91 protein-coding genes, 1 tRNA gene and 1 pseudogene (1 of these 93 running past the window's edge) are annotated in these 112713 nt (G+C 57.2%); 56 read left to right on the top strand and 37 right to left on the bottom strand.

Annotation, left to right across the window (positions count from 1 at the left end; genetic code table 11):
- Positions 1-186: 186 nt before the first annotated feature.
- Complete coding sequence (gene adhE / locus OKC31_RS01320) at positions 187-2853, bottom strand: bifunctional acetaldehyde-CoA/alcohol dehydrogenase (protein WP_019446648.1); 2667 nt, start codon at positions 2851-2853, stop codon at positions 187-189.
- 840 nt (positions 2854-3693) lie between these two features.
- Here adhE and OKC31_RS01315 point away from each other — a divergent pair.
- The 7 genes from OKC31_RS01315 (at position 3694) to OKC31_RS01285 (ending at position 11451) form a co-directional block, all read left to right on the top strand.
- Complete coding sequence (locus OKC31_RS01315) at positions 3694-4329, top strand: YchE family NAAT transporter (protein ID WP_005337678.1); 636 nt, start codon at positions 3694-3696, stop codon at positions 4327-4329.
- 279 nt (positions 4330-4608) lie between these two features.
- The gene (locus tag OKC31_RS01310) at positions 4609-6228 is read left to right on the top strand and encodes an ABC transporter substrate-binding protein (RefSeq protein ID WP_120413955.1); all 1620 of its coding nucleotides are present in this window, start codon (positions 4609-4611) and stop codon (positions 6226-6228) included.
- Positions 6229-6326: 98 nt separating this feature from the next.
- Positions 6327-7247 carry an oligopeptide ABC transporter permease OppB gene (gene oppB, locus OKC31_RS01305; protein ID WP_005337672.1) on the top strand — a complete coding sequence of 307 codons (921 nt, stop codon included), beginning with the start codon at positions 6327-6329 and terminating at the stop codon, positions 7245-7247.
- A 14-nt stretch (positions 7248-7261) separates the two neighbouring features.
- Positions 7262-8173 carry an oligopeptide ABC transporter permease OppC gene (gene oppC, locus OKC31_RS01300; protein WP_019446650.1) on the top strand — a complete coding sequence of 304 codons (912 nt, stop codon included), beginning with the start codon at positions 7262-7264 and terminating at the stop codon, positions 8171-8173.
- A gap of 54 nt (positions 8174-8227) precedes the next feature.
- On the top strand, positions 8228-9208 hold the full coding sequence (locus OKC31_RS01295; RefSeq protein ID WP_005337668.1) for an ABC transporter ATP-binding protein: 981 nt from the start codon (positions 8228-8230) through the stop codon (positions 9206-9208).
- A complete protein-coding gene (gene oppF / locus OKC31_RS01290; protein WP_005337666.1) occupies positions 9209-10204 on the top strand; it encodes a murein tripeptide/oligopeptide ABC transporter ATP binding protein OppF in 996 nt (331 codons plus the stop codon).
- Between the two features lie 302 nt (positions 10205-10506).
- On the top strand, positions 10507-11451 hold the full coding sequence (locus OKC31_RS01285; RefSeq protein WP_005337664.1) for a TerC family protein: 945 nt from the start codon (positions 10507-10509) through the stop codon (positions 11449-11451).
- A 65-nt stretch (positions 11452-11516) separates the two neighbouring features.
- On the opposite strand, the gene alr is transcribed toward OKC31_RS01285, so the two are convergent.
- The gene (alr, locus tag OKC31_RS01280) at positions 11517-12743 is read right to left on the bottom strand and encodes an alanine racemase (RefSeq protein WP_042056513.1); all 1227 of its coding nucleotides are present in this window, start codon (positions 12741-12743) and stop codon (positions 11517-11519) included.
- A 173-nt stretch (positions 12744-12916) separates the two neighbouring features.
- Here alr and OKC31_RS01275 point away from each other — a divergent pair, with 173 nt between their 5' ends.
- Positions 12917-13366, top strand: a complete 450-nt coding sequence (locus tag OKC31_RS01275; RefSeq protein ID WP_201973993.1) for a methyltransferase family protein — start codon at positions 12917-12919, stop codon at positions 13364-13366.
- Between the two features lie 93 nt (positions 13367-13459).
- Here the strand turns inward: OKC31_RS01275 and tapW are convergent, their stop codons facing one another.
- Together tapW and OKC31_RS01265 are read right to left on the bottom strand one after the other, a co-directional pair.
- Positions 13460-14599, bottom strand: a complete 1140-nt coding sequence (gene tapW / locus OKC31_RS01270; protein WP_019446654.1) for a type IVa pilus ATPase TapW — start codon at positions 14597-14599, stop codon at positions 13460-13462.
- Positions 14600-14656: 57 nt separating this feature from the next.
- Positions 14657-15013, bottom strand: a complete 357-nt coding sequence (locus OKC31_RS01265; protein ID WP_005353120.1) for a DMT family protein — start codon at positions 15011-15013, stop codon at positions 14657-14659.
- Positions 15014-15125: 112 nt separating this feature from the next.
- Between OKC31_RS01265 and OKC31_RS01260 the strand changes: the two genes are divergently transcribed.
- The 3 genes from OKC31_RS01260 (at position 15126) to OKC31_RS01250 (ending at position 17825) form a co-directional block, all read left to right on the top strand.
- Complete coding sequence (locus OKC31_RS01260) at positions 15126-15857, top strand: substrate-binding periplasmic protein (RefSeq protein ID WP_270656003.1); 732 nt, start codon at positions 15126-15128, stop codon at positions 15855-15857.
- Between the two features lie 97 nt (positions 15858-15954).
- Positions 15955-16962, top strand: a complete 1008-nt coding sequence (gene btuC / locus OKC31_RS01255) for a vitamin B12 ABC transporter permease BtuC (RefSeq protein ID WP_158109343.1) — start codon at positions 15955-15957, stop codon at positions 16960-16962.
- A gap of 65 nt (positions 16963-17027) precedes the next feature.
- Positions 17028-17825, top strand: a complete 798-nt coding sequence (locus tag OKC31_RS01250) for an ATP-binding cassette domain-containing protein (RefSeq protein ID WP_270656112.1) — start codon at positions 17028-17030, stop codon at positions 17823-17825.
- A gap of 116 nt (positions 17826-17941) precedes the next feature.
- Here OKC31_RS01250 and OKC31_RS01245 read toward each other — a convergent pair whose 3' ends face one another.
- On the bottom strand, positions 17942-19003 hold the full coding sequence (locus OKC31_RS01245; protein WP_150997425.1) for a 3-deoxy-7-phosphoheptulonate synthase: 1062 nt from the start codon (positions 19001-19003) through the stop codon (positions 17942-17944).
- Positions 19004-19147: 144 nt separating this feature from the next.
- Between OKC31_RS01245 and OKC31_RS01240 the strand changes: the two genes are divergently transcribed.
- Together OKC31_RS01240 and OKC31_RS01235 are read left to right on the top strand one after the other, a co-directional pair.
- Positions 19148-19528 carry a diacylglycerol kinase gene (locus tag OKC31_RS01240; RefSeq protein ID WP_270656002.1) on the top strand — a complete coding sequence of 127 codons (381 nt, stop codon included), beginning with the start codon at positions 19148-19150 and terminating at the stop codon, positions 19526-19528.
- A 228-nt stretch (positions 19529-19756) separates the two neighbouring features.
- Positions 19757-20963, top strand: a pseudogene (locus OKC31_RS01235) (IS3 family transposase).
- Between the two features lie 63 nt (positions 20964-21026).
- Here OKC31_RS01235 and serA read toward each other — a convergent pair.
- The 5 genes from serA to OKC31_RS01210 form a co-directional block, all read right to left on the bottom strand.
- A complete protein-coding gene (gene serA / locus OKC31_RS01230) occupies positions 21027-22259 on the bottom strand; it encodes a phosphoglycerate dehydrogenase (RefSeq protein ID WP_005337639.1) in 1233 nt (410 codons plus the stop codon).
- Positions 22260-22583: 324 nt separating this feature from the next.
- Positions 22584-23237: a ribose-5-phosphate isomerase RpiA gene (rpiA, locus tag OKC31_RS01225; protein ID WP_005353106.1), complete on the bottom strand. Its 654-nt coding sequence runs from the start codon at positions 23235-23237 to the stop codon at positions 22584-22586.
- A 161-nt stretch (positions 23238-23398) separates the two neighbouring features.
- A complete protein-coding gene (locus OKC31_RS01220) occupies positions 23399-23995 on the bottom strand; it encodes a 5-formyltetrahydrofolate cyclo-ligase (protein ID WP_058059524.1) in 597 nt (198 codons plus the stop codon).
- A gap of 212 nt (positions 23996-24207) precedes the next feature.
- Positions 24208-25542 (bottom strand): Na+/H+ antiporter NhaC family protein, encoded by a 1335-nt coding sequence (locus tag OKC31_RS01215; RefSeq protein WP_270656001.1) that lies wholly within the window; start codon positions 25540-25542, stop codon positions 24208-24210.
- A gap of 428 nt (positions 25543-25970) precedes the next feature.
- Positions 25971-26951, bottom strand: a complete 981-nt coding sequence (locus OKC31_RS01210; RefSeq protein WP_270656000.1) for an alpha/beta hydrolase — start codon at positions 26949-26951, stop codon at positions 25971-25973.
- Between the two features lie 273 nt (positions 26952-27224).
- Here OKC31_RS01210 and dapB point away from each other — a divergent pair, with 273 nt between their 5' ends.
- The 4 genes from dapB (at position 27225) to OKC31_RS01190 (ending at position 34541) form a co-directional block, all read left to right on the top strand.
- On the top strand, positions 27225-28037 hold the full coding sequence (gene dapB, locus OKC31_RS01205; RefSeq protein ID WP_005347132.1) for a 4-hydroxy-tetrahydrodipicolinate reductase: 813 nt from the start codon (positions 27225-27227) through the stop codon (positions 28035-28037).
- A 669-nt stretch (positions 28038-28706) separates the two neighbouring features.
- Positions 28707-29843 (top strand): glutamine-hydrolyzing carbamoyl-phosphate synthase small subunit, encoded by a 1137-nt coding sequence (carA, locus tag OKC31_RS01200; protein ID WP_005337628.1) that lies wholly within the window; start codon positions 28707-28709, stop codon positions 29841-29843.
- A gap of 20 nt (positions 29844-29863) precedes the next feature.
- Positions 29864-33088: a carbamoyl-phosphate synthase large subunit gene (gene carB, locus OKC31_RS01195; RefSeq protein ID WP_193860815.1), complete on the top strand. Its 3225-nt coding sequence runs from the start codon at positions 29864-29866 to the stop codon at positions 33086-33088.
- A gap of 301 nt (positions 33089-33389) precedes the next feature.
- On the top strand, positions 33390-34541 hold the full coding sequence (locus OKC31_RS01190) for a DUF1615 domain-containing protein (protein WP_047437512.1): 1152 nt from the start codon (positions 33390-33392) through the stop codon (positions 34539-34541).
- Between the two features lie 160 nt (positions 34542-34701).
- On the opposite strand, the gene tyrA is transcribed toward OKC31_RS01190, so the two are convergent.
- From tyrA to hinT, 12 genes are all read right to left on the bottom strand, one after another.
- A complete protein-coding gene (gene tyrA / locus OKC31_RS01185; RefSeq protein WP_128836031.1) occupies positions 34702-35829 on the bottom strand; it encodes a bifunctional chorismate mutase/prephenate dehydrogenase in 1128 nt (375 codons plus the stop codon).
- Between the two features lie 134 nt (positions 35830-35963).
- Positions 35964-37037, bottom strand: coding sequence for a 3-deoxy-7-phosphoheptulonate synthase (locus tag OKC31_RS01180; RefSeq protein ID WP_005344622.1), 1074 nt, complete (start codon positions 37035-37037; stop codon positions 35964-35966).
- 409 nt (positions 37038-37446) lie between these two features.
- Positions 37447-38748 (bottom strand): glucose-1-phosphate adenylyltransferase, encoded by a 1302-nt coding sequence (gene glgC / locus OKC31_RS01175; protein ID WP_201906311.1) that lies wholly within the window; start codon positions 38746-38748, stop codon positions 37447-37449.
- Positions 38749-39030: 282 nt separating this feature from the next.
- A complete protein-coding gene (secF, locus tag OKC31_RS01170) occupies positions 39031-39948 on the bottom strand; it encodes a protein translocase subunit SecF (protein WP_199765711.1) in 918 nt (305 codons plus the stop codon).
- A gap of 150 nt (positions 39949-40098) precedes the next feature.
- On the bottom strand, positions 40099-41901 hold the full coding sequence (gene secD, locus OKC31_RS01165; protein WP_270655999.1) for a protein translocase subunit SecD: 1803 nt from the start codon (positions 41899-41901) through the stop codon (positions 40099-40101).
- Positions 41902-42059: 158 nt separating this feature from the next.
- Positions 42060-42494: a hypothetical protein gene (locus tag OKC31_RS01160; RefSeq protein WP_270655997.1), complete on the bottom strand. Its 435-nt coding sequence runs from the start codon at positions 42492-42494 to the stop codon at positions 42060-42062.
- 96 nt (positions 42495-42590) lie between these two features.
- Positions 42591-43448, bottom strand: a complete 858-nt coding sequence (locus OKC31_RS01155) for a DUF6279 family lipoprotein (protein ID WP_100653422.1) — start codon at positions 43446-43448, stop codon at positions 42591-42593.
- A gap of 3 nt (positions 43449-43451) precedes the next feature.
- Positions 43452-44297 carry a phosphotransferase gene (locus tag OKC31_RS01150; RefSeq protein WP_100653423.1) on the bottom strand — a complete coding sequence of 282 codons (846 nt, stop codon included), beginning with the start codon at positions 44295-44297 and terminating at the stop codon, positions 43452-43454.
- The gene (gene lpoB / locus OKC31_RS01145) at positions 44287-44883 is read right to left on the bottom strand and encodes a penicillin-binding protein activator LpoB (RefSeq protein WP_005302153.1); all 597 of its coding nucleotides are present in this window, start codon (positions 44881-44883) and stop codon (positions 44287-44289) included. The genes OKC31_RS01150 and lpoB overlap by 11 nt, the downstream gene beginning before the upstream one ends.
- Positions 44883-45281, bottom strand: coding sequence for a YcfL family protein (locus OKC31_RS01140; protein WP_236315996.1), 399 nt, complete (start codon positions 45279-45281; stop codon positions 44883-44885). The genes lpoB and OKC31_RS01140 overlap by 1 nt, the downstream gene beginning before the upstream one ends.
- A gap of 62 nt (positions 45282-45343) precedes the next feature.
- Positions 45344-46780 carry a COG3014 family protein gene (locus OKC31_RS01135; protein ID WP_270655995.1) on the bottom strand — a complete coding sequence of 479 codons (1437 nt, stop codon included), beginning with the start codon at positions 46778-46780 and terminating at the stop codon, positions 45344-45346.
- Complete coding sequence (gene hinT / locus OKC31_RS01130; protein ID WP_005334033.1) at positions 46780-47130, bottom strand: purine nucleoside phosphoramidase; 351 nt, start codon at positions 47128-47130, stop codon at positions 46780-46782. The genes OKC31_RS01135 and hinT overlap by 1 nt, the downstream gene beginning before the upstream one ends.
- A 252-nt stretch (positions 47131-47382) precedes the next feature.
- Between hinT and OKC31_RS01125 the strand changes: the two genes are divergently transcribed.
- Entirely contained in the window at positions 47383-49395 is a 2013-nt protein-coding gene (locus tag OKC31_RS01125) for a methyl-accepting chemotaxis protein (RefSeq protein ID WP_236315986.1), read from the top strand.
- Positions 49396-49464: 69 nt separating this feature from the next.
- Here the strand turns inward: OKC31_RS01125 and OKC31_RS01120 are convergent, their stop codons facing one another.
- Positions 49465-50340, bottom strand: a complete 876-nt coding sequence (locus OKC31_RS01120; RefSeq protein ID WP_270655992.1) for a 6-pyruvoyl trahydropterin synthase family protein — start codon at positions 50338-50340, stop codon at positions 49465-49467.
- A gap of 80 nt (positions 50341-50420) precedes the next feature.
- Between OKC31_RS01120 and OKC31_RS01115 the strand changes: the two genes are divergently transcribed.
- From OKC31_RS01115 to OKC31_RS01095, 5 genes are all read left to right on the top strand, one after another.
- Complete coding sequence (locus OKC31_RS01115) at positions 50421-51764, top strand: dihydroorotase (protein ID WP_219263690.1); 1344 nt, start codon at positions 50421-50423, stop codon at positions 51762-51764.
- Positions 51765-51876: 112 nt separating this feature from the next.
- Positions 51877-51953: transfer RNA gene (locus OKC31_RS01110), tRNA-Pro, on the top strand.
- Between the two features lie 216 nt (positions 51954-52169).
- Entirely contained in the window at positions 52170-52601 is a 432-nt protein-coding gene (locus OKC31_RS01105) for a CC0125/CC1285 family lipoprotein (protein ID WP_219264040.1), read from the top strand.
- Positions 52602-52805: 204 nt separating this feature from the next.
- Positions 52806-54065, top strand: a complete 1260-nt coding sequence (locus OKC31_RS01100) for a dicarboxylate/amino acid:cation symporter (RefSeq protein ID WP_005334018.1) — start codon at positions 52806-52808, stop codon at positions 54063-54065.
- A 104-nt stretch (positions 54066-54169) separates the two neighbouring features.
- Positions 54170-55789 (top strand): methyl-accepting chemotaxis protein, encoded by a 1620-nt coding sequence (locus OKC31_RS01095; RefSeq protein ID WP_118853636.1) that lies wholly within the window; start codon positions 54170-54172, stop codon positions 55787-55789.
- Positions 55790-55856: 67 nt separating this feature from the next.
- Here OKC31_RS01095 and OKC31_RS01090 read toward each other — a convergent pair whose 3' ends face one another.
- Positions 55857-56459, bottom strand: a complete 603-nt coding sequence (locus OKC31_RS01090) for a DUF924 family protein (protein ID WP_270655990.1) — start codon at positions 56457-56459, stop codon at positions 55857-55859.
- A 250-nt stretch (positions 56460-56709) separates the two neighbouring features.
- On the opposite strand from OKC31_RS01090, the gene OKC31_RS01085 reads away from it, so the two are divergent.
- The 3 genes from OKC31_RS01085 to OKC31_RS01075 all read left to right on the top strand — a co-directional run bounded on the left by OKC31_RS01085 (position 56710) and on the right by OKC31_RS01075 (position 59692).
- Entirely contained in the window at positions 56710-56850 is a 141-nt protein-coding gene (locus OKC31_RS01085) for a hypothetical protein (RefSeq protein WP_167572119.1), read from the top strand.
- 1 nt (position 56851) lies between these two features.
- On the top strand, positions 56852-57772 hold the full coding sequence (locus tag OKC31_RS01080; protein WP_139740797.1) for a DUF808 domain-containing protein: 921 nt from the start codon (positions 56852-56854) through the stop codon (positions 57770-57772).
- A 123-nt stretch (positions 57773-57895) separates the two neighbouring features.
- Positions 57896-59692, top strand: coding sequence for a M3 family oligoendopeptidase (locus tag OKC31_RS01075; protein ID WP_270655989.1), 1797 nt, complete (start codon positions 57896-57898; stop codon positions 59690-59692).
- 64 nt (positions 59693-59756) lie between these two features.
- On the opposite strand, the gene OKC31_RS01070 is transcribed toward OKC31_RS01075, so the two are convergent.
- Positions 59757-61163 carry a nucleobase:cation symporter-2 family protein gene (locus OKC31_RS01070; RefSeq protein WP_069527695.1) on the bottom strand — a complete coding sequence of 469 codons (1407 nt, stop codon included), beginning with the start codon at positions 61161-61163 and terminating at the stop codon, positions 59757-59759.
- A 505-nt stretch (positions 61164-61668) separates the two neighbouring features.
- Between OKC31_RS01070 and ycfP the strand changes: the two genes are divergently transcribed.
- Together ycfP and OKC31_RS01060 are read left to right on the top strand one after the other, a co-directional pair.
- Positions 61669-62208: an alpha/beta hydrolase YcfP gene (gene ycfP, locus OKC31_RS01065; protein ID WP_005334000.1), complete on the top strand. Its 540-nt coding sequence runs from the start codon at positions 61669-61671 to the stop codon at positions 62206-62208.
- 74 nt (positions 62209-62282) lie between these two features.
- On the top strand, positions 62283-63575 hold the full coding sequence (locus OKC31_RS01060) for an NAD(P)/FAD-dependent oxidoreductase (protein WP_005333998.1): 1293 nt from the start codon (positions 62283-62285) through the stop codon (positions 63573-63575).
- 84 nt (positions 63576-63659) lie between these two features.
- On the opposite strand, the gene OKC31_RS01055 is transcribed toward OKC31_RS01060, so the two are convergent.
- The 3 genes from OKC31_RS01055 to OKC31_RS01045 form a co-directional block, all read right to left on the bottom strand.
- Positions 63660-64301, bottom strand: coding sequence for an energy-coupling factor ABC transporter permease (locus OKC31_RS01055; protein WP_005361550.1), 642 nt, complete (start codon positions 64299-64301; stop codon positions 63660-63662).
- Between the two features lie 88 nt (positions 64302-64389).
- Positions 64390-65187: a pyruvate formate lyase 1-activating protein gene (pflA, locus tag OKC31_RS01050; RefSeq protein ID WP_005333994.1), complete on the bottom strand. Its 798-nt coding sequence runs from the start codon at positions 65185-65187 to the stop codon at positions 64390-64392.
- Between the two features lie 65 nt (positions 65188-65252).
- On the bottom strand, positions 65253-68189 hold the full coding sequence (locus OKC31_RS01045; protein WP_100653432.1) for a sensor domain-containing phosphodiesterase: 2937 nt from the start codon (positions 68187-68189) through the stop codon (positions 65253-65255).
- Positions 68190-68324: 135 nt separating this feature from the next.
- Between OKC31_RS01045 and OKC31_RS01040 the strand changes: the two genes are divergently transcribed.
- The 4 genes from OKC31_RS01040 to pbpC all read left to right on the top strand — a co-directional run bounded on the left by OKC31_RS01040 (position 68325) and on the right by pbpC (position 78370).
- Positions 68325-70013: an FAD-dependent oxidoreductase gene (locus tag OKC31_RS01040; protein ID WP_100653433.1), complete on the top strand. Its 1689-nt coding sequence runs from the start codon at positions 68325-68327 to the stop codon at positions 70011-70013.
- Between the two features lie 214 nt (positions 70014-70227).
- Positions 70228-70887: a DedA family protein gene (locus tag OKC31_RS01035; RefSeq protein WP_270655987.1), complete on the top strand. Its 660-nt coding sequence runs from the start codon at positions 70228-70230 to the stop codon at positions 70885-70887.
- Between the two features lie 165 nt (positions 70888-71052).
- Positions 71053-75936 (top strand): alpha-2-macroglobulin family protein, encoded by a 4884-nt coding sequence (locus OKC31_RS01030; RefSeq protein ID WP_270655986.1) that lies wholly within the window; start codon positions 71053-71055, stop codon positions 75934-75936.
- 10 nt (positions 75937-75946) lie between these two features.
- Positions 75947-78370, top strand: a complete 2424-nt coding sequence (pbpC, locus tag OKC31_RS01025) for a penicillin-binding protein 1C (RefSeq protein WP_120413972.1) — start codon at positions 75947-75949, stop codon at positions 78368-78370.
- 426 nt (positions 78371-78796) lie between these two features.
- Here the strand turns inward: pbpC and OKC31_RS01020 are convergent, their stop codons facing one another.
- A complete protein-coding gene (locus OKC31_RS01020; protein ID WP_120413973.1) occupies positions 78797-79762 on the bottom strand; it encodes a hypothetical protein in 966 nt (321 codons plus the stop codon).
- 177 nt (positions 79763-79939) lie between these two features.
- On the opposite strand from OKC31_RS01020, the gene thiI reads away from it, so the two are divergent.
- Positions 79940-81388, top strand: coding sequence for a tRNA uracil 4-sulfurtransferase ThiI (thiI, locus tag OKC31_RS01015; protein WP_120413974.1), 1449 nt, complete (start codon positions 79940-79942; stop codon positions 81386-81388).
- A gap of 75 nt (positions 81389-81463) precedes the next feature.
- Here thiI and OKC31_RS01010 read toward each other — a convergent pair whose 3' ends face one another.
- Positions 81464-81856 (bottom strand): hypothetical protein, encoded by a 393-nt coding sequence (locus OKC31_RS01010; RefSeq protein WP_270655984.1) that lies wholly within the window; start codon positions 81854-81856, stop codon positions 81464-81466.
- A gap of 100 nt (positions 81857-81956) precedes the next feature.
- Positions 81957-82589 (bottom strand): trimeric intracellular cation channel family protein, encoded by a 633-nt coding sequence (locus OKC31_RS01005; protein WP_005333975.1) that lies wholly within the window; start codon positions 82587-82589, stop codon positions 81957-81959.
- 373 nt (positions 82590-82962) lie between these two features.
- Here OKC31_RS01005 and flaA point away from each other — a divergent pair, with 373 nt between their 5' ends.
- The 7 genes from flaA (at position 82963) to OKC31_RS00970 (ending at position 90115) form a co-directional block, all read left to right on the top strand.
- Positions 82963-83877, top strand: a complete 915-nt coding sequence (flaA, locus tag OKC31_RS01000; RefSeq protein ID WP_019446043.1) for a flagellin A — start codon at positions 82963-82965, stop codon at positions 83875-83877.
- A 583-nt stretch (positions 83878-84460) separates the two neighbouring features.
- A complete protein-coding gene (gene flaB, locus OKC31_RS00995; protein WP_019446042.1) occupies positions 84461-85372 on the top strand; it encodes a flagellin B in 912 nt (303 codons plus the stop codon).
- 33 nt (positions 85373-85405) lie between these two features.
- Positions 85406-85846, top strand: coding sequence for a flagellar protein FlaG (locus tag OKC31_RS00990; RefSeq protein ID WP_120413975.1), 441 nt, complete (start codon positions 85406-85408; stop codon positions 85844-85846).
- A gap of 27 nt (positions 85847-85873) precedes the next feature.
- Positions 85874-87283 (top strand): flagellar filament capping protein FliD, encoded by a 1410-nt coding sequence (fliD, locus tag OKC31_RS00985; RefSeq protein WP_120413976.1) that lies wholly within the window; start codon positions 85874-85876, stop codon positions 87281-87283.
- Positions 87284-87308: 25 nt separating this feature from the next.
- The gene (gene fliS, locus OKC31_RS00980; protein ID WP_019446039.1) at positions 87309-87731 is read left to right on the top strand and encodes a flagellar export chaperone FliS; all 423 of its coding nucleotides are present in this window, start codon (positions 87309-87311) and stop codon (positions 87729-87731) included.
- On the top strand, positions 87728-88027 hold the full coding sequence (locus OKC31_RS00975) for a hypothetical protein (RefSeq protein ID WP_270655981.1): 300 nt from the start codon (positions 87728-87730) through the stop codon (positions 88025-88027). Before fliS ends, OKC31_RS00975 begins: the two co-directional genes overlap by 4 nt.
- 6 nt (positions 88028-88033) lie before the next feature.
- Positions 88034-90115 carry a motility associated factor glycosyltransferase family protein gene (locus OKC31_RS00970; protein WP_270655979.1) on the top strand — a complete coding sequence of 694 codons (2082 nt, stop codon included), beginning with the start codon at positions 88034-88036 and terminating at the stop codon, positions 90113-90115.
- A 177-nt stretch (positions 90116-90292) separates the two neighbouring features.
- On the opposite strand, the gene OKC31_RS00965 is transcribed toward OKC31_RS00970, so the two are convergent.
- Genes OKC31_RS00965 through pseF form a run of 5 tightly spaced genes read right to left on the bottom strand, consistent with a single transcriptional unit; the run spans position 90293 to position 94814 of the window.
- Positions 90293-90538, bottom strand: coding sequence for a hypothetical protein (locus tag OKC31_RS00965; protein WP_120413978.1), 246 nt, complete (start codon positions 90536-90538; stop codon positions 90293-90295).
- Positions 90535-91827, bottom strand: a complete 1293-nt coding sequence (locus OKC31_RS00960) for a motility associated factor glycosyltransferase family protein (protein ID WP_120413979.1) — start codon at positions 91825-91827, stop codon at positions 90535-90537. Before OKC31_RS00960 ends, OKC31_RS00965 begins: the two co-directional genes overlap by 4 nt.
- Complete coding sequence (gene pseI, locus OKC31_RS00955) at positions 91820-92866, bottom strand: pseudaminic acid synthase (RefSeq protein WP_120413980.1); 1047 nt, start codon at positions 92864-92866, stop codon at positions 91820-91822. The genes OKC31_RS00960 and pseI overlap by 8 nt, the downstream gene beginning before the upstream one ends.
- Before the next feature lie 6 nt (positions 92867-92872).
- On the bottom strand, positions 92873-94129 hold the full coding sequence (gene pseG / locus OKC31_RS00950) for a UDP-2,4-diacetamido-2,4,6-trideoxy-beta-L-altropyranose hydrolase (protein WP_120413981.1): 1257 nt from the start codon (positions 94127-94129) through the stop codon (positions 92873-92875).
- Positions 94119-94814, bottom strand: a complete 696-nt coding sequence (gene pseF / locus OKC31_RS00945) for a pseudaminic acid cytidylyltransferase (RefSeq protein WP_120414613.1) — start codon at positions 94812-94814, stop codon at positions 94119-94121. Before pseF ends, pseG begins: the two co-directional genes overlap by 11 nt.
- A 164-nt stretch (positions 94815-94978) precedes the next feature.
- On the opposite strand from pseF, the gene OKC31_RS00940 reads away from it, so the two are divergent.
- The 16 genes from OKC31_RS00940 to rffA all read left to right on the top strand — a co-directional run bounded on the left by OKC31_RS00940 (position 94979) and on the right by rffA (position 111342).
- Positions 94979-95515: a GNAT family N-acetyltransferase gene (locus OKC31_RS00940; protein ID WP_120413982.1), complete on the top strand. Its 537-nt coding sequence runs from the start codon at positions 94979-94981 to the stop codon at positions 95513-95515.
- Complete coding sequence (locus tag OKC31_RS00935) at positions 95512-95745, top strand: acyl carrier protein (RefSeq protein ID WP_120413983.1); 234 nt, start codon at positions 95512-95514, stop codon at positions 95743-95745. The genes OKC31_RS00940 and OKC31_RS00935 overlap by 4 nt, the downstream gene beginning before the upstream one ends.
- A complete protein-coding gene (locus OKC31_RS00930; protein WP_120413984.1) occupies positions 95745-96494 on the top strand; it encodes an SDR family NAD(P)-dependent oxidoreductase in 750 nt (249 codons plus the stop codon). The genes OKC31_RS00935 and OKC31_RS00930 overlap by 1 nt, the downstream gene beginning before the upstream one ends.
- Positions 96491-97849, top strand: coding sequence for an AMP-binding protein (locus OKC31_RS00925; protein ID WP_080764925.1), 1359 nt, complete (start codon positions 96491-96493; stop codon positions 97847-97849). The genes OKC31_RS00930 and OKC31_RS00925 overlap by 4 nt, the downstream gene beginning before the upstream one ends.
- A complete protein-coding gene (locus OKC31_RS00920) occupies positions 97846-98901 on the top strand; it encodes a LuxE/PaaK family acyltransferase (protein ID WP_120413985.1) in 1056 nt (351 codons plus the stop codon). The genes OKC31_RS00925 and OKC31_RS00920 overlap by 4 nt, the downstream gene beginning before the upstream one ends.
- Complete coding sequence (locus OKC31_RS00915; protein WP_120413986.1) at positions 98880-100085, top strand: acyl-CoA reductase; 1206 nt, start codon at positions 98880-98882, stop codon at positions 100083-100085. The genes OKC31_RS00920 and OKC31_RS00915 overlap by 22 nt, the downstream gene beginning before the upstream one ends.
- A gap of 168 nt (positions 100086-100253) precedes the next feature.
- On the top strand, positions 100254-101225 hold the full coding sequence (locus tag OKC31_RS00910) for a glycosyltransferase family 2 protein (protein ID WP_270655977.1): 972 nt from the start codon (positions 100254-100256) through the stop codon (positions 101223-101225).
- Entirely contained in the window at positions 101222-102382 is a 1161-nt protein-coding gene (gene glf / locus OKC31_RS00905) for a UDP-galactopyranose mutase (RefSeq protein ID WP_270655975.1), read from the top strand. The genes OKC31_RS00910 and glf overlap by 4 nt, the downstream gene beginning before the upstream one ends.
- A 44-nt stretch (positions 102383-102426) precedes the next feature.
- Positions 102427-103791, top strand: a complete 1365-nt coding sequence (locus OKC31_RS00900) for a glycosyltransferase family 2 protein (RefSeq protein ID WP_120413989.1) — start codon at positions 102427-102429, stop codon at positions 103789-103791.
- The gene (locus tag OKC31_RS00895; protein WP_120413990.1) at positions 103791-104954 is read left to right on the top strand and encodes a glycosyltransferase; all 1164 of its coding nucleotides are present in this window, start codon (positions 103791-103793) and stop codon (positions 104952-104954) included. Before OKC31_RS00900 ends, OKC31_RS00895 begins: the two co-directional genes overlap by 1 nt.
- 27 nt (positions 104955-104981) lie before the next feature.
- The gene (locus OKC31_RS00890) at positions 104982-106697 is read left to right on the top strand and encodes an asparagine synthase-related protein (protein ID WP_270655974.1); all 1716 of its coding nucleotides are present in this window, start codon (positions 104982-104984) and stop codon (positions 106695-106697) included.
- Positions 106687-107514 (top strand): class I SAM-dependent methyltransferase, encoded by an 828-nt coding sequence (locus OKC31_RS00885; protein WP_120413992.1) that lies wholly within the window; start codon positions 106687-106689, stop codon positions 107512-107514. Before OKC31_RS00890 ends, OKC31_RS00885 begins: the two co-directional genes overlap by 11 nt.
- Before the next feature lie 11 nt (positions 107515-107525).
- Complete coding sequence (locus tag OKC31_RS00880; protein ID WP_120413993.1) at positions 107526-108536, top strand: TDP-N-acetylfucosamine:lipid II N-acetylfucosaminyltransferase; 1011 nt, start codon at positions 107526-107528, stop codon at positions 108534-108536.
- An 11-nt stretch (positions 108537-108547) separates the two neighbouring features.
- Complete coding sequence (locus tag OKC31_RS00875; RefSeq protein ID WP_080630533.1) at positions 108548-109327, top strand: TylF/MycF/NovP-related O-methyltransferase; 780 nt, start codon at positions 108548-108550, stop codon at positions 109325-109327.
- A gap of 88 nt (positions 109328-109415) precedes the next feature.
- On the top strand, positions 109416-110117 hold the full coding sequence (locus OKC31_RS00870; RefSeq protein ID WP_147402449.1) for a hypothetical protein: 702 nt from the start codon (positions 109416-109418) through the stop codon (positions 110115-110117).
- Positions 110118-110208: 91 nt separating this feature from the next.
- Positions 110209-111342 carry a dTDP-4-amino-4,6-dideoxygalactose transaminase gene (gene rffA, locus OKC31_RS00865; RefSeq protein WP_120413995.1) on the top strand — a complete coding sequence of 378 codons (1134 nt, stop codon included), beginning with the start codon at positions 110209-110211 and terminating at the stop codon, positions 111340-111342.
- Positions 111343-111414: 72 nt separating this feature from the next.
- Here the strand turns inward: rffA and asnB are convergent, their stop codons facing one another.
- Positions 111415-112713, bottom strand: partial view of an asparagine synthase (glutamine-hydrolyzing) gene (gene asnB, locus OKC31_RS00860; RefSeq protein ID WP_270655972.1) — the 3' portion only. Its footprint extends 567 nt past the window's final position; 1299 of the gene's 1866 nt are visible here — the last part of the coding sequence; the start codon falls outside the window, past its right edge; it ends in the stop codon at positions 111415-111417.

Genomic DNA, 112713 nt, shown 5'->3' with positions numbered 1-112713 from the left:
GTTGGTTGGTTGGTTGGTTGGTTGGTTGGTTGGTTGGTTGGTTGGTTGGTTGGTTGGTTGGTTGGTTGGTTGGTTGGGAAGTTAGGGGCTGCACTACCGCAATCGGCTGGAGAGAGGAGCTCTGTGATAAGTGGCAGATAAAAAAAGCCCGCGCAGTGCGCGGGCTTGTTATCTCAGGACTGGTTATCAGGCCTTGGATTTCTTCTTGCCTTCAACCTTGGCTTCAACCGGGGCAGCAGTTACCGGAGCGGCTTCGGTGAACGGACGACCGTAGTAGGAGTCCAGCAGAACCTGCTTCAGCTCGCTGATCAGCGGGTAGCGCGGGTTGGCGCCGGTGCACTGGTCATCGAAAGCTTCGATAGCCAGCTGGTCAACCTTGGCCAGGAAGTCAGCTTCAGTCACGCCAGCTTCGCGGATAGAGGCCGGGATACCCAGGGTCGCCTTCAGCTCGTCCAGCCAGGTCAGCAGCTTCTCGATCTTGGCGGCGGTGCGGTCACCGGCAGCAGTCAGACCCAGGTGGTCAGCGACTTCGGCGTAACGACGACGAGCCTGCGGACGGTCGTACTGGGAGAACGCAGTCTGCTTGGTCGGGTTGTCGTTTGCGTTGTAGCGGATGACGTTGCTGATCAGCAGGGCGTTAGCCAGACCGTGCGGAATGTGGAACTCGGCACCCAGTTTGTGAGCCATGGAGTGGCACACACCCAGGAAGGCGTTGGCAAACGCGATACCGGCGATGGTGGCAGCATTGTGCACCTTCTCACGAGCGATCGGGTCGTTGGCACCGTTCTGGTAGCTGGACGGCAGGTACTCTTTCAGCATTTTCAGGGCTTGCAGCGCCTGGCCGTCGGAGTACTCGTTAGCCAGTACGGAAACATAGGCTTCCATGGCGTGAGTCACGGCATCGATACCACCGAAGGCACACAGGGACTTCGGCATGCCCATGACCAGGTTGGCATCAACGATGGCCATGTTCGGGGTCAGCTCGTAGTCAGCCAGCGGATACTTCTGACCAGACACTTCATCGGTTACTACCGCAAACGGAGTGACTTCAGAGCCGGTACCGGAAGTGGTGGTGATACAGACCAGTTCGGCCTTCACGCCCATTTTCGGGAACTTGTAGATACGCTTGCGGATATCCATAAAGCGCATGGCCAGATCTTCGAACGCGGTGTTCGGGTGCTCGTACATTACCCACATGATCTTGGCCGCATCCATCGGTGAACCACCGCCCAGCGCCAGGATAACGTCCGGTTTGAAGGAGTTGGCCATCTCGGCACCCTTGCGAACCACAGCCAGGGTCGGGTCAGCTTCTACTTCGTAGAACACTTCCACTTCCATATTCTGTGCTTTGAGCAGGCTGACCAGTTCATCGGCGTAGCCGTTGTTGAACAGGAAGCGGTCGGTCACGACCATGGCACGCTTTTTACCTTCCAGGTCGCTCAGAGCGATCGGCAGGGAACCACGACGGAAGTAGATGGATTTCGGAAGTTTGTGCCACAGCATGTTTTCTGCCCGTTTTGCGACTGTCTTCTTGTTGATCAGGTGCTTCGGACCCACGTTTTCGGAGATGGAGTTACCGCTCCAGGAGCCGCAACCCAGGGTCAGGGACGGTGCCATTGCGAAGTTGTACAGGTCACCGATACCGCCTTGGGTAGACGGAGTGTTGATCAGGATACGCGCGGTCTTCATCTTGTCGCCGAAGTACTTGATGCGGTCAGCGTTGCGGTCCTGGTCGGTGTACAGACCGGAGGTGTGGCCGATACCACCGATGTTGACCATGTCACAGGCCATATCAACGGCGTTTTCGAAGCTGCTAGCACGGAACATACCGAGCAGCGGGGACAATTTCTCGTGAGCAAACTCATCTTCTGCACACAGCTTGACGCCTTCACCGATCAGGATCTTGGTATCAGCCGGTACAGTCACGCCTGCCATCTCGGCAATCTTGGTGGCTGGCTGACCAACGATGTTGGCGTTCAGGGCACCGTTGATCAGGATGACTTTACGTACCTTGTCAGCATCTTCTTTGGAGAGCACGTGGCCCTTGTGGGATGCAAAGCGCTCTTTAACTTGGTCGTAGATGGCATCAACAACGATGACTGCCTGCTCGGAAGCACAGACCACGCCGTTATCGAAAGTCTTGGACATCAGGATGGAGGCAACGGCACGCTTAACATCGGCGGTTTCGTCGATAACGATAGGCACGTTACCGGCACCGACACCGATAGCAGGCTTACCGGAAGAGTAGGCTGCTTTCACCATGCCCGGGCCACCGGTGGCCAGGATCAGGTTGATGTCTTCGTGCTTCATCAGGGCGTTGGAGAGCTCAACAGACGGTTGGTCGATCCAGCCGATGATGTCTTTCGGCGCACCAGCGGCAACAGCTGCATCCAGTACCAGCTTGGCAGCGGTATTGGTGGAGTTCTTGGCGCGGGGGTGCGGGGAGAAGATGATGGCGTTGCGGGTCTTGAGCGCGATCATGGATTTGAAGATCGCAGTGGAGGTCGGGTTGGTGGTCGGAACGATACCACAGATGATACCTACCGGCTCGGCGATGGTGATGGTACCCATCTGATCATCTTCGCTCAGAATGCCGCAGGTCTTCTCGTCTTTGTACTTGTTGTAGATGTATTCGGAGGCAAAGTGGTTCTTGATAACCTTGTCTTCGATGATACCCATACCGGATTCTTCCACGGCCATCTGGGCCAGGGGGATACGGGCGTTGTTGGCGGCCAGGGCGGCGGCACGGAAGATCTTGTCTACCTGCTCTTGAGAGAAGCTGGCGAATTCACGCTGGGCTTCCTTAACGCGGGCGACCAGTGCATCCAGTTCAGCCAAATTGGTTACTGCCATGTTTATCTCCTGATTATTTGAAAACTGTTTAGTAAGACGTTGGCAATGCCCGGCAATTATAGTCGCCCTGTCAAGACGGTATCGTTGCAACAGCTTTTTCACATGCCTTACTAAATCGCTTTCTGAGTCGATTATAGAGCGGGGCTGACTCAGAAAAACTTGATCTGGATCATGTGTAACAAAAGAACAAAAGAAATTTTATTTCACAATCCTTGTTTGACTGATGTTATCGGAATGTGCATCAAAGGGAAAGGTGAGAGACTTGTTAACGCAGGGTAATAAACCACATTTATCAAGTGGTTAATTGCACTTGGTCATAGGATTGCAGAGCTATTTTGGCGGTATAGGTTAGCAAATATGAGTGAATTGGTTTCAAAATCACCGACAAACGCACTTTATTCCAGCGTTTGTTGCAAAAATGATTGTTGTTTTAATCCATGACTAATCCGCTTTATTCCCCAAGGGGGCCATTTCTGCCCCCTTTCCCGGTTTTTGCATTGTGGCTCTCTTGCCGAGTCAATGAAGTGATGTCTGGCCTGAAATAGTGGAAAGGCAAAGCCTGGATTCTCTCGAGTCGCTTGGTCATTCGGTCTGTCATCGTCGGACTCTCTGGTCATGATTAAGCAGGGTTGCGCTCACTTTTCTGGCGCGTGTCGGGCGGTAGAAAGGGCTTTTGGCATCGGTTTATGCCAGTTAGCGCGGATGCATTAGATGAACTAACTAAAAAACCCTCAAAATGGTGAGATTATTTGATTGGTACCCACTCTGGCTATGATGTAAATTTACGCACGAAATTAATGGACTGGCCCGCTGGGCCCGAAACTCTATTGGAAGGCGCCTATGGCAGCAATTGACGTCTCGTTGTATCTGAAGTTTTTTGTCGGTTTGTTCGCAATTATCAACCCGCTTGGTTTGTTGCCGGTGTTTGTCAGCCTGACCAGCCACCATACCCAGGCCGAGCGGATGAAAACCAATACCACCGCCAATATCGCGGTGATGGTGATCCTGTTGGTCTCCATGTATATGGGGCAGTTGATCCTCGATGGGTTTGGCATCTCGCTGGCATCGTTCAGGATCGCCGGTGGGTCGCTGATTACCCTGATTGCCTGGTCGATGCTGCAGGGCAAGCTGGGCGAGGTGAAGCACAACAAACAGGAGAAGGGTGAACTGGCGGTGCGCGAGTCTATCGCCGTGGTACCGCTGGCGCTGCCGCTGATGGCGGGCCCAGGAGCCATCTCCTCGGTGATTGTCTATGCCAGCCAGAGCCACTGGCAGCAACTGCTCGGCATGTCAGTGGTTGTCGTGGTCTTCTCCTTCTGCTCCTGGCTCATCTTCCGCGCCGCGCCGCTGCTGTTCAAGATCATGGGCAACACCGGCATCAACGTGGTGACCCGTATCATGGGTCTTATCATGATGTCGCTGGGTATCGAGATCATGGTGGCCGGTATCAAGGGGGTTTTCCCCAGCCTGATGTGAGCCAGCTCCGCTTTATGAAAGCCGGTCCTCGTGACCGGCTTTTTATTGGTTGCTTTTTGCCCGGTCTTTTCTAGAATCGGTCGTTTGTGTGAAAAACGAGCGCTTTGCTGGTGTTTTAATACTGAAAAAGCGCACGTTAGCTGATTTTTTAACCAGAAAATGACGATTACCCTGACAATATCTGTTGCATTATCGGAATTGGCAGGGAATTATGCTGGGAGCGGGTTTTAACCCCGTCACTTTAAAAAACGCATGGAATGTTCTTGTTGGAGTAGGGAAATGACTCATAAAAAAACAATGATTAACACATTGCTGGTGGCTGCACTGTTTGGTGGCGTCAATGTGGCTCAGGCTGCCGATGTCCCGGCGGGAACCAAGCTGGCTGAAGTCCAGCAACTGGTAAAAGGCAACGGCTCCGAGCCTGCGACCCTTGACCCGCACAAGACCGAAGGAACGGTCGAATCCAATATTCTTCGTGACCTGTTCGAGGGTCTGGTACTTTCTGGTCCCAAGGGTGAAGTACTGCCTGGCGTAGCAGAATCCTGGGAAACCAAGGATAACAAGCACTACGTCTTCCATCTGCGCAAAGATGCCAAGTGGTCCAACGGTGACCCGGTCACTGCCCACGATTTCGTTTTTGCTTTCCAGCGTGCCGTTGATCCGAAGACAGCCTCTCCTTACTCCTGGTATCTGGAGATGCCGACTATCGCCAACGCCACCGATATTATCGCTGGCAAGAAACCCGCTGATACGCTGGGTGTGAAGGCGACCGACGACTACACCTTCGAAGTGCAGCTTGAGAAAGCCATCCCTTACTTCGTCAGCATGCTCTCCCACACCACCACCTATCCGGTACCGAAAAAGGTAGTCGAGCAGTTTGGTGACAAGTGGACCCAGCCGGAGAATATGGTATCCAATGGTGCCTATGTGCTGAAGAAATGGGTGGTCAACGAGCGGATAGAGCTTGAGCGCAACAAGAATTACTGGGACGACGGCAAGACAGTGATCAATACAGTGGTCTATTTGCCGATCCAGTCTACCAACGCCGATCTGAGCCGCTATCTGGCGGGTGAGGTGGATCTGACTTACACCACTCCTATCGAACGTTTCAAGCAGCTCAAGAAGGATTACCCGAATGAGCTGAAGGTGACCGGCTTGGTGTCCACTTACTATTACCAATTCAACTTCAAGCACAAACCGTTTGACGATGTGCGTGTCCGTACTGCGCTCTCCTACGCCATCGATCGTGATGTGATCGCCGACAAGGTAATGGGTCAGGGCCAGACTCCGGCTTACGGTCTGACCCCAGACTATGTGGATGGTTTTAAGCCAGTGGTCGCCGATTGGTCGAAGATGACCCAGGCCGAGCGTGATACCAAAGCGAAAGCTATGTTGAAAGAAGCCGGTTTCGATGCCAGCAAGCCGCTCAAGCTCGAACTGCTCTACAACACCGACGACAACCACAAGAAAGTGGCCGTGGCCGTGGCCTCCATGTGGAAGAAGCTGGGTGTGCAGGTGAGCCTGGTCAACCAGGAGTGGAAAACTTACCTGGAAACCAAGAAACAGGGGCAGTTTGAAGTAGCTCGTGCCGGCTGGAACGCTGACTACAACGAAGCCTCCTCCATGCTGGATCTGATGCAGACCACCCACGGCACCAACGACGGCAAGTACTCTAATCCGGAGTATGACAAGCTGATGGATGAGTCTCGCGATCAGGTTGACGATGTGGCCCGCAACAAGATCTATGCCCAGGCTGAGGCCATCCTTGCCAAGGACATGCCGATCGCCCCTATCTATCAATACGTTACTCCGCGCATGGTGAAATCCTATGTGGGTGGCTACCCGGCCAACCCGCTGGATAACCTCTACAGCAAAGATATGTACATCATTGCTCACTGATTTAAAGCAACAAGTCGCATAACAAGCAGGGCCCGCCGGACGGTGGGCCTTTATTACAACCGCGACCATTTGGAAGCAGTACAGGACAGGAAATGTCTATGTTGAAATTCATTTTTAAACGGCTATTGGAAGCGATCCCGACTCTGCTGGTCTTGATCACCGTCTCTTTCTTCATGATGCGTTTCGCCCCGGGTAACCCCTTTACCAGCGAGCGTTCACTGCCCCCCGAAGTCATCGCCAACATCGAGGCCAAATACGGGCTCGACAAACCCATTGGCATGCAATATCTCACCTACCTGGGCAACCTGGTGCAGGGTGATTTGGGCCCCTCTTTCAAATACAAAGATTTCACCGTCAATGATCTGGTGAGTCAGGCGCTGCCTGTTTCCGCCAAGATCGGGACCACGGCCTTCTTCTTCGCCGTGCTGCTGGGGGTCACCTTCGGCACCATAGCGGCACTGAAACAGAACACCATCATCGACTATCTACTGATGTCGTCGGCCATGGCCGGGGTGGTGATCCCGGGCTTTGTGCTGGCGCCCTTGTTGGTGCTGTTCTTCAGTATTCATCTTGGCTGGTTCCCTGCCGGTGGATGGCAGGGGGGTGGCATCCAGTTTATGGTGCTGCCGGTGTTCGGCATGATGATGTACTACATCTCTGCCATCTCGCGGATCATGCGGGGCAGCATGATCGAGACCATGAACTCCAACTTCATCCGTACCGCCCGTGCCAAGGGTTTGCCGCTGCGCCACATCATCCTGAAACACGCACTGCGTCCGGCCATGCTGCCGGTGGTCTCCTATCTGGGCCCGGCCTTTGTCGGCATCATCACAGGTTCCGTGGTGATCGAGACCATCTTCGGCCTGCCGGGGATCGGTCAGCTGTTCGTCAACGGTGCCCTTAACCGTGATTACTCCATGGTGCTCGGTCTGACCATTCTGGTCGGCGCCCTCACCATCACCTTTAACGCTGTGGTCGATATTCTCTACGCCTTTATCGATCCCAAGATCCGTTACTAATTCGGGAGTTCATCATGGTTGTTTCAACTGAAAAACGCGATGCCATCGAGGCGTTCGCGCAAAAAGTGGAAGTGGTGGAGGGACGCTCCCTGTGGAAGGATGCCCGTCGCCGTTTCCTGCGCAACAAGGCGGCCCTGACCAGCCTGATCATTCTGACCATCATCGGTCTGGCGGTCATCTTTGGCCCCCATCTGTCCCAATACACCTTTGACGATCCGGACTGGGGCGCCATGCAGTCGCCGCCTGATATGGAGGCGGGTCACTACTTCGGAACCGACAGTCTGGGGCGCGATCTGTTCGTGCGCACCCTGCTGGGCGGTCGCATCTCCCTGATGGTCGGCATCATGGGCGCCATGGTGGCGGTCATCATCGGTACTTTGTATGGCGCAGCCTCCGGTTTTATCGGCGGGCGGGTCGACAGCCTGATGATGCGGGTACTGGAGATCCTCAACGCCTTCCCCTTCATGTTCTTTGTCATCATGCTGGTCACCTTCTTTGGCCGCAATCTGGCACTCATCTTTATCGCCATCGGGGCGGTGAGCTGGCTCGACATGGCGCGTATCGTGCGCGGCCAGACCCTGAGCCTCAAGAGCAAGGAGTTTATCGAGGCAGCCCACGTCTGTGGCGTCTCCAAGTGGAAGATCATCACCCGTCACATCGTACCGAACGTACTCGGTATCGTGGCCGTCTACGCCACCTTGCTGGTGCCGGGGATGATCATGTTTGAATCCTTCCTGAGTTTCCTGGGCCTTGGGGTTCAGGAACCGATGACCAGCTGGGGTGCCCTGCTGGATGAAGGCTCCAAGTCGATGGAAGTGGCCATCTGGCAACTGTTGTTCCCCGCCTGCTTTATGGTGGTAACCCTGTTTTGCTTCAACTTCCTCGGGGATGGTCTGCGTGACGCCCTCGATCCGAAAGATCGTTAATCGAGCATCGGATCGACAGGAAAGCATCACGAAAGATCGATAAGGAGTTTTTATATGAAGTTACTGGATGTGAAAGATCTGCGGGTCGAGTTCAAGACCCCGGACGGCAATGTGGTGGCGGTCAACGACCTCAACTTCTCCCTTTCTGCCGGTGAAACCCTGGGGATCGTCGGCGAGTCCGGCTCCGGCAAATCCCAGACGGCCTTTGCCATCATGGGGTTGCTGGCCAAAAACGGCATTATTACCGGTTCCGCCAAGTTTCAGGGTGAGGAGATCCTCAACCTGCCGGAGTCCAAGCTCAACAAGATCCGCTCCGAGAAGATCGCCATGATCTTCCAGGACCCGATGACCTCGCTCAACCCCTACATGAAGGTGCAGGATCAGCTGATGGAAGTGCTGATGCTGCACAAAGGGGTGAGCAAGGCGGAAGCGTTCGAAGAGTCGGTACGGATGCTCGATGCGGTCAAAATTCCTGAAGCACGCAAGCGGATGGGCATGTATCCCCACGAGTTCTCCGGCGGCATGCGTCAGCGGGTGATGATCGCCATGGCACTGCTCTGCCGGCCGCAACTGCTGATCGCCGACGAACCGACTACCGCACTCGACGTGACCGTACAGGCCCAGATCATGACTCTGATGAACGAGCTCAAGCGCGAGTTCAACACCGCCATCATCATGATCACCCATGACCTTGGCGTGGTCGCCGGTATCTGCAACAAGGTGCTGGTGATGTATGCCGGTCGTACCATGGAGTACGGCAAAGTAGACGATATCTTCTATCGCCCAAGCCACCCCTACACCGAAGGCCTGCTGCGCGCCATTCCTCGTCTCGATACCGAAGGGGAAGTGCTGCCCACCATCCCGGGCAATCCGCCCAACCTGCTGCGTCTGCCGACCGGCTGCCCCTTCCAGGAGCGTTGCCACCGGGTCAGCGAAATTTGCGGCCAGCAGTCACCGATCCTGACCCCGTTCAACGACGGCCGGGAGCGTGCTTGCCACTGGGTTTCGGATGCCATGAACAAGGGGGCCAACTAAATGGGTGCCGACAAAAAATTGCTGTTGGAAGTGTCTGACCTCAAGGTCCACTTCAGTATAAAGAGTGGCAAGGCGTGGCCCTGGGCCAAGCCGTCTGATCTGAAAGCAGTCGATGGCGTGACCTTGCGTCTCTATGAGGGGGAGACCCTCGGCGTGGTGGGTGAATCCGGCTGCGGCAAGTCCACCTTTGCCCGCGCCATCATCGGTCTGGTACCGGCCACCGATGGCAAGGTGGTGTGGCTGGGTGACGATCTCACCAAGCTCGATCAGAATGCCCTGCGCGAGAAGCGCAAAGAGATCCAGATGATTTTCCAGGATCCGCTGGCCTCCCTGAACCCGCGCATGACCATCGGCGACATCATTGCCGAGCCGCTCATCACCTTCTACCCCAACCTGCCACGGGAAGAGGTGAAGGAGAAGGTGCGTGCCATGATGAGCAAGGTGGGGCTGTTGCCCAACCTGGTCAACCGCTATCCGCACGAGTTCTCCGGCGGTCAGTGCCAGCGGATCGGGATTGCCCGGGCACTGATCCTCGAGCCCAAGATGATCATCTGTGACGAGCCGGTCTCGGCGCTTGACGTATCCATTCAGGCGCAGGTGGTCAACCTGCTCAAATCCCTGCAAAAGGAGATGGGGCTGTCGCTTATCTTCATCGCCCACGACCTGTCGGTGGTCAAGCATATCTCCGATCGGGTGCTGGTGATGTATCTGGGTAACGCCGTCGAGCTGGGGACCCGCAAGGAGATCTTCGCCAACCCGCTGCATCCTTACACCAAGGCGCTGATGTCAGCGGTGCCGATCCCGGACCCTGAGCTGGAGCGCAACAAGGTGATCCAGATCCTGGAGGGGGATTTGCCCTCACCGATGAATCCTCCGTCAGGCTGCGTGTTCCGCACCCGCTGCCCGGTGGCTGGCCCCGAGTGTGCCAAGACCCGCCCAGTGCTGGAGGGGAACTTCGATCACGCGGTCTCCTGCCTCAAGGTCGACCCGCTCTGATGGGGATGTGTTGAACCTGCTTGTGGGGCTCCTTGATGGGGCCCCGATTTATTTCTGGCGGCAGTGAAGATGCCTCTTGGCGTTATCATTTACCGCTGCTACTATCCGCGCAACAAGGGGAGTAACTTCTCGCCGGTTTGTCGTCATTACGGTGCACCCATTTCCTGCAGTGCACCCGGCAGCCGGGCAGTTGATGCAAATCAGCTGTAAGTGAGACCTTGCCGAGAGGCAAGGTGTATCTGCTCCAAACGCAAACCCACGCCTCTCGGTCGTGGGTTTTGTCGTTTTTGGGAGAAGTGAACATGGGTGAATGGTGGATGTGGACCGGTTTCTTCAGCATAGTGCTGGTCCTGTTATGGATAGACATACGCTTTGTCGGTGGCGGCAAGTCACACAAGGTGTCCCTCAAAGAGGCGGGTGTCTGGTCTCTCATCTGGGTCAGCGTGGCCCTGCTCTTCAACTTGGCTATCTGGCTCTGGCTGGATCACAGCGCGGGCCGTGAAATCGCCAACCAGAAGGGACTGGAGTTCCTCACCGGCTACCTCATCGAGAAAGCGCTGGCAGTGGACAACGTCTTCGTCTGGCTGATGCTGTTCGGCTACTTTGCCATTCCGGCCGAGCTGCAGCGCCGGGTGCTGCTCTACGGGGTGCTGGGGGCCATCGTGATGCGTGCCGGTATGGTGTTCGCGGGCAGCTGGCTCATCGAGCAGTTCCACTGGATCCTCTATCTGTTCGGCGCTTTCCTGCTGCTGACCGGTGCCAAGATGCTGTGGGCGGCCGACAAGGAGCCTGATCTCGCCAACAACCCGTTGCTGGGCTGGATGCGCCGTCGCTTCAAGGTGACCGAGACCCTGGAAGGGGAGAAGTTCTTCGTCTGGCGTGACGGTGTGCGCTATGCCACCCCGCTGCTGCTGATCCTGGTGCTGGTGGAGGTGAGCGATCTTATCTTTGCGGTGGACAGTATCCCGGCCATCTTCGCGGTGACCACGGATCCCTTCATCGTGCTGACCTCCAACATCTTCGCCATCATGGGTCTGCGTGCCATGTACTTCCTGCTGGCCGGTGTGGCTGATCGCTTCGCCCTGCTCAAATACGGTCTGGCGCTGATCCTGATGTTTATCGGGGTCAAGATGCTGCTGCTGGATATCTTCAAGATCCCGACCGGCATAGCACTGGGCGTAGTCGCGTTGATCTTGCTGGCATCCATGGGGCTGAGTCTGTTTGTGACCCGTAAAAAGGCCGCTTGAGCGCGGCAGACAATGAAGCAATAACAACAAGGGCTCCCGCGGGAGCCCTTTTTCATATCGCGTGATCAGCGTTTGATCTTTTTGGGGTTGGTGTAGCCCCAGATGGTGTACATGTCCGCCAGCAGGGCGCCGTTGTACTCCTCCAGATCCGCCTGTTTCACTTCGGCTTCACCCTGACGGCCAAACAGCACCACCTCGTCGCCGGGTTTCACCCCTTTCAGATCAGTCACATCCACCATGATGGTGTTCATGGAGGTCTTGCCGACCACCGGCACCTTCTGACCCTGGATCAGCACATAGGCTTTGTTGCTGAGGGCGCGGCGATAACCGTCGGAGTAGCCCAGCGGCAGGTTGGCGAGCCAGGAGTCACGCTTGAGAGTAAAGGTGCGGTCATAACCGACGGTGTTGCCTGCTGCATAGTGGTTGACCGAGGCGACCTGGGTTTTGAATGCCATCACCCGCTTGTATTCGGTGTGGGAGGGGATGGAGTCACCGTAGAGCAGGCCGCCCGGGCGCACCATGTCGAAGTAGGCGTCCGGCACGGCCAGAGTGGCGAAGGAGTTGGCGGCGTGGATGGTGATCTTGCTGCGATCCAGCTTGCCCGCTTCCAGCAGCCACTGGGAGTCCAGTTTGAACTGGGCCAGCCCCATCTTGACGTCCTCTTTCTCCTCCACCGGGAAGTGGGTCATGATGCCGACCGGGGTGATCCCCTTGAGCTTGAGCATGGCCAGCGCATCCTGCTTGGCATCGGCCAGACGCAGGTCGATGCCGTTGCGGCTCATGCCGGCGGAGTTGAGCGCGATATGCACCGGAATGGTGGTGTGGTGGCGCTGGGCGATATCGGCGATACCCTGGGCACTCACCAGACTGCCGATCAGCTCCTCCATCTTGTAGGGCAGGGCCTGCTCTACTTCATCCGGGGTGGCAGCACGCACCCGCATCAGACGGCCGGTAAAGCCCTTCTCGCGGGCGACGCGCGCCTCTTCGTTGCTGGCGATGCCGATGCAGGGGATATTGGCCTTGACCACGGAGGGAACCAGCAGGTCGATGCCATGACCATAAGCGTCGGCCTTCATGATGGCGCAGATCTGCGGGCCCTTGTCGCCGAGGCGATCCTTGAGGGTCTGGATATTGTGTTCAAAGGCGCCCAGATCCACTTCCAACCAGGCGTTGCTGGCGGTTTGCTCCTGGCCGTTGCGATGATCCGTCGCAAGGGGCAGATAGGGAGCCGCAACGGCTTGGCCCGCGAGCAGGCCGAAGATCAGGGTAGCCAGCAGAGTTTTCTTGTGCATGGTGATTCCTTTTTGTTGTTCGCGTTGGATAGTTTGGACGGGGTCGGCCACATTGGTGGTGGTTTAACCACAACTTGTTGTTATTATTATGATCTTTGTCACTCTCAACAGGCGCTGACTGGTTGGGAGTCTACCGCAACACGGGTTCGGCCGACACTCGTCAGGGGAAGAAAATGGTCAATCTTGAGTTACGTTTGCCACCACCGCTGATCTTCCTGCTCTGTGCCGGGGCCATGTGGTGGCTAAGAGGGGAGAGTCAGCCCGGCATCTGGGCAATGGCGCTGATGGCTGTGCTGGTCGTGGCGGGGGCCATCATGGGATTTGGTGCCCTGCAACGGTTTCGTCACCACCAGACCACGGTCAGCCCCACCAAACCTCAGCACACCAGTCGTCTGGTGACCTGTGGCGTCTATCGTGTCAGCCGCAATCCCATGTATCTGGGGCTGCTCTGCTGGCTGGCCGCTTGGGGCTGTTATCTCGGTGGAAGTTGGGTCTGGGTTGGGCCAATCGTGCTGGTGGCCTGGCTGACCCTCTTCCAGATCATGCCGGAGGAGCGGCTGCTGCGCGCCCGTTTTGGCGACGAGTATGTGGCGTATTGCCAGCGCGTTCGCCGTTGGTGCTGACTGGCTGTGATCTGCGTGAGCTGAGGGATAAGTCGGGTCAGCCGTGCTGGATAAAGAGAACCCCGGACGGGCCCGAGGTTCTCGAGGGGCTAGTTAGAAAAAATCGCCCTTCTCGTCCTTGGTGGGTTCGAGGCTCCAGCCGGTGGCATCGCTGCTGCTGGCAATCTGCCCCTTCTCCTTCCACAACTTGATCTTGAGGCGCAGGTTGTTGGCCGAGTCGGCGTTTTTCACCGCCTCTTCTTCCTCAATTACCCCTTCCACTACCAGATCAAACAGGGCACTGTCGAAGGTGACCATGCCGAGGGCTTTGGACTTTTCCATCACCTCTTTGAGGCCGCCAAATTCGCCGCGCTTGATCATGTCGCGGATGGTGTGGGTGCCGAGCATGATCTCCACTGCGGCCCGGCGGCCGCCATCGGTGGTTTTCACCAGCCGTTGGGAGACAAAGGCCTTGAGGTTGTTGCCCAGATCGTTGAGCAGTTGTGGACGGCGCTCCTCGGGGAAGAAGTTGATGATGCGATCCAGCGCCTGGTTGGCGTTGTTGGCGTGCAGGGTGGAGATGGCAAGGTGGCCGGTTTCGGAGAAGGCCAGCGCATGCTCCATGGTCTCGCGATCGCGAATTTCGCCGATAAGAATGACGTCCGGCGCCTGACGCAGGGTGTTTTTCAGGGCGGCGTGGAAGCTGCGGGTATCCACGCCAACCTCCCGCTGGTTGATGATGCTCTTGCGGTGGCGATGAACGAACTCCACCGGATCCTCGATGGTGATGATGTGGCCACCGCTGTTGCGGTTGCGATGGTCGATAAGCGCCGCCAGCGAAGTGGATTTACCCGAGCCGGTACCGCCGACAAACAGCACCAGGCCTCGTTTCTCCATGATGGTGTCGAGCAGCACAGGTGGGAGTTTGAGATCTTCAAAGCGGGGGATTTCGGTCTTGATGTTGCGGGCCACCAGAGAGACTTCGTTGCGCTGCTTGAAGATGTTGACCCGAAAGCGGCCGATCTGGGGCAGGGAGATGGCGAGGTTCATCTCCAGCTCCTTGTCAAATTGCAGTTTCTGCTCGCCATCCATGATCTCGGCGGCGATCCGCGCCACTTCACCCGGCTCCAGCGGCGTTTCGTTGAGGGGGCGCAGGCCGCCGTTAAACTTGGCGCAGGGGGGCGCGCCGGTCGACAGATAGAGGTCTGAGCCATCCTGCTTGGCCAGGATCTGTAACATGTCTCGCAATTCCATTTTTTGCCTCGTCGATCAATGAGATGTCATGAGCGGGATGATATTGAGTGTACAGCCTCAGGCGCCGGTCAGTTTCTCGCGAAAGACAAAAAAGACCGCTCCGAGAATGCAGAGCCCTGCCCAGAGATAGTCCCATTTCAGATCTTCCTTGAGATAGAAGATAGAGAAGGGGACGAATACGGTGAGTGTGATCACTTCTTGCAGGATTTTAAGTTGGCCCACGCTCATCACCGTATGGCCAATGCGGTTGGCGGGCACTTGCAGCAGGTATTCGAACAGGGCGATACCCCAGCTCACCAGGGCGGCAATGATCCATGGTTTGTGGTTCATGCTCTTGAGGTGAGCGTACCAGGCGAAGGTCATAAAGACGTTGCTGCAGAGCAGCAGACCGATACTGGCGAAAATCGGGTTCATAGGGTTCTCCTTGAAAATCCGGCGCATTTTATCCCTGAACCACGGGTTTTCATACGTGGTGCGGGAGGGTATTTTTAACCAACAGGATAAGCCGTGCGAGGTATGCGACGGGATGGGCAAGTTATGCGGGATAGTGTTGTTACTGTTATTTGCCATGCCGGTGCGTGCGGCCCCGACGCTGACGGTGGCCACCGATCTGTGGCCGCCATTTCGCATCCTGCAAGCGGATGGCCGGTTGCAGGGGCTCGACATGGGCATCCTGCGCCGGTTGCAACAGGCGAGTGGCATTGAGTTGCAGGTACGGCGGATGCCGTGGGGCAGGGCGCTCAAGCAGATGCAGACCGGCCAGGTCGATCTGATGATTGGTCTCGCCTATACCGCCGAGCGGGCGCAGTTCATCGACTATCTGCAGCCTGCCTACTATCAGTGCTGGCCCGCGTTTTATGGTCAGCCGGTCAATGTGGCCCGGATCCACCAATACCGCGATCTGCAGGGGGTGAAGGTGGGCTATGTGCTCAACTCCGCCTACTTTGAGCCCTTCAACAGTGACAGCCGCCTCGACAAGCACGGAGTACCCACCGAAGATCAGCTGCTGCGCATGGTGCAGCGCGGCCACCTGCCGCTGATGATTGGCACCGACTGTCAGGTGGACTATGCCCTGAGTCAGGGAAATGCCAGCCGGATAGGCAAGGCGGACTATCGCCCCGCCACGCCGGTGACCCTCTATCTGGGGATGAGCAAGCACTCACCTCACCAGTCGCTGCGCCAGCCCTTGCTGGTGGCGCTGCAAAATCTGGTGGCCAGCGGCGAGATAAGGGTGATGGCCAAGCGTTACCAGCCTTGACCTTGGGTGGCAAGCCACTGTTATCATGCCCTTTTCCTGCTTCTCCCCCGGCGCTGCGACAGGGCCGGGGGGAAGCCTTGTTATTCGGGGATCCTCCTTGTACCTCTCCCTTATCGCCCGCCAACAGCGCTGGCAGCGGCGCTGGCTCTGTGGCTTGACGCTGCTGACCCTGTTGCTGTTTCTCTTCTCCCTCGTCTGGGGCGAGTTTGTGCTGCTGCCCTGGCAGTCCCTTGGCGATCTCGAACAGCGCATCCTGCTGGAGCTGCGTCTGCCGCGTGCCTTGCTGGCCCTCTTGGCTGGCGCAGCCCTTGCCTGTGGCGGCGCCGTATTGCAGGTGATGCTGCACAACCCGGTGGCGGAGCCCGGGTTGCTTGGCGTTTCAAGCGGGGCAGGCCTTGCCGCCATGGTGGCGATGGCGGTGGCCAAGTCCCTCGGCCTCTATCTGCCCGGCTGGGGGCTGTCGCTGGCGGCCTTCGGTGGCGCCCTGCTGGTGACCATGCTGCTCATTCGGCTGGCTCGCCGGGCTCGTCTCGGTCATGCTCGCTTGCTGTTGTTTGGCGTCGCCATCGGTATTCTTACCAATGCCGCCATGACCTGGTTGATGTACTTTGCCGACGATGGCTCCTTGCGTGAATTCATGTTCTGGATGATGGGCAGCCTCTCTTACGGCAGCCAGCAGTTCGGCTGGTGGTGGCTGGTGCTGCCGCTCACCCTGGGCTGGCTCTGCTGGCAGGGCAAGGCGCTGCAACAGTTGTTGTTGGGGGAGACCCAGGCCCGCCTGATGGGGATGGATGTCGACAAGATGCGGGTGCGGCTGGTGCTGGCGGTCTGTCTGCTGACCGGTGTGGCGGTGTCGTTGTGTGGTGTTATCGGTTTTGTCGGGTTGGTGGTGCCCCATCTGCTGCGGCTCTGCGGTGGCAGCGATCAGCGCTTTCTGCTGCCTGCCTCGGCGCTTGGCGGCGGGGCCCTGCTGCTGGCGGCCGATCTGGTTGCTCGATCCACCCTGAGCGCGGGGGAGTTGCCTATCGGCGTCATCACCGCCTCGGTGGGGGCGCCGCTCTTTATCTACCTGCTATTGAGGCAAACTGCCGATGGTGCTGCATGAATATCTGCATGATTTGGTCGGGGCGCGCAGTCTCCTTATTTACCCGTTGTTGAGGCAAGATGCCGATGTCACCCGCTGATCCCATGCCGGTTTCTTCTCGTGCTGTTGCGCCGTTGCTGGAGGCGCGCGAGCTCGCCATTGCCGGACGGCTCTCTCCCCTCGATATCCGCTGGCATGGCGGCCAGCTGGTGGCGCTGCTCGGCCCCAATGGCAGTGGCAAGTCGACTCTGCTCGGGGCGCTGGCGGGGATTTTACCCGCCGATGGCACAGTGCTGCTTGGGGGGAAAATGCTCGCTGACCTGAGCTGGCCAGCGCTGGCAAAACGGCGCGCCATGCTGCCCCAGCGCCAGCCCCAGCTGTTTCATATTCCGGTGTTTCAGGTACTGAGCCTGGGTCTTGATCAAGGGGTTGCGCCTGCCACACAAAACGAGGCTATCAGGGCGCTGTGCGAGGCACTGGAGCTGGAGGCTTTGTTGGCCCGGGATTTCAGCCGATTGTCGGGGGGCGAGCAGCAGCGGGTGCTGATTGCCCGTACCCTGCTGCAGGTGTGGCCGAGCCTCAATCCGACCGGCAAGGTGCTGCTGCTGGACGAGCCGCTGGCGGGGCTCGACCTGCATCACCAGCTGGCGCTATTGCGGTTGCTGAAAACCTTGGCCGGGCAGGGCTTGCTGGTGGTGCTCGCCATCCACGATATCAATCTGGCCATCGACTGGGCCGACCGCATTCTCTGCCTGCAACAGGGCTCGGTGGTGCGCGAAGGGGGTGTCGAGCTGGTGGATGAGGCGCTGCTGGCACAGGTATTCCAGATCCGCACCGACCGCATCGAAGCTGCGGGGCGCGTGTGGTTTATGCCCAGTTTGTAAGTAGGGTGTACAGGAAAGAGGGCGCATGTAGGGTCGAATAGCGAAGCGTCATCGGCCGACAGCAAGAAGAAGGGGCCGGTATCAAAAATACTGGCCCCTTTGGTTTTATTCGCAGTTCAAGCCTGTTTGCTCAGGCGCACCTGCGCCGCCTCTGCCAGCATCGCCAGCAGGGTTTCGGTGTCGCTCCATGACAGGCAGGCATCGGTGATGCTCTGGCCAAAGGTGGCGGCGCAGCCGTTCTCCACATCCTGGCGCCCTTCCACCAGGAAGCTTTCTGCCATGATGCCGGCGATGCCGGTACGGCCGCGGCGCAACTGATCGCAGATATCTTGCGCCACCAGCAGCTGACGGCGGTGATCCTTCATGCTGTTGCCGTGGCTGAAATCGACCACCAGACGCTCCGGCAGGCCCACATCGGCCAGCGCTTCACATGCTTCATCGACACTGGCGGTGTCGTAGTTGGGGCGGTGGCCGCCACGCAGGATAACATGACCAAAGGGGTTACCGGCGGTGCGGTAGATGGTCATCTTGCCGTCTTTGTCCGGCGAATAGAAGATGTGGCTGTGACGGGCGGCACGCACCGCATCGATGGCGATGCGGGTATTGCCGTCGGTGCCGTTCTTGAAGCCAACCGGGCAGGAGAGGGCGGAGGCCATCTCGCGGTGTACCTGGGACTCGGTGGTACGTGCGCCGATGGCGCCCCAAGTGATGAGGTCGGCAATATACTGGCCGGTCACCATATCGAGGAATTCGGTGGCGGTTGGCATGCCGAGCTCATTGATATCGACCAGCAGCTTGCGCGCCAGTTTCAGCCCTTCGTTGACGTCGAAGCTGCCATCGAGGCGCGGATCGTTGATCAGCCCTTTCCAGCCGACGATGGTGCGCGGTTTCTCGAAGTAGGTGCGCATCACGATGCAGAGGCTCTCTTTATACTGCTCGCGCAGGGCGTTGAGGCGCTGGGCATACTCGCGAGCAGCAGCGGGATCATGGATAGAGCAGGGGCCGACAATGACCAGCAGGCGCTGATCGTCTCCGGCCAGAATGGCTTCCACTTCGCGACGGGCATCCAGCAGATTCTGGGCAATGGTATCGGTGATCGGAAACGCGTGTGCAAGCTCGCTCGGAGTGATCAGTGACTCCAGGCGACGGGTGCGCAATTCATCTGTGTGAATGGACATACAACTCAAGTCTCGAGTGGGTGGTGTCAGCCGCAAGGGGCGAAAAAGCAAAGAGATAAAATAAAGCAAAAGTCCCCTGATTGAAACCTTGGGGGGCTCTGATAGGATGTGAGGCCAAAATCGATTCCAAATGAGGTAGTTAGCGTGGCAAAGCCAGGGGCAACCGGGGTCACCCGCATCATCAACGCAACCGGTTACAGCATGAAGGGGCTCAAGTCAGCCTGGATTAACGAGGCGGCGTTTCGGCAGGAGCTGATGCTGATCCTGTTGCTGATGCCAATTGCCTTCTGGCTGGGGGATTCTCTCAACCAGATCCTGCTGCTTATCGTCATCAGCTGGCTGGTGGTGATCGTCGAGATCCTCAACTCCGCCATTGAAGCTGTGGTAGACAGGGTTGGCTCCGAGCATCACGAACTCTCCGGCCGTGCCAAGGATCTCGGCTCTGCTGCGGTGTTTATCGCGCTGGCCCTTAATGCCCTGGTGTGGGGGGCGCTGGTAGGCCGCAACCTGTTGGGGTGGTGGTAGAGCACATATCTTGCCGGTGAGTTTGCGCACTCTCCCTCCGGGAGAGCAGGGTGAGGAAGATATCTTCTCCCCCTCATCCCCAGCCCTTCTCCCGCGAGGGGAGAAGGGAGCGAACACGATTTAGGCTCTGCAACATACAAAAGCCCGTCATCACGACGGGCTTTTTGCTGCGCAGTGTCCCGTCCTGAATATGGTTTACACCTTTCCCCCCAATAAATGGAGAACCCGATGGGACAAGGTGTGAAACGGACACAGCGCGATTACTCGCTGACTTTTAAACTGGCACTGGTCGAGCAGATTGAAAAAGGCGAGCTCACCTACAAACAGGCTCAGGTGCGTTATGGCATTCAGGGCCGCTCCACCGTTCTGGTATGGTTGCGTAAACATGGTCGGCAAGATTGGAGCCAGGGGGCTTCTGTGCGCGCCGGCAGGAGCATCACCATGCCTGACCCCGACAACCAGACGCCCGAACAGCGCATCAAGGAACTTGAGCAACAGCTGGCGCTGATGAGTCAGAAGGCCCAGTTTTTTGAGGCCGTCGTCGATGTACTGAAGAATGACTACGGCGTCTCCATCATAAAAAAGCGACCCGGCAAGTCCTCTCGCAGCGGCAAGTCGAGAGGCTGACCATTGTCAGGGCTTGCCTGTTTCTGGGGATAAGCCGGCAGGCTTACTACAAGCGCAATCGGGTCGCCGACGAGCGCCATGCACAAGGGCTACAGGTGGTGTGCTTCGTGCGTCAGGTTCGACTGCGACAACCTCGGGTCGGCACCCGCAAGCTGCATTATCTGCTGCAGGGTCAGGATGAGGGCGGGCTCAAGGTCGGGCGGGACAGGCTGTTTCAGATATTGGCCGAGCACCGCCTGCTGGTGCTGCCTAAGCGGGCGTATCACAAGACCACCCACAGTTTTCACCGTTTCTACCGTCATCCCAACTTGCTCAAGGCGGGGCCAGAGCAGGTCACACCGGTGGCACCGGAGCAGGTCTGGGTCGCAGATATCACCTATCTGCCAGCCAAAAGCGGGCCGCTGTAACGGATGCGTACTCACGCAAGATAGTGGGCCATCACGTGCACGAAGGGATGCACGCCGAATCGGTGGCGATGGCGTTCAAGAAAGCACTGAAGCAACGGTGTGGCAGCGGTGAACTCATCCATCACTCGGACCGCGGCGTGCAGTATTGCTCGGGGGTGTATCAGTCATTACATGAACGGTACGGGGTGAAATGCTCGATGACGGATGGGTATGACTGTTACCAGAATGCGTTGGCGGAGCGGGTGAACGGGATTTTGAAAGGAGAGTTATTGTTGCAAAGCCCGCAGGATTTGACGCAAGCGCGGGAAATGGTGCGTGAAGCAGTGGATATTTACAACGCGGAGCGGCCGCATCATGCGTTGAAATACAGAACCCCCGATGCGGTACATAGGGGATTCTGAGTAGAAAAATGCTAGTTGAAAATGTGTAAACCTATTTCAGGACTAGACACAGATAAGGGGCTATCAGTGGAGGATGCGGGCACGGATGGTGCCGTTGATCTCCTTGAGCTTGGCGAGCGCCTTCTCGCTGTGCTCGGTCTCCACGTCGATCACCACGTAACCGATATGGCTGCTGGTCTGCAGGTATTGACCGGCGATGTTGATCCCCTCTTCGGCGAAGATCTGGTTGATCTGGTTCATCACCCCCGGCTGGTTGCGGTGAATGTGCAGCAGGCGGCTGGAGCCCTTGTGGCCCGGCAGCGACACTTCCGGGAAGTTGACGGCGGAGAGGGTGGAGCCGTTGTCGGAGTATTTGACCAGCTTGTTGGCCACTTCCAGCCCGATGTTCTCCTGCGCCTCATGGGTGGTGCCACCGATGTGCGGGGTCAGGATGACGTTCTCCAGCCCACGCAGCGGGCTTTGGAACTCTTCGTCATTGGACTTGGGCTCGACCGGGAAGACGTCGATGGCGGCACCGGCGATATGGCCGCTCTTGATGACGTCAGCCAGCGCATCGATATCCACCACGGTACCGCGGGCGGCGTTGATGAAGATGGCGCCCGGTTTCATCATCCGCAGCTGCTCGGCTCCGATCATGTTCTTGGTGGAGGCGGTCTCCGGCACGTGCAGGCTGATGACGTCAGACATATTGAGCAGCTCGACCATGCTCGGCACCTGAATGGCGTTACCCAGCGAGAGCTTGTTCTCGATATCGTAGTAATAAACCTTCATGCCGATGCTTTCGGCGATGATGCCAAGCTGGGTACCGATGTGGCCGTAGCCGATGATGCCGAGCTTCTTGCCGCGCGCTTCCACCGAGCGGTTGGCCAGTTTTTCCCACACGCCGCGATGGCACTTGGCGTTTTTCTCGGGGATGCCGCGCAGCAGCAGCAGGATCTCGCCCAGAACCAGCTCGGCGACCGAACGGGTGTTGGAGAAGGGGGCGTTGAAGACCGGAATACCGCGGATCTGGGCCGCTTCCAGCTCGACCTGGTTGGTACCGATGCAGAAGCAGCCGATAGCGACCAGCTTGTTGGCGGCGTCGAGGACTTTCTCGGTGATCTGGGTGCGGGAGCGCAGTCCGATGAAATGGACGTCGCGGATCTGCTCGATCAGCTCCTCTTCGGAGAGCGAGGTCTTGAGATACTCCACACTGGTGTAACCTGCGGCACGAAAGGTCTCTACGGTGTTGGGGTGAACCCCCTCCAGCAGCAGAACCTTGATTTTATCCTTGTCCAACGAAAACTTGGCAGTCATGACGATCCCTCTGTATGTGCAAACGTAAGTGCAGATTTGGTGTGCGAAGAAAACCGTAAAGTAGCAAAAACGTTTGGGAGAGGGAATATTTGTGACGAAAGTCAAATTCTTTGAAGTTATCAACGAATGTTGTAAACATCCGTATGCAACTTGTTGAGGGATAAATAAAAACGGCGCCATCAGGCGCCGTCATTTATTCACAGTGCAATGTTTGGGTCATATCCCATCCCGGGGCTCAATCAACGCCGCTGCTGCGTCAGAGGTTGCAGAGTGGCGCTGGCGAGGGAGGGAGGATGCCGCTGCACTGTGCTACCGGTGTCGGGATTACTGGGTAATCACGCCGTCCGGCGTACCGATCAGGACAACATCGGCGCCGCGGGCGGCGAACAGGCCGTTGGTGACCACGCCAACAATGGCGTTCAGTCGCACTTCCAGCGCCTTGGCGTCGGTAATGGCCATGCCTTTTACATCCAGAATGTGGTTGCCGTTGTCGGTGACCACGCCTTCACGCCACACCGGGTTGCCACCCAGTTTGCGGATTTCACGGGCCACGTATTCGCGGGCCATCGGGATCACTTCCACCGGCAGCGGGAACTGGCCCAGCACGTCGACGGTTTTGGTGTTGTCGATGATGCAGATGAACTTGTCAGCGACGGCGGCAACGATCTTCTCGCGGGTCAGGGCTGCGCCACCGCCCTTGATCATGTCGCGGGTTGCGTTGATCTCGTCGGCGCCATCCACATAGACGGAGAGGGCGTCGATCTCGTTGAGATCATATACGGTGATGCCGAAGCCCTTGAGGCGCTCGGTAGAGGCCACGGAGCTGGATACCGCCCCCTTGATCTCGTCCTTCATGGTCGCCAGCGCGTCGATAAAGTGGTTGACGGTAGAGCCGGTGCCCACCCCGACGATGGTGCCGGGAACCACATACTTGAGCGCAGCCCAACCGGCCGCCTTCTTCATTTCATCTTGAGTCATGATCGTTCCTTAAGAAAAAAGCGGGCGCATTATATCCAACCCGGTACCCCGTCGCGACCTTGTTGCTCACGTTCCGGGGCAAAAAGAGGGACTTTGTAAATCGTTTGCCTGTTTATTCTGCGTTTGCGCGCACAAAGCAGGGGCTGCCTGCCAAAAACAGCCTATTCAAAGCGCCAGCAGTGGCTTGGGGTGATGATCTGGGGCAGCGGCACATCCCACTCCTCTTGCGGGACCGCATCCACCTGCTGGCAGTCGTGGGCAATGCCGAGCGGCTTGGGGCCCAGCTTGTGCTCATGCCAGATGGCGAGAGTGCGATCGTAGTAGCCGCCCCCCATGCCAAGGCGATTGCCCTGGGCATCGAAGGCGACCAGCGGGGTGCAGATAAGATCGAGCGTGCTGTGGGGCACCACCTGCAGGATATCCAGCTCCGGCTCTTCGATGCCGTAGCGGTTGCGTACCATGGGGCTGGTGGCGGTATAGCGCAAAAAGAGCAGGTGACCCGGAGTAAAGGGGTGGAGCACCGGCAGGTAGACCTCTTTGTGCTGGGCCCACAGCCAATGGATGGTGGGCAAGGGGTTGATCTCCCCGTCATTGGCCAGATAGAGGGCAATGCGTTTGGCGGCGAGGATCTCGGGGTGTTGCTTGAACTGGGCCAGCAGCTGTTGGGCCGCCAATTGCTGCTCGGCCGGACTCAGATTTTTGCGGCGTTGACGAACCAGTTGGCGCAGGGATTGACGTTCGGGTTGGGACTCATGCATGGGGAACCTCTGGTATAGCTGCGCATCGATGGCTTGAACGCGCTCTACCTTAGCACATTCACTCTTGACGTTAAGGGGGGCAGGGGAACTCCCGCCCCGGACGGCTGATGCCCGGGACGGTGGGATAAATGCTGGCGGGTCCGATAGTGAGTCAACAAGGGCCAGGGTGTGGCCCCTGTTGACAGCATGTCGGCGCGCCAGCCTCTGGTCTGTTACTTGTCAGCTTTGCCGCGCATCTGGTGCTTCACAAACACTGCAATGAGTGCCGCTACCGCGAGTGCCATCGGGTAGAAACTCATGCTTACTACCGCCAACGGCGACAGGGCGAAGATGGATCCCAGCAGCAGCGCCTGTGCGCCCCAAGGGATCAGACCCTGTACCACGCAGGAGAAAATATCGAGCATGGAGGCGGCGCGGCGCGGGGTGACACCGTGGTGTTCGGCCAGATCCCGGGCTACCTTGCTGGCGACGATAATAGCCACCGTGTTGTTGGCGGTGCAGAGGTTGGTGAGGCTCACTACCCCGGCGATGCCGAGCTCGGCCGCTTTCTCGTTCTGTTCGCCATTGTGCTCGCGAGTGAAACGGGCAATCAGGGCGCCGATGCGATCGCTTATCCAGGCCAGACCACCCTGACGCTCCATCAGGGCGCCGAGGCCGCCGATCAGCATGGAGAGCAGGAAGATCTCCTGCATGCCGGTAAAGCCCTGATAGATATCCTTGCTGAACTGACCGATGGCGTAACCGTTGATCATGCCCACCACTCCGGCGGCCAGAATACCGATCCCCAATACCACAAACACATTCACTCCGGCGAGCGCCAGCCCAAGAATGAGCAGGTAGGGCATCACCTTGAACAGCTCGATGGCGCTGCCGTTGGCAGGGGATTCACCCACTGAGCCCAGGGTCAGATAGAGCAGGATCACCGCGATGGCAGCTGGGGCTGCAATCTTGAAGTTCTCGCGGAACTTGTCCTTCATCTCGCACCCCTGGCTGCGGGTGGCTGCTATGGTGGTGTCGGAGATGATGGAGAGGTTATCGCCAAACATGGCGCCGGAGAGAATGGTGCCTGCCATCAGCACCGGATCGATACCGGCCGCCTGCGCCACGCCCAGCGCGACCGGCGCCACGGCACCTATGGTGCCCATGGAGGTACCCATGGCGGTAGCAATAAAGGCAGAGATGAGGAACAGTCCGGGCAACAGCGCCCAGCCAGGGATGAGCGACAGGCCCAGCGCCACAGTAGCATCAACCCCGCCGGTGGCCTTGGCCACGCTGGCAAAGGCGCCCGCCAGCAGATAGATAAGGCACATCGCCATGATATTGCTGTGGCCGACCCCCTTGAAGAAGGTCTCCAGATTGCTGTTGAAGCTCTCTTTGCCAAGCAGCAGGGCGAGCATCACCGCAGGCAGGGCAGCAACCGGAGCGGGCAGCTGATAGAAGGCGAATTCGACCCCCTGCAGGGTCAGCCAGGTACCGGTACCGATAAAGAGTGCGAGAAAAACCAGAAGTGGCAACAAGGCCCTGGCACTGGGTTGAGTCTGGATCATGTGTTCCTCTGAAATTGAGCAATGACCTCCTGTCATAAACTGCTTTGTACCTGTATCTGATAGGGATAGGGGGAAAACAGGGCGGGCATCCTGCCGCATTGGGGGGCCCACAGTAGTGAGTCAACCTCGCTTGGTCAAGATAGACGTCCAGATGGATAGGTGTTTTTGTTTGATGATTCTGGTGTTGTTGAGATATCCAAAGAATATTCGGAAAAAGAAGTTTGCGCTGTTTATTGTTCATTGCTGTTCTGGCGCAGTCCGCGGGTATCGCGTGCCTTTAATAAGGAAAGAGGTAAACGATAAGATCTCTGCATGCCATCTTGGGGATTTCTCCCGCTGCCAAACGTCAGCCGCACCTCTCTCTATCTCTACGTGAGCATGGTGCGGATATTTCCAGAACGCGTGGACACAAGACCTGGGCTGTGTGGTTACTGTGTCAGTTTCTCCACCGCCTGAACGGCTGTCGCGAGAGCATCCTGTTCCAGCGTCAGCGGAATGTGGCCAATTCCGGGCAGCAGGGTGACAGGCCAGGAGATGCCGAGACGTCTTAACTCAGGTTCAAGTTGATCTGTTTGGAAGACTTCGTCATTTGCACCCGCGATCACGGCGCAGGGGCGTTGCACATTGCGCAAATTCTGCTGATAGTCGCGCTCTGGCTGAAAGTTCGAGGCAAGGTTGAAGGAGTAGGAGGGGGTCAGCAGGGATTTCGCCTCATCATTGAGGGCAAAGTTCAGCACGGTCAGATAGTTGAGTGCGGAAATATGGAAACCGTTGAGGATGCTCAGGGCGATGAGACGAGGCAAGCCGATACGCACCCAGCCACCGCTGTTGGGCCGGTAGTTGGCGGCGGTGGGGCCGAGATAGGGGGAGAGCAGCAGATAGCTCTCGAACAGGGATTGTCGCGTGCTGCCAGCAACGCGCAGCACAAAGCCACCCCCTGACGAGAAGCCGACGAGTGTTGCAGGCTTGCCGGGGGCCACCGACTTGATGAAATCTTCCAGATCGTCTTCAAGCTGGCCAATGTAGGCAATGGTGCCTTTGTCGCCCGATGCGCCATGGCCGCGAATATCGAGGGCGTAGGCGTCATATCCCGCTTGCGAAAAGGCGCTCGCCATCTTGTGCATGCTCTGGCTGCTGGCAGAAGAGCCATGAACCAATACCACGCTGCCCTTGACCTTGTTGTTCTCTGCGTGCTCTTTTGCGCCATAGTGCCGATAGGCCAAGTTCGTGCCGTCACGCGCCGGGTATCTTGAGAGGGGTGGCATATTGCTCCAGCCACTCCCCTTGAAAGGGTCGTTGATGCTGGCCATCGCCGGTGCCGGACTCGGCCCGCCAAACAGCAGAGCCGCGGCCAGCATGACCAGGGGCAGTGATACCAACACCACTGCAAACAGCAATCCTGCGCTCATCCTTGCACCTCATTTGATATCGACACGGGCGTGGCCCTGATTTTGCTTATGCTGGCATTTCACTCGTTCGAACCTATCAGATGGCACCCGGTCTGCCAAATGATCGAGTGAGACGATGAAAAACGGCCTGTGACCAAAAGGAAGTTCTTGGCCAGCTAGTGGGCGCTGCCGTTGACGAGCGCAGCAAGGAGTGGTGGCATCATGGCTTTTCAAACCCGGCGCGGGCTGGTAAAACGGTCTCTTTCCATAATTAAAAGAGATGAGAGGGTGGAGATGGACAATCCGATCCGTGTGGCCGTGATGGGCTGTAATGGTCGTATGGGCAAGGTGCTGCTGGAGGCCATCACCAACACCGATGGCGTAGTGGTCGGGGCTGCACTGGAGCGGCCGGGTTCGGCGGTGATCGGTCTCGATGCCGGTGAGCTCAATGGGCTGGGCCATCTTGGTGTGGCCATCAGCGACAGTCTGGACAAGGTGCGTGACGAGTTTGATCTCATCATCGACTTCACCCGCCCCGAGGTGACCCTTGCCAATCTGGCCTTTGCACTGGCCCACCACAAGCAGATGGTGATCGGCACCACCGGTTTTGACGATGCAGGCAAGGCTGCTCTGAAAGAGGCGGGCAAGCAGATCGGTATCGTGTTCGCCTCCAACTACTCGGTCGGGGTCAACCTGGTGTTCAAGCTGCTGGAGCAGGCCGCCAAGGTGATGGGGGATTACACCGACATCGAGATCATCGAGGGCCACCATCGCCACAAGGTGGATGCGCCATCCGGTACTGCGCTCTCCATGGGGGAAGTGGTCGCCAAAACGCTGGGCCGGGATCTCAAGGAGTGCGCCGTCTATGGTCGCGAGGGGATCACTGGCGAGCGGGATCGCAACACTATCGGCTTTGCCACCATTCGCGCCGGCGATCTGGTGGGGGAGCATACCGTCATGTTTGCCGATATCGGCGAGCGGGTGGAGATCAGCCACAAGGCCTCCAGTCGCCTGACCTTCGCCAACGGTGCTGTGCGAGCGGGCAAGTGGCTTGGTCAGCAGGGTGCCGGTCTTTATGACATGCAGGACGTGCTTAATCTCAAGTGATGCCTCTGTGCGGCACTGTCGTACTACAGCTACCCAGTGAAAAACCCCGGCTTGCCGGGGTTTTTGCTGTCAGTCAGTCAGAGTTTGTGTAAAAAGACACGCTGCCTGCAATTTTTAACTGAACGCCTTATAAATCACACTATTGCGTTATCCGCCAGATTTTCCCTTCCTGAATGTCATCACCAGGTAACAGATTTGAGCATCTTTATGGCGGATAAAGCCATTTTTTTACACCGATCGGAAAAGACTAAAAATTCAAACGAAGAAAAACGTTTTCCATTTTTCATGTTCACTCTTGTCATCTTAAAAGCGTTAAATTTGTCATTGATGTTTTTTATGTAAAAATAAATGCCATTGTTTTAATTGGTTTTTTTGTTTGTTTTTGTCGTTATTGCTGGCTTGGCGGCATCTTTTGATGGTGGTTTTTCCTTTTCTTTCGCGGGAGGGGGTTGCAAAGCGATTGAGTGCATAGATAATGGGTAATGTTGCTTTTTTATTGAATTTAGATGCATTTCATCTGAGAAAAGACGTTGAAATGCCACTTTTTTTAAGTAGAATGCGCCCAATTTGCCAGAAATCTGCCGGGTTCGAGTCCTGTCCAAGACCGGAACCGAGCCCGCAACACCCAGGTAAATTGCTGAATTTAAAGCTAAATAACTGGAGGTTGTCTTGAATCACACTGCATTGCTAGTGCTGGAAGATGGAACTGTGTTCAAAGGCGTGTCGATAGGCGCCGAGGGATGTTCCGTTGGTGAAGTGGTTTTCAATACGTCGATGACGGGCTATCAGGAAATCCTCACCGATCCCTCTTATTCCCGTCAGATCGTCACCCTCACTTACCCCCATATAGGCAACACCGGCACCAACAGCGAAGATGAAGAGTCCAGTCAGATCCATGCTCAGGGATTGATCATCCGGGACCTTCCGATACTTGCCTCCAATTTCCGCAATCAGCAATCCCTCTCCGAATACCTCAAGTCTCACAACATCGTTGGCATCGCCGACATCGACACCCGTAAACTGACCCGCATCCTGCGCGAGAAAGGCGCTCAGGCTGGCTGCATTCTGGCCGGGAAACAGGTCGATGAAGCCTATGCCCTCGAACAGGCCCGCGCCTTCCCCGGTCTGAAGGGAATGGATCTGGCCAAAGAGGTGACGGTTGGTGAAGCGTACAACTGGACCGAAGGGAGCTGGCAGCTTGGCAAGGGGCATGTCACCCCGGATGCCGACCAGCTGAAATACCACGTAGTGGCCTATGACTTTGGCGTCAAGCGCAACATCCTGCGGATGCTGGTTGACCGCGGCTGCCGCCTGACCGTGGTACCGGCCAAGACCCCAGCCGCCGAGGTACTGGCGATGAACCCGGATGGCATCTTCCTCTCCAACGGCCCCGGCGACCCCGAGCCGTGCGACTACGCCATCGAGGCCATCAAGGCTTTCCTTAATACCAACACGCCGGTATTCGGCATCTGTCTGGGTCACCAGCTGCTGGGTCTGGCCTCCGGTGCCAAGACCGTCAAGATGAAGTTTGGCCACCACGGTGCCAACCATCCGGTGAAGAGCCTCGATGATAACACCGTCATGATCACCGCCCAGAACCACGGTTTTGCGGTAGACGAGAACAGCCTGCCGGATTGCCTGCGCGCCACCCACGTCTCCCTGTTCGATGGTTCCCTGCAGGGCATCCATCGCACCGACCGGCCGGCCTTCAGCTTCCAGGGACACCCCGAAGCGAGCCCGGGCCCGCACGATTGTGCCGGTCTCTTTGACCACTTTATTGAATTGATTAAGCAGTATCGCGCCTAAGGAATAGAGGAAAGAGTTTCATGCCAAAACGTAACGACCTTCAGAGCATCCTGATCCTCGGCGCCGGCCCCATCGTCATCGGCCAGGCCTGCGAATTTGACTACTCCGGCGCCCAGGCGTGCAAAGCCCTGCGCGAGGAGGGCTACCGCGTCATTCTGGTCAACTCCAACCCGGCCACCATCATGACCGACCCGGAGATGGCAGACGCCACCTACATCGAGCCCATCACCTGGGAAGTGGTGCGCGAAATCATCAAGAAAGAGCGCCCGGACGCCATCCTGCCCACCATGGGTGGCCAGACTGCGCTCAACTGCGCACTGGCACTGGAGAAGCATGGCGTGCTGGCCGAGTTCGGTGTCGAGATGATCGGTGCCACCGCCGACGCCATCGACAAGGCCGAAGACCGCTCCCGTTTTGACAAGGCGATGCGCAGCATTGGCCTGGAGTGCCCGCGTGCCGGTATCGCCCACAACATGGAAGAGGCGTGGGGCGTGCAGCAGATGGTCGGCTTCCCCTGCATCATCCGTCCCTCCTTTACCATGGGTGGCTCGGGTGGCGGCATCGCCTACAACACCGAAGAGTTCGTCGAGATCTGCGAGCGCGGTCTGGACTTGTCGCCGACCAAAGAGCTGCTCATCGACGAGTCGCTGATCGGCTGGAAAGAGTACGAGATGGAGGTGGTGCGGGATCGCAACGACAACTGCATCATCGTCTGTGCCATCGAAAACTTCGACCCCATGGGTATCCACACCGGTGACTCCATCACTGTCGCGCCAGCCCAGACGCTGACCGACAAGGAGTACCAGCTGATGCGCAACGCTTCCATGGCTGTGCTGCGCGAGATCGGCGTCGAGACCGGCGGCTCCAACGTCCAGTTCGGTATCAACCCGAAAGATGGCCGCATGGTCATTATCGAGATGAACCCGCGGGTGTCGCGCTCCTCCGCGCTGGCCTCCAAGGCGACCGGTTTCCCCATTGCCAAGATCGCTGCCAAGCTCGCCATCGGTTACACCCTCGACGAGCTGATGAACGACATCACCGGCGGTCGCACTCCGGCCTCCTTCGAGCCGGCCATCGACTACGTGGTCACCAAGGTGCCGCGCTTCAACTTCGAAAAATTCGCCGGTGCCAACGACCGTCTGACGACCCAGATGAAGTCGGTCGGTGAAGTTATGGCCATCGGCCGCAACTTCCAGGAGTCCCTGCACAAGGCGCTGCGCAGCCTCGAAACCGGCAAAACAGGCTTCGACCCCATGGTTGACCTCAATGCCCCGGACTCCCTGACCCGCATCCGTCACGAGCTGCAGGACGCCGGTAGCGACCGTATCTTCTATATCGCCGATGCGTTCCGCGCCGGTCTCTCCATGGACGGCATCTTCAAGCTGACCAAGATTGACCCCTGGTTCCTGGTACAGATTGAAGATCTGGTGAAGCTGGAAGACGAGGTGAAAGAGCGCGGCATGGCCGGTCTCGATGCCGACTTCCTGCGTGCCCTCAAGCGAAAAGGCTTTGCCGATGCCCGTCTGGCCAAGATCCTCGGTGTGGCCGAAGGGGAAGTGCGCAAACTGCGCGCCCGCCACAACATCTTCCCGGTCTACAAGCGGGTAGATACCTGCGCCGCCGAGTTCGCCACCAACACCGCCTACATGTACTCCAGCTATGACGAGGAGTGCGAAGCGGCCCCGAGCAACCGCGACAAGATCATGATCATCGGTGGCGGCCCGAACCGTATCGGTCAGGGTATCGAGTTCGACTACTGCTGTGTGCACGCGGCGCTGGCCCTGCGCGAAGACGGTTACGAGACCATCATGGTCAACTGCAACCCGGAGACCGTCTCCACCGATTACGACACCTCGGATCGCCTCTACTTCGAGCCGGTGACCCTGGAAGATGTGCTGGAAATCGTGCGCATCGAAAAACCCAAGGGCGTCATCGTTCAGTACGGTGGCCAGACCCCGCTGAAACTGGCCCGAGCACTGGAAGCCAACGGTGTGCCGATCATCGGTACCAGCCCAGATGCCATCGACCGCGCCGAAGACCGCGAGCGCTTCCAGTCTGCTGTCGAGCGCCTCGGCCTCAAGCAGCCGGAAAACGGCACCGTCACCGCGCTGGAGCAGGCCGTGCTGCTGGCCGAGCGTATCACCTACCCGCTGGTGGTTCGCCCCTCCTACGTGCTGGGTGGCCGCGCCATGGAAATCGTCTATGACGAGCAGGATCTGCGTCGCTACTTCGCCGAGGCGGTGAGTGTCTCCAACGAATCGCCGGTGCTGCTGGACCGCTTCCTGGACGATGCGACCGAGCTGGACGTGGATGCCATCTGCGATGGCACCGATGTAGTCATCGGCGGCATCATGGAGCACATCGAGCAGGCCGGTATCCACTCCGGTGACTCCGGTTGCTCCCTGCCTCCCTATACCTTGTCCAAGAAAATTCAGGACGAGATCCGCGAGCAGGTGCGCAAGCTGGCGCTGGAGCTCGGCGTTATCGGCCTGATGAACGTGCAATTCGCGGTCAAGGGCGATGACATCTACCTCATCGAGGTGAACCCGCGTGCCGCCCGTACCGTGCCGTTTGTCTCCAAGGCGACCGGTGCCCCGCTGGCCAAGATTGCCGCCCGCGTGATGGCCGGTCAGTCGCTGCAAGAACAGGGCTTTACCAAAGAGATCATCCCGCCCTACTACTCGGTGAAAGAGGTGGTACTGCCGTTCGCCAAGTTCCCGGGAGTTGACCCGCTGCTGGGGCCGGAGATGCGCTCTACCGGTGAGGTAATGGGTGTGGGCAGCAGCTTTGCCGAGGCCTATGCCAAGGCGCAGCTGGGTGCCAACCACGCCGTACCGAAAGAGGGTCGTGCCCTCTTGTCAGTGCGTCACAGCGACAAGGCGCAGGTGGTCGACTTGGCTGCCAAGCTGCTGGAGCTGGGCTACGAGCTGGATGCCACTCACGGCACCGCCGTCGCGCTGGGTGAGGCGAGCATCAACCCGCGTCTGGTCAACAAGGTGCACGAAGGTCGCCCGCACATTCTGGATCGCATCAAGAATGGCGAGTACACCTACATCGTCAACACCGCCGAAGGGCGGGTGGCGATCCAGGACTCCAAGCAGCTGCGTCGCGCCGCCTTGCAGAACAAGGTGGCGTATACCACCACCATGAACGAGGCGTTTGCCACCTGCATGGCCATCAGCGTGGATGCCACCGCCAACGTCAACTCGGTGCAGGAGCTGCACCAGAAGGTGAAAAACCGCTAAGAGTTTGCAGCGGGCATCAGCCCGACTTGCCAGACGACCAACCCCCGCCAGCGATGGCGGGGGTTTCTTTTTATCAGGAGCTCACCGTTCGGTTCGGGCCGGGTGAGCCATTGAGGAAGGTCATGAGTTCCGCATCGCAGACAACGGATGGCGCGTGGGGTGGCAAAAGCTGGCAAGGGGAGGGGATGCTGCGAGCGCGGGTTTCAACTGCAGCAGGCAATCCTCTACAATGGCCCCACTTTGCTTGTCAGTGCAGTGCCTGCGGCGCTGCCTGTAGGGCCTACAAAAAATGGACATGCTTATGACCGCTTTGCCTTCCTGTCGTCTTCTTGCCTTCTGCTCTGCCTTGTTGCTGGCCGGTTGTGCCAGTGATCCCGCCTCCGCGCCCGCCAAAGAGGCGAGCGTGAGCAACCCCAAAACGCCGCCTGCCATGCAGCCGCGCAAACCGGCGGATATGAAGAGCCGCATCGTGCGCTTCTTGCCCCGTCAGGTGCCGGACAAACAGGGGTGGGCCAACGACGTGGTGACGGCGCTCACCACCCAGGGGGTGACGGTCAATGATCACAATGTCTGTAGCGTGCTGGCGGTGGCGGAGCAGGAAGCCACTTATCAGGCCGACCCCGTGGTGCCGGGCCTTGGCAAGATCGCCTGGAAAGAGATCAACTCACGGGCAGCCAAGCTGCTGATCCCCGAATTTATGGTGCGGGCCGCGCTCTCCATCAACTCGCCCACCGGCAAGAGCTATGCCGAGCGGATCGACAAGTTGCGAACCGAGCGGGAGATGAGCGAAATTTTCGAAGACATGATCAGCATGCTGCCGATGGGCAAGACGCTGTTTGGCAACCTCAACCCGGTGCATACCGGTGGCCCGATGCAGGTGAGTATCGCCTTTGCCGAGGCCAACGCCCGTGGCTACCCCTATCCCATCAAGGATTCCATCCGCCACGAAGTCTTTACCCGTCGCGGCGGCATCTGGTTTGGCACCAAACATATCTTCGGTTATCCCGCCGACTACCCGGATACCCTCTACCGCTTTGCCGATTTCAACGCTGGCTGGTACGCCAGTCGCAATGCCGCTTTTCAAGCTGCCGTCAGCCGTTTGAGTGGCAAAACTCTGGCCCTGGACGGGGATCTGATCCGCTATGACTCGGATCTGCCGGGCAATACCGAGCTTGCCGTCTACACCCTCGCCAACCGGGTCAATATGAGCAAACAGGCGATCCACCAGAGCCTGCGCAAAGGGGATACCGCCGAATTTGCCGAGACCGATCTCTACCATCGCATCTTTACTCTGGCCGACAAGCAAGCGGGCAAGCGATTGCCCCGCGCCATCCTGCCCGGCATTCAGCTAAAGAGCCCGAAAATTACCCGCAACCTCACCACCGCCTGGTTTGCCAAGCGGGTGGATGACAGAGAGCAGCGATGTGTGCGGCAGATGGCGACGATTAGGTAGGGCTGGATTTGCTTCGAGACTAGTTGCAAAGCGGGTTGCCATTGTTAATGACAGCCCGCATGCTTAATTGCCCCTTCCTATGGAGATCTTTGGCTCGCATCCAGTTATGAACGGTGGCGGCTCTTTCCGAGTGGCATGAGTTGTTACTACTTTTGCAGGATCAGCCGTGTTGGCGGCGGTCGTTGGCCTGGGCCAGTAGCATGCGGCTTTCACGCAGGAACTGGTCGGCATGCTCGCCGAAGAAACCAGAGACTTGCGAGAAGGCCTCGATGAAACCATCCCTGTCCCCCCGCTCCAGCAGCCCCAGCGCTTCGCCGAAGTTTTGGTAGTAGCGACGGATCATCGCCAGATTCTGCGGTGACGACAAAATGATGTCGGCATAGAGGTGGGGAGCCTGAGCGAACAGCCGCCCCACCATGGCCAGCTCCAGCCGGTAGATGGGGGAGCTCAAACTCAGCAGACGATCCAGATTGGCCTGCTCCCGGGAGAGGTGCCAGCCATAGGCAAAGGTGGCGAAGTGACGCAGCGCCTGAATGAGGGTCATCGCCTCATCGTGGGCCTTGGCTTCCACCTGTTGCAAGCGGGCGCCCCAGATGGTCATCTGATCCAGCAGCCATTGGCTGGCGGCGGGGTCACGACCCTGGCAGCAGACGATCACCTGCTTGGCGAGACTCGCCACATCCGGCCCGAACATGGGGTGCAGTCCCAGTACCGGCCCTTGGTGCACCGTCAGCATATGTTCGAGCGGCGCCGCCTTCACGCTGGTGACATCGACCAGCAGGCAGTGGGCGGGCAGGTTACCGAGGCGATCGATGATCTGGCAGGTGATATCGATTGGCACCGCCACCATCACCAGACCGGCTCCGGCAAGGATCTCGTCAGCGCGTGGCCAGTCGGCTTGTTCCAGCGTCTCGACCCGGTAGCCTGAGAGGCTGAACATATGACCGAACAGCCGACCAAGCTGGCCCTGACCGCCGATGATGACCACCTTGCCAAGATCCGGCTTTATGCATTTGAAGCCGGTATCTTTCTCGCTGGCATAAGATTCACGCATCACCCGGCGCAGCACATCTTCGATGAGATCGCCGGGCACTCCCAACTGCTCGGCCTCGGCGCGGCGGCGGGCCAGCATGCTCGCCTCCCGGTCCGGTGCATAGATGGGCAGGCCGTGGCGGCTCTTTACCTCACCCACTTCTCCCACTAGGGCCAGACGGGCGGCCAGCAGATCGATCAGCTGCTTGTCCACCGCATCTATCTTGTCCCTGAGTACATTCAACTCTTCAGCCATATCCAGTCCCTGCTGGCGCCGCAGCGGCGGCGCCCTGAAAATCAAGATGCAACAAGGTATCACGGCATGAGCGGTTTGATGCCACCAGCGGTGATACCCAGATTGTTCAATAGGTTACGACAAGATACCACGGCTTATCGTGCAGTTCTGCCTTTGAGGGGGTCAGCCAGCTGGTTGTGACAGCGGGCCAGCAGGGTGGCGGTGGTGTCCCAGTCGATGCAGGCATCGGTGATGGAGACCCCGTAGCGCATCTGCTGCTTGGGCTGCTCGCTGGACTGGTTACCCTCAAACAGGTTGGATTCGAGCATCACCCCGATGATGGAGCGGTTGCCCTCCTGGATCTGGTGGATGACGTTGTCGGCCACCTTGGGCTGCAAACGGTGATCCTTGCTGGAGTTGCCGTGGCTGCAATCCACCACAAGGCTCGGCAGCAGGCCCGCTTTCTCCAGCGCCTCTTCCGCCAGCGACACGTTGACCGAGTCGTAGTTGGGATGTTTGCCGCCGCGCAGGATCACGTGGCCATCCGGGTTGCCCTGGGTCTGCAGCAGCGCAACCTGGCCCTGCTGGTTGATCCCCATAAAGGCGTGAGGGGAGGAGGCCGCCTGCAGCGCATTGATGGCGGTCCCCAGGTTGCCGTCGGTGCCGTTCTTGAAGCCGACCGGCATGGAGAGGCCGGACGCCATCTCCCTGTGGGTCTGGGATTCGGTGGTGCGGGCGCCGATGGCCGACCAGGAGAAGAGCTCCGCCAGGTATTGCGGGCTGATGGGGTCGAGCGCTTCGGTGGCCAGCGGCAGCTCCAGCTCCGCCAGCCAGCAGAGTAGCTCGCGGGCACGGTGCAGCCCCAGCTCCACATCGAAGGTGCCATCCAGATTGGGGTCGTTGATAAAGCCTTTCCAGCCGACCGTGGTGCGCGGCTTCTCAAAGTAGACCCGCATGACAATGTAGAGAGAGTCCTGATAGGCATCATGCAGCGCTTTGAGTCTGGTTGCGTACTCTTTGGCGGCGTCCATGTCGTGGATGGAGCAGGGACCACAGATCACCAACAGGCGGTGATCGCGGCGGTGAATGATGTCGGCGATGGTATTGCGGGCCCCTTGCACGAATGCCAGCGCCTTGTCGGAGATGGGTAACTTCTCCTTGAGCTGGGCAGGCGTGATCATCACTTGTTCGGACTGGATATGGATGTTGTTCAGGGGGTCTCTTTGCATGATTTCATTCTCTCTACTGTATTAAGCCAAAAGCGGCTGTACCTATATATTTACACTGGTACCTGCTTTGTTACGCAACCGCCATCACCTTACCAAGGAAAAACAAACAATCAAGTGAAACCAGTGGGTTTACCGCTAAAAAGTCAGATAAAGGAGCTGCTATATAGCGCGAACAGGAATAATACAGAGGATTTTTCGGAGGATTAATGGTTTTTGTGTAATCTAATGTTTACGACTTGAGGGCGTGAAGGCTGCGTTGTCCAGCTGTTTACCCACAGTAAATGGTATCTCTGGGAGACTGCAACGCGATGGCAATGATGGTGTGAGGTGGCTATCTGGTCAGCCATAGAAAGAGGGAGCCATAATGGCTCCCTTTGCGGTAGGAAGGGGGATCCCGTCTGGCTGCGGATCAGCGCTTTTGTTTTCCCTGCAGCTCTTTGTTCAGGCGAGTGAGCATCCCCTGGGTGACCAGCACGATGCCCTGCTCGGAGCGGTGGAAGCGACGTGCATCTTCATCGGCGTTTTCACCGATCACCGTGCCTTCCGGCAGTTTGCACCCCTTGTCGATCACCACCCGGCGCAGTCGGCAACCGGCACCAATCTCCACACCCGGGAAGATAACGGCCTGATCCAGAGTGCAGAAGGAGTCGACCCGCACATTGGTAAAGAGCACCGAACTCAGGATGAAAGAGCCACTGACGATGGTGCCCCCGGCAAACATGGAGTTGATGGTCATGCCGTGCTGACCGTTTCGGTCCTGCACGAACTTGGCGGGAGGAGTCATGTTCTGGCTGGTCCAGATGGGCCAGTCCTGATCGTAGATATCGAGCTCCGGCGTGACGGAAGCGAGATCCATATTGGCCTCCCAGAAGGAGTCCACGGTGCCCACATCGCGCCAGTAGGGGCGGCGATCCGCACAGCAGCCGACACAGGACATGCCAAACGGGTGAGCGAATGCGGTGCCCTCTTTCACCACGCGGGGGATCACGTCCATGCCGAAATCGTGATGGGACTGCTCGTTGGCAATGTCCTCTTCCAGCAACTGATAGAGATACTCCGCATCGAAGATATAGACGCCCATTGAGGCCAGCGCGGTGTCGGCCTTGCCCGGCATGGCGGGCGGGTTAGCAGGCTTTTCGACGAAGGCATTGATCTTGCGATCATCATCCACCGCCATTACCCCGAAGGCGCTTGCTTCACTGCGTGGCACCTCGATGCAGGCAACGGTCACCTTGGCGCCCATATTGACGTGGTCGAGCAGCATGGCGGCGTAATCCATCTTGTAGATGTGGTCGCCTGCCAGCACCACCACATATTTGGGGGCGTGATCGCGGATGATATCCAGATTCTGGTAGACCGCATCGGCGGTACCTCGATACCAGTTCACCTCATCCACCCGCTGCTGGGCAGGGAGCAGATCGATAAACTCGTTCATCTGGTAGCGCAGGAAAGACCAGCCCGATTGGAGATGGCGCAACAGGCTGTGGGATTTGTACTGGGTCACGACACCGACCCGACGGATGCCGGAGTTGATGCAGTTGGAGAGCACGAAATCGATGATGCGGAATTTGCCGCCGAAATGAACGGCAGGTTTTGCACGGTTGTCGGTTAACTGTTTGAGGCGACTACCCCGCCCTCCTGCGAGTACCAAAGCCATGGTCTCGTTCAGCAACTGTCTGGATTTTGCTGTATTGGCAGGTTGTAACAACATCTCATATCCCTTTGTAGATAAATCACTACAATGTTGCCTCCTTTGAGCCCTCAAGAAAGTGCTTTCAGTCACATTTTATGGTTTCTGACGTAATAAAATGACCTTTTTGTTATTAAAAATGACGGGTTGATCCGTCATTGCTTTCAATATGGTCAGTTGTCAATTGAGGCGAGCCGAACGACAAAATGGGCGGCGAGAGAGGAGGCATGAAAAAGCCCCTGCCAATGGTTGGCAGGGGCCCGGTTTGTTGAGACCCGGTGAGCCGGGTCTGATTAACAAGGTTCAGGCTGCGTTGGCCAGTGGCTCCTCGCTCTTCTTCTGGTAGGCCTCAGGGGTGAGGCCCAGCAGCTCCTGCACGGTCGAGGCGACGGTGATGGAGGAGACGGTGCCCACCAGGATCCCGGCAAACAGGGTGAAGGAGAAGCCGTAGAGGGCGTCACCGCCAAACAGCAACAGAGCGCCCACAGTAAACAGTGTGGTGCCCGAGGTGATCATGGTGCGACTGAAGGTCGCCTTGATGGCCACATCGGAGCATTCGTGGATCCCCATCTGGGTACGCGAGCTCAGCAGATCCCGCAACCTGTCCGAAATGACGATGCTGTCGTTGAGGGAGTAGCCGATCACCGCCATCAAACCGGCGATGATGTTCAGATCGAACTCGATCTGAAAGAGTGACAGCAGCCCCAGCGCCACGATGGCGTCATGCACTACCGAGAGCAGGATGCCGATGGCCTGACGCCACTCGAAGCGAAACGCCAGATAGGCCGACATCGCCAGCGAAGCGACCAGCACCGCCAGCATCCCCTGCTGGAACAGTTCGGCACCCACCTGAGGGCCGACGATGGTGGTGCGCAGCAACTCGACCGGCACCCCCAACTGCTGGGTCAGCATGGTGGCGAGATCTGCCGCGGGCCAGGGCAGTTCGTGGGGGGGCAGCTTGATCAGCCACTCGCCGGGAATACCGGCCGAACTCAGCTCAACGGCTCCCGCCAGCGGGGAGACCAGCATGGCATTGAGCTCATGGGCCTCTTTCAGGGTCTGGATATGAAACTCCAGCAGGATCCCGCCGGTAAAATCGAGCCCCAGAGTGAGGCCGTTCACCAGCAAGATGGCCACGCTGGCCACGGTCAGCAGGATGGAAGCCCACAGGCCAATATAACGCCAACGGGTCAGCCCCATGGCAACGATCATTCTCAACATAATTATCTCCTTGGCCAGCCAGCCTCAGGCTGTTGGCCCATCACGACGTGTCGCGACACGCCGGGAAATAGTGTTCTGCTTTGGCCGCCCCGGCCATATCCATGGCCGATGGCGCAGCCAAAGCCGCTCATCAGAGGGACTGCTATCCCGTTACACCTTCAGCGTGCGCTCGCTGCTGCGTCCCCAGAGGGGGTTGATGATGGCGCGCGTCCCCCAGATCCCGGTGATCATGCTGGAGAGCAGACCCAGAATGAGGGTGATGGAGAAGCCCTGCAGCGGACCGGAGCCGATGGAGTAGAGCACCACAGCGCAGATGAGCGTAGTGATGTTGGCATCGAAAATGGTGTGGAAGGCGGAGCGATAACCAAAATCGATGGCGTTGGCCAGTGAGCCCCCTTCTCGCAGCCGGTCCCTGATCCGCTCGAAGATCAGCACATGGGTATCCACCGCCATGCCCACCGTCAGCACCAGACCGGCGATCCCCGGCAGGGTCAGCACGGCACCCGGCAGCACCGCCAGCATGCCGACCTGCATCAACAGGTTGGCGACCAGCGCCGTGATGGCAACCAAGCCGAATTTGCGGTACCAGGCCATCATGAACAGCATCATGCCTGCCATGCCGAAGGCCAGCGCGGTGAAGCCCGCCTCGATATTCTGCATCCCCAGCGTCGGGCCAATACTGCGTTCTTCCAGGATCTTGAGAGGGGCGGTGAGGGCGCCGGCACGCAGCAGCATGGCCAGCTCCTGAGCTTCCGGCAGACTACCAATGCCGGTGATGCGGAACTGGTTGCCAAGGGCGGTCTGGATGGTGGCGACGTTGATCACTTCGCTTTGGGCGCGCAGTTTGCCCTGGGCGTTAGTCTTGTACTCGGTGAAGACGGTCGCCATCGGCTTGCCCACATGCTGGCGGCTGAACTGGTTCATCTTGCTGCCACCCAGGGTATCGAGCACGATATTGACCTGGGGTTGACCCATCTCGCCCATGTTGGCGCGGGCATCGACGATGTGCTCGCCGGTGAGTACCGGCTTGCGCGCCATGCCGACGGCCTGACCGTTGCGATCGGCGATATAGAAGTGGCTGTCGGCTTTGGCCTCGTAGAAGGCCAGCGAGGCGGTGGCGCCGATCACCTCTTTCGCCTGCTTGGGGTTATGTACCCCGGGCAGTTCGATACGGATACCATCCTGCCCCTGACGCACCACCGAGGCTTCGACGATGCCGAGCTCGTTGATCCGTTTTTTCAGGATCGACAGGTTCTGGGTCACGGCGTTGTTGACCAGCAGGGTACGCTCCGCCTCGCTCAGCACCAGTTTCAGATCATTGCCGGAGCGGGTCAGCTTCCACTGATCCTGACGGGTACCGGCACTCTCCTTGATGATGGCGAGCCAGCTCTCCTGTTCGGCCACCTCCGGCAGGGTGACGGCTACGGCGCCCTGTGCCGTGCGAGTGACGCTGGCGCCGCGCAGATTGGCTTCACGGAAGCGGGTGCGCAGGGTATCCACCAGATTCTTGGTCTGATTGTCGATGACAAAGTCCACGTCCACCCCGATCAGCAGCTGGGAGCCGCCACGCAGATCGAGCCCCAACTTGATGGGGTCGGCGCCGAGGCGGGTGATCCAGGCCGGTGCGTTGGAGTGAAACTCCAGGGTCAGGGCGGCACTGTCGACCCCTTGCTGCTCCAGCAACTGCTTGGCGCGCTGCTGTTCGCCCTGGCTGGCAAAGACCAGCTCGACTCGCTCAGGTTGCTCGATGACCTTGACCGGTGTCAGGTGCTTGTCGTTCAGCAGCATCTGTTGCTGGGTGGTCAGGCGCTGCTGTCCGTGCAGGCCGAGGGAGGGCTGCTCACCGAAAAAGGTGGGCAGGGAGTAAAAGGTAAAGGTCAACAGCATCAACAGCAGCAGTGCGTACTGCCACTTGCTCATGCGGTTGAGAACGGTGCGATTGCTCTTTCTCATGGCAAACAAGCCTCTGTCAGGAGAATGGTGCCTGGGCCGATAGCAACAAGGCTCGGCAAGGCGCAAAAAATGGGATGCATCAGATGCGGATCAGGCAGCCGCCGGATCCGTAAGGAAGAGGAGATCAGCAAACAGTGGATGTGCCAGCCCCTCCGGGGTCAGGCGTTCAGATAGCTCTGGGTGAAGCGGTATTGCAGATGTTGGCGCTGCAGATGGCGCCGGTGGATCGCGCCAAAGCGATCGCGAAAACTCTGTTTGTGATAGAGCTCGGGGGCCAGCATCAGCCAGCCGAGCAGCAACAGCAGGATGGCCTGGGCCGACCAGCTCTGGAGCAGCTCGTAGACCACACTCTTGGGCTGGTTGTCACTGCGCAGGGATTGTTCGAGACGCAGCAGGTGATTCTGATGGCTGCCAACAAACTTGATGATGCCATCATCGCTGTCGCTAAGCTGATTGAACACCTGAGTCTGCTGCTGTTCACTCTGGGGAGATGCGGGTAGCAGCGGGCCTTCCATTCGGGCGATGGAACAAAGCAGGGTGAGGGCGATAACCAGAGTGACCAGCACCAGTTTTACTTTGTCGATAAGGCGCAAAAAGTTAATTCCCGATAAATAGGAAGGGCAAACTACCACACGCGCCCGGTTTGAACAAGGTTGCCCCGGGCACATGGCACCATTCGGTGCTGGCTGTCAGCTGCCGCTCATCTGCTTGAAGTCGCGGGCATAACCCTTGAGCAGGGAGTAGAGATGGGCCCGCTGGGAGATATCCAGCGACTGGCTCATGGCGCTCAGCCAGTTGACGGTACGCTGGCGTGACTGCTCGGTATAGCCGGTAAAGCGGCCATCCATCAACCCATCCCCCTCGGCCAGCAGGTCAGTCAGCTCGCGGGTAAAGTCGGGACTCTGGCGCTGCTTCATCAGCCTGTCCAGCTCCTGGGTCCAGGACTCCTGAAACTCGAGCCAGGGGGGCATCAGCTCGTATTGCCATTCGGCCCACTGGGCCACCAGTGGCGCCTGTGCCGGTTTCACCTCGCCAATCCAGAACTCGAGCCGCTTGTTCATCTTGTCGCGAAACTCCGCCAGCATCTGCTCTTTGGGCTCAGTGGTAAAGTCCTTTTGCCGCTCCTGTTGCCGCTTGACCCTATCGGTCATGAAACGGGCCACCTGCTCGTCGGTCAGGGTGCGCGCCAGCCTGACCGCACGGGGGATGGTGTTTTCCAGTGTGCGGGTCAGGCTCTGCTGCACCGCATCTAGGTTGGTCGAGATCTGCTCCGGCGTCATGGGGCTGGCCACTGCCTTGGCCAGCGCGTCGAGATCCTTGGCGTAGCGCGGCAGCTCGTGCTGGCGATGCCAGGCCATCAGCCCCTTCACTTCGCGGCTGAGCAGATCCTTCTGCGAATAGGAGAGGGCAAAGTAGTCATCCAGTTGCCAGATGATGGCGGTATCGAGCCAGTAGTAGATCACCCGGGTGGAGCAGCCGGTCAGCAGCAGGCCGATCAGCAGCAGACCCCAGGTTTTCGGCTTGTGCCAGCGCACCTTGTTTATCATCTGTTACTCCAGTCGTTGCCGGTTGATGGCGATCAGGGTGTCATAGTCGAGTGAGGGCTGTTGCTCTGCCATCAGCAGGGCCCAGAGCAGGCCGATATAGTCGACCCAGGGTAAAAATGCCTCGCTCTGAAAATCGGGCCACTGGTGGCGCGGCACGGCCTGCAGATAGTGCGCTTCCAGCTCGTCGCGCCGCTCGGCGGGCCACTCATGGGTGCGCTGGATGCTGGCGAGCTCAAAGCCGGGGTGACCTGCCGCGCCATACTCCCAGTCGATGACCCAGGGTTTGCTTCCCAACAAGTTAGCCGGATTGAGATCATGGTGGCAAGGGCGCCAGCAATCATTTGGCTCACTGCTAGCGAGCAAGCCCCGCTCCAGGGCGGGCAGCCAGGAGGGAATGCGGGCCAGCCGGGCGCGATAGCCTGCCGCGTGGGCTCGCACCGCCATCACCACCGCAGGCAGCGGCAGGCGATGAAGCTTGCGCAGCACCTCTGCCAGCAGACGGGGCTGATCGGCTGCCGGTGGCGCCGCGTGTACCCAGTTTGGCTCATCGCACCATTCGAGCAGCATCAGACCGCTGGCGGGATCGCCATAGTGGCAAGGCAGCGCTAGTCCTTCGGCTATCGCCCCCTGATAAAGCTGCCACTCGGTGGGGCGGTCGATGCCAAGGCGCATCGGGTCGGAGTGGCCCTGACGCAAAAAGTAACTGCGCCCCGAGGGGAGGCGCAGTCGATAGTTGCAGTTGGTCAGGCCTAACCCGAGTGGTTCCAGCTGCCCCTCCCGCCAGGGGGCGGGCAGGCTGGCCAGTAGCGGATCACGGTTGCCTGTCTGCGGGAGCCTGTTACCAGCCAAAGGTGGATTTCTTCGCCTGCTTGCGGATCTCTTTCTGATCGGCCCACAGCAGTTCGCCGTTTTGCAGATCCATCAGGTTCATGGTCATCTGGTAGTAGACATCCTTCACCTTGCCATTGTCTTTGACGATGCTGGCGAGGTTGCCATAGACCATGTAGCGGGCACCGGTCTGCTTGCCCAGGCGCACCATGGAGGCAGGATCCACCATGCCGCTGCTCTGCTGGTATTCGAGCTGCTGCTTGACGGCGGCCACCTTGCTCATGTCGACGAAGCGGAACTTGCCGGCCCGCAGCAACTTGGTGCGGATGGTGTCGGTGATGGCTTCGGTATCGATGTGCTCGGAGGTCTTGTTGCGGATAGAGTCCATAAACATCACCGGACGACCGCCTGCGGTGATCTCGCTGGTGGCTGGGGAGGCGAGCATGGAGTCCGCCATCTTGTCGGCGATGGCCTGCAGGTCGCTTGAGCCGTAATCGACGGTGACGGTTTCGGTTTCAGTGGGATCGCCATAGCTGACGGTGGTGCTGGAGCAGCCGCCCAGCAGCAGTGCGCCGGTCAGGATCAGCAGGGCATGATTCATTTTCATCAGTAGGATTCCTCAATCACTTCGCGTACGTAAATCCGGTAACCCTGCGCCGCCGGGCTGGGCGCCAGGGCCGAGAGGGTGCGGGTCTGATAGCCATGCAGCTTGATGGGGGTCCAGCCGCGGCCATCGCTGGCGACCTCCTGACCAGCCTCATCATACCAATAGAAGATATATTGCAGCTTGTTATCGCCGCGCTGGGTGCTGGCAGCGGCCACATTGACCTGCAGCAGGCCATTTTGCTGGCGGCGGCTCAGCTCGGTCAGGGTGATGTTGACGTTTTGATGCTGCTCCAGCGTGGGAGCACCGCCCGCCGGGCCATAGAGCGCCACGCCTGAGGTGTTGGTGGCGCAGCCGGTCAGCAGCAGCGCGAGCCCGAGGGCCAACCCGTATGCTTTCATCTTGCTCTCCTTGATTGGAGTGAGTGGGGCAGCATTGGGGGCTGCCCGGTTAATCGTCTTGCTCAGAGCGGCATCACCCGGGTGGTCAGACCGGCGCCGAGGCGCTGTACCCAGACCAGGGTGGTGCGGCCCTTGTGGATGGTGAGCGGCAATTGCCGCTGCGCTGCCCCCGCGCCCAGGGTGAGATTGATGTCACCTGCCTGTACCATCCCCTGCCAGCTCGATGCCTGCGCCGGCAGCGTCAGCCAGCTGCGGGTATCGGCCCGCTCGGAGAGGGTGTTGAAGATCCCCACCAGAATATTGCCCACATCCCCTCCCTCTTTGGCGGCGGTGCGGCGCATCTGCTCCTTGGCCACCAGTCGCAGCGCCTGGCGGGTCAGCATGCCGGGCAGCCGCTCCTGCAGATCTTTGGCGGCCAGCGCTTCCAGCCTGACCAGCTCGCTGGTCTGCCAGGCCCGCTTGCCGACTTCCACCGTCAGCGGGCCGGTGTCGCTGGCCCGATTATCGTAATAGGGGATGGCGACGGTAAAGGTGCGAAAATCGCCGCGGGAGGTGGAGATGGGGAGCGGCAGGAACAGTTCGCGCCGTGCCGGGATCAAACCATCTTCAAACAGCACCACCAGTTGGCCTTGATCTTTTGCAAGCGGCGGCGCTTTGCGGCCTATCTTTTTCTCGGTCTCGCGGATCTCGTCCGGTGAGCCACGCAGCCGCGCCAGACGCAGCAAGGCATCTTGCAGGCTGCGGTTGTCCGGTGCTATCTGGTAGCCGCGCTGATAGTCGACCCAGGCATCGTTGAGATCCCCGGCCGCCTCATAGAGCACGGCGGAAAAATAGAAGGTATAGGCGTTCTGAAAACCGTTCTTGACCTTGCCGATCAACCGGTCGAGATCCGGTGCGCCGCGCGACATCAGCTGGCGCATCTCGCCTTCTGCTTCGGCCTCTTCGCTCTCACCCTTCGCCTTGCGCACCTCATCGGCTCGCCGTTTCAGGGCCTGCTCCTGCACCTGATTGGCCCGGCGCACCTCCACCAGGGCGCCATCGGCATCACCCCGTTGCAGGTAGTTGAGGGCCAGATAGTGGTGCAGCATGGTGCGTTCGTAATCGGGAGTGAGATAGGCCATCGACTGGTCGTTGGTGAGCAGACTGCCCACCTGATCCAGACCGTGGCTCAGCCGGTATTCGGCCTGATTGTCTTCCCACTGAAGGCGGCTGTCGGCGTCGGTGAACGCCTGCTTGCTGCTCGCATCCTGACCGGCGAGCCAGGCAATGCGCCCCTGTTCGAGCCGATCCAGCACAAAGGTGTCATCCCCCAGGGTGGAGTCGCGCACTTCGGGCAGCGCCTCGGCGGCATGGCCCAGCAGCAGCTGGTTGCGCAGGGGCACCATCTGATCGGAGTAGGAGACGAACATATCCTGCCAGCGGGAGGCACAGCCTCCCAGCAACAGCAGGGCGCCGCAGAGCAACAGGGCGCTGCGGCAGGTTGAGGCGTGGCGATTCATTACAGGCTGAGCAGCGGCCCCAGCGGCTGGCCACCGACCAGATGCATGTGGATGTGGTAGACCTCCTGCCCGCCGTGGCGGTTGCAGTTCATGATGAGGCGGTAGCCATCTTCGGCGATGCCAGCCTCAGCGGCCAGTTTGCGGGCCACGGTGAACATCCGGCCAAGGGCCAGTTCATGTTCGGCTTCCACGTCATTGACGGTGGGGATCAGCACATTGGGGATGATCAGAATATGGGTCTTGGCCTTGGGCTGGATATCCCGGAATGCGGTGACCAGATCGTCTTGATAAAGGATGTCGGCGGGGATCTCTTTACGGATGATTTTGCTGAAAATGGTTTCTTGCGCCATGGCTAACTCCCTTATATGAAACAGAAAATTGAACTAGAACCCCAAGCGGCTCCCGAAAGGGGGGCGAGCAGCACGCCAAGTGTGACACAAGCCGACATTTGACACAGCTGATGTCCCATTCCCTTCAGTTATTGTTAAAAATACCGATAGCCAGAGGGACGTCATCTGCAACGCCTGTTCAGGGTGGTCTGCAGGGTATCAAAAGGACGGGGTACTCAGGCAAGGGACTTTTGCATATACAGCGGGACAATAATGAAACAAACAATGTCGGATCTCTCCATCTTGCAGCGAGTCTACCTTGGCTTCGCGATCCTGGTGGCCGTGATGGTGGCCAGTTCACTGCTCACATTTCGTAGTCAGGAGACTCTGGGGAACGCACTGGAGCAGGTGACCCAGCAGTCGATGCCGCTGGTGATTGCCAGCAGCCAGACCCAGATCACCCTGCTCAGCGCCAACAAGTGGCTGGGGGATGTGCTCACCGAGCAGGACCCCAAACAGCTGCCGGCCGAAGTGGCCGAACTGAAACAGGCCAAGGCTGCGGTGGGCAAGAGCCTCGACATCTTGCGCCAGCAGGTCGCCCACCACCCCGAACTGCAAGGGGAGATGAGCAGCCTTAGCCAACAGGTCGACAGCTACCTGCAACTGACCGATACCCTGCCAGGCGAACACGAGGCGCTGCTCACCCGACTGCACAAGGTCAATCTGGCCAAGGGGCAGTTTCAGGTCAGTCTGCCCCAGTTCAAGAAGAGTCTGGGTGACATGATGGTCACCATCGACGACAGCTTTATCAAGATGCTCTCCGAGACCCTGACCACCAAGCTTTCCGCCATCGAACTCTCCACCATGGACGCCCTCAATCAGACCATTCCGACCCCCATCGAAGGGGCGCTCAAGCGCAACAAGATGCAGATCGAGGGGTTCAACAGCACCATCAAGGATCTGCAGGGGGAGCTCAAGAATTTCGAGAACGACATGGGCCACTATGTTCACGGCTTTGTGCGCGACACCACCGCAAGCGAAGGCGTGCTCTCCCAGTATCTGGCGCTGATGAAGCAGCAGGAGCAGATGCGGGAGAAGAGCAAGCAGGCTAGCGCTCTCATCGTCGAGATCCAGAACCGGCTTGAGCGGATCACCGGCCAGAGTCAGCAGCTGATGAGTCAAAGCATTGCGCACGCCAAAGCCACTCAGAGCCAGAGCACTCTGACCCAGGGAACCAGCATCGTCGTCGCCATCCTGATCGCCATGCTGGTGGCTTATACCCTGGGCAAGGCCATTCGCCGTCCGCTCAGGGAGTTGCTGCGGGTGCTGACCGAAGTGACCCAGGGCGACATGACCCAGCGCATCGGTTTTCAGAGCAAGAACGAATTCGGCCAGCTGGGCAGCCAGATCAACCTGCTGATTGCCCAGATGGGGGAGGTGCTGGCACAGCTTTCACAAGCGTCTGCCCAGCTTAACGATGCCGCCCACGGCAACCGCCACACCACCGAATCAGTGCGGGCGGATCTGGAAAAACAGCGGCAGGAGACCGCCTCGGTCGCCGCCGCCATGACCCAGATGGAGGCCTCGGTGCGGGAAGTGGCGCAGGCCGCCAACCAGACCCTGGAGCGGGTGCAGGATGTGGAGAAGGCCTCCGAGATGGGGCGCAAGGTGATGGCGGGCAATATCACCACCACTCATCAACTTGCAGGCAAATTGCAACAGACCGGCAAGGTGATTGGCGATGTGAGCGCCATGAGCAGCCAGATCGGCAACATCCTCGATGTCATTCGAGGCATCGCCGAGCAGACCAATCTGCTGGCCCTCAACGCCGCCATCGAAGCGGCGCGGGCCGGCGAGCAGGGGCGCGGATTTGCGGTGGTGGCGGATGAGGTGCGCAGTCTGGCGGGCCGTACCGCCCAGTCCACCAGCGAGATCCAGACCATGATCGAGAACCTGCAGCAGGGGGTTGCCAAGGCGGTGATCGTAATGCAGGAGTGCTCTCGCGAGATGGACAGCTGCGTGGATCAGAGCTCTCACGCCAACAACGCCATGGAGGAGGTGCAGGGGATTGTGGTGCTGATCAGCGACATGTCGAGCCAGATCGCTTCTGCCGCCGAGCAGCAGCAGGCCACCAGCGCCGATATCGCCACCAACCTCAACCGCATCTCCGATATCTCGGATCTCAACTATCAGGGGATCGAGCGAGTGGCCGAGACCAGCCAGCAGCTGGACTCCCTTGCCGAGCAGCAGGAGAGCCTGGTCAAGCGCTTCCGCCTCAGCGCCTGATGGTCGAGAGTTGAAACAACAAGGCCCCGCAGATGCGGGGCCTTCTCTATTGCGGCCGTGACAAGGGGATCAGGCGTAGGCAATCGCGCCCTTGCCGACCCCTTCATAGGCGACAATCTTGACGAACTTGTCGCCCACCATCTTCTTCACTTCGCGGGCGATATAGCAGGCCAGCAGCTCGACTGTGGTGTCAGTGTCGATCATCTCCACCTCGGCGCTGGGGATGGCCAGCTGGAACAGCCCCTGGGGCGCCACATATTTGAAGCCGCAGTGATGCTCACCAAGCTGGGCATTGGCGAGAGGGCTCAAAGCGAGCTCGGTCAGCGCCACCTTGTCCTCCTCGGTGCCAAGGTAGATATCGCCCCAGCGCTCGGCCCAGTTGAGCTCAAGCTCCTGGTCGCGCTCACCATCGACGTGGATCTCGATGGGGGAGCGGTGGCCGTGGGCGATGCGCTGGCAGTTGCCATCGTGCTTTTTCAGGCCGTGGCTGTAGTGGTAGAAGGCTCCGGTGATCGTCTCCTGACGCAGGGTCAGGGAGAGATCCTTGATATTGCCCGGCAGCCGTTTGGCCAGTACCGCCAGCAGGTAGCGGGTCACCGACTCTTTATCAACTTGCGGAGCCGGGATAAAGGCGAAGCCCTGGGATGGGCTGCGCAGATGGATGGAGCGCCCCGGGCGCAGCAGATCCACTGTGCTTTCGTCACCATCCAGTGTCTCGACGTGGATCAGCGGGCACTCGGTCGGCACCAGCAGCTTGTGGTCCACCTCTTCATCGATGATCGACTTGATCAGCTTCTTTACCCGGCCAAAGTCCAGCAGCATGCTCATTTCGTTGAGCTCACCGCTCATTTCGATATCTACCAGCCAGCTCTCGCCCACCATGCCGCGGCGTTCGCACAGGTAGCTGGAGTCGATCACGGTCAAATCTCTTACAAATAACTTCATCAGTCAGGCCTTGCTACAGAGAAAGGGCAGTTTTGCGCTATTATGACCCGCGATTATCGGCAAAGGAACTGGAACCCCCCATGAACAAACTGCTTATCAAGAATGCCACCCTGGTCAACGAAGGCCGCATCTATGCCTCCGATGTGTTGATCGAGGGGGAACGGATTGCCCGCATCGCCCCAGATCTCGAGGCGCCCGATGCGCTGGTGATCGATGCCGCAGGTCGCCATCTCATCCCCGGAATGATCGATGATCAGGTCCACTTCCGGGAGCCGGGATTGACCCACAAGGGGACTATCGCCAGCGAATCCCGCGCCGCCGTCGCCGGTGGCACCACCAGTTTCATGGAAATGCCCAACGTCAATCCCCAGACCACCACCCTCGACGCCCTCGAAGCCAAATACCAGATCGCCGCCAACTCCTCTGTCGCCAACTACAGCTTCTATCTCGGCGCCACCAACGACAACCTTGAAGAGATCAAGCGTCTCGATCCCAAGCAGTCCTGCGGGGTCAAGGTGTTTATGGGCTCCTCGACCGGCAACATGCTGGTGGACAATCAGGAGACCCTGGCGGCCATCTTCCGCGAAAGTCCGGTGATGATCGTGACCCACTGCGAAGACACTCCGACCATCGCCAAGGCGGAAGAGGCGGCGCGGGCCAAGTGGGGCGAGAATGTGCCGATGGGCGAGCACGGCCGCATTCGCAGTGACGAGGCGTGCTACAAATCCTCCAGCATGGCGGTGGCGTTGGCCAAGCAGTACGGTGCCAAGCTGCATGTGCTGCATCTGACCTCGGCCAAGGAGCTGTCGCTGTTTACCGCCAGCCATGACCTGAGCGAGCTGAAGGACAAGAACATCACCGCCGAGGTGTGTGTGCACCACCTCTTCTTCAATGATGCCGATTACGAGACCCAGGGCAGCCTGATCAAGTGCAACCCTGCGGTGAAGAGTGCCGCCGACCAACAGGCGCTGCTCGATGCAGTGCGCAACGACGTGCTCGACATCATCGCCACCGACCACGCGCCCCACACCTGGGAAGAGAAGCAGAACAGCTACTTCAAGGCGCCGTCCGGTGTGCCGCTGGTGCAGCACTCTTTGCAGGCGCTGCTGGAGCTCTACCACAACGGCGTGTTTACCCTGGAGACTATCGTCAAGAAGACCTCCCATGCGGTGGCCGAGCGCTTCCAGGTGCAGGATCGCGGTTATATCCGCGAGGGGTATTTCGCCGATCTGGTGCTGCTGGATCTGGGCAAGCCCTATGTGGTCAACGATGACAACATCCTCTACCACTGTGGCTGGTCGCCTTTCAACGGCTACCGCTTCCACAGCACGGTGGAGATGACGCTGGTGAACGGCCAGATCGCCTGGCAAAACGGGCAGGTGACTGACCAGATCCTGGGCAAGCGGCTGACCTTTAACCGCTGATTGTTCGCAAAGCAGGCGAACGCACCGTGGCTTAGGAATTGGCGGCGTTTCCCTGTTGACAGGGCAGGGTCATCTCCATAAACTCTGCCCCCGTCAGCCGAGCTGACTCCGTCGGTGTGTAGCGCAGCCAGGTAGCGCATCTGCATGGGGTGTAGAGGGTCGGAGGTTCGAATCCTCTCACACCGACCAAATTACCCGGTAAAGGCCTTGTCAAACGACAAGGCCTTTTCTTTTGCCTGCGATTTGCCGCACAGGCGCGAAGCCAGTGGTGATGCACGCTGGTCGCTGTTGGCGTGAGTCGATTGTGCAGCCACCGCGCTTTATGGTGTAGTAACGACTCTGTTGCTCATTTGCCTGGCGAGGCCTCTCGTGTCTGCATCCGTATCTAAACCCTGTTGTCTGCTGATGCTCACCCTGCTGCTGGTGGGCTGCGCCACCCCTTACGAGAGTGAAAAGTCATTCTGGAACGGCCAGACCGGTTTCTCCCAGACCCGGCTTGGCCCTGACAAGTGGCAGCTGGAGTTTGTCGGCAACGATCTGGTGGACAGGGAGACCGCCCGCAAATATGTGCTCAAGCGGGCAGGGGAGCTGGCACTGGCAGAGGGTTACTCCTGGCTCAAGGTCGATGAGCTGACCATTAACCGCGATGCCGTCAGGGTGACCCCATCACGGCCGATCTTCGGCTTTGACGAAAATGAACCGGATCTCTTTATGGCCCAGATGCAGGTGCAGCATACCATCTCGGCGCTGCTCACTTTTCGCCTGTTGTCACGGGCACTCGATGAGCGAACTCTGAATGCGAAATATCTCGCCGAAATCAAAATAAACAGTGATTAATATTGGTGGTTTGCAAGATCTATATCACATACACCTAATGGCAGGATAAAATTCTGGATAAAGCCTCTAGATTTACCCCCTGCTTTTAGGCATTCTCCCAGCATACCAGCCGCCAGGAATCAACGGCTCGGATCACAAAAACGGACTGTAGTGGCTCCCACGCCACTGTTTACGGCTTGCACCAATCAAAACCGGGACTCCCCCATGAAAATGAATAAACTGACGGTCGCCATCCTCATCTCCATGATGTTTGGCATCCTCACCGGCCAGGGCTATCGGATGTTTGCCGCAGATCAGGCTGCGGATTTCGCCAATAACATCACGATCCTGACCGATATCTTCCTGCGCCTGATCAAGATGATCATCGCTCCCCTGGTCTTCACTACCCTGGTGGTCGGTATCGCCAAGATGGGCGACACCCGCACCGTGGGGCGTATCGGTGCCAAGACCCTCGGTTGGTTCATGCTGGCCTCCCTGATGTCCCTGAGCCTGGGTCTGGTGATGGTGACCCTGATGCAGCCGGGTGTGGGTCTCTCGCTCTCCCTGCCCAATGACACCGCCAGCTCGGGCATTGCTGCCGGTGCCATTACCCTGAAAGATTTCGTGACCCACGCCATTCCCAAAAGCGTGGTCGAGGCGATGGCCACCAACGAGATCCTGCAGATCGTGGTCTTCTCCCTCTTCTTCGGTCTGGCTGCCGCTGCGCTCGGCGATCTGGCTAAGCCGGTAGTGGTGCTGATGGCCAGTGCCGCCGAGATCATGCTGAAAGTGACCGGCTACGTGATGAACTTTGCGCCGTTCGCGGTGTTTGGCGCCATCGCCGCCATGGTGGCCAAAGAGGGGCTGGGTATTCTGGTCACTTACGGCAGCTTTATGGCCCAGTTCTATATCGCGCTGGCCTGCCTCTGGCTGCTGCTGATCGCCATGGGTAGCGTCTTCCTGCGTGGTCGCGTCATCAAACTGCTGGCGATGATCCGCGAACCCATCCTGCTCGCCTTCTCGACCGCCAGCTCCGAAGCGGCCTATCCGAAGACCCTGGATCGTCTGGAGAAGTTCGGTTGTGACAAGCGCATCGCCAGCTTCGTGCTGCCGATGGGTTACTCCTTCAACCTCGATGGCTCCATGATGTACTGCACCTTCGCGGTGATGTTCATCGCCCAGGCGTATGGCATCGAGCTCTCCATGGCCCAGCAGATCACCATGCTGCTGCTGCTGATGGTCACCTCCAAGGGGATGGCCGGGGTACCGCGCGCCTCTCTGGTGGTGATTGCCGCTACCCTGAACCAGTTCCATATTCCGGAAGCGGGCATCTTGCTGCTGCTGGGGATCGACCACTTCCTCGACATGGGCCGTTCAGCCACCAACGTGCTGGGTAACGCCATCGCCGCCAGCGTGGTTGCCAAGACCGAAGACAGTCTGGGTGAAACCGTCGCGCTGGGCGAGAGTGAGCCAGCCAAAGCCTGATCACAACGCCATGAAAAATAAACAACAACGGCCCGCCAATGCGGGCCGTTGTTGTTTATGGCTCGTCTACACTGCTAGATAGTTTCCATCTGGAGTGTACGGTTATGAATATTGCTCGCCGACTGCAACTGATAGCCCTGCTGGTTATCCTTGCGCTCATTTTTCTCAGCTGGTTCAGTATCAACCGCCTTGGGGCAGGCAACCGTGATTTGAGCTATGTGACGGATAATACGGTGCCCAGTATTTCTCTGATTAAGGAAGTACAGGCCGATTTCTATGAGCTGCATTCGCATGTACAGACTCATATCCTCAACACTGACAATAGCAAGATGCAGCAGATCGAAACGGACATCGCCGATAAGCGTAAACAGATCAGTTCGCTGCTGGAAAAATATAAAGCCGAGATGCTCTCCAATGATGAAGATCGGCGCCTGACCGATGATGATCAACGCATTATCGCGCAATATTATCAGGAGATAGACAAGGTTCTGCAGCTCTCCAGCCAAAACAAGAACGATGAAGCAAGAGACGAGCTGGCGACGGAGGCCTCTAGACTGTTTGAGCAGTTTGCCAAGGCAATCGAGCTTCACGTCAACTTCAATATGGATTTGGGACTGGCGATCAAGAAGCAGGGCCAGGAGAACTACGACAACAGCCTGCAAACCCTGTTGTTTATCGCCGGTGGTGCCACCATACTGACGATGGGGCTGTTTGTCTGGTTGTTCAATCAGGTGGCCAATCCCCTTCGCACCGCCATGGATACCCTGACCCGGATCCAGCGTGACCTCAACTTTACCCTCAGAGCAGACGTGAAACAGCAGGATGAGATTGGCCTGACCCTCAATGCGGTCAACCGGCTGCTCGATACGCTGCAACAGACATTTACCGAATTTTCCGTCGGCAGCTTGCAGATCAAGAGCACCGCTGAATCCCTCTCTCAGGCAGCGCAACACCTGGCCAGCTCGGCCAGTCAGGCCAATGATGCTACCAGTCTGATTGCCGCCGGTGTGGAAGAGATGACGGTCAGCATCACCGATATTTCTCAGCGTACTCAGGAGACGAGCCGCATCACCAATGAGTCGGGGCAGCTGGCGACCGAGGGAGGCCGGACCATCGAGCGCACCGTCCATGCCATCAACGAGATAGCCGACTCGATCCGGCAGGCCTCGGCCGAGGTCATTGCGCTGGGTGAGGGCATTTCGCGCATTGGCGGTGTGGTCAACGTGATCCGTGATGTGGCGGGGCAGACCAACTTGCTGGCCTTGAACGCGGCCATTGAAGCGGCGAGGGCCGGGGAGTCCGGCCGTGGCTTTGCGGTGGTGGCAGATGAAGTGCGCAAACTGGCTGAGCGCACAGCCCAATCCACCCAGGAGATCTCCGCCACGGTAGAGGCGATCCAGCAGGAGTCGAACAATACGGTCTCCCGCATGCATCTTGTGGAGGAGAAGGTGAGTCAGGGGGTCACCATGGCGACCGAGAGTGGCGCCATTATTGCCGAGATCCGCAGTGCGTCGCACCGGGTGATGGAGCAGGTGGGCGAGATCACCAATGCCATCCGCGAGCAGAGCTCGGCCGCCGAGTCGATTGCCCATCAGGTGGAGCAGATTGCTCAGGTCGTGCAGCAAACCAGCAGCACAGCGGAGGAGACCTCAGCCGCAGCCGAGGAGCTCAATGTCACCACCGAGAGCATCCACCAGCAGATATCCCGCTATCGCATTCAGTAACGCCGAGAGTTGTTATCCATCCGCTATCCCCGCCAGCCAGCTGGCGGGGATTTTTTATATGACCTGCTTAGAAGCCTGAGCCCGGTTGCTGCAAAAATGCCGCCTCTTCCGGTGTGCTGGTGCGACCCAGAATGTCGTTGCGGTGGGGGAAGCGGCCAAAGCGTTCGATGATCACCTGATGGCGGCGGGCAAAGTCGGCAAATCCTGCGAAGGTCGCTTGCGCCGGTGTGCCAGCCTGCTCGGCAGCCAGTGCCTCGAACAGGGCCACACTTCTGGCCTGTTGTTCGCGGGATTCAGCATGTTCCAGCGGCAGATAGAAGAAGACCCGCTCCAGTGGCGAGAGGGATTTGTCCGCCCCGATGGATAGCCCTTTCAGGCAGAGATCCCTGGCCAGCGGATCCTGGGCAAAGGCCGCAGGCGTGCCGCGATGGATATTGCGCGGCAGCTGGTCAAGCAGCAGGATCAGCGTCAGCCGACCGCTGGGAGCATCGGCCCAGTGGGTGAGGCTGCCCTTGGCCGCGGCCTCTGCCAGCTCGCCAAAGCGGCTGGCCAGCAGGGCATCCGTTTCGCTGCTTTTTCCCCACCAGAGGGGGGCTTGCCGTGTGGCCCGCAGGACATCATCGGCTTCGTCGCCAAACCAGAAATCGAGCAGAGGTTGCCAGGGTTGCATGGGAACTCCTTGAGGTGATTCAGAGGGAACCAGGAACAAATGGCTCAGGGGTGCTGCCGAAACGGCGGCTTCTCGTTACACTGTGCCATCTTTTGCCCGAAAGACGTAACCCCCGATGGTGAGCGCCGGATTCTTGGCGCGACCGATGATGGCCTGCGATCGCCATGAGGTGGTCCTGTTGACCCTGGTGGTTATCGGGACGTACACCTCTCTCCCGGGGTTGTTCTCACAGATATAAGGAATCTTTGATATGGCCGGAACGAGTTTGTTGGCCCTGCTCGATGACATCGCCAGCGTGCTTGATGACGTGGCGCTGATGACCAAGTTCGTGGTGAACAAGCGCGAGACATTTTTCGGGAAGACGTTTCTCACTGATATAAGGGATCTTTGATATGGCTGGAACCAGTTTGTTGGCCCTGCTCGACGATATCGCCAGCGTGCTTGATGACGTGGCGCTGATGACCAAGATGGCGGCGAAGAAGACTGCCGGGGTGTTGGGGGATGATCTGGCCCTCAACGCGGAGCAGGTCTCCGGGGTGCGTGCCGAGCGGGAGCTGCCGGTGGTGTGGGCGGTGGCCAAGGGGTCATTTCGCAACAAGCTGATTCTGGTGCCCGCCGCCATCGCCATCAGTGCCCTGGTGCCCTGGCTTATCACGCCGCTCTTGATGCTGGGAGGTGCCTACCTCTGCTTTGAGGGGGCCGAGAAGCTGGCCCACAAGTTCCTGCCCCATGAAGTGAGCGAGGGGGAGGCACATACAGCCCCCATTCCCGATGATCTGGTAGCCTTCGAGCAGCAGAAGGTAAAAGGGGCGATTCGCACCGATTTTATTCTCTCTGCCGAGATCATCGTCATCGCCCTTGGCACGGTACAGGGAGCAAGCCTCGCGCTGCAGCTCTCGGTAGTGGCAGGCATCGCCCTGCTGATGACCATCGGGGTCTACGGGTTGGTGGGGCTGATCGTCAAGCTCGATGACATCGGTCTGCATCTGCTGCAAAAACCCGATGGCAGCGCCCTGCGTCGCGCGGTGGGGCAGGGACTGCTGGTGACGGCGCCCCGCCTGATGCACCTGCTGGCACTGGTCGGCACCATCGCCATGTTTATGGTGGGCGGTGGCATTCTGGTGCATGGCTGGCCCTTTGCCCATCACCTGATTGAAGGTGCAGCCGCTGTCGTTGCCACCCTGCCCACAGTGGGGGCTGTACTGGCGGCGGTGACGCCGACTCTGCTCAACGCCGTGGCCGGTGTGGTGGCGGGTCTGCTGCTGGTTGCCGTGATGACGCTGGTGAGCCGTATTGCCCCGGCCAAGGGATAAGCGAGCTTGCGGGCCATTGTCTCTTTTTTCCTCTCTTCATTTTTTGGCCTTCGGGTTGCCTGGTTTCGGACTTGCTGCCCGCAGGTCTGTTGCGCCTCCCGATAAAGGTCTTTGCGAGAAGTTATGTATCAACAACAGTGGAATAACGACCATATCTACCCGGGCCTCGACAGCCCCGAGCTGGAAGCGGACATGCGCGCCGCCCGCCACGCGCTGGAGGAGCTGGCCAGCTATATGGCGGGTCTGGACGGGGTGCACGACGCTGACGCAGCGCTGCTGGATTTCTTGCGGGAAGTGCGGCTGCGCGCCCGTGATATTCGCCATATCGGCTGGAACGTCGCCATTCTGGCCGCGTGCCGCGGCAGTCAGGATGCGCGGGATCCGCAGGCCAAACAGCTGGCGTCCCGTGCCCGCGCCCTCAACGCCGATCTGTTCAAGACCCTGGCACCGGTGGAAGATCTGATGCTGGCGTTGCCGGAAGAGGAATTCGCCGCGCTGATGAGTGATCCGCTGCTCGGTGAGGAGGCGTACCGCCTGCGCCACGAGCGTCGTTTGCAGGATCAGCGCTTGCCGGTGGCGGCGGAGCAGCTGGTGATTGGTCTGGGCACCGATGGTCTACACGCCTGGGGCAACCTCTATAACGATCTGGTGGGCAAGATCCGCTTGACCATTGATGGCCGCGAGATGGGGCTGGCCGAGGCGAGCAATCTGCTCTCCAGCCCGATACGTGCGCTGCGTTTAGAAGCCTTTGATGCCATCAGTGCTGGCTGGGAGGGAGAGCAGGAGACGGTGGCCGCCATCCTCAATGCCCTCAACGGCTGGCGGCTGGAGCTGGCCCGCCAGCGTGGCAACACCCGGTTGCTCGATGCGCTGGATCTCTCCTGCCACCAGAGCCATATCGAGCGTGCCACCCTCGATGCCCTGATGAGCGAAACCTGGCGAGCCCGTGGGTTGGGCCAGCGCGCCCTGGAGCTGATGGCCGAGCGCCTTGGTCTCGACGATCTGGGGCCGGAGGATCTCTTTGCGCCGCCGCCTGCTTCCAGCAGCCGCGACATTCCTTTTGATGAGGCGGTCGAGTTGATTGCCGATGCCTTTAGCCGTTTCGATCCCGAGATGGGGGCGTTTGCCCGCATGATGGCCGAGAAGGGGTGGATTGATGCGGCGCCCACGCCAAATCGCCACACCGGCGCCTACTGCACCAAGTTTGCCGAACCGGTCGAACCGCGGGTCTTCGTTACCTATGCCGGCACCATGGATAACGTCATTACCCTGGCCCATGAGCTGGGCCACGCATGGCACAACTGGGTCATTCGCGATCTGCCGATGAGTCAGCGCAGCTACCCCATGACGCTGGCGGAGACCGCCTCCATCTTCGCCGAAACCCTGGTGCGCAGCGCCCTGTTCGAGCAGGCGCAAAGCCCGGAAGAGCAGTTGGCCATCGCCTGGGCCGAGGCCGACGGCGCGGCCACCTTCTTGGTCAATATCCCGGCTCGCTTCGATTTCGAGCAGGCCTTGGTCGCCGAGCGAGCGCAGGGTTATGTGTCGGCAGAGCGGCTCAAGGCGTTGACCGACGAGGCGTGGGGACGCTGGTATGAGGGGAGCCTGACCCGCTATAACCCCATGTTCTGGGCGGCCAAGGCGCACTTCTCCATCGCGGGGCTGGGCTTTTACAACTATCCCTATCTGTTCGGTTATCTGTTCAGCCTCGGGGTCTATCAGCAGTTGATGAGCCGCAAGGCGGCGGGGGAAGAGGGCATTGCCGAGGCCTATCGTGCCTTGTTGCGCGATACTGGCCGGATGAGCGCCGAAGATCTGGTAGCCAAGCATCTGGGGCAGGATATCCGTGAGGCCGCCTTCTGGCAGGGGAGTCTGGCACAGGTAGCGCAGGCGGTAGAACGCTTCGCGCAGTTGCCTGCCTGATTGGGTCAGCGGTGATATTAACAAACAGGCCCCCGGACAGTCTCGCTGTCCGGGGGCCTGTTTGTTATGCCTGCTTTTGTTGCGGTTTGATGGGACCAACGAACAGAGGACGGGTCTGGTGAGTCAGATCCGGCTGATAGCCGTTGAAGAAGAGGTTGAGCAGCACCGAGCTGATGGTGGCCAGCAGGATACCGCTATGAAAAAGCGGTTGTAGCTGCGCCGGAAGCTGTTGGAAAAAATTCCCGGAGACCGTCGGGATCATGCCAATTCCGAGACTAATGGCGACGATATAGAGGTTGTGACGGTTGCTGTTGTAATCGGTGCGCGCCAGGATGCGAATGCCGGTGGCCAGCACCATACCGAACATCACGATACCGGCGCCCCCCAGCACGAAGGGCGGGATGGAGGCGACCAGCACCGACATCTTGGGGATGAGGCCAAAGGCGAGCAGGATCCCCCCCGACATCACGCAGACCCAGCGACTCGATACCCCGGTCACGCTCACCAGACCGATATTCTGGGAGAAGGAGGTGTGGGGGAAGCTGTTGAATATCCCACCAATAATGGTGCCGATGCCATCCACCCGCAGCCCGCGCACGATATCACCGCGCCTGGCCGGATGGCCGACGATGTCGCCAAGGGCCAGAAACATCCCCATCGACTCGATAAAGGTGATCAGCATGATCACCGTCAGGGTGGCGATGGAGATGGGATCGAAGGTGGGCCAGCCGAAGGCGAAGGGCACTATGGGGGCAAACCAGGCTGCCTCGCCGAGGCCATCGAGGCTCACTTCGCCCATGGCGATGGCCACCACGAAACCGAAGATGATCCCGAGCAGCACCGAGATATTGCTGAAAAAGCCCTTGGTGAAGCGGGTCACCAGCAGGATAAAGACGAGCACCAGAAAGCTGGTGCCGATATAGCGCAGGCTGCCATATTCCGGATTACCCTTGCCCCCCGCCATCCAGTCGATCCCCACCTGCATGATGCTGATCCCGATGGAGGTGATAACCACCCCGGTGACGACGGTGGGGAAGAGCGGCATCAGCCGACCTATCAGCGGCACCAGCAGGGTCGAGATGATACCGGCGGCGATGGTGGCGCCGAAGATGCCCGTCAGCCCCAGATCCGGGTTGGCTCCGATGGCCAGCATGGGCATCACGGCGGCAAAGGTGACCGACATGATGACCGGCAGCCGGATCCCGGCAAAGCGGCCAATCCCGACACATTGCAGCAGGGTGACGATGCCGCAGCAGAAGAGATCCGAACTGATAAGGTAGGAGATTTGATCCTTGGGCAGCCCCAGACTGCCGCCAATCACCAGTGGCACCGCCACGGCGCCAGCGTACATCACCAGCACATGTTGCAGGCCCAGGGTAAAGAGTTGGCCCATGGGGAGCATGCGCTCCACTTCATCCACCGGGCGCTTGCGCGCACCCGGTCGGGGGGAGGGGGGATTGGTCTCGTTCATGAACAGATCACTCCTTGAAGCCCGCGCAACTGCTACAGGCAAGATAGTGAAAGCCGCAGCTTTCCCGGTCATTGATCTCGTGTATTGACAGAGGTGCCAGATCCCTCGGCAGTAGTGAGAGGGACCCGGTGCAGCACGGGTCAGTGCACAAAACATGCACAACGCCGCTCACGAGAGAAAACGTTTGGCGATAACGCCTTGTTTTTGCGGGATGAGTCACATACCGGCCAGATAAGTGTCCGGCTGTTGGCAGGGGAAGGAGGTGGGGGCATCTCAGATTGGTAAGGGGTTTATCATTATTGGTCTGGCGATCTCACTTTGATAGCCGGGCACCATAACGTTGCTCGCAATGCGCCCCTCTGCATGTGACGGCGCTCGCGGGCCGCAGGGCGCAATCGGGGGCGGGGGCGTGATCCAAAGCAAGAAAGTTGGATGTTTTGGTGGCGCGCATGGCCGCCGCTGGGGTAGTTTCGATAAAACCGACACAGATCCTGAGGTCTTATCCATGATCATCTATCTGCATGGCTTTGATGCCACCAGCCCAGGCAATCACGAGAAAGTGCTGCAGTTGCAGTTTATTGATGATGATGTGCGTTTCGTGCACTACAGCACGGTTCACCCCCGTCATGATATGAGCCATCTGCTCAAGGAAGTGAAAAAACAGCTCGATATGAGTACCGATCCCAAACCGCTGATCTGCGGCGTGGGTCTTGGCGGCTACTGGAGCGAGCGCATCGGCTTTCTGTGCGGCATTCGCCAGGTGATCTTCAACCCCAACCTCCATCCGGAAGAGAACATGCAGGGCAAGATCGACCGGCCGGAAGAATATGACGATATCGGTACCAAGTGTGTAACTGAATTTCGTAAGAAAAATTCAGGAAACTGCCTGTGTATCCTTTCCGTTCAGGATGAAGTGCGCGATAATCGGGACACTGAACGTGAATTGAAGAACTATTACGACATCGTGTGGGATGAGCGCGAGACTCATAAGTTCAAAAATATCTCGCATCATCTGCAGCGGATGAAGGCCTTCAAAGAAGCCTGATCCATCACGTCGACCGATTTCGTTTTAGGGAGCCAATGGCTCCCTTTCGTTTTGAGGAACCGAGGAAAATCATCATGATGAATATTGTCGTTGTAGGCGGCGGCGCCGGTGGCCTGGAGCTGGCTACCAGTCTGGGTCGCAAGCTTGGCAAGAAGAACAAGGCCAAGATCACTCTGGTCGATCGCAACCGCACCCACCTGTGGAAACCCCTGCTGCACGAAGTAGCCACCGGCTCCATGGATGCGGGCATCGATGCCCTGAGCTACCAGTCTCACGCCAAGAACCACGGTTTCGACTTCCAGCTCGGCACCCTGACCGACATCAAGCGTGACGATAAACGCATCGTGCTGGCCCCGATCCACGACGACAATGGCGACATCGTGGTCAACGAGCGCGAGCTGCCCTACGACTATCTGGTGATGGCCATCGGTTCTGTCTCCAACGACTTCAACACCAAGGGCATCAAGGATAACTGTATTTTCCTCGATAGCCCCTCCCAGGCGCACCGTTTCCACAACAGCATGATGAACCGCTTCTTGCAGTTCGCCACCGAATATAAGCCGGGCGATAAGGTGAAGATTGCCATCGTCGGCGGCGGCGCCACCGGCGTCGAGCTCTCTGCCGAGCTCTACAACGCGGTCGAGCAGCTCTACGCCTACGGCTTCAAGAACCTCACCACCGACAGCCTGAAGGTGACCCTGGTGGAAGCGGGCCCGCGCATTCTGCCGGCTCTGCCGGAGCGCATCAGTGGCGCCGCCCATCAGGAGCTGGTCAAGCTGGGTGTGGACGTGCGTACCGCCACCATGATCACCGAAGCGACCAGCGACGGTCTGCACACCAAGGATGGCGAGCTGATTGAAGCGGATCTGATGGTGTGGGCGGCCGGTATCAAGGCACCTGACTTCATGAAGGATATCGCCGGTCTTGAGACCAACCGCATCAACCAGCTGGTGGTGAAAGAGACCCTGCAGACTACCCGTGACGAGAACATCTTCGTCATCGGTGACTGCGCCGCCTGCCCGCAGCCGGATGGCAAGTTCGTGCCGCCGCGCGCCCAGTCTGCCCACCAGATGGCCAGCCAGGCGTTCAAGAACATCCTGGCCAAGATGAACGGCGGCGAGATGAAGCCCTACCTCTACCACGACCACGGTTCGCTGGTGTCCCTCAGCCGCTTCTCCACCGTGGGTAGCCTGATGGGCAACCTGATGCGCGGCTCCATGATGGTGGAGGGCTACATTGCCCGTCTGGTTTACATCTCCCTCTACCGGATGCACCAGATCGCCCTGCACGGCTACGTCAAGACCGGCCTCATCATGCTGGTGGGTCGCATCAACCGGGTACTGCGCCCGACCCTGAAGCTGCACTAAGCCGGGATTTGGCAACATGTTGAATACCAAAAGGAGAGGCGATGGCCTCTCCTTTTTTATGGGCGCAGATCAGGAAAGAGAGCGTTACTTGCCCAGATAGGTGCGGTCGAAGAAGGTATTGACCCAGTGGGGGCGGTAGATGGCCAGCACCGTCATCGCCATGCCGTTGAGCAGGGCTTCGGGAAACAGCAGCAGTGGCCAGATGGAGAGGTAATCCGCCGTGATGGTGTGCCAGGGGTAGCTGTCGCTCAGCCCCATCAGCAATGCGCTGGCGGCCACCTTGACCGAGATGGTGATGGCGCCGCCGAGAAAGGCGGCCACGAAGATATAGACAAAGAGATGGCGCGGCAGCCAGGCCCAGCTGGCCAGAAACAGCAGCCAGCTGGTGGCCACCGGCAGGGCGATGCCAACCAGCGCTTGCCAGCCAAAATCGGCCAGATTGGTGACGCCGAAGTAACCGAGCACCAGCAGGGTCAGGCAGGGGGCGAGCAACGCCAGCCGCCAGCCGAGCAGCAGGGTGAGGGAGGTGAGCCCGAGAAAATGGACCTCCAGTCCCTCATGCAGACCGGCCCTTAGATACCAGAGCGGCACCAGCGCGATGGCACTGCCCAGCAGCAGGTGCTGATAGAGGGGGTTGTCATGGAGGGTCTGCCACAGGGAGCGGCGCAGGCTGAAGGCCAGCAGTACCAGCCAGATCAGGAGGGCGGCGAGTTGTCCTTCACTCATCTTGTCGTCCATTCATGCAGTAGAGTCCGGGCGGCCTTCCCGACCGCCCCATAGCAGAGCAGGCTGACGAATCAGCCTGCTTTTACCATCAATATTTGACGTTGTTGTGGTACTTGCCGAGGATGCCCTTGACCCGTTCCATGGTCTCCTTGCTGGGGGGCTTGATCCCGCTCAGCTCGTACGGGTCTCCCAGCACGTCCCACTTGTGTTTGCCCAGCTCATGGTAGGGGAGCAGCTCCACCTTCTCCACGCTCTCGCCCAGCTCGGCGATGAACTGGCCCAGCCCTTCGGCGCTCTCGTCGTCGTCGCTCCAGGTCGGCACCACCACGTAGCGGATCCACATGGTCTTGCCTTTGGCTGCCAGATAGCGGGCAAACTCCAGGGTGTATCTGTTGCTGACGTGGGTCAGTGGAATGTGTTTCTCGTCATTGATCTGTTTGATGTCGAGCAGCACCAGATCGGTCTGGTCGAGCAGCTTGTCCACCTGTTCGTCGAGATGACGGACGAAGCCGTTGGTGTCGAGACAGGTGTGGATCCCTTTCTCTTTGCAGGCGGTAAAGAGTTCGGTAATGAAAGCCGGTTGCAGCATGGCTTCACCGCCGGACGCTGTCACGCCACCGCCGGAGGCATTCATGAAGTGGCGATAGCTGGTGATGTCACTCATCAACTCCGGTACGGTCACTTCGCGGCCACCTTCGGTATCCCAGGTATCGCGGTTGTGGCAGTACTTGCAGCGCATCAGGCAGCCTTGCATGAATACGATAAAGCGTATTCCCGGGCCATCGACAGTGCCGCAGGTTTCGACGGAATGGATCCGGCCAACGGTGCCGTGAGCTCCGGCTGGCTGGCTGATTTCAACGGCAGGGATCCGATTAATGACAGACATAAACAACTCCAACGATTCGAGCAGGCCGTTATTTTATTACATAAACCCCTATTGATCCTACACCTTTAGTCCGGCGCCCGGCTGCCAAGCAGCTGCTCCAGCCCCTTGACGGTGAGCGGCCGACTGGTGAGAAACCCTTGATAATGCTGGCATCCCAGTGCTTTGAGGATGGCCAGCTGCGCCTCCTCTTCCACCCCTTCGGCGGTGACGGTAAAACGAAAGACCTGGGCCAGATCGAGTATCGCCTTGACGATGGCTCTGTCCTGTTCGCTGTGTACCAGGGTCTGAATGAAGCTTCTGTCCAGCTTCACCTCATCGGCGGGCAGATCCCGCAGATAGGCCAGCGACGAGTAGCCGGTACCGAAGTCATCGATGGAGATGAGGATGCCGAGCTCCTTGAGCTGGCGCATTCTGGCAATACTCTCCTGCCGATTCTCCAAGACTACCGATTCGGTCACCTCCAGCAGCAGGCGGGAGGGGGGCACACCGGTGTCGCGCAAGATGTACTCCACCTGTTGTACGAAGCCCTGGGTGTGGAACTGGCGGGCACTGACGTTGACCGACAGATGGGGGATCTGCAGGCCACGGTTGAGCCAGAAGCTGTATTGGGCGCAGGCGGTCTTCATCACCCAGTAGCCGATTTCGAGGATCAGGCTGGTCTCTTCGGCGATGGGGATAAACTCCCCGGGCGGTACCATGGTGCCGTCGCTGCGCTGCCAGCGCAGCAGCGCCTCGATACCCGACAGCGAGCCATTGTCGACCCGGTATTGCGGTTGGTAGTGGAGTTGCAGCTCGTGGTGACGCAGGGCATCGCGCAGCTCATTGGTAAGGGTCAGCCGGTTCTTCTCATGCTGGGCCATCGCCTCGGTAAAGAAGACGTAGTGGCCCTGACCGGCGCGCTTGGCCATGTGGGTTGCGGTGTCGGCCTGTTGCATCAGGACCAGATGATCCGTCTCGTTGCCGGAGAAGAGGCTGATCCCCACCGAGGCGCTGCAGTGCAGTTTGTGATCGCCGATGTCGAACGGGGTGCGAAACAGCCCCATCAGCTCGCGGGCGAAGTGCTCTGCCAGAATTTTGGCGGTGACTTCCCCTTGTCCCAGCTGGGTAAAGAGCAGGGCAAACTCATCCCCCGAGATGCGCGCCTGCACCAGATTGTCCTGGGGCAGCTCCCTGAAACGCTGCACCACGGCCTGCAGCAGCAGATCGCCGCAGGCGTGACCGAGGGAGTCGTTGATCGACTTGAAGTTGTCGAGATCCACCAGCAGCAGGGCGCCCCACTGGCCGTTGGAGGCGCTCAGGGTCTGCTGCAAAATATGGTTGAGGCTGCGGCGGTTGTGCAGACCGCAGAGATCGTCGTAGTAGGCGAGCTGCTCGATATGTCTGGCCGCCTCTTTTTCCTGGGTGATGTCGTAGAAGCTGCAGATAAAGTGGCTCAGTTCTCCCTGCTCATCCTTGACGCCGTTCACCATCAAGCGCACCGGAAAGAGGTGACCATCCTTGTGCAGGCAGCGCTCTTCCCCGAGCCAGAACTCCTGCTCGTTGACGGTGCGGCTGACATCTTCCTTGAGATGATCCCCGTAGTAGGTGGGACGCAGCTTGCGAATGGAGTGACCGATCACCTCTACCTCGCCAAATCCGGTGATCCGGCTGAAGGAGTGGTTGACCTTGAGGATGATGCCGTTGTGATCCATCACAATCAGTCCATCGTGGGTATTAAAGGCTACCTCGGCCAGCCGCAGGGCATCGTCGGTTGCGAGGCGCTTGAGTTCGATGGCGGCCCGCTCGTGCTGGCTGCTCAATAGATCCAGAAGCTGTTCGGGCTCCTCAAGGGGGGTATCGAGCAGCAGGGTGATCTGGCCAATGGGGGCGCCGCTCTGGCCATGGAGCGGAATGCCGATGTAGGCGCTGGCATTGAGGGCGAGCAGCCGGGTCGCTTTGGGATAGCGCACGGGCAGATCTTCCACATAGATGGCCTGACCATGCTGGAACAGCTCCTGAGCGGGGCCGGGGTCGAGCTGGATGGGCTTGAGGGTGGAGCAGATCTCTTCGTTGATGACGCAGCGGGGGATGATCCAGAGATCCTGACCACGGGGCTGGAACTCGCCGATCCAGCCCACCCGGGCACCGCTGGCGCTCATGGCCCAGCTTACCAGCGTCTTGCAGTAGTCGATGCCGGTCTGTTGGTGCAGTTCGGGCGGGAGGGCCAGCTCGGCGCGGTGCTCTTCCGGTTGCGGCTGCCAGTGGCCGAGCAGCTGGGCGCTGCTGCGCACCAGCTGCAACATCTCCTCGCTAAGCGGGGTGGGATCGAGATACTCCAGACTCAGCACCCCGAACAGCTTGTCCTGCTCCAGCAAGGCACCATCGAGGCGTGAGCGCACACCGGCACTGGTCAGATAGAGGTGATTGCTCAGCATCGGCTGGTGGGCGGCCTCCGAGAAGCTCAACGATTTGCGGGTACGCAGGGCGCGGATATAGCGGCTGTCACCACGAATGGGGTAGAGCGCCTCGACCCCCAGGGTGAACACTGGGGTGAGTTGTTCGCTGCCGAGATCGCCGTTGGCCTGATAGTGCCAGAGGATGAGCCGATCGGCCCCCAAACTCTCTTTAAGGGCCTCGAGCAGGGGCGCATACTGCTGCTGGCTCGCCATCTGGCTGAGGCGCGGCAGTTGCAATGCCAGGTCGGCGATGGGCTCCTGACGAAGGTTCTGCAGACAGATGAGCCAGAAGCCATCCTGCTCGTGGGCGAGGGCGATATGCCACAACTGGCTGGCAAAGCGCACGGTGATCTTGCCGCCATGGCCGTTGGCCAACAGTTGTTCGATGGGCAGGCGCAGGGCATCGGGCAGCTGGGCAGGCCAGGGGGCGCGCGGTTCGTCGAGCCAGTAGAGCGGGGTTTGCATCACGTCGGTCAGGGCGACCAGCCGTTGACTGCGCAGATCCAGACGGAAAAAGAGCGGCGTCTGGAGGGCAGGAGGAAGATGACTGAGTGCGGTAGACGACATGAACAAACAACATCCTGTTAAGCAACCGTCGGGGTTGCAAGAATACTGCAAAATGGTGTGAAACAAAATTTCATTGAATTCTAAATTAGAAAAGTCTAATTTATTGCCCATTATCATGTATGAGGAGTCTTGCAGATGAAACGGATCCTGATTATCGGTGGTGTCGCGGGGGGCGCATCGGCGGCGGCTCGTGCTCGTCGTTTGAGTGAAGAGGCAGAGATCGTGATGTTCGAGCGGGGCGAGTTTGTCAGCTTCGCCAACTGCGGTCTGCCCTATCACATCGGGGGCGATATCCCCGACCGGGATGCCTTGCTGCTGCAGACTCCCCAGAGTTTCAAGCGCCGTTTCAACGTCGATGTGCGGGTCTTCCACGATGTGATTGAGATCGACAAGGCGGGCAAGACCTTGCTGGTGCGCAACCTGCAAACCGGTGAAGAGCAGCGCGAGCATTACGATGTGCTGCTGCTGAGCCCGGGGGCTGCGCCGATCCGTCCTCCCTTCCCCGGTATCGACAGCCCCCATGTCTATACCCTGCGCAACATCCCGGACATGGATCGCATTCTGGCGGCCCTGCATCACGATCAGCCGCGCCACGTTACCGTGGTGGGCGGCGGCTTTATCGGGCTGGAGATGATGGAGGCGCTGCATCAGCGCAAGCTGGATGTCACCCTGCTGGAGCTGGCCGATCAGGTGATGGCACCGGTGGACAAGGAGATGGCCAACATGCTCCATGCCCGCATCCGGGAAGAGGGGATTGACCTGCGCCTGCGCACCGGCCTCACCGCCATCGAGAGTCTGGATCTGCCTGCCGAGAAGACCTCCGCCGTGCCGACCGCCAAAAGCGGTGGCCTGCGCCTGACCCTCAATGACGGTTCCCATCTTGATACCGGTCTCTTGATCCTCGCCATCGGCGTCAAGCCGGAAACCCTGCTCGCCGCCAAGGCGGGGCTGGAGCTGGGCCCACGGGGCGGCATCAAGGTGGATGCCGGGATGCGTACCTCGGATCCCTTCATCTATGCGGTAGGGGATGCGGTGGAAGAGATTGACTTCGTCACCGGCGAATCTGTGCTGATCCCGCTGGCGGGCCCGGCCAACCGGCAGGGGCGCATCGCCGCCGACAATATGCTGGGCCGAAGCGAAACCTACAAGAAGACCCAAGGGACCGCCATCTGCAAGCTGTTCGATCTGGCGGTGGCCAGCACCGGCCTCAACGAGAAGCGACTGGTGCAACTGGGATTGCCGTTCGAGAAGGTCTATGTCCATCCGGGCAGCCACGCCGGTTACTACCCGGGTGCCCATCCGGTCAGCCTCAAGCTGCTGTTTGCCCCGGATGGCAAGATTTACGGTGCCCAGGCCATCGGCAAGGATGGCATCGACAAGCGCATCGACGTGCTGGCGGTGGCCCAGCGCGCCGGTCTCACCGTGTTTGACCTGCAGGATCTGGAGCTCACCTATGCGCCGCCCTTTGGATCGGCCAAGGATGTGATCAACATGGCGGGCTTTGTGGCGAGCAACCATCTGAAAGGGGACACCCTGCTCTGCCACGTGGCCGAGGTGCAGGCTCGTAACCCCCATCAGCTGGTGGTGGACGTGCGCAATGGCCCGGAGCTCGACAAGCTGGGGCAGATTCCGGGGGCGCTGCATATCCCCCTCGACGAGTTGCGTGGTCGCCTCCATGAGTTGCCCAAAGAGAAAGAGCTGCTGATCAGCTGTCAGGTCGGGCTGCGCGGCCATGTCGCCTGTCGCCTGCTGAGCCAACACGGCTTTAAAGTGAAGAATCTCTCCGGCGGCTTCAAAACCTGGCAGATGGCCATCGCCGAGTAACCGTTTTATTTCTGTGCCTGTTTGCCCCTCTCCCTTGTGCGTGCAAGATGAGGGGCTTTTTGTTTCTGCTTTTCGCCCTCCTTGCATTCCCTAATTGCAGCAATATTTCGACACACTTTATTTCCTGTGCCGGACAAAATTAACGTTTTGTTCAGGGGATGGGTGCTATAACCCCTGCCTCGTTCATGATGAACCGTGTAGTAGGGAGAGTGACATGCTGGATATGCTGATGGCCATTTGGCATCAGGATTTTGACGCCCTGGTTCAGATGCAGGCGGTACCCCTGCTGATCAGTTGCCTGATGCTGGTACTGCTGCTGGAGTCCGCATTCGTCTTCCTGCCCCTGCCGGGGGACAGCCTGGTACTGCTGGCCGGTGGGTTGGTGGGCATGGGGGTGTTTGGCCCCGAAGTGACCCTTGTCTGTCTGCCGTTGGCTGCTGGCATAGGTTCCGTGCTCGCCTACTGGCAGGGACGGGCACTGCAGCGCACCCGCTTTATGGATCATATCGAACGGATGTTGCCTCCCGACAGCCTGCCCAAGGCGACCCGGCTGCTGAAAAAGTACGGTTTTCTGGCGATGTTCTCCTCCCGTTTTATCCCGTTTGTGCGGGTGCTGACCCCCATGCTGATGGGGATTGGCCGCCTGAGCGTGCTGCGGATGTGCGTAGCCAGCTTTGCCAGTGCCTTTATGTGGGCGCTCTGCCTCAGTTTGGTGGGCAAACTGGCGATGAATACACCCTTCTTCCTCCACCACAGCGAACTGTTGACCCGGGCCCTGCTGATTACCTCGCTGGTGCTGTTTCTGGCGGCCGTCATGGCCATCCTGTTTCGCTGGTTCAAAGGCGGAGCAAAAAACGAGACCAGCCACGACTAGATGACAACCCTTGCCGCACTGGATCGGTGGGCAAGGGGGTTCTCGTGCTGCTGGGGGGCGGAATTGTGTCCATTCGGGTAATGAGCTTTGTGTCGGGTGAGCAGGATGCCTTATCCTGTTTCCAGCCACGCTGCGTTTGCAGCGCTCCAACTCGGGATGGAACCTATGCGCCTCTTCGACTCTCCCTCTGCTTCTCACCGCTCTACCGCTGGAACCGACGCTTTGCGCCGCCGCTGGTCAACCCTGCTGCTTTGCGGGGTAGTCGGTTTGCTGTCTGGCTGCGGCCCTGACAAACCCACCAGCCAAGTACCGACCACAGAATCCACTGCCCAGCAGGAGGCCGGGGCGCCAACTTCTGTAGTGCAGGCCAATGCCCGCCAATATCGCGATGCCCCGGCGCTGGCGCTGGTCTTCTCCGGCCCCCTGTCGCCCAAGGCCAATTGGCAGAGCTGGCTTGCGGTCAGTGAGGGGGGCAAGCAGGTGCAGGGGGAGTGGATCCTCGCCGACGATGGTCGCACCCTCTATTTCCCGAACGTTCAGCCCGACAAGAGCTATGAAGTGAGCCTCAAGACGGGGCTGGGCCCATCCCCCCAGAGCTGGACCCTCAAGACCCGCCCGCTGGAGGCGGGAGCCTCCTTTACCGCCAGTGGCATGGTATTGCCGCTGCGTCAGGAACTTCGCTTGCCCATCAGCGCGGTCAACGTGGACGAGGTCAATATCGATTTCTTTCGGGTCGATGCGGAATATCTGCCCCGTTTTCTGGCGGAGTATCGCCCCGGTGCCGGCATGGGTAACTGGGAGCTTGAGCAGATCACCCAGCGGGCCAAGCGGGTATTCAGTGGCCGCTATGCGCTGGAGCTTGATGCCAACCGGCGCGAGACCCGCCTCATCAATGTGAAGGAGCCGCAGCTGGCGGAGGCTGGCGTCTACTTTGCGGTGATGTCGCCCCTTGGCAACTACGACTGGCGCAAGGAGACCACCTATTTCGCGGTGAGCGATATGGGGCTCAGTGCCCGTCGTTACCGCGATCAGCTGGAGGTGTTCGTGAGCTCCCTGGCCAGTGCCGACCCCCTCAAGGATGTGCAGCTCTCCCTGCTCGACGAGAAGGGCAACCGGCTCCAGGTGCAACAGACTGACAACCGTGGTCATCGGCGCTTTGACCAGGTGCAGGGGGCTCGCCTGCTACTGGCCGAACAGGGCAACCATCTGGCGGTGCTGCGCCTCGACGGGGCTGCGCTCGATCTCTCCACCTTCGATCTCGGCACCCAGCCCTGGCAGGCCCAGCAGTTGTATCTCTTTAGCGGGCGCGACCTTTATCGCCCCGGCGAGCGGCTCGACAGCGAGATCTTGCTCAAGGGGCAGGATGGCCAGCTGCTGCCCGGTATGGCGGTGGAACTGGAGGTGAAACAGCCGGATGGTCAGCTGCTCGAACAGAAGCGGCTGCTGCCGGACAATTTGGGCGCGGCCCATTACGGCTTGCGTCTGCCGGACGATGCGCCGCTCGGGCGCTGGACCATTAACCTCAAGACCGCCGCTGGCAGTCGTTTCGAGTGGCCCTTTTTGGTGGAGGAGTTTCTGCCGGAGCGGTTGAAACTGCAGCTTGGCAAGGGGCCGGATGGTGAAGTGACGGATTTGGACGCCGCTCTCATCCTGCCGCTGCAAGGGGACTATCTCTATGGCGCCCCTGCGAGCGCAACCAAGGCTAAGGCGGAGGTAAAAATCAGCCGCGCTACCATGCCTTTCACCCAATGGCAGGAGTTCACGCTGGGTGACGTACTGCTCGCCGAGCAGGCCAAGGATCTCGAGGCGCGGAGTCTCACCCTCGATGCGCAGGGGCAGGGGACTTTTTCGCTTGCTGATGAGCTCGATGGGGTGCGCGCCCTCGGGCCGCTGGAGGTGGCCTATCGGGTGTCGCTCGCCGAGCCTGGTGGCCGCGCCGTCAATCGCAGCCGCACCCAGTATGGCTGGCCCGCGGGCAGCCAGTGGCCGGCGCTCAAGGCCGATTTTGTGGCGGAGCGGGTAGAGGGGGGCAAGCCGCTCCCCTTCCAGATACTCAACCTCGATGAGCGAGGCCAGCCGGTGGCGGGGGCGGTGAAGGTGCGCCTTATCAACGAGTACCGCGACTACTACTGGCACTACGCCGATGGCGAGGGGTGGAAGTACGAGTTCAACAGCCAGCCCTATCTGGAGCAGGAGCAGACCCTGCAGCTGGATGGCAAGGGGCCGACCCCGCTCACGCTGCAACTGGCGGCGGGCTGGTATCGATTGGAGGTGGAGAACAGTCAGGGCCATCAATCGAGCCTGCGGGTGGAGATCGGCAGTTACGCCTGGGGCGGCGGTGGCGAGCAGGCGCGGCCCGACAAGATTGCCATCACCCTCGACAAGCGCGCCTATCAGGCGGGTGACAAGGCCAAGGTGACCCTGGTGGCCCCGCGCCCCGGCAAGGGGTTGCTGCTGGTGGAAGATGGCGACGGCCTGCGCTGGTGGCAGCGTATCGAGCTCAAGGGGGCCAGTGGCGATGCCAAGGATGCCCGCGGCGAGTTCGAGATCCCGGTCAGCCCCGAGTGGCAGCGCCATGATCTGCACATTTCGGCCCAGATCGCCGCGCCAGACAGCGCCTCCAAACCGGCTGGCAAGCAGCAGGGGCAGAGCCTGCGCTCGGTCGGGCTGGTGCCGCTCACCCTGGATCGGGAAGCGCGCCGTCTGCCGCTCACCCTGAGCGCGCCGGACAAAGCCGTGCCGCTTACCCGGCTGGAAGTGACCGCCACCTCCATCCCCAATAGCCAAGGGCGGGTGGTGCTGGCGGCGGTGGATCGGGGCGTGCTAAACATCAGCGATTACCAGCCTCTCGACCCGTTCGAGATCTTCTTTGGCCGCAAGCGCTTCTCCCTAGATTTGTTCGACAACTACGGGCAAGTGATCCCGCCGCAGGATGGCAAGCTGGCCCGCCTCAACTATGGGGGCGACCGTGCGCCGCTGAAAAAGGGTGGTGCGCTGGAGAGCCGGGTCGAGATCGCCGCGCTCTGGAGTGGCGAGGTGAGTTTTGACCAGCAGGGCAAGGCGGTGATCCCGCTCGATTTGCCCAACTTCAACGGCGAACTGGCTCTGATGGCGCTGGCCTGGAACGAACAGCAAGTCGGGGAGGCCGAGCGCGCCGTCAAGGTGGTGGCGCCCTTGGTGGCCGAGATTGGCTGGCCGCGCTTTGGCGCCAGAGGGGATGAGACCCGGGCGCTGGTGCAGCTGCGCAACATGAGCGGCGAGGATCAGACCCTATCCCTTGCCTGGACCCTCAATGGCGGGCTCAAGGCAAATGGCGAGCTGCCCGGCACTCTGTCCCTTAAAAATGGCGAAGAGCAGTGGTTGACCCTGCCGCTCACCGTGACCGGGGCGAGGGGTGTGGCAAGCCTGCAGTTGGCGGCTAGCGGCAAGGATTTTGCCATCAGCCGCGACTGGTCTCTGCCGCTGCGCTCCCCTTGGCCAGCCGAGACTCGCCAGCGTTACCAGATGCTGGCCCCCGGCCAACAGATGAGCTTTGCGCCAGCTGAGCTGGCCGGTCTGGATCGCGCCAACCTGCAGGGGCTGCTCAGCCTCTCCGGCACTCCCCCCTGGGATCCGGCAGCCCAGTGGCAGGCGCTGGCCGATTACCCCTACGCCTGTCTGGAGCAGACCTTGTCCCGTGCCTGGCCCTATCTGCTGACCACGGCAGATGAGCGCATCGCTTGGAGCAAACCCGCAGAGGGCAAGAAAGCAGCGAGCGAGGCGGATGTGCAACGCGCCCTGCTACAGCGGCTGCAGCGGTTGCAACTGCCAAGCGGTGGCTTTGGCCTGTGGGATGGTCGCTCCGACGAGGAGCAGTGGCTCACCGCCTATGCCGCTGACTATCTGCTGGCGCGCAAGGAGGCAGGCGATGCAGTGCCGGAGGCCATGCTCAATCAGGCTTTGAACCGGCTGCAAAGCTATCTCACCGACAGTCAGTATGGTGAGCGCTGGAGCAGTGCCCCCGAGCACAGCCGGTTGGCCTATCAGGCTTACAGCGCCTATGTGCTGGCCCGGGTGGGCAAGGCGCCGCTCGCTACCCTGCGACTTATCTGGGAGCAGCAGGCCGATCACGCTCGCTCCGGTTTGCCGCTGCTCCACCTCTCGCTGGCGCTCTCGGCCATGGGGGATGAGCAGAACGCCGCCAAGGCCCTCAGCCGGGCATTGGCGACCGAACGCGGGGATGACTATCTGGGGGATTACGGCTCACCGCTGCGCGATCAGGCCCTTGAGCTCTCCTTGCTGCGCCAGCACAAGCTGGCTGCGGAGCGCTGGCCTGATCTCAGCGCCAAGGTGGCCGATACCCTGGCTCACCGTCAGTGGCTCAGCACCCAAGAGCGGCTCGCCTTGTTGCGAATCGCCCGCTTCGATCCGGCCGTCGACTGGCAGGCCAAGGTCGCCTCATCCTCTGGCATCGAAGCCTTGAGCGGTTCGGCCCCGTTGCAACTGGGGGCCCCCGAGGCACTGGCGGCCAGTGTGGTTACCAATGAGGGCAAGGGATCCCTCTATGTGCAGCGTACTCTCATCGGCTATCCCGAGCAGGCTCCTACCCGGTTGAGTCAGGGGATAAGCGTGACCCGCAGCTGGTTCAATAGCGACGGTCAGCCGTTCGATCTGGCCAAGGTGAAGGTAGGCGATCTGGTGGTGGTGCGGCTCAACGTCAGCAGTGAGTCGGCGGTGCCCGATGCCCTGCTGGTAGAGATGGTGCCCGCTGGCTTCGAGCTGGAGAACCCGGCCCTTGGCAACAGCATCAAGCTCGAAGAGCTCTCCATCGAGGGGAAACCGGCGTGGCAGAGTGAGTGGAACGACTATCTCAAGCATCAGGAGTTTCGCGACGACCGCTATACGGCGGCGCTGGATCTGAGTGAGGGGAGCAACCAGCAGCTGGTCTACCTGATGCGGGCGGTGACGCCGGGTCGCTATCAGGTGCCACCGACTCAGGTGGAGGATATGTACCGACCCGAGCTGCGGGCCGTGGGGGAGGATATTCACGAGGTCGTTATCTCTGAGTAGCTGGCGCTTGATGGGTCGCAGACGACCGCTGAGCAACGCCCCCTCCCTCGAGCGGGGCCACCAGCTCACTTTATGGCAGCGCGGTTGGCTGAGGCTTCGCCGCAGTGGCCGCGCCTGTCGGCGTTGGCTGGGCCGTCTGCCACGCTGGCTGCGTTGCTCGGTGCTGGGCGTTGTAGCACTGCTCCTGTCATTGCTGGCGCTGGATCGACTCTTCCCGCCGCCGCCACTCGACCCTGCCTACGCACGGGTGGTGCTCGACATGAAGGGGCGACCGCTGCGCGCCTTTGCCGATACCAGCGGCGTGTGGCGTTACCCCGTGACCCTGGCGCAGGTCTCCCCCCGCTATATCGAGGCGCTGCTCGGCTACGAGGATCGCTACTTCTGGCGTCATCCCGGGGTCAATCCGGTGGCCATGGTGCGCGGGGTCTGGCAGTGGCTGCGCTACGGGCGCGCCGTGTCAGGCGGCTCGACTCTCACCATGCAGGTGGCGCGTCTTATCGAGCCCTACCACAGGAGCGTGCCCGGCAAGCTGCGCCAGATGGTGCGTGCGCTGCAGCTGGAGTGGCACTACGACAAGCGCACCCTGCTCACCGTCTACCTCAACCGGGCGCCGTTTGGCGGTAATCTGGAGGGGGTGCAGGCGGCAAGTTTTGCCTATCTCGGTAAGAGCGCCGCCAAGCTGACCCATGCCGAAGCGGCGCTGCTGGCGGTGCTGCCGCAGGCCCCTAGCCGCAACCGGCCGGACCGGCATCCCGAGCGGGCCCGCGCCGCCCGTGACAAGGTAATGCAGCGGCTGGTGGCTCAGGGTGTCTGGCCCGAACAGGTGTGGTTGGAGGGACGTATCGAGCCGGTGCTGGCCCGAGGTCACTTCACGCCGATGGAGGCGCCGCTCTTTGCCCGCCTTGCCGCTGACAATCAGGCCGGGGCGCTAGTGCACACCACCATCGACGGTGATCTGCAGCGTTGGTTGGAGGGGCGGGTGGCGAGCTACATTCGCCGCTTCCCCGAGCAGACCTCAGCGGCGTTGCTCTTGGTAGATAACAAAACCATGGCGGTGCGCGCCTACGTGGGCAGCGCCGAGTATGGCAATTTGCGCCGCCACGGTTACCTCGACATGGTGCAGGCGATCCGCTCTCCCGGCTCCACCCTCAAGCCCTTTATCTACGGTCTGGCCATGGATGAAGGGTTGGTGCATTCGGCCTCCCTGCTCTCCGATGCGCCGAGACTGGGGTCTGATTATCGCCCCGCCAATTTCTCCGGCGCCTTTCAGGGGCCGGTGACCCTTGCGCAGGCGCTGCAGCAATCCCTCAACGTGCCGGCGGTGCAAGTGCTGGAGGCGCTTGGGCCGGACAAACTGGTCAGTCGCCTCGACAACGCCGGAGTGCGGCTGGCGCTCTCCGACAAGCCCAACCCAGCCATCGCGCTGGGGGCGGCGGGCATTCGACTCGAGCAGCTGGTGGCGCTCTACAGCGCGCTGACCCGGCAGGGGCAGGTGGCGATGCCGGTCTGGTTGGCGGGGCAGCAGGTGGTGTCGCGCCCCTTGCTGAGCCCGGGGGCAGCCTGGATCATCTGGCAAATATTGAGCGCGCAGGGGCGCGCGGATCAGCCCTTTGCCAGCGAGGCGACCGGCCGGGTCAACCGACTGGCCTGGAAGACCGGCACCAGCTATGGCTATCGCGACAGCTGGGCGATGGGGGTCTCCGGTCGCTGGACCATAGGCGTCTGGCTTGGGCGCCCCGACGGTACCCCCATGCCCGGTTTCTACGGTCAGAGCGCGGCGGTGCCGTTGCTGCTTTCGGTCTACTCGCGGCTGGCTGACAACAGCCCTCTGTCGGCCCAGCCCAACACGGTGAGCGAGGCTGAGGTCTGCTGGCCGCTGGGGCGCAAGGCGAGCGCGACCTTGCCTGAGGTTTGTTTGCAGCGTCAGAGCGCCTGGTTGCTGGAAGGGCGCGATCCCCCCACATTGCCGGATCCCATGGACTGGCCCTCGCCGCTGCGCCAAGTGGCGCTGACCGCCGAGGGCAAGCCGACCCTGGCCCGCTGCCAGGATGCGGCGCAATCCGGTTTTCGGGCGCTCTGGCCATTGTCACTGGAGCCGTGGCGAACGCCCGGCGAGCGACGACAGGCGCTGTTGGCAAGTGGTTGTGCTGGGGAAGGGCAGAGCGCCGAGCAGCAAGCTCCAATTCGCATCATGGCGCTGGGGGAGGGCAACCTTATCCGCAGTCAGCGTTACCGGTTGCAGCCCAAGGTGCTCGGCGGTGTTGGCAAGCCAGCCTGGTTTCTCAACGGCCAGCGGCTGCGCTGGGACGGGGATCAGGTGCTGAGCGTGGCGGGGCGCTACCAGTTGGTGGTGGTCGATGAAGCAGGAAACAGCGATCGTATCGAGTTTCGCGTGGTGCATCCTGACGGTGATGCCGGCACCATCACCCGTTGAGCGTTTTGCCGACAGCCATTGAGGTGAATGTAATTAACTTTTTGAAATGCATCAATATTTGATTGGATGAATTAATTTGTGAATAATTACGAATTCATTCAAATCCAATCGGGAGTTCTCTTGTGCTGCGTGTTCTGTGTCCCTTGCTGGTGCTGATGAGTTCGGGTTGTGCCACAACCAATCATGGTGATCACCATGTTTCTCCTGAACGTACCGGGTTCTATTCACCTTTCGAACCTGCTTCCGAGAGTTTTGCGCGTTGCTATCAGAAACAGTTTGCCTGTACCCCTGCCAATATCCGCCGTGACAGGGCGATGGAAGCGCGAAGGCAGGCGCAAGAGCGGGCCAATCACCGGGGTGATGATTGGTAGGCCGCAGAAAACGAGAGGGGTTGGCAGATGCCAACCCCTTTTTCATTCCGCCAATTCAGCCCTGTTGGCGCAGATGACCGAGCCGGGTGAAGAAGTGCTGGCTCTTGCGTTGGTGAAAGTGGCTCTTCTTGATGGGATGGAAGATGAGGGTGCTTTCGGGGTGGCTCGCCTTTAACTGGTGGAGCATGGCTACGGCGGGCAGGCTGGTGCTGACCAGGGTGGTGAGTGGCATGCTGAGGGTCTCGGGCCCGAGCAGTTGATTGAGCCCTTGTTGAGCCTGCTCAAAGCGGGTCAGGGTCGCCGGGTCGGCATAGCCGCTACCCAGCATGGTGAGCAGGTTGTCGAGGGCCAGATGAAATTCGGCCAACTGCTGGCGAAAGCCGCTGCGCCCGCGCAGGGCAATCAGCTCTGCAAACGGAATGTCGGCCAGGTGAGTGGGCACTTGCAACGGGATCTCGAGGAGGAAGCAATCCTGACCGCCGCGATTGTGGTAGCGGGATTCGAGCAGATGGAGCAGGCGGTCGAGATAGTCGTGATCGGTAATAAGCGCCCCGTCATTGGCGAGTGCCCACTCACGGGCAAGGCGCATGGAGATCAGGTTGGCAAAGCGTCGCGCCATTCTGATCCCCCCCTCATCCCGGGTCGCAAAGCCGTGAGTAAGGCAAAAGCCGTGCAGCCGCTCCAGCCCCACCTGATCCGGGCAGAAGCAGTCGTGGTTGGCCTCCTGACGCCAGCGACCAATCAGCTCCTTGTTGCCAAACACCTTGTGGCGGACGAAATCGGGGGCCACCAGGCCGCTTATCTGGCTCTCCAGTTGCGGGGTAATGGCGGCAAAGAAGGCGGCATCGGGCCGCTCGGCCAGCAGATCGGTCTGCTGTTGAAGGGTATCGAGCAGGGCGGTGAGACCGCTCTTTTCGCTGACGGTGAAGACAAAGGCAAGCCGCTCCAGATAGAGCAGGGCAAATTTGAGCCAGAGCTCGTCGCGTACCTCCATGCCGGGGTAGTAGATATAGGTCTTCATCGGATCAGTCTGTTGTCAAAAATCTGGCGAGGCGCAGGGTCGGGAATATACGCAAGATTGGCGCTGCACGGCAAACACTGCGTGGGGTAATGTGAGCAAACGCTCATCCAGTAGGCGCTGGCCACAAAGTTCTGATATAATTCGCGCCCTTAAATCAAGGTCACCCGAGTCATTACCATGAAGTTCATTATCAAGCTGTTCCCGGAAATCACCATCAAGAGCAAGTCGGTTCGCCAGCGCTTTATCAAGATCCTGCAGGGCAATATCCGCAATGTCCTGCGCCGCTTCGACGACGATGCCCGCGTACGGATGGATTGGGACAAGCTGATCGTGAGCTCCCGCAATGACCAGTTCCGCGAGCAGGCTATCGAAGCTTTGGCCTGTATTCCGGGCATTCAGGCCTTCCTCGAGGTACAAGCCAGCAAGTTTACCGATCTGCACGACATCTTCGAGCAGGTGAAAGCCGTTTGGGGCGACCAGCTCAAGGGCAAAACCTTCTGCGTGCGCGCCAAGCGCCACGGCAAGCATGAGTTCTCCTCCCTCGAGGTTGAGCGCTATGTGGGGGGCGGTCTGAACCAGCACTGCGAAAGCAATGGTGTGCGCCTCAAGAACCCGGACGTGAAGATCAACCTCGAGATCGACGGCGAGGAGCTCTTTATCGTCAGTGCTATTCATCAGGGTCTGAGCGGTATGCCCATCGCGACCCAGGAAGATGTGCTGAGTCTGCTCTCCGGCGGTTTTGACTCCGGTGTGGCTTCGTTCCAGTTCATCAAGCGCGGCTGCCGGGTGCACTACTGCTTCTTCAATCTGGGCGGTGCGGCCCACGAGATCGGCGTCAAGCAGGTGGCCTATCACCTGTGGAACCGCTTCGGTTCATCCCACCGGGTACGTTTCACTGCTGTGGACTTCGAGCCGGTGGTCGCCGAGATCCTCGAGAAGATCGACAACGGTCAGATGGGCGTGGTGCTCAAGCGGATGATGATGCGTGCTGCCGCCAAGGTGGCCGATGAATTCCAGATCCCGGCGCTGGTGACCGGCGAGTGTGTGGGTCAGGTCTCCAGCCAGACTCTCACCAACCTGAACGTGATCGACCGGGTGACCGACAAGGTGATCCTGCGCCCGCTCATTACTTGGGACAAGCCGGATATCATCAGTGAAGCCCGCCGCATCGGCACTTTGGAGTTTGCCGAGACCATGCCGGAGTACTGTGGCGTCATCTCCAAAAAGCCGACCGTGAAGGCCGAGCTCTCCCGCATTGAAGAGGAAGAGGCCAATTTTGACTTCTCCATTCTGGACAAGGTGGTCTCCGAGGCCCGTTACCTCGATATCCGCCGTATCGGTGAAGAGACTGCCGCTGAAGTGCAAGAGGTGGAAACCACCCAGGTGCTGGGCGCTGACGAGGTGATCCTGGATATCCGCTCTGCCGATGAACACGACGAGAAGCCGCTGGTGGTGGAAGATCGTGAAGTACTGCATATCCCCTTCTTCAAGCTGGCCACCGCCTTTGGCGATCTGCCCAAAGAGAAGACCTACCTGCTCTACTGTGATCGCGGCGTGATGAGCAAGCTGCAGGCGCTCTATCTGAAAGAGAAGGGCTTTGCCAACGTCAAGGTGTACCGCCCGTAAGCGTGTTTTTACCTTCAATCAAAAAATCCGGCCAATGTGCCGGATTTTTTTATTTCACAGAGTGAGCCCTGACTATCAGGGACTGGGAACCGGAGTGAAGGAGTCTTGCCCCTGACAACGCCAGCCCATTTCCGCCTCCCGCATCTGCCACAGGTTGTTGCTGCGATAGAGGGTCAGGATGTAGATCATGTCGCTCTTGCTGCCGTCGAGGGCGACCGAGAGCACCAGATCATTGTCCAGCTGCTGGGCATGGATGCGGCTGGGTGTGTCACCATGACCGACGAATCGCAGAGCTACCTCACGGTAGTCATTAACCCAGTTTTGCTGTTGATGGCTTGCCTGGCGTATCTGCTGGTTGAACTGCTGCACCGGTGCCGAGGCCAGTCGTCCAAATACCACTTGTGCTTCGGCGTGGGCTGCCGTCACGTTCGCCAGGAGGAGGGTGGTAAGCATACCGATTTTGCGCATGAGAAGTTCCGGCTAACAACGACTGCTTCTATGACAACAGAAAAGCCTATTTGGTTCAACGCGCGGCCCACAGCGACATGATGACGCTGTGGGCCTGCTCTCAATTGCGTTGCAGCGAGAAGGTGGGCAGCGACAGATGCCAGTAGATAGCAGCTACTCGCAGGCCAAACACGGCCGTCATGCAGATGAGCATGGCCGTTACCCTGTCCATGTTCGCCTCCAGCGCCAGGGTATAGAGAATGCCGCCGAGGATACAGGCGGTGGCATAGATCTCTTTTTGCAGCACCATGGGCACCTCCCGCGCCAGTACATCGCGGATCATGCCACCGGCTACCCCGGTCATGGTACCCATGATCACGGCAATCAGCCCCGGGGTGCCGAAGTTGAGGGCCTTCTGGGCACCGATCACGGTAAAGAGGGCCAGTCCGAAGGCATCCGCCACCGGCAGCACATACCAGGGCATTCTGCGGGGCAGTTTGACCATCCACATACCGATCAACGCCGTCGCAATAACGACCCAGATATAGAGGGGATCGCGCACCCAGAACACGGGGGTGGCTCCCAGGATCATGTCACGGATGGTGCCGCCGCCGATGGCAGTGACCGCCGCCAAAACCATGACGCCAAACCCGTCCATTCTGAGTCGGCCAGCCACCAATACCCCTGAAAACGCGAATACCGCAGTACCAAACATGTCGCTGATGTAAACAATCTGCTCAACCAGTGTCTGCATGGAGAACAACTCACGCCAAATTGTTGATGGGGCCGCGATTTTAGGGGCTGGTGAGCCCAATCGCCAACAGTGCTCGACAAAATTGAGAGTCGGGACGGATTTTTTCTCGCAGCACGAACGGTAGTGTCTCGTTTGCTCCCTGCCGTTGGCGAGCTTCAGAAGGTTGAGTCTGTCACTGGTTTTGGCCCGATTTTTTCCTTAAGTATCCCCCCGACCCGCCGATATATAAGGTAAGCGGCGTTAATGCGATGAAGCGTTGAAAAAAATGCTAAAGACATCCAAAAACGGGCCGTTAAATAAGACGCATCGGGCACGGAAAATAATAAAGCCTGAGCAAATAGAAGAGTAAATTTAATAGCTTAGGAGAATAGTCATGGGCCTTTATATCAACACTAACGTTTCATCACTCAACGCGCAGCGTAACCTGATGAATACGACCAAATCACTGGATACTTCCTACACTCGACTGGCATCTGGCTTGCGTATCAACAGCGCTAAAGATGATGCTGCGGGTCTGCAAATCGCCAACCGTTTGACGTCTCAGGTGAACGGTTTGAATCAGGGTAACCGCAACGCCAACGATGGTATTTCGGTAGCGCAAACTGCGGAAGGTGCAATGGATGAGGTGACCTCCATGCTGCAGCGTATGCGTACCCTGGCTCAGCAATCAGCCAACGGCTCCAACAACACTGATGACCGTACCGCGTTGCAGCAAGAGTATGACCAGCTGATGACCGAAATTGATCGTGTTGCAAAAGATACCACATTCGGTGGTAAGCAATTGCTTAACGGTGGTTATGTCGGCTCTTTCCAGGTTGGTGCTGATGCTGCTCAAACCATTACTTTCAGAATGACCACTGCGTTTACCATTGCAGGTATGGCTTCGGCAGCCAAGGGCAATGCAACAATCTCTGCCGGTTCAACTGGTAGCAAAGAGCCTTTCAAAGTAACGGCCTCAACCAGCGCAGTGACTGTGGCAAACATGAATAGCATCAAGTTGGCGAGTTCGGCCCAGTCTGCTATGGCCAACCTCGACTACATGATTAAAGTTGTAGACAGCAAGCGAGCTGAATTGGGTGCAGTGCAGAACCGGTTTGATTCAACCATTCGCAACCAGGCGAACGTCTCAGAAAACGTCAGTGCCGCGCGTTCACGGATCCGCGATGCAGATTTCGCGACCGAGACCGCCAACTTGACCAAGCAGAACATTCTGCAGCAAGCCGCATCGACCATTCTGTCTCAGGCAAACCAGCGCCCGCAGTCTGCACTGTCACTGTTGCAAGGCTAACAAAAGAAAACAGGGCGGTTGTTCAGGCCGCCCTGGTCAAGAGATGGAACAAAGGGGTGTTCGGGTCGCACTCTGTTCTATCGGGAGAGATATAATCTCTACTAGTAATGCCAAGTGTTGTCCAGCTGTTCAGTTCTGTCACGCTTGGTCATATTCTCCTGAGCATATGCTCATCTTTAGGCCGGTTTACCGGCCTCTTTTTATTGTGTCGCCAAATTGACGTCACTCTGTCAGTTCAAAGCATGAACCGTGCCAACGCATCTTATCCCGTAAACGAGGTCATCATCAGCGGTGATTTGCATGGTGATGCTGCTCAATTGATGTTCTGTTGCCGCTTGCCGGAGAAAACTTGCCGCTTTAGGCAACAATTTTCCTAAAGCTTGTATCTGCGCTGCCGTTAAATAAAGTGAAGCAATCGAGGGGTGTTCGGAATCCAACGTTTGCACTACTGCGGGTGACCTGTTCGTTCAAACAGACACCCGCCAGAAGAGACAGGAATGTTCAACCTGCTCTTCAAACGGTGGGACGTCGTTTTGTTTAGACGACGCAACCTGCAGTCGCATGTTCTTCGGGAGAATATTTTATGGCCATGTATATCAACACCAACATTTCATCATTGAACGCCCAGCGTAACTTGATGAATACCAACAAGTCTCTGGATACCTCCTATACCAGATTGGCATCCGGTCTTCGCATCAACACCGCCAAAGACGATGCTGCTGGCTTGCAGATCTCCAACCGTTTGACTTCACAGGTTAACGGCTTGAACCAGGGTAACCGCAACGCAAACGATGGTATTTCTGTAGCCCAGACCGCAGAAGGGGCCATGGATGAAATAACCTCCATGTTGCAGCGGATGCGGACTCTGGCGCAGCAATCAGCCAACGGTTCCAACAATACGGATGACCGCGTTGCATTGCAGCAAGAGTACGATCAACTGACAACCGAGATTGATCGCATCTCCAGTGATACCACGTTCGGTGGTCAGAAATTGCTGGACGGTAAATATAAAGGCTCATTCCAGGTCGGTGCGGATGCTACCCAGACCATTACCTTCAAGATGACCAGTGCCTTTACCATTAGCGGTATTGCTGGCGCATCAAAAGGCAGTGCCACCATCGCCGCCGGTTCTACTGGTAGTAAAGAGCCGTACAAGGTAACCGCTGCGACAACTGCTGTAACTGTTGCCAACATGAACAGTATCAAAACAGCCAGTGGCGCCCAATCTGCTATGGCCAACCTCGACTACATGATCAAGGCGGTTGATAGCAAACGTGCAGAGCTTGGTGCGGTCCAAAACCGTTTCGACTCGACCATTCGCAACCAGTCCAACGTGTCCGAGAACTTGAGTGCAGCACGTTCGCGTATCCGTGATGCTGACTTTGCGACAGAAACCGCCAACCTGACCAAGCAGAACATCCTGCAGCAGGCTGCTTCAAGTATCCTGGCGCAAGCTAACCAAAGACCGCAATCTGCGCTGTCCCTGTTGGGTTAACGGGTAGTGATGAGATAGAAAAGGAGCGACGATATGGCCAATGACATTGGAATTCCCTCATCGGTCACTCCTTCTTCTCTTCAGTCAAGTAGCAAGAGCGGCCAATCGGCCGCTCAAGTGCTATCTGGCATGGCGGAAGAGCAGCGGGTGATGACACAGGATGTGGAAAAACAACAAGAGGAGCAAGCCAAAGAGAAGGTTCGCAAATCCGATGTCTCAGATAAGGATATTGAAAAAGAGGTACAAAACTTGCAGGAGTTCAGCAAGTTGCAGGGATGGACCGTCAACTTCAGCGTCGAAAAGGATCTCGAGCAAGTTGTTATCAAGGTGATGGACGCCAATACCAAGTCAATGATCCGTCAGATCCCAAGTGAAGAGTTGCTGGCTATCAGCAAGCGGCTCAAGGATCTGCGTGAAGTTGATGTTATCGGTGGTGGCTCAAGAGTCGGATTATTGCTTGATAAAGAGATTTAATACGCAAGTTTTACGAGGAGAGTGAGAATGGCCACGATTACGTCTGCTGGTGCGGGTTCACAGTTGGACTTGGAGTCTGTCATTGCCGCGAGCGTCAATGCCAAGAAGGCGCAACTGATGCAGCCCATCACCACCAAAAAGACCAATGCCCAGATCACTCTCTCCGGGGTTGGACAGTTGAAGTCGGCCATCGCCTCTTTTGTGACGACACTTCAGGCCATGTCCAAAGATGATGCGTTCAACAAACGCTCGATTAATATTACCCAGGACAAGGACAAACCCGTTCTCAAGGTGGAGAGCAAGGCGGGGGCTTCCAACGGGCAATATGATATCAGCGTCGAACAATTGGCGAAGACCAGTAAATTTGACGGTACTTTCGACTCATCGACGACTCCCCTTATCACTGAGGATGGGAAGCTGACCTTCAAGGCTGGTGACAAGACCTTCGATGTCGATGTAAAAGCAGGGGATTCACTACAGTCCATCCGTAAACGCATCAACAATGACGCCGACAATTTCGGTTTGAGCGTCAATATAGTCAATACCTCCGATGGTAAATCCAAGCTGATGATCGATTCCGGGGTAAGCGGCAGCGGCAAGGACCTGCAGATCACTGGCAGTACTACCGACCTGACCGATAATCTCGTATCCAAACTGACCAAGCGCCAAGATGCTCAAGATGCCAAGATCACCGTTGATGGAAATACTCTGACCAGTTCATCCAATACCTTCGATGGCACCATTGTCGGACTTAAACTGACCGTGTTGCGGGAGTCGGATAGCACAACCTCTACCGATGCCAGCGGTAATTCGGTCAAGACCTACAGCTCTAACAAGGTTGACGTGACCACCGACAAGGCTGGCATCAAGGACATGGTCAAAAGCTTTGTCGACGGTTACAACGCGCTGGTGAAGAAGAGCAATGAGCTCGGCAAGCGTAATACGATCGTTGAAGGGAAGAGCAAGAATGATGGTGGGGCTCTGGCGGGCGATGCAACGACGCGTGCCGTAGTCAATATGATGAATGGCATCATCACCGAGCCTTCGAAAAACTCCTCTACTTATAAAACGATTTTTCAGATGGGCATAAAGATGGATAACAAGGGGGTATTGTCTATCGACGATACCAAGTTAAACGAGGCCATCGACAAGAATTTCGATCAGGTAGTGGCAGTTTTTGGCGGTAAGGATGGGATCGCCGGTCAGCTGGCCAACCAGCTGGAAACCTATTCCAAGACCGGTGGTTTGTTGGCGAAACGGGAAGACTCTTTGAATTCAGATCTGCGCGAAGTGGGTCGTAAGGAGTCCGATGTTGCCACTCAGCTGACCAAGTATGAAGAGACCTTGCGGGCCCGTTACGGAAGTCTGGATGCTATGTTGGCCAAGATGAATAAATCTGCCTCATATTTAAGTATGCTAAATACAAACAATAGTTAATGTGAAGTCATGAGTGGTGTTTCATATGTATCATAAAAATATAAAGGCCTATACCACCCAGAATCTGCAATCCGAATTGGCAGTAGCCGATCCTTACCGCGTGATTCAACTTTTGATGCAAGGTTGCCTGGAGCGCTTGGCTCAGGCTCGTGGTGCTATCGAACGTCGAGATTTTGAGCAAAAATCCCAGTCTATCTCTAAAGCAATGGCCATTATCAACGGGCTGCAAGATTCACTTGATCTCTCTTATGGTAAGGTTCCCGAAGACCTTTCTGCGCTTTATGACTACATGAAAGCTAGGATGATGGATGCCAGCCGTGATATGGATATCACAGCTGTCGATGAGGTTATGAATCTGATGCTGACAGTTAAAAGCGGTTGGGATGCTATTCCTGTCGAGGAGCGAGATAAGGCCTTGGCTCAACAAAAAGTGGGCGGAACCGAATGAGCAATAACCGTTTGCCAGAATTAATCGCAGCAGGTCAAGAGTTACTGACCTTGTTCGAACAGGAGGATGTGCAAACGGCTGAACAGTTGATCGACCATTATCTCATTCTCCTTGATGCTGTTTTCCAGAATATCCCTCCACATGTGGTTCTTGACATGGATCACCAACAAGCATTGGTGCAGTTTCAAACCCTACATGAGCGGATAGAATATGCAAAGAATCAGACAGAAGCAGCTTTGTGGAAATTTTCAAAAGCAGGTCGAGCATCTGATATGTACAAGCTGAACGCAGGTTAGGCATACATGGATATTAAACAAGAAATTACAAATATCGAGAGTGAACTTGTTCGCCTTGAGAAGCAAAAGCAACAGGAAATTGCAATGTTGGAGGTATTGCCTGTTCGTTTTGCCATGAACATGGATGCCTTTAAAAAATTCATGCCAAGTATATATGATTTTTTTGAATCATATCAACCAGTACGGCCATTCCGTTTTTTTTGCAATGAAAATGGCATCCCTAATATATTGTGGCTTGATGAGCGAGTTTCGTTATACGGTGACGATCCATTCGCAGATGCTGAATCACAAATTGATGAAGTAATTGAACAAAGTATTTTGCAATGTATTGATTTTGCACCACAATGGTATTTTGATGACCAAATACATATAAAATATAACAACGAAATATCCAAGCTTAAACAACAATCAACGCTCGAAGGGTTATCACTCAAGAGTGCACTATCAATGGATATCCCATTATCCTTGATGTATGGAATAGGTTTGGGTTATCAACTGGGCTATTTATACGAGCGATGCAAAGTCAAGAATTTGTTCGCCTTTGAACCAGATCTTGATATGTTTTATGCATCTTTATATTGTTTTGATTGGTGCTCTTTGCTGGATTATATGGAGCAAGAGTCATTAAGCTTGCATTTATTTATAGGAGTTGACGAAAAATTATTAGCAGCCGATATGATGGAAGCGCTTCATCGTAAAGGAGCATTCTGGTCTGCAGCATATTTCTCATTCTGCCATTATCATTCGCCAAAGTTGCATTCGCTTATTAACCAGGTTGAAAATGAGTTCTATCTGCTGCGTACGGGTTGGGGTTTTTTTGATGATAATGTATTTGCTCTAGCTCATAGCCATACTCATCTGCAAGATGGCACACCATTTCTTCTGCGCCAACGTGATACATCTTCATCTGCGACCATACCTGTATTTGTTGTTGGAAACGGGCCATCGTTAGATCAGAGCATTGATTTTATTCGAGATCATCAACGTCAGGCGATTATCATTGCCTGTGGCACCGCAGTCAGCGCACTTTATAAAGCTGGAATCAAGCCAGATATTTATGTTGCTGTTGAGCGTACCAAAAGTTCAGCAGATTTTTTGCATATTTTGGATGCAGGGGAGTTTCTCAAGGATAGTGTTTTTTTAAGCGTGGATGTGATTCATCCTGAGTGCAAGACATTTTTCCGCAAAACCGGGTTGGCATTTAAACCCAATGAGCCCATGTATAAACTGCTGACCACTCACTTTGGTAAGCAGTTTGAATTTGATTCAATTGAATACTCTAATCCATTTGTTGGGAATACCGGTCTTAATTACGCAGCGTTGCTTGGCTTTAAGGATATCTATCTGTTTGGGATCGACAATGGGTATAAGTTTGCTGATAAGCATCATTCTAGTTTGAGCCTGTATTATAATGAAAAGCAGGAGGCAAAATACCATCAGGATCTGAACGAGACATTTCCAGCTCGTGGTAACTTTGGTGGTGAAGTCCGTATCAATCATTTATTTGGTCTCTCTATTCACAATATGGCTCAGGTTTTGGAAAATAATCCTGAAATACGTTGTGTCAATAGTAGTGATGGTGCTTATGTTGCTGGTGCCGAACCTCGTCGGGTTGAGCATATCAACCCCACTTGGCCAGATTTTAATAAGCGAGCCTTCATTGATGATTTGCTGTCACGTTGTTTCAAACCATTTAATGTAGCCAGTATTGATTTCCAATCTGCCATTAACGTGCCGTTTTTTAATGATGTAGTTAATAAACTGCTTGATGATTGGAAAGCAGTTCCTCGTGAACACAACGCAATTCAATCGATGATGCAACGCCATCATGATTATCTGCTGTATTTGTTCATGAGTCGTGATAGTCATCTTTACCGTGTGTTGATAGGATCAATAAATTATTTTTATGCCAATATCATCAGTTTGATGATGGCTCATATCAATGACTCTGATGATGTGCTGACAGAAAAGTTAAACTCTACAATCACTATATTGGAGCGGTTTTTTACTGATGCCAAACATATTTATGCTGGAGCATTGGAACGACATGATACAGCCTATTTTATAGGTCTCAATATATTTAAGTAGTGGTGTGTTATAACGTGTATCTATTGTCACGTTATACATGTGGTGTTCTAAATCACTTATCAGCTATCATTTAGAAACTGTGGCCCCAAACGTGACATGCGTTTGGGGTGTTACTGCGAGCAAGTTTTTTATCATGCTCGCATATGAAATTCCTTTCGTTTCACCCGCTCAGCATTATTATTTCTCTGGCGTTGTAAGAAGAGTCGCGAACTCAACTTCAAGCCAGTCTGCCAATCCCAACCAGTCATGGCGCTCCTGGCAAGCCAGCAGGGCACTCACTATGGTCACGGCATCGCCTTGGTGCTCCGGAGGTAGAGCATGCAATGCCTGCTCTACCAGAGCCGGTAGCAGCAGCGCACTTTCAACATGAAGGCCAAGGCGAAAATGGTGTGCCAGTGCAATGCACTGCTCTGTGATGGTCATGGCATCAGCTCCGGATGATAGTCACAACCGAGCAGGGCCGCACCGTCGCGGCTGCTGTTCCAGAATTTGACTTCCGGGTGGCTTGCCATATAGCGCTCAAGCTCGATCTGATAGGTGGTGAAATTGGGGTTGGTGCTGACGCGCTGACCATGGCCATCCAGTACCCAGCTGAGGGCCTGGCTGGCAACAGGACCCAAAGCACCATCATCCCAGCCGGTATGGGTCTGGCCACCGGGGAAGGCGAAGTCACAGCCGAGCAGAATGATCTCTCTACAACCCATCTTGACGGCGAGATCGACGGTGGGATGGATCACGCTGCCTCCTTGATGGAGTAACCCTTTGGGATGAGTGTGACGAAGTTGCTCATACACGGGGCTGATGGAGTAGGCGGTAAAACGCGGCCCTTGCCAACTTGCAAGCGTCTCATGGGGCACCATGGGGGCATATACCAGAGGAACCGAAGTGAGCCCTTGGCTTGCCAGTCGATCCGGAGTCAGAGCGTCGTCGATAGTTACGACCAGATCCACACTGATGCCGTATTGTCGCAGAGGGGCGAGCGCAGTATCGACACAGAGTACCTTCCACTCGGGATGTTGCTGCAACAAGCCTGCAAGGCGAGGGAGGTGGTGTTGCAGGCTGGGACCGCTGGCGATGACCAGTGCAGTAGCATCCGAGTGTGAGCCAAAAAGCGTGGCAACATCGCCATCTTCACCCACAAGTGGAAGATTCTCGGTCAGTCGCCCGGTAATGCGCGGCAAGTCCGGGACGAAGCGTTGCTTGGTGTAAGTCGCCATCACTTCGCTCACCAGTCGACCACGAATGCGGCAGGCCGCATCTTCGGCCAGCTCCAGTTCGCTGGGGAGGGCGAAGAAGGGGAGGACAATCTCCTGTTCATCGGCCGCGAGGCTCAGCTCTACCCGGGGGTCTTGCAGCCACTCGTCGTGCTCGAGCAAGGCCAGCACCAGAGTGAAGAGATTGTGGTGCATGATATGGACATGGAGGGTTTCTAACCGGGGGCGTGTCAGCAACACCTTCTGCAGATCGCCGAGTCCGGTGCCATAAAGGTGCAGCACGGGTACATCGGGAAGAGTTGCCGCTTGCAGTTCGGCCTCCTTCACCCGATCGTGCCGGCTGGTGAGCTGAATGCCATTGACCAGCAGTGTGCTGCTGAGGCCTTCACACAACTCCACCTGCAGATCGCCCAGCTGTGTCACCGTGAGGTGGGCAGCAAGCTGTGGCCAACGCTGTTCGATTATCGCCAGATGATGGCGCAGCAGATCTTCATTCATCTTGTGCAATCCAATCCCAGTTGAGAGGCTGATTGGCTGCCATGTCGCGGTTGACCTGCTTGCCGATGAGCCGATCGTAATCGGCCGGGGGCAGGCCGAGGGCGGGGCGCACCGATTTGATGTGCTCTGCGGTGAGCACCTCGCCAGCTGCCATCTCCTTGACCAGATAGAGGGAGCGGCGAAAAGCGCGGTTACCCTGTTCACTGGCTGTGAGATGGTAATCGGCCACTCCGAGGGCGGCATGGGCGGTATTGACCGAGGTTACCAGCTCGGTGAGTTCGGCCGGTTCCATTGAGAAGGCGCAATCCGGCCCGCCGTCGGCGCGGGCCAGAGTGAAGTGTTTCTCGATAAGGGTGGCCCCGAGCGCGGTAGCGGCGATGGCTGTGGCCGACCCCAGGGTGTGATCGGAGAGCCCCACCTCGACCCCGAAGCGCTGGCGCAACATGGGGATGGTACGCAGGTTATATTCGGCCGCCGGCGCCGGATAGCCGCTGACGCAGTGCAGCAGCGCCAGCTGGCCGTTGCCGTGCTTGAGTGCCATCTCGACCGCGGCGGCGATCTCGGCCTCGTCCGCCATGCCGGTGGACATGATAAGCGGCTTGCCGGTCTGGGCGGTGTAGCGAATGAGGGGCAGATCCACCAGCTCGAAGGAGGCGATTTTGTAGGCCGGGCAGTCCAGTGATTCAAGCAAGTCCACCGCACTGAAATCGAACGGGCTGCTAAAGACCGTCAGCCCCAGCTCGCGCCCTTTGGCAAACAGCGCCTGGTGCCACTCCCAGGGAGTGTGCGCCCACTCATAAAGGTCATAGAGGCTGTGGCCATCCCACAAACCGCCGTGGATCTGAAATTCCGGTCGATCACTTTTGAGGGTGATGGTATCCGGGCGGTAGGTTTGCAGCTTGACGGCGCTGGCACCCGCTGCTTTGGCGGCGGTCATAATGGCCAGGGCGCGGTCCAGATTGCCATTGTGGTTGGCCGACAGTTCGGCAATCACATAGGGAGCCTGTTCTTGGTTGATGGAGCGATGATCGATCTGCATCTGTGTTCAGATTCCTATGCCAAGTTGCCAGCCTTGCGGCGCCGGTTGCCAAGGGGCAGGGGGCGCTATCTGCGGTGGCTCGGCAAGATAGAGGGGAAATTGGGAGAAAATTGTCTGCAAGCGATGTGCCAGCTCTTGCCACTCCGTGGGCTGAAGTGACCGGGTGGCCTGCCATGTCAGCCGCTGGCCGTTCAGCGTCAGGGTGAGTAGCAGTTGGTCGTCATGGCGTAGTTGCCACTGATGGCCATATGGCAACAGTTGATAATCCGATTGTTGCAGCAACCAGGCGGTGAGCCGATCCAGCCCCAGCCCATCCACCTGTTGCTGGCCGCGGCGTCGATAGTCATCTGCTTGCCATTCAAGTCGTTGCAGGGCTTGCAGCAGCAGCTCAGGCTCGGCCAGCTCGCTCAGAGTCAGCCGCTCGGCCAACTGGAAGCGGGCGATCACCTGGTCGTTGAACTGCTGATTGTCGACGATGGGCACCGCCAGGGTCGGCAGGCCGAGACAGGCTCGCTCCCAGGTCATGCCGCCCGCAGCGCCAATGGCGAAGTCGTGTTGTTGCATCAGTTGCGCCATCTGGTCGCTCTGGCGCAGCAGCACTAGGTCGAGGTCGGTCAGTTCGGCCACTCTCTGCTCCAGCTCGGGCCAGAACGGATTGGCGCCGCCCGCCACCAAGGTCCAGCGGATGGTGCGGGCCCAGGGCAGCCGCGTCAGGCTGTTGAGGGTCGTGAGACAGGCTCCGGCCGGATCAGCGCCGCCAAAGCAGATGAGGCCACGTTGCCACCGGCTGACCTTTTGGCGTGCAAGCTGGCGATAGGCGGGGCGCAGCAGGGCATAGTCGGTGCCCAGCAGCAGCCGACAGTCGGCAGGGACGAGTGACTGGTAATCGGCGGCGCTGCGCAGTGGCCCCTGATCCAGCAGCAACTGACCATGATGAGGGCGATCGGCCAGATCGTCGATCACCAGCAACTGACCACAGTGCATTGCCAGTGTCTGCTCGATCTGTCGATCAATCTGGTAGTGATCACACACCAGCCACTCCGGACGCAAGATGGGCAAGGGGCCTGCGTCGTCCAGAGCGCAAAGAGGGTAATGCTGGTGGGATTGCAGCAGTGGCAACAGGTGGGCCGGTAGCTGATGGCAGAGAAAGTGGCACTCGGCGCCAGCCGTTTTCAGCCGATCGGCAATGGCCAGACAGCGCATCAGATGGCCCAACCCGATCTCGGCCCCGGCATCGAGCCGGAAGGCAACCTTAAACACCATCTTGACCCAGCACCTGATAAAGCAGTTCAGCCAGATGCCAATCTTCCGGCGTATCGATATCGACCACCCTGTGTCTTGGCAGAATATGGCCGATCCCCTCTCCACCGACGGGGCTGATCCCGCCCAACCAGGCAGCCCGCGTACCCCAATAGAACTGGCCGGCATCCTGATAGGCAGGCTCCAGATCCTGAGAGCGTTTCGCCATCTGCTCCGGCCAGAAGGGAGTGACCCGGCCCTGCTCATCCATGCGCACGGCGCGCTGGATAGGAAAGCCGAATTCAGCCACCATGTAGACGAAGGGGGCCTTGCTGGCGAGCAGGCGATCGTGGGCGGCGCGCAGGTCGGCCGCTTGGATCAGCGGCACTGTGGCATAGATGCAGCAGTAGTGCTCTGCCTGGATGCCGAGCTGGTCGAGCCGCTGGATGGCGTCGATAACCACATGGGTGGTACCGGTGTGATCATCGGCGAGGTTGGCTGGCCGCAGAAATGGCACTTCCGCGCCCAGTTGACGAGCAACTTCGGCGATCTCCTCATCATCGGTGGAGACCACCACCTTGCTGAAACAGCCAGATTTCTGCGCCGCCTGGATGGCATAGGCGAGCATGGGCTGACCACAGAAGGGGCGGATATTCTTGCGTGGAATGCGTTTGCTGCCACCCCGGGCTGGGATAATGGCGATGGCCATGATGGGCTCTCTCTGCTGGATCAATGACTGGCCAAAGCCAGGATAATCGATGACAACTCTTTGATTATTTTTGATATTATACTGTTTTTTCTGCTTGTATTATCGATTTTTGCTACGGAATGGCAGCAGTGTGGTCGATAAGAGAGACAGGTAATGAAAAGTGGATGACGTTGAAGATGAGTTATGGCGTTGAGTTACGCCCGATAGAGCCGTGGGATCTTCCTGCCTTGCGACGTTGGCGCAATAAGGATGAGGTGCGAATGCAGATGGTATCCCAGACGCGTATTTCGCCGCGGCAACAGCGCCAATGGTTTGTCGCCACCCGTGAACGACAGGATCAGCAGCACTGGGTGCTCTGGTGCAAGGGCGTGCGAGCGGGTTACGTCAATCTGAAAGGTGAGTGCCAGGGCAAGCTGCAGGGTCAGGTGATTGCCGATGCGGGACTCTATCTGGGCAACTCAGGCGTGCGGCATCCCATGTTGGCCGTTGCTGCTGCTTTAACCCAGCTTGATCAGGGTTTTGATGAGCTGCACATCGGTTGTATCCGCACCCTGGTTCGGGAGAACAATCGCTCGGCCCTGCGCTTGAATGAACAACTGGGTTACCGCCAGATAGGACAAGATAACGGATTTTTTGCATTGGAACTGCTGCCGGCGAATTACTATACCGCCCGTGAGCGGCTACGGAGATTTTTCAGATGACAATCGCATTGGAACAGGTTTTTGCCGAGGCTTTGGGTATTGATATCGGCAGCGTCAGCGATGGGCTGGCTTACAACAGCATCCCGCAGTGGGATTCCGTCGCCCACATGGGGCTGATTGCCCAGTTGGAGGATAACTACGGTGTATTGCTCGACACCGATGACATTATCGACATGAGTTCGGTCGTCAAGGCGCGGGAGATCCTGGCCAAATACGGGGTCGCTTTCTGATGCAGGGACTGTTGCAGGGCAAGCGGGTGTTGATCACCGGTGCCGGGCGTGGCATCGGGCTTGCCATCGCCCGCCAGTTTGCCTATCAGGGGGCTGAACTGTGGCTGGGAGGCCGTGATGAGGTAACGATGAGCCTGCTGGCGACCGCGATTGGTTCCGAGTTTGGCGTGCCTTGCCAGCCTCTCTGCTTTGATGTGGCTGATCCGTCTGCGGTCAAGCAGGCCTTTCAGCAGCTGTTTGCTCAGACTCGCCAGCTGGACGTGCTGGTCAACAATGCCGGCATGCTGGAAGAGGCGTTATTGGGGATGGCGAACCAGACCCATCTGCAAAAGACATTCAGCAACAATACCTTTAGTGTGATCTATTGCAGCCAGTATGCCGCCCGCCTGATGCCGCGCAGTGGTGGCGGCAGCATCATCAATCTCGCCTCCCTGATGGGGCAAGTGGGGACGGCTGGGCTCAGCTGCTATGCCGGCAGCAAGGCGGCGGTGATTGGCATTACCCAGTCACTGGCCAAGGAGCTGGCTGCCAGCCAGATCCGGGTCAATGCCATTGCCCCGGGTTTTATTGATACCGATATGGCGCACTCCATCCCAGAAGAGAAGTTTGCCGAGCGAGTGGCAAGCATCGCCATGGGACGGATTGGCACGCCAGATGAAGTGGCCAAGGTGGCCCTGTTTCTTGCATCCGACTTGTCGAGTTATGTGACCGGGCAGGTGATTGGGGTCGATGGAGGGATGGTGATTTGAGCCAGCCTGATTTGTTGACGCATCTGGTTGAAAGTAATGACGAGCCCGCCTGGCGAGATCCGCAAGAGGGGTGGCTCAGTTATGGTGAGCTGGCTCGGCGTGTGGCGCAGTTGGCTACCACCTATCCCGTCGGTCGTCATTTGGTCTACCTGCCATTTGTGACGTCCACCCTGCATCTGCTTCACTACTTGCTGGCCCTGCGTGATGGCCACGCCATCATGTTGGCCGATCCTGCACAGGATGCCCAGTTGCACCATGAGCAGTGCCAGCGCTTTGGTGTCAGTCTGCGGGTATTAGAGGATGGGGCAGTTGCGCATCTTGGCGATGCGCCCTCGTTTCACCCTGAGTTGGCCTTGCTGCTGCCGACATCGGGCAGTACCGGCTCCTGCAAATGGGTGCGATTGTCGCGAACCAATCTTGATGCCAATGCCGCGGCCATCGCCGAATATCTGGCGCTGAACGGGGGTGAGCGAGCCATCACCTCGTTGCCACTTTTTTACTCCTTCGGGATGTCGGTACTTAACAGCCATCTTTTGGTTGGCGCCTCTCTGGTTTCATGCACTGCCAGTCCCCTTGAGCGCCAATTCTGGGATGAGGTAAATCGTCATCAGGTCACTAGCGTGGCGGGGGTCCCGTTTACCTTTCAGATGCTTAACCGCTTGCGTTTTGAGTGGACCCGCTATCCCAGCCTGATGACGCTGACCCAGGCCGGAGGACGGCTTGAGCCGGCACTGGCAAAGCAATTTGCCGAACAGGCAGCTGCGCTGGGACGCCGTTTTTTCGTGATGTATGGTCAGACCGAAGCGGCGCCGCGCATCGCCTGGTTGGCTCACGATGAAGTGATTGTTGCTCCGGATGCGATCGGCCGTGCCGTACCGGGCGGGTGCCTCTCTCTTCGTCATGAGTCCGGCTTTCCCGACGGGGAGGGAGAGCTGGTTTACCAAGGGCCAAATGTGATGTTGGGCTATGCGGAGCGCCCTGAAGATCTGGCTCGGGGGCGTGATATGGATGCGCTCTTTACCGGCGATCTGGCTCGTTGTGATGAGTCGGGCCGATTCTATCTGACCGGACGACTCAACCGTTTCCTGAAGCTGTTTGGCAAACGGGTGAGCTTGGCTGAAGTGGAAACCTGGTTGCAGGGGAGGGGCTATTCCTGCGCTGCGACCGGCCGTGATGATTGCCTGCTGGTGGCCATCGAGGCAGACGCGTGCCCCAGTGACGCACTGCAGCTGGAGCTGGCCCGCTGGCTGATGGTGCCGCCATCAAGCGTTCGCATTTATCGGCATCATTTGCCACGACGCAGCAATATGAAGATCGATTATCCGGCCCTGTTAACACAATTGGAGCAGCTATGAACAGGCTGTTTGATGCGCCGGTTTTCGGGCTGTCTCAACATGAAAAAAGTGGGTTGCTCCTTGCTCGCCTGAATGAATTGACGCAGCGCCATGCGCAGGGGTGTCCAGCTTTTGCCAATATTCTGTCGGCGTTTGGCTGGGGTCAGGCCTCGACCTATCAAGAGCTTCCTTATCTGGCCGCCCGCCTGTTCAAATTGGCCCAATGGCAGAGCGTGCCGCAAGAAGAGGTATTCAAGGTGCTCACCTCCTCTGGCACTACCGGAACGCCGTCACGGATCGTGCTGGATCGGGATACAGCCGCGTTGCAGAGCAAGGTGCTGGTGAAGATCCTGCAAGAGTTCGTCGGCAAGCAGCGGCTGCCCATGCTGCTGGTGGAGCAACCCGCCCTGATTCAAAACCGCAGCGGTTTTTCCGCCCGCGGCGCCGGTGCGCTGGGGCTCTCCTTCCTTGGCCGAGACCATACCTATGCCCTCGACGAGCAGATGCGGCCCAACTGGCCTGTCATCGAGGCGTTTTGTGACAAATATGCGGGCCAGCCGGTCCTGTTGTTCGGCTTTACCTTCATGGTCTGGCAATGTCTGCTGGAACCGCTGCGTGAGCGAGGTCTGCAACTGCCGTTGACGCAGGGCACGCTTTTTCACAGCGGTGGCTGGAAGAAGCTGCAACACCTCGCGGTGGATAATCCTGCCTTCAAGCAGCGCTGCCATGAACAGCTGGGGCTGAGTCGGGTGCACAACTTCTATGGCATGGTGGAGCAGGTGGGGTCGGTATTTGTCGAGTGCGAACATGGCCATCTTCATGCTCCCCTCTTTGCCGATCTACTGGTGCGGGATCCGCTGACCCATCGACCGCTCGGGAACGGCCAGCCAGGCTTGTTGCAGGTGATCTCTGCCATTCCCCAAAGTTATCCAGGCCACAGTTTGCTCAGCGAGGATCTCGGTGTGCTGCTGGGTGAGGATGATTGCCCCTGCGGACGTCTCGGCCGTTATTTTCATGTATCAGGGCGTCAGCAAGGCGCCGAGGTGAGGGGATGCAGCGACACTTTCCAGTGAGCCGGTCAGATGAAGAAGATGCCATCTGGCAAGCGGGGCCAGAGGTCGCTTTCGTGGCTCCCGTCAGCGGCTGGCAAGGTTTTGTCACTTGCCCGTTACCAAGTTTTGCGCCCGTCATCTGTGACTTTGTGGCTGCGCTCTCTGCTCGTCTGATGAAGGAGGGGCGAGAGAACCCGGATCTGGCCGCTTTTGGTTTTTGGTTGCGGCCTCGCCAAATTGAGGTGCAGCGCAAACGCATGGCAGGGCGTGCACCCTTGGGGATAGTTTTTCATCTGGTTCCCTCCAACGTGCCGACCGTCGCGTTCTACTCCTGGATCATGGCGATGCTGATGGGCAATGGGTCCGTGGTTCGTCTCTCATCGCGCATCGACCCGGTGCAAGAGGCCATGTTGACCATCCTGAACGAGCTATTCTCTCTGCCCGAGTGGCAAGAGATTGCCTCGCGTACCCGTTTCATCCGGTATGACCATGACGAGCGCGTCACCGCCTGGCTGTCGGCCCGGTGCCGCCTTCGCATCATTTGGGGCGGTGATGAAACCATCGGTCGGGTACGGGCTATTCCGCTTTCACCCCGCGCTCAGGAAATCGTGTTTCCGGATCGCCGCTCCATGGCGGTATTTGATAGCCAATGGCTCGCCAGCCTGGATGCTGCAGCGTGGCGGCAAGTGGTCGTGGCTTTGCAACAAGACTTTACTCGCTTCAATCAGCAAGCCTGCGCCTCGCCCACCACGATTTGCTGGTTGGGCACTTCCGATAGTGTGTTGCGCCGTCGTTTGCTCGAAGCAGTCTTTGCCCCCTTTGCAGACAGCCCTGCCCTGATGATGGAACGCCTCATCAATTGTCAACAAAATGCCGCTCTCGATGGTCAGATGCAGCTGGGGACCTTTGCTGGCGTCACCTTATTGACTCCCACAGCCTCTTTGCGGCTTGCACACATCGGAGGAGGTACAGTTGCCGAATTTGTTGCCGATACCCTTGATGAGTTTCTGTTACAACCGTGGGATATGCAGACCTGTGTCTGGGTTGGGGCAGATAAAATGCGGCTTGAGTGTGCGCTACAGCTGTCGCCTTGCTGTCGTATCGATAGGGTGGCAAGTCCGGGACAGGCGCTGGCATTCGAATGGCTCTGGGACGGCATCGACATGCTGGTGGCCTGCAGCCGTCAGCTTACTCGCATTGAATAGTGGATGTCAGGTCACATAAATCAAGTCATATCAATGAATTAGCTTGGTCAGGCACGGCTCTTGCAGTAAAAATTGCCATGAAGGGCAGGAAGGGTTGACAGAGACCGTGCGGTAGCCTTGTCCATTTTCTCCAATTCGCTTCTTTTTTACTCTACTTCTGGATTCTCTATGAAAGTCAGCGTACTGGTGCCGGTGTATAACCTCGGGCGCTTTATCGAGCCCTGTCTGCTTAGTTTGCTGGAACAGCAAACCAATTTCGATTTTGAGGTCATTGCCATTGATGACAGCTCGAGCGATGACTCCTGGTCCATCATGCAGCGGCTGGCACGGCAGTGGCCGCAACTCAAGGCACTACAGAACTCGCAGAATATGGGGTTGGCCAAGACCCAGAAACGCTTGCTGAGAGAGGCTAGCGGTGAATACATCGCCTATGCCGACGGGGATGATCTGGCTCTGTCGGGCAAGCTGCAGAGCCAGGCCGATTATCTTGATTCGCACACTAGCTGCACGCTTTGCTACCACGAAGCGGAGATGTTTGATGATGAAACTGGCGCACGGATCAAGCTATTCACCCGCGATTATTACAATGCCCGCTATCTTGAACCCGTGATGACACGGGAGGCATTGATCCGCTTCGGGGTGTTCGTCAATGCAAGTTCCATAATGTTCCGCCGTTATGAAGGGATGGAAAATGCCATCGATGAGGGGTGCAAGATCATCCTCGATTATCCCTGGCACATCTTGAACCTCTCCCACAATCCGGGGACGCTGGATTTTATCCCCGAGCTGCTGGGGCGTTATCGCTTCCATACCCAGAGCTTTGGCGGACAGACCCGCAAATCGGCAGATCGTCGTGAGCAGTCGCTGCGCGATCTGCTGCGCGCCTGTGATAACGCCGCTGCGTTTGGGGCGGATCCTGTGGCCATTGCCCAGGGGCGTGCCCATCACTATTACTCTGCCGCACTCTACTTTCTGCGGCAGGATGACGTTGCCCGCTTCACGCAGCTTATCGAACAGTCAGTTACCGAGGTAGCGAAGCTGGCGCCAGGCTGGTTCTTCGATGAGCGACATCAACTGGCTTGGATGCAGCGAGCTCATCCAGCACGGGTTATGCAACAATTGTTTGGAGAGGCGGCATGAGTTATCAGGCGATCGTCATTGGCGCCGGGCTTTCCGGTGCCGTCATGGCTGAGCGAATGGCCAGCCAGCTTGGTTGGAAGGTGCTGGTGCTGGAACAGCGCGACCATATCGGTGGCAACTGCTTTGACGAGTATGACGAGCATGGTGTGTTGGTCCATCGCTATGGTCCACACCTCTTCCATACCGATAACAAGGAAGTCTGGGATTACTTGTCGCAGTTTACCGAGTGGCTGCCTTATGAGCATCGTGTGTTGTCACGCATCGACGGGCAGCTAGTGCCGATCCCGTTCAACCTGACCAGCATCGAACGTTGCTTTCAGACCGACAAAGCCGCCGCCATGATTGAGGCCCTGCGTACCCGGTTTGGTGATGGTGCCAGAGTGCCTATTCTGGAACTGCGCAAAGAGGCGCATCTCCTGCTGGGTGAATTGGCAGATTTCATCTATCAGAAAGCCTTCGTCAACTACACCAGTAAACAGTGGGGGGTACCGCCCGAGCAGATCTCCCCCGAGGTGACGGCACGAGTGCCCGTGGTGGTGAGTCGGGATGATCGCTACTTCACCGATCCCTGGCAGGCGGTGCCGGCGGAAGGCTATACCGCCATGTTTGAGCGCATGCTCGCACACCCGCTGATTGACGTGCGGCTGTCTACCCCCATGGTGCAGCGTGTCAGATTGGATTGGCAGCAGAAGCAGGTGTTGTTGGATTGCGCGCCTTTCGACGGTCCACTGATCTATACCGGTATGCTGGATCAGTTGATGTCGGCAGAAGGGAATTGTTTGCCATACCGCTCACTGCGTTTTGAACATCGCCATCTGGCGCAAGAGCAATTTCAGCCTGTCACCACCGTCAATTATCCGAATGAAGAAGCCTTCACCCGGATCACCGAGTTCAAGCATTTCAGTGGGCAGGTGCATCCCGGCACCAGCATAGTGTACGAATATCCCTGTGACTATCAGCCGGAGCAGGAGTTGGAGCCTTACTACCCGCTGTTTACCGATGAGGCCAAACAGAACTATCAGGCTTGCCGCGATGAATTGGCCCAGTTCCCGCAACTGATTGCTTTGGGGCGCCTTGCCGAGTATCGCTATTTCGATATGGATGATGCGGTGAGCAATGCATTAAATTTTTTCTATAAAATATGCACGGCATACTAGCTTTTGGTATTTGATAGATAAGTGTTAGCCGGTGAGAAAATAAAATGAAACCAATCTGTGTGGTTATCTGTAATTTTAATAAGCAAAATTATGTGCTCGGGGCGATCGAATCAGTACAAAATACAGCGGGTGAACTGGCGGATATTATTGTTGTAGATAACGCATCAACAGATGACTCTGTAACATTGATCCGTCAATACTATCCTAATATTAGACTTGAAGTATTAAAAGAAAACGTTGGTGGCTCTGGGGGATTTGCTCATGGTATGCGCCAAGCCCAAAAAATGGGGTATCGTTATATTGCGCTACTGGATAATGATGCTGTCGTACTACCAAACACCCTAGTTGGGATGATGGATTTACTGGCTAACCACAACGATATAGGTGTTATCGGACCAGCAATATGTAAAATGGATAATCCGGAGGTGGTACAGGAAGTCGGCTCCAACGTATCTTTAAAGGATGCTACCTTTAGTTTTCACCTTAATTTTGCGGGTGAATCCTATTCCTCGATAGCGATGGAACCGGTGGATTGTGATTATGTGCCCGCTTGTTGTCTGATGACAAAAGCTGAAATCATCGAACGGGTGGGTGTATTTGATGAGGACTTTTTCCTTTATTGGGATGACATTGATTGGTGTGTACGAGTCAAGGATGCTGGTTGGCGTGTAGTCGCACAGCCAAGACTACAGGCTTTGCACAAGGGAGGTGGTGCTAATGCGACTAATACATTACCTCGTTACTACTACTGGCGTAACAAGCTGAGTTTCTTCGCAAAGCATCCTGTTCGCTATCCTCCCCATCAGGTCAAACATTATGTACAGCGCAGCTTGGCACGCAATATCACCTTCCAGCATTTGAATGCTATGGACGAATTGCTTGTTGCCATGCAACGAGGTTTACAAGATGCGGCCACTGGTATCGGTGGGCGTTATCAGGGGGTAGCCTTTCCTGAGCGCGGTAGTGGCAAGCAAAAGTTGCTGCAGGTCATGGTACCACCCGGAGTTTACCTGCTAGATATGAGCGCCGTGGCAAGGTCTGATATGTCCACAGCAAGACAACACAATAGCTTATGTCGTTTTATCGTCAGTTGTGGTCAATTTAATGTAAATAGTCACCGTTTTGTGCTGGCTCCTGCATTGTATGAGACCTTGTCGAAGAGTATCCGGGACTGGCCCGAGTGCGTTAACACTGTGCCTCTGTCTGAGTCGACCACTGCAATTCGTCTGATCGTGGTTCCTCACCTGTTTGATGTTACCTCAACTGAGGTGGCACATGACGAGCTGTTAACCGATCTATTCTGGAATCTGCTACCACAGACTATCGACGGGGTAACGGCATTGCAGATCGCCACTGAATTGGAGTCGGCACGTCAGTCAGTAGATGCATTTTATGCTTCGGAGGCATAATGGCGGGGTATGGATCAATTTTAGCTATCTATAACGTGAATCTTAAAACACGTGGGCACCTGGGCGTTATGCGCAAGGTGCTGGCTCAGGCGCAGGGTTTTAGTCTAAATCACAAACAGGTACATATGATCTGCGGCGATGGCTCGAACATAGTACGCTTGGTGTTCGAGGCGGGGAGCGAAGTCCAGCGTGAAATCATCACGACTGCGGTTGCCCCCGGGGACTTCTTTGTACATGTTGCTGCCTGGGTTGCTGCGCACCAAGCCCAGGCTCGCGCATTCGAGTGGGTATATGTGCGTTACAACCCGATGCATAACGATGAGTTACTGCAATTGGCGCGGCAGTTGCGCGCAGCGGCAGTGCCAATGTTCGTCGAGATGTACACGCTGGAATATCGAAATGAATTGCCGGCACAAGCCGCCAAGGCCGATCTGGGTTATTTCCTGCAGTTGGCGCCCCTGGTGGCCGGATTTTTCACCCCCAGCCAAGTGCTGCCGGGCGAGACGTTGCATGAGCGGCCACTGTACAAGATGGGCAACGGGGCAACCTGGATCGCACCGACTGTGCCGGAGCCGAGGCCTGATATTCACCATGCCTTCCACCTGCTGGGTGTTGGCTATCTGGCGCGTTGGCACGGCTATGATCGACTGTTCCCGGCGATACCCGAATTTGTAAAAGCCTACCCTGAGGTCGATCTGCGGCTGTTTCTGGTCGGCCAGGGGCCCGCTTCGGCACAGTTGGTACAACAGGCCCAGGAATTGGGGGTTGCCGAGTTTGTGACCTTCACTGGTGTGCTGGATCCTGATGCATTGGCAAATCGTTATGCTGGTGTGCATCTTGGTCTTGGGTCATTGGGTTTTCATCGCACCGGCGTCAGCTACGCAGAACCATTAAAGCACCGTGAATTTATGTATTACGGTTTGCCGTTTATCTTCAGCCTGGAGGACAGTTTTAGCCACGAGCAATTATCTGGCACATGGCAACTGGCTGCCGATGATCAGCCTGTTGATCTGGTAGCCATCTATGAAAACTATCTCTCACTGCCGATAGCAGAGACCGCCCGCAATCTGCACCATTACGCCGAGTCACATTTCTCGTGGGGTGTGCAAACCGCCAACATCATGCAGATAGCACAAGAACGATTAAAACACATAACATTTTAATAAATTAACCTGCAACGGCGAATCAATATGCCTGGTCTATTTGGTTATATAAAAAAAACCCCGCAACATTCGGATCTGATATCTCAGATCGTTCGTAAGCAAACCGCGCTTTACCCGGTAGCAATCGAACACGAATATCAGGATGACAACGTAGCTGCTGTACGATGCTTTTCATTTTATGAAAAAAAGACACATCAAGATGAATCTAGGTTGCTGCAGATTTGGGTGGAGGGGTGTGCCTATAATTTGCAAGAGATTGCTCAACATTATCAGCAAATATTTCACGATCTGAATAGTGCCATTATTTGGAGCTATCAACAAAATATGTTAGATGATTTGCTGGCCAGGCTGGATGGCGTGTTTTGTGCGGTGCTGTTTGATCGGCAGCGTAAAAAAATCACCTTGGTCTCTGATCGAAATGGTATGCGCGTACTGTTCTATTATCATCGAAACGGCTATTTTGCCTGGGGAAGTGAAATAAAGGCTTTTTTATCGCTGGATTTTTTTGAAAAAAAAATCAGCCAACAGGCACTCTCCTGTTTTATGGACTTGGGATATCTGGTCGGCGATATTACCTATTTCGACGGCGTGACGCTGCTACCGCCAGCCACAGTGCTGAGTTATGACCTGGATAGCGATCGACTACAAAGCCAACATTACTGGTCGTGGGCAAATATCAAACAACAGAACGTGTCGTTCAATGATGCGGTCGATGCGTTGAGCGAAATTGTTATGCACGCCGTTCAGCGGCGGCTTGATATGGCGGAATCGCTGGTATTTCCCATCAGTGGTGGGCTGGATTCAAGAATGTTACTGGCCGCCACACACCAGATGCATCCTGGATATAAAGGGGCCTGTTATACCTTTGGTACAGATCAATGTGCCGACATTGTGTTGGCGCAGAAGGTAACCGAAATGGTTGGCTGGCCCCATGTGATTCATGAGCTGACGCCGGATAACTGGTTTGAAAAAAGAATACCGACTATCTGGCTAACAGATGGTTTTCTGGATATGCAGCACATGCATGGCTGTGAGTTTGTTGACCAAATTATCCAGCAAGGGCGATATACCCTCAGTGGTTATTGTGGTGATGCGATTCTGGGGCCGAGTTTTTTGCGCGCGGAAACGGCAAATAAGAGAATTACCCCGGAGATTGCCGAGTTGTATTATGGCCAGCACACCTATCTGGCTAACATCGAATCATCTTTTTATGATACCCCGCATGTTGAGCCAAATCTTTTTATGAACCGGGTTCGCCGCTTTACCAATATGGGAACCCTGGCGTCATCCGCCTGGTTGGAGCATAAAAAACCATTTCTTGATAATGAATTGCTGGAGTTTGTCTTCTCGATTAATGATGAGTATCGACTCGGCAATCGGCTGTATTCTGCCGTGCTGCTGGAGCAGTTTCCTAAATTTTACAAATCAATTCCCTGGCAAAAAACAGGCAAGACAATCGACAATAACCCCGGCATGCCCATGCCTGAATGTAAAACTGATCATTATGCCGATTATCCAAGCTGGATCCGGCAGCCAGACATTGCGGAAAAGCTGAACAAAATATTGAATCCGCTGACCGCACTCTATCGACAGTTTACCGATGAGAATTGGCATGCAATGTACTATGTGCCCCATCTAGAGCAGAACTTAAACCGCAGCAATAAATTGCTTAGAGCCGCAACCATAGAACTGTTTTTGCAGTATTGTTTCGAAAAATCAGACGAGGCATACCATGTCAGTTGAAAGCAAACAATTTATAAGCGCGCGCGTGTATGAAGAGTCGTTATTTTATTTCGGATTACAGAATCCAACCTACTTGGATGATGTGATCGAGGCCTGGTCGGATTTTGACCATGATCTTAATGGCCGCTGGCATGAGCTGGAACATTTTGGCGATGCTGATGGCACTATTCTTGATATGGCTGCAGGTGTTGGCTCTTTTGTTTTTCGCGGATTAAAAAGAGGGCATGATGTTTATGGCGTTGAGCCAGAAGCTTGGAAATTAGAGTACATCAATATGCGTATTGCAGAAGACGAAAAATATGCAACATACGCGGATAGAATACAGTATGGCCTGGGTGAAAAGTTGGATTTTTGTGATGAGAAGTTTGATCTCGTTACCACATATCAGACACTTGAACATGTTCAGGATGTCACTGCCTGTCTTGATGAAATGATTCGGGTCACCAAGACGGGAGGCAAAATAATCATTCAGGCTCCTGACTATTTTGGTTTTTTTGAACCGCACTATATATTGCCGCTGTTACCAAAGCTAAACAATTATTGGGCCAAGAAGCTGCTGAGAGCACTTAATCGACCAACTAGTGGCATCGATACCTTGAATTGGATAACTAGTGACAGAGTAGTTAATTATATTAAAGACACATACCCTCACTTGTCGATTGTTAATGTTGGTGAAAGCCGGAAGGCTAAAAAATTAAAATTGCTATCCGAAAAATATCATCTGCCAATCGGGTTGCTGAGCATCATGTTGCAGTTGCAGAGATGGATAAAATCATTTTATCAATGTGAAAACATGTACATTGTTGTTGGCAAATAGATAGAGGCTCTATGATTCTGCATGTCATGGTCATCGAGAAGTTTATGCCATCGTTCCTTGATTTTATGATGGCGAATTTTGATGTGAGTCAGCATCGCTTTGTTTTTATTACCAGCCCCAAGTATCAGTTTGGTTTGCAACCGCACCATCCTGTGGAGTTTTTATACCGAGATGAAGACTTTGTTACCCTGGCTTCCTATTTCGATGCCGCGGACAAAATAATATTACATGGCCTGTGGCGTGATAAAGTGAATGGTCTGTTAGTGCAAAAGAAAGATTGGCTAGACAAATCTTTTTGGACCATGTGGGGGGGGGATTTTTACTATTATGATCAATATTCATATAATCATAAAAAAGTGATCGCTGCGGTCGCAGGTTTAATTTCTTTTATTCCTGGTGATGTTGAATGGGTCAGGAAGAAGTATGAGGCCAGGGGGCAGTCTTTTTCTTGTTTCTGTTATCCAAGTAATATTTACGGCGGACCGGAGTGTGACCCGCGTGGTGAGCGTGCGGAGAGTCCTCAAACTGTAAATATCTTGCTTGGCCATTCCAGCGCGGTAGAAAATGATCATATTTACTGGATTGAATACTTTTCAAATATTGAAAATGCCGCAATTTTTTCGCCGTTAGCTTACCCTCCCAACCCGGATTATATCAATAAAGTCGTTGCCGTCGGTCATGCTAAATTAAATGAACGCTTTAATCCACTGCTTGAGTTTTCGACACGAGAGCATTACGAGTTATTTTTGAACAATATTGATTTGGCGATTATGCCCTCATGGCGTCAGCATGGAATGGGCAATTTGATTTCGCTATTGGGGCGCGGCATTCCGGTGGCGATGCATTCCGAGACGACATCAAGAAAATTCTTGCAAGAGCTGGGTGTCGAACTTTTTTCAACCGATCAAATAGATGTGGCGCTGGCAAATATAGGCTATAACACGCCGAATGCTAAAATCATTCAACGCTATTTTAGCCATACCCAGCTGATTAATGACTGGCGCACTATTTTTAATCGTTAGTAGAGGTGTCTATGCGCAATGATGATAAATTATCGCTGCAATCACGTGATGGTGAGTTGGTTTATACATCCAATGAAAAATCAAACAACACTCAGCAATTGAAAACCTTGGTCCATGAACTATCCCCATTATTTGGTGAGGCGTGGCATCGCCATAATCTGGTCTCGTTACGGGTCGATTCTGTGGCGCGCGTTCTTTATTATGCCGAGTTGTATAAAAAAATAGTCGATGTTCCAGGCGTTATTTGTGAATTTGGTGTGCACTGGGGCGCCGGCATGTCATTGCTGATTAATATGCGCAGCATCTTTGAGCCGTTTAATCAAAGCCGTGTCATTCATGGGTTCGATACGTTCGAAGGGTTTCCATCGGTAGATGTAAAAGATGGTGCCTATGCGAATGCTGGCGATTATAAATCGACTGATGAATATGAAGATAAACTAGCACAGCTGTTAAAACTGCATGAAAGCTTTGCACCGATGAATGATCTGGTAAAACATCGGCTGATTAAGGGTGATGCCTCGGTGACCATTGATAAATGGTTGGCAGATAACCCGCATGCCATTATTTCCATGGCCATTTTCGATATGGATCTTTATAAGCCGACTAGAGATGTATTGGAAAAAATTATTCCTCGTCTCACACGTGGTTCATTACTGGTCTTTGATGAATTGAATTGCGAGTTTTTCCCTGGCGAAACACGCGCATTGGACGAAGTATTAGGACTCAATAATTTGCGCTTGTATAGAACGCCTCTGCAATCCCATTGTGCTTGGGCCGTCTATGGGGAATAAGTCGCCAGCGATGGGGTCGCAGTGCTTTATTATGCCGGGTCAGCCGTCGCACTTTATTGAAGTGAGACCTACTCCCTGGAATGATGCCGTGTTGGCTAAAAAAACATGTGAAATAGTGGACGGTTGCCCGGACTGTTCTGGCTTTAATGCTTTGCTACCTTCAGCTATCGACTTCATAAAGCAAGCAGGTTTTGAATATGTGCAGGCCAGAGTGGAGCATGTACGAGAAAAGCGCCACCTGCTTGAGCTCGCCGGTTTTTATTATGCAGAGCTAAGCTACGAATTATCTTTTCGTAATCCAAAGCGTCATTTATTTGCACGTGATCTAAGCAGCCGTTTGCTCCTTGTGCCAGTGCAATCACAGCAAGATATTGCACTTATCAAAACCATGGCGCGCGATGATTTCAAACACGGCAGAATGCTTGAAGACTTGCGCGTTGATTATACGGCTGCTCAGCAGCGGACGGCGAACTGGATCGATGCATTAGCCTGCTCGCCATTCGAACTTTTCTTGGCTAAACATGGCGATAAAGCGGTGGGCTTTCATGCTCAGCGGCCATCGCTGAATGGTCATGATCTCGATTGGATATTGACGGGCACCTGTGCAGAATATTCGATGCTATCGGTTCCACTGTGGCAGGCGGCCTTTAAATTGGCCCAGCACAGAGATATCCAGAAAATAACCACCCTGATCTCGGCTGCGAATGTTGGTGTTTTGAATTTATACAACTCATTTCCATTTCATATTGATAGGGCATTGTGCGGTTATCACTTAATGATCACGGATTAGATATTATTATTGATGTCTATCGAGGTTATTTTGGCGTTTGCTTGCTAGGCTTGTGATAGCGGCAGAAATGCATCATCAAAGGCAGGTCACTATGATTCCTTTTAATAAGCCTTATCTACATGGTCGGGAGCTGGTCTATATTGCCGAGTCGGTGGCCAGTGGTAAAATTTCCGGCGATGGTGTGTTTACGCACAAATGTCACCATTATCTGGAGTCACGCTATCACTTTGATAAGGTGTTGCTGACGACATCCTGTACCGATGCCTTGGAAATGGCAGCTATTCTGCTCAACATCCAGCCTGGCGATGAGGTGATAGCGCCCAGCTATACCTTTGTTTCTACTGTGAATGCATTTGTCCTGCGCGGTGCCAATATCGTGTTTGCTGATTCTTATGCCGATCACCCAAATATTGATCCGGCGCAAATTGAAACCCTTATTACTCCGCGCACACGAGCCATCATAGTCGTGCATTATGCAGGAGTGGCATGTGATATGGATGCCATCATGCAGATCGCCGAAAAATATAATATTCCCGTAGTTGAAGATGCGGCACAAGCCATCAATTCATTTTATAAATCACGGCCATTAGGCAGTGTCGGCTGTTTATCAACATTCTCGTTCCACGAGACCAAGAACATTATTTCCGGCGAAGGTGGCTTGTTGGTTATCAACGATAAACAATATGCACATCGCGCTGAAATAATCCGCGAGAAAGGAACAAACCGCAGTTCATTCTTTCGTGGCGAGGTTGATAAGTACGGCTGGGTTGATATTGGCTCTTCGTTCCTGCCGTCCGATATTATAGCAGCTTACTTGTATGCACAATTAGAGCAGTTGGATGTGATTCAAAAACGCCGCTTGGAAATATGGCAGCGCTATTGGCAGGCGCTGACACCTGTGGTCGCTGCATACGGTATCAGATTGCCATTGATTCCTGCTTATGCCACCAATAATGCCCATATGTTTTATCTGGATTGTGCCAGCCTGCAACAGCGCAGCCAGTTAATTAAATATTTGGACCTCGCGGAAATTAAAGCAGTTTTTCATTATCAATCTTTACACTGCAGTCCCTATTTTCAAGATAAACACGACGGCCGGTCGTTACCGCATGCCGATAACTTCACTGATTCAATTGTGCGACTACCCATGTATTTTGACTTATCGAATGATGAGGTTGATTTCATCTGCGAACGCATTGTGAATTTCCTGTCGAGCCATGGCTAGCATGTTAATACACTCAGGCTGGTTATCACGGCTAAACACAATCAGTTAAACCGTGATAACTACGTCATATGTCTACTCTATATGGATATTGCGATAATCTTCATGCCGAATAAAGATCCGCCCATAGACCTCAAGAGCCAGTATTCTGAATTTCAAATAGGGATTGGCGCTATAGAACTCTTTGAGCATGCGCAGTGACATGCCGGTGAACTCCATGACATAGCCATTTTCAAAAATTCGTTCGATGGGCTGCACATATTCTTGCATCGGTACCGGGAAGCCGGCCTTAGGTCGGTAAATTACCTTCTCTGGCAGATAGCGCTCAGCCAGTTTCTTTAACAGGTATTTGCCGTCCTTGCGGATACGTCGATTTATTTTCAGGTTGAGTGGTAAATTCATTGAAAAATCGATGATCTCTTTCGTTAAAAACGGCACGCGCCCTTCAATCGAGTTAGCCATCAATATTCTATCTGTGCGGTGTAATATACTGCCGAGATGGCCATAAAAATTAAAATGGATCGCACTCAACATATGCTTTTCGAACGCAGTGGTTGCCAATGTGTCGAACTGTTCCTGTATTGCTGATAGCCGCTTCCAATTAGCAAAGTCCTGGCTCTCGAATAAGAATGATCGCATCATCAGATCATTCGACATATCAAAATATCCCAAGCCAAGCGGCATGTAATTAGCTATGTCCTCTACCGTGAACTGTTCGAAACCATTGCGCAATGTTTTCGCGTAATCACCTGAAAGCCGCGTTAGCAGCGATTTTTTGCTAGCAAATATTCTGGCCAGTCGATATTGCTTCATCTGGCGTTGATGCCACGAATAACCGCCAAATAATTCATCTGCGCCTTCACCCGATAACATGACCTTTATGCCATTGCAGTGAGCTTTGCTGGCTATGCAGTGCAGGCTGACATCGTTGGGATGATAAATGGGTAAATCAGAAATATAGGTTAGGTATGGAAAAGCAGACCAATATTTTTCGGCCGTCATTTTTTCGTAAATAATATTCTTGCCCAGATGTTTGGATACCATCTCGGCATATTCTTCTTCCCCGCCGCCGCCATCCACGCCGGCATGATAGAGGTCGAGTGGCACCGCTTGGGATGCAATGGCGGAGATCAGGCTAGAGTCCACTCCGCCGCTACAGAGGGTAGCCAGCGGCGCATCGCTGACCAGATGGGACTTCACATTGTTGACCACCAGCATTTCCAGCTCATCCACAAGGCTGGAAAGGGATTGCGTTTTGCGCCGTTGAAAGACACTGTTATCGATAAAAAATAATGTATTGGCAAAGGTACTTAATTGAGACTTGGCTTGGTGGCGCGAATAAGTGAGCTGGGTACCGCCCTCGAGGATCGTGAC

This window comes from Aeromonas sp. Y293-4 (assembly GCF_027705905.1).
Taxonomy (GTDB): domain Bacteria; phylum Pseudomonadota; class Gammaproteobacteria; order Enterobacterales; family Aeromonadaceae; genus Aeromonas; species Aeromonas veronii.
This window is presented reverse-complemented; position numbering and strand designations above follow the sequence as displayed.

Coding starts and splice junctions, on each gene's coding strand:
- OKC31_RS00930 (WP_120413984.1), top strand. CDS start 95,745: ATGCAGGGACTGTTGCAGGGCAAGCGGGTGTTGATCACCGGTGCCGGG.
- OKC31_RS01210 (WP_270656000.1), bottom strand. CDS start 26,951: ATGAGCGCAGGATTGCTGTTTGCAGTGGTGTTGGTATCACTGCCCCTG.
- OKC31_RS00970 (WP_270655979.1), top strand. CDS start 88,034: ATGGATATTAAACAAGAAATTACAAATATCGAGAGTGAACTTGTTCGC.
- oppF (WP_005337666.1), top strand. CDS start 9,209: ATGGGTGCCGACAAAAAATTGCTGTTGGAAGTGTCTGACCTCAAGGTC.
- OKC31_RS01095 (WP_118853636.1), top strand. CDS start 54,170: ATGAATATTGCTCGCCGACTGCAACTGATAGCCCTGCTGGTTATCCTT.
- OKC31_RS01180 (WP_005344622.1), bottom strand. CDS start 37,037: ATGCAAAGAGACCCCCTGAACAACATCCATATCCAGTCCGAACAAGTG.
- OKC31_RS01115 (WP_219263690.1), top strand. CDS start 50,421: ATGAACAAACTGCTTATCAAGAATGCCACCCTGGTCAACGAAGGCCGC.
- OKC31_RS00960 (WP_120413979.1), bottom strand. CDS start 91,827: ATGAATGAAGATCTGCTGCGCCATCATCTGGCGATAATCGAACAGCGT.
- dapB (WP_005347132.1), top strand. CDS start 27,225: ATGGACAATCCGATCCGTGTGGCCGTGATGGGCTGTAATGGTCGTATG.
- fliD (WP_120413976.1), top strand. CDS start 85,874: ATGGCCACGATTACGTCTGCTGGTGCGGGTTCACAGTTGGACTTGGAG.
- OKC31_RS00965 (WP_120413978.1), bottom strand. CDS start 90,538: ATGACCATCACAGAGCAGTGCATTGCACTGGCACACCATTTTCGCCTT.
- tapW (WP_019446654.1), bottom strand. CDS start 14,599: ATGGAATTGCGAGACATGTTACAGATCCTGGCCAAGCAGGATGGCTCA.
- OKC31_RS00900 (WP_120413989.1), top strand. CDS start 102,427: ATGAAACCAATCTGTGTGGTTATCTGTAATTTTAATAAGCAAAATTAT.
- OKC31_RS01005 (WP_005333975.1), bottom strand. CDS start 82,589: ATGCAGACACTGGTTGAGCAGATTGTTTACATCAGCGACATGTTTGGT.
- serA (WP_005337639.1), bottom strand. CDS start 22,259: ATGACTGCCAAGTTTTCGTTGGACAAGGATAAAATCAAGGTTCTGCTG.
- ycfP (WP_005334000.1), top strand. CDS start 61,669: ATGATCATCTATCTGCATGGCTTTGATGCCACCAGCCCAGGCAATCAC.
- rpiA (WP_005353106.1), bottom strand. CDS start 23,237: ATGACTCAAGATGAAATGAAGAAGGCGGCCGGTTGGGCTGCGCTCAAG.
- carB (WP_193860815.1), top strand. CDS start 29,864: ATGCCAAAACGTAACGACCTTCAGAGCATCCTGATCCTCGGCGCCGGC.
- thiI (WP_120413974.1), top strand. CDS start 79,940: ATGAAGTTCATTATCAAGCTGTTCCCGGAAATCACCATCAAGAGCAAG.
- OKC31_RS00915 (WP_120413986.1), top strand. CDS start 98,880: ATGCAGCGACACTTTCCAGTGAGCCGGTCAGATGAAGAAGATGCCATC.
- OKC31_RS01135 (WP_270655995.1), bottom strand. CDS start 46,780: ATGAATCGCCACGCCTCAACCTGCCGCAGCGCCCTGTTGCTCTGCGGC.
- OKC31_RS00935 (WP_120413983.1), top strand. CDS start 95,512: ATGACAATCGCATTGGAACAGGTTTTTGCCGAGGCTTTGGGTATTGAT.
- fliS (WP_019446039.1), top strand. CDS start 87,309: ATGTATCATAAAAATATAAAGGCCTATACCACCCAGAATCTGCAATCC.
- pseG (WP_120413981.1), bottom strand. CDS start 94,129: ATGGTGTTTAAGGTTGCCTTCCGGCTCGATGCCGGGGCCGAGATCGGG.
- OKC31_RS00880 (WP_120413993.1), top strand. CDS start 107,526: ATGATTCTGCATGTCATGGTCATCGAGAAGTTTATGCCATCGTTCCTT.
- flaA (WP_019446043.1), top strand. CDS start 82,963: ATGGGCCTTTATATCAACACTAACGTTTCATCACTCAACGCGCAGCGT.
- OKC31_RS01285 (WP_005337664.1), top strand. CDS start 10,507: ATGGGTGAATGGTGGATGTGGACCGGTTTCTTCAGCATAGTGCTGGTC.
- OKC31_RS01060 (WP_005333998.1), top strand. CDS start 62,283: ATGATGAATATTGTCGTTGTAGGCGGCGGCGCCGGTGGCCTGGAGCTG.
- OKC31_RS01310 (WP_120413955.1), top strand. CDS start 4,609: ATGACTCATAAAAAAACAATGATTAACACATTGCTGGTGGCTGCACTG.
- OKC31_RS00895 (WP_120413990.1), top strand. CDS start 103,791: ATGGCGGGGTATGGATCAATTTTAGCTATCTATAACGTGAATCTTAAA.
- OKC31_RS00990 (WP_120413975.1), top strand. CDS start 85,406: ATGGCCAATGACATTGGAATTCCCTCATCGGTCACTCCTTCTTCTCTT.
- OKC31_RS01010 (WP_270655984.1), bottom strand. CDS start 81,856: ATGCGCAAAATCGGTATGCTTACCACCCTCCTCCTGGCGAACGTGACG.
- OKC31_RS01040 (WP_100653433.1), top strand. CDS start 68,325: ATGAAACGGATCCTGATTATCGGTGGTGTCGCGGGGGGCGCATCGGCG.
- secD (WP_270655999.1), bottom strand. CDS start 41,901: ATGAGAAAGAGCAATCGCACCGTTCTCAACCGCATGAGCAAGTGGCAG.
- OKC31_RS01085 (WP_167572119.1), top strand. CDS start 56,710: ATGGCCGGAACGAGTTTGTTGGCCCTGCTCGATGACATCGCCAGCGTG.
- OKC31_RS01315 (WP_005337678.1), top strand. CDS start 3,694: ATGGCAGCAATTGACGTCTCGTTGTATCTGAAGTTTTTTGTCGGTTTG.
- lpoB (WP_005302153.1), bottom strand. CDS start 44,883: ATGAAAATGAATCATGCCCTGCTGATCCTGACCGGCGCACTGCTGCTG.
- OKC31_RS01140 (WP_236315996.1), bottom strand. CDS start 45,281: ATGAAAGCATACGGGTTGGCCCTCGGGCTCGCGCTGCTGCTGACCGGC.
- oppB (WP_005337672.1), top strand. CDS start 6,327: ATGTTGAAATTCATTTTTAAACGGCTATTGGAAGCGATCCCGACTCTG.
- adhE (WP_019446648.1), bottom strand. CDS start 2,853: ATGGCAGTAACCAATTTGGCTGAACTGGATGCACTGGTCGCCCGCGTT.
- OKC31_RS01155 (WP_100653422.1), bottom strand. CDS start 43,448: ATGATAAACAAGGTGCGCTGGCACAAGCCGAAAACCTGGGGTCTGCTG.
- OKC31_RS01125 (WP_236315986.1), top strand. CDS start 47,383: ATGAAACAAACAATGTCGGATCTCTCCATCTTGCAGCGAGTCTACCTT.
- hinT (WP_005334033.1), bottom strand. CDS start 47,130: ATGGCGCAAGAAACCATTTTCAGCAAAATCATCCGTAAAGAGATCCCC.
- OKC31_RS01250 (WP_270656112.1), top strand. CDS start 17,028: ATGTCACCCGCTGATCCCATGCCGGTTTCTTCTCGTGCTGTTGCGCCG.
- OKC31_RS01020 (WP_120413973.1), bottom strand. CDS start 79,762: ATGAAGACCTATATCTACTACCCCGGCATGGAGGTACGCGACGAGCTC.
- OKC31_RS01080 (WP_139740797.1), top strand. CDS start 56,852: ATGGCTGGAACCAGTTTGTTGGCCCTGCTCGACGATATCGCCAGCGTG.
- oppC (WP_019446650.1), top strand. CDS start 7,262: ATGGTTGTTTCAACTGAAAAACGCGATGCCATCGAGGCGTTCGCGCAA.
- OKC31_RS00940 (WP_120413982.1), top strand. CDS start 94,979: ATGACGTTGAAGATGAGTTATGGCGTTGAGTTACGCCCGATAGAGCCG.
- glf (WP_270655975.1), top strand. CDS start 101,222: ATGAGTTATCAGGCGATCGTCATTGGCGCCGGGCTTTCCGGTGCCGTC.
- OKC31_RS01105 (WP_219264040.1), top strand. CDS start 52,170: ATGCTCACCCTGCTGCTGGTGGGCTGCGCCACCCCTTACGAGAGTGAA.
- rffA (WP_120413995.1), top strand. CDS start 110,209: ATGATTCCTTTTAATAAGCCTTATCTACATGGTCGGGAGCTGGTCTAT.
- OKC31_RS00920 (WP_120413985.1), top strand. CDS start 97,846: ATGAACAGGCTGTTTGATGCGCCGGTTTTCGGGCTGTCTCAACATGAA.
- OKC31_RS01215 (WP_270656001.1), bottom strand. CDS start 25,542: ATGATCCAGACTCAACCCAGTGCCAGGGCCTTGTTGCCACTTCTGGTT.
- OKC31_RS01120 (WP_270655992.1), bottom strand. CDS start 50,340: ATGAAGTTATTTGTAAGAGATTTGACCGTGATCGACTCCAGCTACCTG.
- glgC (WP_201906311.1), bottom strand. CDS start 38,748: ATGTTGTTACAACCTGCCAATACAGCAAAATCCAGACAGTTGCTGAAC.
- OKC31_RS01260 (WP_270656003.1), top strand. CDS start 15,126: ATGGGCAAGTTATGCGGGATAGTGTTGTTACTGTTATTTGCCATGCCG.
- OKC31_RS01245 (WP_150997425.1), bottom strand. CDS start 19,003: ATGTCCATTCACACAGATGAATTGCGCACCCGTCGCCTGGAGTCACTG.
- OKC31_RS00885 (WP_120413992.1), top strand. CDS start 106,687: ATGTCAGTTGAAAGCAAACAATTTATAAGCGCGCGCGTGTATGAAGAG.
- tyrA (WP_128836031.1), bottom strand. CDS start 35,829: ATGGCTGAAGAGTTGAATGTACTCAGGGACAAGATAGATGCGGTGGAC.
- secF (WP_199765711.1), bottom strand. CDS start 39,948: ATGTTGAGAATGATCGTTGCCATGGGGCTGACCCGTTGGCGTTATATT.
- OKC31_RS01035 (WP_270655987.1), top strand. CDS start 70,228: ATGCTGGATATGCTGATGGCCATTTGGCATCAGGATTTTGACGCCCTG.
- pflA (WP_005333994.1), bottom strand. CDS start 65,187: ATGTCTGTCATTAATCGGATCCCTGCCGTTGAAATCAGCCAGCCAGCC.
- OKC31_RS01220 (WP_058059524.1), bottom strand. CDS start 23,995: ATGCATGAGTCCCAACCCGAACGTCAATCCCTGCGCCAACTGGTTCGT.
- OKC31_RS01075 (WP_270655989.1), top strand. CDS start 57,896: ATGTATCAACAACAGTGGAATAACGACCATATCTACCCGGGCCTCGAC.
- OKC31_RS01090 (WP_270655990.1), bottom strand. CDS start 56,459: ATGCAACCCTGGCAACCTCTGCTCGATTTCTGGTTTGGCGACGAAGCC.
- OKC31_RS01190 (WP_047437512.1), top strand. CDS start 33,390: ATGACCGCTTTGCCTTCCTGTCGTCTTCTTGCCTTCTGCTCTGCCTTG.
- OKC31_RS00875 (WP_080630533.1), top strand. CDS start 108,548: ATGCGCAATGATGATAAATTATCGCTGCAATCACGTGATGGTGAGTTG.
- OKC31_RS01055 (WP_005361550.1), bottom strand. CDS start 64,301: ATGAGTGAAGGACAACTCGCCGCCCTCCTGATCTGGCTGGTACTGCTG.
- pseI (WP_120413980.1), bottom strand. CDS start 92,866: ATGCAGATCGATCATCGCTCCATCAACCAAGAACAGGCTCCCTATGTG.
- alr (WP_042056513.1), bottom strand. CDS start 12,743: ATGCACAAGAAAACTCTGCTGGCTACCCTGATCTTCGGCCTGCTCGCG.
- OKC31_RS00890 (WP_270655974.1), top strand. CDS start 104,982: ATGCCTGGTCTATTTGGTTATATAAAAAAAACCCCGCAACATTCGGAT.
- OKC31_RS01295 (WP_005337668.1), top strand. CDS start 8,228: ATGAAGTTACTGGATGTGAAAGATCTGCGGGTCGAGTTCAAGACCCCG.
- OKC31_RS00975 (WP_270655981.1), top strand. CDS start 87,728: ATGAGCAATAACCGTTTGCCAGAATTAATCGCAGCAGGTCAAGAGTTA.
- OKC31_RS01070 (WP_069527695.1), bottom strand. CDS start 61,163: ATGAACGAGACCAATCCCCCCTCCCCCCGACCGGGTGCGCGCAAGCGC.
- flaB (WP_019446042.1), top strand. CDS start 84,461: ATGGCCATGTATATCAACACCAACATTTCATCATTGAACGCCCAGCGT.
- OKC31_RS01030 (WP_270655986.1), top strand. CDS start 71,053: ATGCGCCTCTTCGACTCTCCCTCTGCTTCTCACCGCTCTACCGCTGGA.
- OKC31_RS00910 (WP_270655977.1), top strand. CDS start 100,254: ATGAAAGTCAGCGTACTGGTGCCGGTGTATAACCTCGGGCGCTTTATC.
- OKC31_RS01100 (WP_005334018.1), top strand. CDS start 52,806: ATGAAAATGAATAAACTGACGGTCGCCATCCTCATCTCCATGATGTTT.
- OKC31_RS01275 (WP_201973993.1), top strand. CDS start 12,917: ATGGTCAATCTTGAGTTACGTTTGCCACCACCGCTGATCTTCCTGCTC.
- pbpC (WP_120413972.1), top strand. CDS start 75,947: ATGGGTCGCAGACGACCGCTGAGCAACGCCCCCTCCCTCGAGCGGGGC.
- pseF (WP_120414613.1), bottom strand. CDS start 94,814: ATGGCCATCGCCATTATCCCAGCCCGGGGTGGCAGCAAACGCATTCCA.
- OKC31_RS01265 (WP_005353120.1), bottom strand. CDS start 15,013: ATGAACCCGATTTTCGCCAGTATCGGTCTGCTGCTCTGCAGCAACGTC.
- OKC31_RS01045 (WP_100653432.1), bottom strand. CDS start 68,189: ATGTCGTCTACCGCACTCAGTCATCTTCCTCCTGCCCTCCAGACGCCG.